114 protein-coding genes, 1 tRNA gene and 1 riboswitch are annotated in these 111,598 nt (G+C 60.3%); of the genes, 60 read left to right on the forward strand and 55 right to left on the reverse strand.

Features of this window, described 5'->3' with window-relative positions:
* Positions 1–198: 198 nt before the first annotated feature.
* Genes EIY72_RS00720 through EIY72_RS00740 form a run of 5 tightly spaced genes read left to right on the forward strand, consistent with a single transcriptional unit; the run spans position 199 to position 5,605 of the window.
* Positions 199–1,491 (forward strand): OprD family porin, encoded by a 1,293-nt coding sequence (locus EIY72_RS00720; RefSeq protein ID WP_093225625.1) that lies wholly within the window; start codon positions 199–201, stop codon positions 1,489–1,491.
* Between the two features lie 50 nt (positions 1,492–1,541).
* Positions 1,542–2,531 (forward strand): Bug family tripartite tricarboxylate transporter substrate binding protein, encoded by a 990-nt coding sequence (locus EIY72_RS00725; RefSeq protein WP_093225628.1) that lies wholly within the window; start codon positions 1,542–1,544, stop codon positions 2,529–2,531.
* 60 nt (positions 2,532–2,591) lie between these two features.
* A complete protein-coding gene (locus EIY72_RS00730) occupies positions 2,592–3,056 on the forward strand; it encodes a tripartite tricarboxylate transporter TctB family protein (RefSeq protein ID WP_093225631.1) in 465 nt (154 codons plus the stop codon).
* A gap of 1 nt (position 3,057) precedes the next feature.
* Positions 3,058–4,572: a tripartite tricarboxylate transporter permease gene (locus EIY72_RS00735; protein WP_093225634.1), complete on the forward strand. Its 1,515-nt coding sequence runs from the start codon at positions 3,058–3,060 to the stop codon at positions 4,570–4,572.
* Positions 4,565–5,605 (forward strand): AbrB family transcriptional regulator, encoded by a 1,041-nt coding sequence (locus EIY72_RS00740; RefSeq protein ID WP_093225637.1) that lies wholly within the window; start codon positions 4,565–4,567, stop codon positions 5,603–5,605. The genes EIY72_RS00735 and EIY72_RS00740 overlap by 8 nt, the downstream gene beginning before the upstream one ends.
* A 63-nt stretch (positions 5,606–5,668) precedes the next feature.
* Here the strand turns inward: EIY72_RS00740 and ung are convergent, their stop codons facing one another.
* The gene (gene ung, locus EIY72_RS00745; RefSeq protein ID WP_093230699.1) at positions 5,669–6,361 is read right to left on the reverse strand and encodes a uracil-DNA glycosylase; all 693 of its coding nucleotides are present in this window, start codon (positions 6,359–6,361) and stop codon (positions 5,669–5,671) included.
* A gap of 132 nt (positions 6,362–6,493) precedes the next feature.
* On the opposite strand from ung, the gene EIY72_RS00750 reads away from it, so the two are divergent.
* Positions 6,494–7,606, forward strand: coding sequence for an enoyl-CoA hydratase/isomerase family protein (locus EIY72_RS00750; protein ID WP_093225640.1), 1,113 nt, complete (start codon positions 6,494–6,496; stop codon positions 7,604–7,606).
* A 66-nt stretch (positions 7,607–7,672) separates the two neighbouring features.
* Here the strand turns inward: EIY72_RS00750 and EIY72_RS00755 are convergent, their stop codons facing one another.
* Positions 7,673–8,122, reverse strand: coding sequence for a hypothetical protein (locus EIY72_RS00755; protein ID WP_093225642.1), 450 nt, complete (start codon positions 8,120–8,122; stop codon positions 7,673–7,675).
* Positions 8,123–8,288: 166 nt separating this feature from the next.
* A complete protein-coding gene (locus tag EIY72_RS00760) occupies positions 8,289–8,564 on the reverse strand; it encodes a hypothetical protein (RefSeq protein ID WP_093225645.1) in 276 nt (91 codons plus the stop codon).
* Positions 8,565–8,849: 285 nt separating this feature from the next.
* Positions 8,850–8,950: riboswitch (guanidine-I (ykkC/yxkD leader) on the forward strand.
* A 62-nt stretch (positions 8,951–9,012) separates the two neighbouring features.
* Here EIY72_RS00760 and EIY72_RS00765 point away from each other — a divergent pair.
* From EIY72_RS00765 to EIY72_RS00835, 15 genes are all read left to right on the forward strand, one after another.
* Positions 9,013–10,080 (forward strand): putative urea ABC transporter substrate-binding protein, encoded by a 1,068-nt coding sequence (locus EIY72_RS00765; protein WP_093225648.1) that lies wholly within the window; start codon positions 9,013–9,015, stop codon positions 10,078–10,080.
* Positions 10,081–10,094: 14 nt separating this feature from the next.
* On the forward strand, positions 10,095–10,910 hold the full coding sequence (locus EIY72_RS00770) for an ABC transporter permease (protein WP_093225650.1): 816 nt from the start codon (positions 10,095–10,097) through the stop codon (positions 10,908–10,910).
* Positions 10,907–11,695 carry an ABC transporter ATP-binding protein gene (locus EIY72_RS00775; RefSeq protein ID WP_093225653.1) on the forward strand — a complete coding sequence of 263 codons (789 nt, stop codon included), beginning with the start codon at positions 10,907–10,909 and terminating at the stop codon, positions 11,693–11,695. The genes EIY72_RS00770 and EIY72_RS00775 overlap by 4 nt, the downstream gene beginning before the upstream one ends.
* A 13-nt stretch (positions 11,696–11,708) precedes the next feature.
* Positions 11,709–12,434: an urea amidolyase associated protein UAAP1 gene (locus EIY72_RS00780; RefSeq protein ID WP_093225656.1), complete on the forward strand. Its 726-nt coding sequence runs from the start codon at positions 11,709–11,711 to the stop codon at positions 12,432–12,434.
* 11 nt (positions 12,435–12,445) lie between these two features.
* Positions 12,446–13,087 (forward strand): urea amidolyase associated protein UAAP2, encoded by a 642-nt coding sequence (locus tag EIY72_RS00785; protein ID WP_093225659.1) that lies wholly within the window; start codon positions 12,446–12,448, stop codon positions 13,085–13,087.
* A gap of 286 nt (positions 13,088–13,373) precedes the next feature.
* Positions 13,374–17,075, forward strand: a complete 3,702-nt coding sequence (gene uca / locus EIY72_RS00790; RefSeq protein WP_093225662.1) for an urea carboxylase — start codon at positions 13,374–13,376, stop codon at positions 17,073–17,075.
* 24 nt (positions 17,076–17,099) lie between these two features.
* The gene (atzF, locus tag EIY72_RS00795; RefSeq protein ID WP_093225665.1) at positions 17,100–18,869 is read left to right on the forward strand and encodes an allophanate hydrolase; all 1,770 of its coding nucleotides are present in this window, start codon (positions 17,100–17,102) and stop codon (positions 18,867–18,869) included.
* A 206-nt stretch (positions 18,870–19,075) separates the two neighbouring features.
* Positions 19,076–20,569, forward strand: coding sequence for a sensor domain-containing diguanylate cyclase (locus tag EIY72_RS00800; protein ID WP_093225669.1), 1,494 nt, complete (start codon positions 19,076–19,078; stop codon positions 20,567–20,569).
* The gene (locus tag EIY72_RS00805; protein WP_093225672.1) at positions 20,556–20,774 is read left to right on the forward strand and encodes a cysteine-rich CWC family protein; all 219 of its coding nucleotides are present in this window, start codon (positions 20,556–20,558) and stop codon (positions 20,772–20,774) included. Before EIY72_RS00800 ends, EIY72_RS00805 begins: the two co-directional genes overlap by 14 nt.
* 34 nt (positions 20,775–20,808) lie before the next feature.
* Positions 20,809–21,501: a pseudouridine synthase gene (locus EIY72_RS00810; RefSeq protein ID WP_093225675.1), complete on the forward strand. Its 693-nt coding sequence runs from the start codon at positions 20,809–20,811 to the stop codon at positions 21,499–21,501.
* A 313-nt stretch (positions 21,502–21,814) separates the two neighbouring features.
* Positions 21,815–22,699: an alpha/beta fold hydrolase gene (locus EIY72_RS00815; RefSeq protein WP_093225678.1), complete on the forward strand. Its 885-nt coding sequence runs from the start codon at positions 21,815–21,817 to the stop codon at positions 22,697–22,699.
* 181 nt (positions 22,700–22,880) lie between these two features.
* Positions 22,881–22,954: transfer RNA gene (locus EIY72_RS00820), tRNA-Gly, on the forward strand.
* 308 nt (positions 22,955–23,262) lie between these two features.
* On the forward strand, positions 23,263–23,427 hold the full coding sequence (locus tag EIY72_RS00825; RefSeq protein WP_197678802.1) for a type II toxin-antitoxin system HicA family toxin: 165 nt from the start codon (positions 23,263–23,265) through the stop codon (positions 23,425–23,427).
* 36 nt (positions 23,428–23,463) lie between these two features.
* The gene (locus EIY72_RS00830) at positions 23,464–23,871 is read left to right on the forward strand and encodes a type II toxin-antitoxin system HicB family antitoxin (protein WP_093225684.1); all 408 of its coding nucleotides are present in this window, start codon (positions 23,464–23,466) and stop codon (positions 23,869–23,871) included.
* A gap of 59 nt (positions 23,872–23,930) precedes the next feature.
* Positions 23,931–24,659 (forward strand): class I SAM-dependent methyltransferase, encoded by a 729-nt coding sequence (locus EIY72_RS00835; RefSeq protein WP_093225687.1) that lies wholly within the window; start codon positions 23,931–23,933, stop codon positions 24,657–24,659.
* A gap of 65 nt (positions 24,660–24,724) precedes the next feature.
* On the opposite strand, the gene tam is transcribed toward EIY72_RS00835, so the two are convergent.
* Positions 24,725–25,495, reverse strand: coding sequence for a trans-aconitate 2-methyltransferase (gene tam / locus EIY72_RS00840; protein ID WP_093225690.1), 771 nt, complete (start codon positions 25,493–25,495; stop codon positions 24,725–24,727).
* Positions 25,496–25,665: 170 nt separating this feature from the next.
* Here tam and EIY72_RS00845 point away from each other — a divergent pair, with 170 nt between their 5' ends.
* Complete coding sequence (locus EIY72_RS00845) at positions 25,666–26,070, forward strand: low affinity iron permease family protein (protein ID WP_093225693.1); 405 nt, start codon at positions 25,666–25,668, stop codon at positions 26,068–26,070.
* 54 nt (positions 26,071–26,124) lie between these two features.
* On the opposite strand, the gene EIY72_RS00850 is transcribed toward EIY72_RS00845, so the two are convergent.
* The 5 genes from EIY72_RS00850 to EIY72_RS00870 all read right to left on the reverse strand — a co-directional run bounded on the left by EIY72_RS00850 (position 26,125) and on the right by EIY72_RS00870 (position 30,040).
* Positions 26,125–26,628, reverse strand: a complete 504-nt coding sequence (locus EIY72_RS00850; protein ID WP_093230702.1) for a DUF4142 domain-containing protein — start codon at positions 26,626–26,628, stop codon at positions 26,125–26,127.
* Between the two features lie 74 nt (positions 26,629–26,702).
* Positions 26,703–26,858 carry a KGG domain-containing protein gene (locus EIY72_RS00855; protein WP_093225695.1) on the reverse strand — a complete coding sequence of 52 codons (156 nt, stop codon included), beginning with the start codon at positions 26,856–26,858 and terminating at the stop codon, positions 26,703–26,705.
* A gap of 118 nt (positions 26,859–26,976) precedes the next feature.
* Positions 26,977–28,323 carry a sensor domain-containing protein gene (locus EIY72_RS00860; protein WP_093225697.1) on the reverse strand — a complete coding sequence of 449 codons (1,347 nt, stop codon included), beginning with the start codon at positions 28,321–28,323 and terminating at the stop codon, positions 26,977–26,979.
* A 79-nt stretch (positions 28,324–28,402) separates the two neighbouring features.
* Positions 28,403–29,041, reverse strand: a complete 639-nt coding sequence (locus EIY72_RS00865) for a LysE family translocator (RefSeq protein WP_093225699.1) — start codon at positions 29,039–29,041, stop codon at positions 28,403–28,405.
* Between the two features lie 84 nt (positions 29,042–29,125).
* The gene (locus EIY72_RS00870) at positions 29,126–30,040 is read right to left on the reverse strand and encodes a LysR substrate-binding domain-containing protein (RefSeq protein WP_093225701.1); all 915 of its coding nucleotides are present in this window, start codon (positions 30,038–30,040) and stop codon (positions 29,126–29,128) included.
* 77 nt (positions 30,041–30,117) lie between these two features.
* On the opposite strand from EIY72_RS00870, the gene EIY72_RS00875 reads away from it, so the two are divergent.
* Complete coding sequence (locus tag EIY72_RS00875; protein ID WP_093225704.1) at positions 30,118–30,606, forward strand: DMT family transporter; 489 nt, start codon at positions 30,118–30,120, stop codon at positions 30,604–30,606.
* Positions 30,607–30,691: 85 nt separating this feature from the next.
* Positions 30,692–31,711 (forward strand): DUF4917 family protein, encoded by a 1,020-nt coding sequence (locus tag EIY72_RS00880; RefSeq protein WP_093225706.1) that lies wholly within the window; start codon positions 30,692–30,694, stop codon positions 31,709–31,711.
* Between the two features lie 16 nt (positions 31,712–31,727).
* Here EIY72_RS00880 and EIY72_RS00885 read toward each other — a convergent pair whose 3' ends face one another.
* On the reverse strand, positions 31,728–32,270 hold the full coding sequence (locus tag EIY72_RS00885) for a helix-turn-helix domain-containing protein (protein ID WP_093225709.1): 543 nt from the start codon (positions 32,268–32,270) through the stop codon (positions 31,728–31,730).
* 159 nt (positions 32,271–32,429) lie between these two features.
* Between EIY72_RS00885 and EIY72_RS00890 the strand changes: the two genes are divergently transcribed.
* Both EIY72_RS00890 and EIY72_RS00895 read left to right on the forward strand, forming a co-directional pair.
* On the forward strand, positions 32,430–33,212 hold the full coding sequence (locus EIY72_RS00890) for an aldolase (protein ID WP_093225712.1): 783 nt from the start codon (positions 32,430–32,432) through the stop codon (positions 33,210–33,212).
* 28 nt (positions 33,213–33,240) lie between these two features.
* Positions 33,241–34,128, forward strand: coding sequence for a dihydrodipicolinate synthase family protein (locus tag EIY72_RS00895; protein WP_093225716.1), 888 nt, complete (start codon positions 33,241–33,243; stop codon positions 34,126–34,128).
* A 54-nt stretch (positions 34,129–34,182) separates the two neighbouring features.
* On the opposite strand, the gene EIY72_RS00900 is transcribed toward EIY72_RS00895, so the two are convergent.
* From EIY72_RS00900 to EIY72_RS00910, 3 genes are all read right to left on the reverse strand, one after another.
* Entirely contained in the window at positions 34,183–34,527 is a 345-nt protein-coding gene (locus EIY72_RS00900; RefSeq protein ID WP_093225719.1) for a YegP family protein, read from the reverse strand.
* Between the two features lie 126 nt (positions 34,528–34,653).
* The gene (locus EIY72_RS00905) at positions 34,654–34,959 is read right to left on the reverse strand and encodes a ribbon-helix-helix domain-containing protein (RefSeq protein WP_093225722.1); all 306 of its coding nucleotides are present in this window, start codon (positions 34,957–34,959) and stop codon (positions 34,654–34,656) included.
* A gap of 14 nt (positions 34,960–34,973) precedes the next feature.
* Complete coding sequence (locus EIY72_RS00910) at positions 34,974–35,555, reverse strand: DJ-1/PfpI family protein (protein ID WP_093225725.1); 582 nt, start codon at positions 35,553–35,555, stop codon at positions 34,974–34,976.
* A gap of 212 nt (positions 35,556–35,767) precedes the next feature.
* Here EIY72_RS00910 and EIY72_RS00915 point away from each other — a divergent pair, with 212 nt between their 5' ends.
* Positions 35,768–36,658 (forward strand): DMT family transporter, encoded by an 891-nt coding sequence (locus tag EIY72_RS00915; RefSeq protein ID WP_093225729.1) that lies wholly within the window; start codon positions 35,768–35,770, stop codon positions 36,656–36,658.
* 56 nt (positions 36,659–36,714) lie between these two features.
* Here the strand turns inward: EIY72_RS00915 and EIY72_RS00920 are convergent, their stop codons facing one another.
* The 3 genes from EIY72_RS00920 to EIY72_RS00930 all read right to left on the reverse strand — a co-directional run bounded on the left by EIY72_RS00920 (position 36,715) and on the right by EIY72_RS00930 (position 38,707).
* Positions 36,715–37,929, reverse strand: coding sequence for a class I SAM-dependent methyltransferase (locus EIY72_RS00920; protein ID WP_093225733.1), 1,215 nt, complete (start codon positions 37,927–37,929; stop codon positions 36,715–36,717).
* A 134-nt stretch (positions 37,930–38,063) separates the two neighbouring features.
* On the reverse strand, positions 38,064–38,426 hold the full coding sequence (locus EIY72_RS00925) for a hypothetical protein (protein WP_093225736.1): 363 nt from the start codon (positions 38,424–38,426) through the stop codon (positions 38,064–38,066).
* A gap of 2 nt (positions 38,427–38,428) precedes the next feature.
* The gene (locus EIY72_RS00930; RefSeq protein ID WP_093225738.1) at positions 38,429–38,707 is read right to left on the reverse strand and encodes an Ogr/Delta-like zinc finger protein; all 279 of its coding nucleotides are present in this window, start codon (positions 38,705–38,707) and stop codon (positions 38,429–38,431) included.
* 299 nt (positions 38,708–39,006) lie between these two features.
* Between EIY72_RS00930 and EIY72_RS00935 the strand changes: the two genes are divergently transcribed.
* Positions 39,007–39,417 (forward strand): helix-turn-helix domain-containing protein, encoded by a 411-nt coding sequence (locus EIY72_RS00935; RefSeq protein WP_197678870.1) that lies wholly within the window; start codon positions 39,007–39,009, stop codon positions 39,415–39,417.
* Positions 39,418–39,437: 20 nt separating this feature from the next.
* Here the strand turns inward: EIY72_RS00935 and EIY72_RS00940 are convergent, their stop codons facing one another.
* The 6 genes from EIY72_RS00940 to EIY72_RS00965 form a co-directional block, all read right to left on the reverse strand.
* Positions 39,438–39,719 carry a phage holin family protein gene (locus EIY72_RS00940; protein WP_093225742.1) on the reverse strand — a complete coding sequence of 94 codons (282 nt, stop codon included), beginning with the start codon at positions 39,717–39,719 and terminating at the stop codon, positions 39,438–39,440.
* The gene (locus EIY72_RS00945; RefSeq protein WP_093225745.1) at positions 39,719–40,075 is read right to left on the reverse strand and encodes a putative holin; all 357 of its coding nucleotides are present in this window, start codon (positions 40,073–40,075) and stop codon (positions 39,719–39,721) included. The genes EIY72_RS00940 and EIY72_RS00945 overlap by 1 nt, the downstream gene beginning before the upstream one ends.
* On the reverse strand, positions 40,072–40,359 hold the full coding sequence (locus EIY72_RS00950; RefSeq protein ID WP_093225748.1) for a helix-turn-helix domain-containing protein: 288 nt from the start codon (positions 40,357–40,359) through the stop codon (positions 40,072–40,074). The genes EIY72_RS00945 and EIY72_RS00950 overlap by 4 nt, the downstream gene beginning before the upstream one ends.
* A gap of 132 nt (positions 40,360–40,491) precedes the next feature.
* Positions 40,492–41,109, reverse strand: a complete 618-nt coding sequence (locus tag EIY72_RS00955) for a TPM domain-containing protein (RefSeq protein ID WP_093225751.1) — start codon at positions 41,107–41,109, stop codon at positions 40,492–40,494.
* 28 nt (positions 41,110–41,137) lie between these two features.
* Positions 41,138–41,893: a TPM domain-containing protein gene (locus EIY72_RS00960; protein WP_093225754.1), complete on the reverse strand. Its 756-nt coding sequence runs from the start codon at positions 41,891–41,893 to the stop codon at positions 41,138–41,140.
* A gap of 34 nt (positions 41,894–41,927) precedes the next feature.
* Positions 41,928–42,533 carry a LemA family protein gene (locus EIY72_RS00965; RefSeq protein ID WP_093225757.1) on the reverse strand — a complete coding sequence of 202 codons (606 nt, stop codon included), beginning with the start codon at positions 42,531–42,533 and terminating at the stop codon, positions 41,928–41,930.
* Positions 42,534–42,806: 273 nt separating this feature from the next.
* Here EIY72_RS00965 and bglX point away from each other — a divergent pair, with 273 nt between their 5' ends.
* On the forward strand, positions 42,807–45,098 hold the full coding sequence (bglX, locus tag EIY72_RS00970) for a beta-glucosidase BglX (RefSeq protein ID WP_093225760.1): 2,292 nt from the start codon (positions 42,807–42,809) through the stop codon (positions 45,096–45,098).
* A gap of 61 nt (positions 45,099–45,159) precedes the next feature.
* Here bglX and EIY72_RS00975 read toward each other — a convergent pair whose 3' ends face one another.
* The 5 genes from EIY72_RS00975 to EIY72_RS00995 all read right to left on the reverse strand — a co-directional run bounded on the left by EIY72_RS00975 (position 45,160) and on the right by EIY72_RS00995 (position 49,421).
* Entirely contained in the window at positions 45,160–46,317 is a 1,158-nt protein-coding gene (locus EIY72_RS00975) for a phospholipase D-like domain-containing protein (protein ID WP_093225763.1), read from the reverse strand.
* A 1-nt stretch (position 46,318) separates the two neighbouring features.
* Positions 46,319–46,909: a YceI family protein gene (locus EIY72_RS00980; RefSeq protein ID WP_093225767.1), complete on the reverse strand. Its 591-nt coding sequence runs from the start codon at positions 46,907–46,909 to the stop codon at positions 46,319–46,321.
* 104 nt (positions 46,910–47,013) lie between these two features.
* Positions 47,014–47,343 carry an amidase gene (locus EIY72_RS00985; RefSeq protein WP_093225770.1) on the reverse strand — a complete coding sequence of 110 codons (330 nt, stop codon included), beginning with the start codon at positions 47,341–47,343 and terminating at the stop codon, positions 47,014–47,016.
* On the reverse strand, positions 47,340–48,434 hold the full coding sequence (locus tag EIY72_RS00990; protein ID WP_093225773.1) for a serine hydrolase domain-containing protein: 1,095 nt from the start codon (positions 48,432–48,434) through the stop codon (positions 47,340–47,342). The genes EIY72_RS00985 and EIY72_RS00990 overlap by 4 nt, the downstream gene beginning before the upstream one ends.
* A 99-nt stretch (positions 48,435–48,533) precedes the next feature.
* The gene (locus tag EIY72_RS00995) at positions 48,534–49,421 is read right to left on the reverse strand and encodes an acyl-CoA dehydrogenase family protein (RefSeq protein WP_093225776.1); all 888 of its coding nucleotides are present in this window, start codon (positions 49,419–49,421) and stop codon (positions 48,534–48,536) included.
* A 154-nt stretch (positions 49,422–49,575) separates the two neighbouring features.
* Here EIY72_RS00995 and olsB point away from each other — a divergent pair, with 154 nt between their 5' ends.
* On the forward strand, positions 49,576–50,331 hold the full coding sequence (olsB, locus tag EIY72_RS01000; RefSeq protein WP_093225779.1) for an L-ornithine N(alpha)-acyltransferase: 756 nt from the start codon (positions 49,576–49,578) through the stop codon (positions 50,329–50,331).
* Positions 50,331–51,125 (forward strand): lysophospholipid acyltransferase family protein, encoded by a 795-nt coding sequence (locus EIY72_RS01005; protein WP_093225783.1) that lies wholly within the window; start codon positions 50,331–50,333, stop codon positions 51,123–51,125. The genes olsB and EIY72_RS01005 overlap by 1 nt, the downstream gene beginning before the upstream one ends.
* A gap of 110 nt (positions 51,126–51,235) precedes the next feature.
* On the opposite strand, the gene EIY72_RS01010 is transcribed toward EIY72_RS01005, so the two are convergent.
* The gene (locus EIY72_RS01010) at positions 51,236–51,814 is read right to left on the reverse strand and encodes an acyl carrier protein phosphodiesterase (RefSeq protein WP_093225786.1); all 579 of its coding nucleotides are present in this window, start codon (positions 51,812–51,814) and stop codon (positions 51,236–51,238) included.
* 154 nt (positions 51,815–51,968) lie between these two features.
* Between EIY72_RS01010 and EIY72_RS01015 the strand changes: the two genes are divergently transcribed.
* The 5 genes from EIY72_RS01015 (at position 51,969) to EIY72_RS01035 (ending at position 55,927) form a co-directional block, all read left to right on the forward strand.
* Entirely contained in the window at positions 51,969–52,271 is a 303-nt protein-coding gene (locus EIY72_RS01015; protein WP_093225791.1) for an ArsR/SmtB family transcription factor, read from the forward strand.
* A 34-nt stretch (positions 52,272–52,305) separates the two neighbouring features.
* Positions 52,306–53,472 (forward strand): MFS transporter, encoded by a 1,167-nt coding sequence (locus tag EIY72_RS01020; RefSeq protein WP_093225794.1) that lies wholly within the window; start codon positions 52,306–52,308, stop codon positions 53,470–53,472.
* A gap of 28 nt (positions 53,473–53,500) precedes the next feature.
* Positions 53,501–54,550, forward strand: a complete 1,050-nt coding sequence (locus EIY72_RS01025) for an alkene reductase (protein WP_093225797.1) — start codon at positions 53,501–53,503, stop codon at positions 54,548–54,550.
* Between the two features lie 207 nt (positions 54,551–54,757).
* Positions 54,758–55,201, forward strand: a complete 444-nt coding sequence (locus EIY72_RS01030; RefSeq protein WP_093225800.1) for a hypothetical protein — start codon at positions 54,758–54,760, stop codon at positions 55,199–55,201.
* A 204-nt stretch (positions 55,202–55,405) separates the two neighbouring features.
* On the forward strand, positions 55,406–55,927 hold the full coding sequence (locus EIY72_RS01035) for a hypothetical protein (protein WP_093225803.1): 522 nt from the start codon (positions 55,406–55,408) through the stop codon (positions 55,925–55,927).
* Positions 55,928–56,143: 216 nt separating this feature from the next.
* Here EIY72_RS01035 and emhR read toward each other — a convergent pair whose 3' ends face one another.
* A complete protein-coding gene (gene emhR / locus EIY72_RS01040) occupies positions 56,144–56,776 on the reverse strand; it encodes an efflux system transcriptional repressor EmhR (protein WP_093225807.1) in 633 nt (210 codons plus the stop codon).
* 265 nt (positions 56,777–57,041) lie between these two features.
* Between emhR and EIY72_RS01045 the strand changes: the two genes are divergently transcribed.
* From EIY72_RS01045 to emhC, 3 genes are read left to right on the forward strand one after another with little or no spacing between them, the layout of a single operon-like run.
* Positions 57,042–58,205: an efflux RND transporter periplasmic adaptor subunit gene (locus tag EIY72_RS01045; protein ID WP_093225810.1), complete on the forward strand. Its 1,164-nt coding sequence runs from the start codon at positions 57,042–57,044 to the stop codon at positions 58,203–58,205.
* A gap of 3 nt (positions 58,206–58,208) precedes the next feature.
* A complete protein-coding gene (gene emhB, locus EIY72_RS01050; protein WP_093225813.1) occupies positions 58,209–61,370 on the forward strand; it encodes an efflux RND transporter permease subunit EmhB in 3,162 nt (1,053 codons plus the stop codon).
* A complete protein-coding gene (gene emhC, locus EIY72_RS01055; RefSeq protein WP_093225815.1) occupies positions 61,370–62,830 on the forward strand; it encodes an efflux RND transporter outer membrane subunit EmhC in 1,461 nt (486 codons plus the stop codon). The genes emhB and emhC overlap by 1 nt, the downstream gene beginning before the upstream one ends.
* A gap of 68 nt (positions 62,831–62,898) precedes the next feature.
* Here the strand turns inward: emhC and pcaD are convergent, their stop codons facing one another.
* From pcaD to pcaR, 6 genes are all read right to left on the reverse strand, one after another.
* Positions 62,899–63,690 carry a 3-oxoadipate enol-lactonase gene (gene pcaD / locus EIY72_RS01060; protein ID WP_093225818.1) on the reverse strand — a complete coding sequence of 264 codons (792 nt, stop codon included), beginning with the start codon at positions 63,688–63,690 and terminating at the stop codon, positions 62,899–62,901.
* A gap of 61 nt (positions 63,691–63,751) precedes the next feature.
* The gene (locus EIY72_RS01065) at positions 63,752–65,056 is read right to left on the reverse strand and encodes an MFS family transporter (RefSeq protein WP_093225821.1); all 1,305 of its coding nucleotides are present in this window, start codon (positions 65,054–65,056) and stop codon (positions 63,752–63,754) included.
* A 218-nt stretch (positions 65,057–65,274) separates the two neighbouring features.
* Positions 65,275–66,480, reverse strand: coding sequence for a 3-oxoadipyl-CoA thiolase (pcaF, locus tag EIY72_RS01070; protein WP_197678803.1), 1,206 nt, complete (start codon positions 66,478–66,480; stop codon positions 65,275–65,277).
* Positions 66,477–67,256: a CoA-transferase subunit beta gene (locus EIY72_RS01075; protein ID WP_093225827.1), complete on the reverse strand. Its 780-nt coding sequence runs from the start codon at positions 67,254–67,256 to the stop codon at positions 66,477–66,479. Before EIY72_RS01075 ends, pcaF begins: the two co-directional genes overlap by 4 nt.
* The gene (locus tag EIY72_RS01080; RefSeq protein WP_093225829.1) at positions 67,256–68,113 is read right to left on the reverse strand and encodes a CoA transferase subunit A; all 858 of its coding nucleotides are present in this window, start codon (positions 68,111–68,113) and stop codon (positions 67,256–67,258) included. The genes EIY72_RS01075 and EIY72_RS01080 overlap by 1 nt, the downstream gene beginning before the upstream one ends.
* 153 nt (positions 68,114–68,266) lie before the next feature.
* The gene (pcaR, locus tag EIY72_RS01085; RefSeq protein ID WP_093225832.1) at positions 68,267–69,109 is read right to left on the reverse strand and encodes a pca regulon transcriptional regulator PcaR; all 843 of its coding nucleotides are present in this window, start codon (positions 69,107–69,109) and stop codon (positions 68,267–68,269) included.
* Positions 69,110–69,775: 666 nt separating this feature from the next.
* Here pcaR and EIY72_RS01090 point away from each other — a divergent pair.
* Both EIY72_RS01090 and EIY72_RS01095 read left to right on the forward strand, forming a co-directional pair.
* Positions 69,776–69,976, forward strand: coding sequence for a hypothetical protein (locus EIY72_RS01090; RefSeq protein ID WP_093225834.1), 201 nt, complete (start codon positions 69,776–69,778; stop codon positions 69,974–69,976).
* A gap of 366 nt (positions 69,977–70,342) precedes the next feature.
* Entirely contained in the window at positions 70,343–71,818 is a 1,476-nt protein-coding gene (locus tag EIY72_RS01095; protein ID WP_093225837.1) for an inorganic phosphate transporter, read from the forward strand.
* A gap of 272 nt (positions 71,819–72,090) precedes the next feature.
* Here the strand turns inward: EIY72_RS01095 and ccoM are convergent, their stop codons facing one another.
* From ccoM to EIY72_RS01100, 3 genes are all read right to left on the reverse strand, one after another.
* Positions 72,091–72,201: a cytochrome c oxidase subunit CcoM gene (ccoM, locus tag EIY72_RS30190; RefSeq protein WP_034146738.1), complete on the reverse strand. Its 111-nt coding sequence runs from the start codon at positions 72,199–72,201 to the stop codon at positions 72,091–72,093.
* 144 nt (positions 72,202–72,345) lie between these two features.
* Positions 72,346–72,507: a hypothetical protein gene (locus EIY72_RS29815; protein ID WP_093225840.1), complete on the reverse strand. Its 162-nt coding sequence runs from the start codon at positions 72,505–72,507 to the stop codon at positions 72,346–72,348.
* Between the two features lie 100 nt (positions 72,508–72,607).
* Complete coding sequence (locus EIY72_RS01100) at positions 72,608–72,949, reverse strand: aspartate-semialdehyde dehydrogenase (RefSeq protein WP_093225843.1); 342 nt, start codon at positions 72,947–72,949, stop codon at positions 72,608–72,610.
* Between the two features lie 218 nt (positions 72,950–73,167).
* Here EIY72_RS01100 and rapA point away from each other — a divergent pair, with 218 nt between their 5' ends.
* Complete coding sequence (gene rapA, locus EIY72_RS01105) at positions 73,168–76,014, forward strand: RNA polymerase-associated protein RapA (protein ID WP_093225846.1); 2,847 nt, start codon at positions 73,168–73,170, stop codon at positions 76,012–76,014.
* Between the two features lie 98 nt (positions 76,015–76,112).
* Here rapA and EIY72_RS01110 read toward each other — a convergent pair whose 3' ends face one another.
* Positions 76,113–77,462 (reverse strand): spinster family MFS transporter, encoded by a 1,350-nt coding sequence (locus EIY72_RS01110; RefSeq protein WP_093225849.1) that lies wholly within the window; start codon positions 77,460–77,462, stop codon positions 76,113–76,115.
* A gap of 270 nt (positions 77,463–77,732) precedes the next feature.
* Here EIY72_RS01110 and EIY72_RS01115 point away from each other — a divergent pair, with 270 nt between their 5' ends.
* A complete protein-coding gene (locus EIY72_RS01115) occupies positions 77,733–78,098 on the forward strand; it encodes a YkgJ family cysteine cluster protein (RefSeq protein WP_093225852.1) in 366 nt (121 codons plus the stop codon).
* A gap of 147 nt (positions 78,099–78,245) precedes the next feature.
* A complete protein-coding gene (locus tag EIY72_RS01120; RefSeq protein WP_197678804.1) occupies positions 78,246–80,465 on the forward strand; it encodes a putative bifunctional diguanylate cyclase/phosphodiesterase in 2,220 nt (739 codons plus the stop codon).
* Here EIY72_RS01120 and EIY72_RS01125 read toward each other — a convergent pair.
* Positions 80,422–81,318, reverse strand: a complete 897-nt coding sequence (locus tag EIY72_RS01125; protein ID WP_093225855.1) for an NAD(P)-dependent oxidoreductase — start codon at positions 81,316–81,318, stop codon at positions 80,422–80,424. The genes EIY72_RS01120 and EIY72_RS01125 overlap by 44 nt on opposite strands.
* A 196-nt stretch (positions 81,319–81,514) precedes the next feature.
* Between EIY72_RS01125 and EIY72_RS01130 the strand changes: the two genes are divergently transcribed.
* The gene (locus EIY72_RS01130) at positions 81,515–83,716 is read left to right on the forward strand and encodes a hypothetical protein (protein WP_093225858.1); all 2,202 of its coding nucleotides are present in this window, start codon (positions 81,515–81,517) and stop codon (positions 83,714–83,716) included.
* A 292-nt stretch (positions 83,717–84,008) separates the two neighbouring features.
* Here the strand turns inward: EIY72_RS01130 and EIY72_RS01135 are convergent, their stop codons facing one another.
* Entirely contained in the window at positions 84,009–84,314 is a 306-nt protein-coding gene (locus tag EIY72_RS01135) for a DUF2288 domain-containing protein (protein ID WP_093225861.1), read from the reverse strand.
* A gap of 350 nt (positions 84,315–84,664) precedes the next feature.
* Between EIY72_RS01135 and EIY72_RS01140 the strand changes: the two genes are divergently transcribed.
* From EIY72_RS01140 to EIY72_RS01160, 5 genes are all read left to right on the forward strand, one after another.
* Entirely contained in the window at positions 84,665–85,792 is a 1,128-nt protein-coding gene (locus EIY72_RS01140) for a branched-chain amino acid ABC transporter substrate-binding protein (RefSeq protein ID WP_093225864.1), read from the forward strand.
* Positions 85,793–86,025: 233 nt separating this feature from the next.
* Positions 86,026–86,949, forward strand: coding sequence for a high-affinity branched-chain amino acid ABC transporter permease LivH (gene livH, locus EIY72_RS01145; protein ID WP_093225867.1), 924 nt, complete (start codon positions 86,026–86,028; stop codon positions 86,947–86,949).
* Positions 86,946–88,202 carry a high-affinity branched-chain amino acid ABC transporter permease LivM gene (locus tag EIY72_RS01150; protein WP_093225870.1) on the forward strand — a complete coding sequence of 419 codons (1,257 nt, stop codon included), beginning with the start codon at positions 86,946–86,948 and terminating at the stop codon, positions 88,200–88,202. Before livH ends, EIY72_RS01150 begins: the two co-directional genes overlap by 4 nt.
* Positions 88,199–88,966: a high-affinity branched-chain amino acid ABC transporter ATP-binding protein LivG gene (gene livG / locus EIY72_RS01155; protein WP_093225873.1), complete on the forward strand. Its 768-nt coding sequence runs from the start codon at positions 88,199–88,201 to the stop codon at positions 88,964–88,966. Before EIY72_RS01150 ends, livG begins: the two co-directional genes overlap by 4 nt.
* Positions 88,967–89,668: an ABC transporter ATP-binding protein gene (locus EIY72_RS01160; protein ID WP_093225877.1), complete on the forward strand. Its 702-nt coding sequence runs from the start codon at positions 88,967–88,969 to the stop codon at positions 89,666–89,668.
* Positions 89,669–89,743: 75 nt separating this feature from the next.
* Here EIY72_RS01160 and EIY72_RS01165 read toward each other — a convergent pair whose 3' ends face one another.
* Positions 89,744–90,652, reverse strand: coding sequence for a LysR family transcriptional regulator (locus EIY72_RS01165; protein ID WP_093225883.1), 909 nt, complete (start codon positions 90,650–90,652; stop codon positions 89,744–89,746).
* Positions 90,653–90,757: 105 nt separating this feature from the next.
* Between EIY72_RS01165 and EIY72_RS01170 the strand changes: the two genes are divergently transcribed.
* The gene (locus tag EIY72_RS01170) at positions 90,758–91,354 is read left to right on the forward strand and encodes a short chain dehydrogenase (RefSeq protein ID WP_093225886.1); all 597 of its coding nucleotides are present in this window, start codon (positions 90,758–90,760) and stop codon (positions 91,352–91,354) included.
* Positions 91,355–91,397: 43 nt separating this feature from the next.
* On the opposite strand, the gene EIY72_RS01175 is transcribed toward EIY72_RS01170, so the two are convergent.
* Entirely contained in the window at positions 91,398–91,757 is a 360-nt protein-coding gene (locus EIY72_RS01175; RefSeq protein WP_093225889.1) for a SecDF P1 head subdomain-containing protein, read from the reverse strand.
* A gap of 175 nt (positions 91,758–91,932) precedes the next feature.
* Between EIY72_RS01175 and EIY72_RS01180 the strand changes: the two genes are divergently transcribed.
* Entirely contained in the window at positions 91,933–92,598 is a 666-nt protein-coding gene (locus tag EIY72_RS01180; RefSeq protein WP_093225892.1) for a hypothetical protein, read from the forward strand.
* Positions 92,599–92,705: 107 nt separating this feature from the next.
* Positions 92,706–94,319 (forward strand): NAD(P)/FAD-dependent oxidoreductase, encoded by a 1,614-nt coding sequence (locus EIY72_RS01185; RefSeq protein WP_093225895.1) that lies wholly within the window; start codon positions 92,706–92,708, stop codon positions 94,317–94,319.
* Positions 94,320–94,398: 79 nt separating this feature from the next.
* Here EIY72_RS01185 and EIY72_RS01190 read toward each other — a convergent pair whose 3' ends face one another.
* Positions 94,399–95,496, reverse strand: coding sequence for a PLP-dependent cysteine synthase family protein (locus tag EIY72_RS01190; protein WP_197678871.1), 1,098 nt, complete (start codon positions 95,494–95,496; stop codon positions 94,399–94,401).
* A 246-nt stretch (positions 95,497–95,742) separates the two neighbouring features.
* Here EIY72_RS01190 and nhaA point away from each other — a divergent pair, with 246 nt between their 5' ends.
* The gene (nhaA, locus tag EIY72_RS01195; RefSeq protein ID WP_093225901.1) at positions 95,743–96,930 is read left to right on the forward strand and encodes a Na+/H+ antiporter NhaA; all 1,188 of its coding nucleotides are present in this window, start codon (positions 95,743–95,745) and stop codon (positions 96,928–96,930) included.
* Between the two features lie 79 nt (positions 96,931–97,009).
* Here the strand turns inward: nhaA and EIY72_RS01200 are convergent, their stop codons facing one another.
* Positions 97,010–97,474 carry an outer membrane lipoprotein gene (locus tag EIY72_RS01200; RefSeq protein ID WP_093225904.1) on the reverse strand — a complete coding sequence of 155 codons (465 nt, stop codon included), beginning with the start codon at positions 97,472–97,474 and terminating at the stop codon, positions 97,010–97,012.
* Between the two features lie 168 nt (positions 97,475–97,642).
* On the opposite strand from EIY72_RS01200, the gene EIY72_RS01205 reads away from it, so the two are divergent.
* Positions 97,643–97,879 carry a hypothetical protein gene (locus EIY72_RS01205; protein WP_093225907.1) on the forward strand — a complete coding sequence of 79 codons (237 nt, stop codon included), beginning with the start codon at positions 97,643–97,645 and terminating at the stop codon, positions 97,877–97,879.
* A gap of 5 nt (positions 97,880–97,884) precedes the next feature.
* Here EIY72_RS01205 and pdxH read toward each other — a convergent pair whose 3' ends face one another.
* The 5 genes from pdxH to dinG all read right to left on the reverse strand — a co-directional run bounded on the left by pdxH (position 97,885) and on the right by dinG (position 105,652).
* The gene (pdxH, locus tag EIY72_RS01210) at positions 97,885–98,532 is read right to left on the reverse strand and encodes a pyridoxamine 5'-phosphate oxidase (protein ID WP_093225910.1); all 648 of its coding nucleotides are present in this window, start codon (positions 98,530–98,532) and stop codon (positions 97,885–97,887) included.
* 25 nt (positions 98,533–98,557) lie between these two features.
* Positions 98,558–99,619 (reverse strand): OmpA family protein, encoded by a 1,062-nt coding sequence (locus tag EIY72_RS01215; RefSeq protein ID WP_093225913.1) that lies wholly within the window; start codon positions 99,617–99,619, stop codon positions 98,558–98,560.
* Positions 99,620–99,733: 114 nt separating this feature from the next.
* On the reverse strand, positions 99,734–100,879 hold the full coding sequence (locus EIY72_RS01220; RefSeq protein ID WP_093225916.1) for a serine hydrolase domain-containing protein: 1,146 nt from the start codon (positions 100,877–100,879) through the stop codon (positions 99,734–99,736).
* Between the two features lie 169 nt (positions 100,880–101,048).
* A complete protein-coding gene (locus EIY72_RS01225; RefSeq protein ID WP_093225919.1) occupies positions 101,049–103,412 on the reverse strand; it encodes a beta-galactosidase in 2,364 nt (787 codons plus the stop codon).
* A gap of 95 nt (positions 103,413–103,507) precedes the next feature.
* On the reverse strand, positions 103,508–105,652 hold the full coding sequence (gene dinG / locus EIY72_RS01230) for an ATP-dependent DNA helicase DinG (protein WP_093225922.1): 2,145 nt from the start codon (positions 105,650–105,652) through the stop codon (positions 103,508–103,510).
* Between the two features lie 99 nt (positions 105,653–105,751).
* Here dinG and EIY72_RS01235 point away from each other — a divergent pair, with 99 nt between their 5' ends.
* Positions 105,752–106,216 carry a CopD family protein gene (locus EIY72_RS01235; RefSeq protein ID WP_093225925.1) on the forward strand — a complete coding sequence of 155 codons (465 nt, stop codon included), beginning with the start codon at positions 105,752–105,754 and terminating at the stop codon, positions 106,214–106,216.
* Positions 106,217–106,258: 42 nt separating this feature from the next.
* Here EIY72_RS01235 and EIY72_RS01240 read toward each other — a convergent pair whose 3' ends face one another.
* The 4 genes from EIY72_RS01240 to EIY72_RS01255 all read right to left on the reverse strand — a co-directional run bounded on the left by EIY72_RS01240 (position 106,259) and on the right by EIY72_RS01255 (position 108,944).
* Positions 106,259–107,017, reverse strand: a complete 759-nt coding sequence (locus EIY72_RS01240; RefSeq protein WP_093225927.1) for a collagen-like triple helix repeat-containing protein — start codon at positions 107,015–107,017, stop codon at positions 106,259–106,261.
* On the reverse strand, positions 107,010–107,288 hold the full coding sequence (locus EIY72_RS01245) for a DUF1145 domain-containing protein (protein WP_093225930.1): 279 nt from the start codon (positions 107,286–107,288) through the stop codon (positions 107,010–107,012). The genes EIY72_RS01240 and EIY72_RS01245 overlap by 8 nt, the downstream gene beginning before the upstream one ends.
* A 149-nt stretch (positions 107,289–107,437) precedes the next feature.
* The gene (locus EIY72_RS01250; protein ID WP_093225933.1) at positions 107,438–108,157 is read right to left on the reverse strand and encodes a PA1041 family peptidoglycan-binding anchor lipoprotein; all 720 of its coding nucleotides are present in this window, start codon (positions 108,155–108,157) and stop codon (positions 107,438–107,440) included.
* Between the two features lie 91 nt (positions 108,158–108,248).
* Positions 108,249–108,944, reverse strand: a complete 696-nt coding sequence (locus EIY72_RS01255; protein WP_093225935.1) for a PA1041 family peptidoglycan-binding anchor lipoprotein — start codon at positions 108,942–108,944, stop codon at positions 108,249–108,251.
* 190 nt (positions 108,945–109,134) lie between these two features.
* On the opposite strand from EIY72_RS01255, the gene EIY72_RS01260 reads away from it, so the two are divergent.
* The 4 genes from EIY72_RS01260 to EIY72_RS01275 are packed head-to-tail and all read left to right on the forward strand — an operon-like array spanning position 109,135 to position 110,859.
* Positions 109,135–109,632 carry a DUF6231 family protein gene (locus tag EIY72_RS01260; RefSeq protein WP_093225938.1) on the forward strand — a complete coding sequence of 166 codons (498 nt, stop codon included), beginning with the start codon at positions 109,135–109,137 and terminating at the stop codon, positions 109,630–109,632.
* A 4-nt stretch (positions 109,633–109,636) separates the two neighbouring features.
* Positions 109,637–110,113, forward strand: coding sequence for a YchJ family protein (locus EIY72_RS01265; protein WP_093225942.1), 477 nt, complete (start codon positions 109,637–109,639; stop codon positions 110,111–110,113).
* A 45-nt stretch (positions 110,114–110,158) separates the two neighbouring features.
* Positions 110,159–110,653 (forward strand): LEA/WHy family protein, encoded by a 495-nt coding sequence (locus tag EIY72_RS01270; RefSeq protein ID WP_093225944.1) that lies wholly within the window; start codon positions 110,159–110,161, stop codon positions 110,651–110,653.
* The gene (locus EIY72_RS01275; RefSeq protein ID WP_093225947.1) at positions 110,650–110,859 is read left to right on the forward strand and encodes an SEC-C metal-binding domain-containing protein; all 210 of its coding nucleotides are present in this window, start codon (positions 110,650–110,652) and stop codon (positions 110,857–110,859) included. The genes EIY72_RS01270 and EIY72_RS01275 overlap by 4 nt, the downstream gene beginning before the upstream one ends.
* 85 nt (positions 110,860–110,944) lie before the next feature.
* Here the strand turns inward: EIY72_RS01275 and EIY72_RS01280 are convergent, their stop codons facing one another.
* Positions 110,945–111,508, reverse strand: coding sequence for a cysteine hydrolase family protein (locus EIY72_RS01280; RefSeq protein ID WP_093225952.1), 564 nt, complete (start codon positions 111,506–111,508; stop codon positions 110,945–110,947).
* Positions 111,509–111,598 lie beyond the last annotated feature (90 nt).

Genomic DNA, 111,598 nt, shown 5'->3' on the forward strand with positions numbered 1-111,598 from the left:
GCGCGGAGTGTACAGCCGCCGTCGCCGCTGTGAAGCCCGGAAAACGCGAAAAGCCAACTGAAAGGTTACCGAAAGGTTAGCCCGTTAGAGTCCTGCCACGGACAGTTTCGACTGCCGTCGCTATTGCCACATAGCGCAGCGAAAAACGCCTCGAAGCGTTTTCGACAAATAAGAACAATAAATGGAGTCAGTCACCCTATGCAGCTCATGCAGCCCAAGGCCGTCGCGCCTGCCCGCCCTTCTCGTCTCAGCTCCACCGCACTGGCCAGTGCCGCCGCGCTTGCCGGTTTTTCGCCGTTGAGTCAGGCCGATTTCATCGAAGACAGTTCGGCCACATTCGAAACCCGCAACATGTACTTCAACCGCGACTTTCGCGACGGCACCAGCGCCCAGCAATCCAAGCGTGACGAATGGGCCCAGGGCTTCATGCTCAATCTGGAGTCGGGATACACCGATGGCACCGTGGGCTTTGGTGTCGATGCGCTGGGCATGCTGGGGGTCAAGCTCGATTCGAGCCCGGACCGCACCGGCTCAGGCCTGCTGCCGACCCACGACGACGGGCGAGCAGCGGACGAATACTCCAAGCTCGGCCTGACCGGCAAGGTGAAGATTTCCGCGACCGAACTGAAAATCGGCAGCCTGATCCCCGAGCTGCCCATCCTCAAGCCCAACGACGGACGCATCCTGCCGCAGACGTTCGAAGGTGGCTTGCTGACCTCCAAGGAGATCAAGAACCTGACGTTCACCGGCGGCCGGCTGGACAAGGCCAAGGATCGCGACAGCACCGATTTCGAGGACATTGCCCTCAACAACAAGAACAGCCGCTTCGCCGGTACCGTGGCCGGCAAGCACTTCGATTTTGGCGGCCTGGACTACAAGTTCACCGACAAGATCACCGGCAGCTATCACTTCGCGCAGCTCGATGAAGTCTACAACCAGCACTTCATCGGCATGGTCGCCTCGCAAAAGTTCGGCCCGGGGACCTTCGCCACCGACCTGCGCTTTGCCCTCAGTGACGACCAGGGCGCGGCCCGCGGTGGCAAGATCGACAACAAGTCGCTCAACGGCCTGGTGAGCTACGCCTTGAGCGGACACAAGTTCAGCGCGGGTTACCAGCACATGTCCGGTGACAGTGCGTTCCCCTATGTCGACGGTACCGATCCGTACCTGGTGAACTTTGTGCAGATCAACGACTTTGCCGGCGCCGAAGAACGCTCCTGGCAAGCTCGCTACGACTTCGACTTCGTCACGCTCGGGGTTCCCGGCCTGACATTCATGAGCCGTTACCTGAGCGGCGACAACATCAAGCTCAAGAACGGCGACGAAGGCAAAGAGTGGGAACGCAACACCGAGATCAAATATGTAGTACAAAGCGGCGCACTCAAGGACGTCGCCGTGCGCCTGCGCAATGCCACCTACCGCTCCAACTACTCCGCTCGCGACGCCGATGAAGTCCGTCTGCTGGTGAGCTACAGCGTTGCGCTCTGGTAGTGGTCAACCCCGAACTCCTGCACACAACAACAATTCCTCTGGAGACGAAAATGGACTTATCACTGCGTAAAATTGCCCTGGCCGTCAGCTGCCTGCTGTTCACCGGCCCCTTGCTGGCCGACGAAGCTGGCGAACCGAAGCGCCCTGAATGCATCGCCCCGGCCTCTCCTGGCGGTGGCTTCGACCTGACCTGCAAACTGGCGCAGAGCGCGCTGGTCAACGAAAAACTGCTGAGCAAACCGATGCGCGTGACCTACATGCCCGGCGGCGTCGGCGCGGTGGCGTACAACGCGGTGGTCGCACAGCGCCCGGCCGATGCCGGCACGCTGGTGGCCTGGTCCAGCGGTTCGCTGTTGAACCTGGCCCAAGGCAAGTTCGGTCGCTTCGATGAAAGCAACGTGCGCTGGCTGGCGGCCGTCGGCACCAGCTACGGCGCCATCGCGGTGAAAAGTGATTCGCCCTACAAGACCCTCGACGACCTGGTCCAGGCACTGAAGAAAGACCCGAGCAAAGTGGTGATCGGTTCCGGCGGCACCGTCGGCAGCCAGGACTGGATGCAAACCGCATTGATCGCCAAGGCTGCCGGGATCAACCCCCGTGACCTGCGTTATGTGGCCCTCGAAGGCGGCGGTGAAATCGCCACCGCCCTGCTCGGCGGGCACATCCAGGTCGGCAGCACCGACATCTCGGACTCCATGCCACACATCCAGAGCGGTGACATGCGCCTGCTGGCGGTGTTCGCCAACGAGCGTCTGGACGAGCCGGAAATGAAAGGCATCCCGACCGCCAAGGAGCAAGGTTACGACATCGTCTGGCCGGTGGTGCGCGGCTTCTACCTCGGGCCAAAGGTCAGCGATGCCGAATACGCCTGGTGGAAAAACGCCTTCGACAAGCTGCTGGCCTCCGAAGACTTCGCCAAGCTGCGCGACCAGCGCGAGCTGTTCCCGTTCGCCATGACCGGGCCTGAACTGGACACCTACGTGAAGAAGCAGGTCGCCGACTACAAGATGCTGGCCAAAGAGTTCGGCCTGATTCAGTAATCGTCTCGGTATCTCAAGGTCATGCCCTCGCGCATCGGGGGCATGACCCAGGAGCTTGTCATGGTCGTACTCTTGCAACGAATCTTTGCAGTCACGCTGCTGCTGGCCTGTGTGGGCCTGGCCTTGATGGCCTGGCCGTACCAGGCGCCCTTTTCCTATGAACCCGTCGGCCCGCGAGCCTTTCCCTTGCTGTTGCTGGCATTGATGGGCGTTGCCTTGCTCTACCTGTCGTTCCGTCCTACGCCCATCGTGCACAGCGAAGACGAACCGCCGCTGGACCGTGAAACCCTGACCAAGATCGGCCTTTGTATTGCCTTGCTGGTGGTGTTCGCCGGCACGTTCGAATCCCTGGGCTTCATCGTTTCCAGCATCCTCATCGGCGTGCCGATGGCCCGTCTGTACGGCGGCCGCTGGTTGCCCAGCCTGCTGATCATCAGCCTGATGAGCCTCGGACTGTACGGTTTGTTCGACCGTGTAATGGACGTACCACTGCCGTTGGGCCTGCTCGACGTTCTGGAGAACTGATATGGATACCCTTAGCTACCTTGGCCAGGGCTTCGGCGTCGCACTGACACCGTACAACCTGGTCACTGCCTTGAGCGGCACCCTGATCGGCACCGTGGTCGGCCTGTTGCCCGGCCTGGGACCGATCAACGGCGTGGCGTTGCTGATCCCGATTGCATTCGCCCTCGGCCTGCCACCGGAGTCGGCCCTGATCCTGTTGGCGGCGGTGTACCTGGGCTGTGAATACGGCGGTCGAATCAGCTCGATCCTGCTGAACATCCCCGGCGAAGCCTCCACCGTCATGACCACCCTCGATGGCTATCCGATGGCCCGCAAAGGCCTGGCCGGCGTGGCGCTGTCCCTGTCGGCCTGGAGTTCATTCATCGGCGCGTTCATCGCCATCTGCGGCATGGTGCTGTTCGCCCCGCTGCTGGCGAAATGGGCGATCGCCTTCGGCCCGGCGGAATACTTCGTGCTGATGGTCTTCGCGATCATCTGCCTGGGCGGCATGGCCGGCGACAAACCACTGAAAACCTTCATCTCGGCCCTGATCGGCTTGTTCCTGGCCTGCGTCGGCATCGATGCCAACAGTGGCGTCTATCGCTTCACCGGCGACAACATCCACCTCACCGATGGCATCCAGTTCGTGGTGCTGGTGCTGGGCCTGTTCTCCATCAGCGAAATCCTGCTGTTGCTGGAAAAGACCCACCATGGCCAGGAGGCAGTGAAGGCCACCGGGCGCATGCTGTTCAATTTCAAGGAAGCGTCCTCGGTGTTCATCGTCAACCTGCGTTGCGGTGTCCTGGGCTTCATCATGGGCGTCCTGCCCGGTGCCGGCGCGACATTGGCCAGTGCCGTGGCCTACATGACCGAGAAGCGCATCGCCGGTCCCAACAGTGAATTCGGCAAGGGTGACAAACGAGGCCTGGCGGCACCGGAAACCGCCATCGGCGCAGCGGCTTGCGGTGCAATGGTGCCGATGCTGACCCTTGGCGTACCGGGTTCGGGCACCACGGCGGTGATGATCGGCGCGCTGTCGCTGTACAACATCACCCCGGGCCCGTTGTTGTTCCAACAGCAACCCGACATCGTCTGGGGCCTGATCGCCTCGTTGTTCATCGCCAACTTCATGCTGGTGATCCTCAACATCCCGATGATCCGCATTTTCACGCGCATCCTCGCCGTGCCGAACTGGGCGCTGGTGCCGGTGATCGCGATCATCACCGCAATCGGCGTGTATGCCGTGCACGCGACCACCTTCGACCTGTTCCTGATGATCGGCATCGGCATCTTCGGCTACATCCTGCGCAAGCTGGACTTCCCGCTGTCGCCGATTCTGCTGGGCTTCATCCTCGGCGGTTTGATGGAGCAGAACCTGCGTCGCGCGCTGTCGATTTCCAACGGTGCACTGGAGATCCTCTGGTCGAGTCCGATCACAATGGGCTGCTGGATCCTCAGCGCGATCATGCTCCTGGTACCGCTGCTGCGTATCTGGCGCAAACGCGCTGTCGCCCGCCGTGCGATTGCCGATGCTTGATCGTTCTTCCCTGAAAACCTGGTGGGGAACCCCGCTGGTCGGTCTGCTGGGTGGCTATGTCGCCAGCCAGATCGGCTGGCCTTTGCCGTGGATGGTCGGCTCGTTGCTGGCGATCATCCTCGTGCGTTGCCTCACCCCTTGGCAACTGGCTGAAATCCCTGGCGGCCGCAAGTGCGGCCAGTGGATCGTCGGCATCGGTATCGGCCTGCACTTCACCCCGGTGGTGATGGAGCAGGTGCTCAGTCATTTCGGCCTGATCTTCTTTGGTGCCCTGGTCACCAGCCTGTCCGCCGTGGTCGGCGTCTGGCTGATGCGGCGCACCGGTGAAGACCGGGCCACCGCGTTTTTCTCCAGCATGCCCGGCGGCTCCGGCGAGATGGTCAACCTCGGCGCGCGCAACGGCGCGGTGCTCAGCCGTGTCGCGGCGGGGCAAAGTTTGCGGGTGTTGGTGGTGGTGCTCTGTGTTCCGGCGGCTTTCAAATACCTGCTGGGCGACGGCACACCCATCAGCCACGCAGGCAGCGTCGATTGGCGCTGGTTGGCCATCCTGTTTCCCGCGGGCGCCCTGCTCGCCTGGCTCTGGCAGCGTTTGCGGCAACCCAACCCCTGGTTGTTCGGCCCTTTGTTGGTCAGTGCCGTGGCGAGCATCAGCTGGGATCTGCACATCGGTTTGCCCGACGGCGGCAGCCAGATCGGTCAGTGGTTGATCGGCAGCGGATTGGGCTGTCACTTCAACCGGCAGTTCTTCCGCCGCGCGCCGTCTTTCATGGGGCGGACCTTGATCGGTACCGCGCTGACCATGTTGATTGCCACCGGCGCGGCCTTGGGCTTGAGTGCGCTGACCCAGCTGGATTTGCGTTCGTTGACCTTGGGCATGATGCCCGGCGGCATTGCCGAAATGAGCCTGACGGCAGAGACCCTGCAACTGTCGGTGCCGCTGGTCACGGCGATGCAGGTGATGCGATTGTTGTTTGTGCTGTTTCTGGCGGAGCCGTTGTTCAAGTACTGGAACCGGGATCCAGATTCAGATTGAAAAACCGCGTCAATTTCATCATCGGAATGCCGCCCGGTGCCGGGCAGCGTTCCGACGATGCTTTTAAAGCGGCGGCAACCGCCACTCGATCGGCGTCTCGCCATTCTGTTCGAGAAACTTGTTGCTCCGGCTGAAGTGCCCACACCCCAGAAAACCGCGATAAGCCGACAGCGGTGACGGGTGTACGGAGGTCAGCACCAGGTGCTTGGTCGCATCGATCAGTTTCTGTTTGCTCTGGGCATGGGCGCCCCACAGCATGAACACCAGGTGCGGTTGCTGCTGGCTGACCACCTCAATGATCCGATCGGTGAAAAACTGCCAGCCCTTGTCCTTGTGCGCATTGGCGTTGGCGCGCTCCACGGTCATGGTGGTGTTGAGCATCAGCACGCCCTGATCCGCCCAGCTCTGCAAATAGCCGTGGTTGGGGATGTCGATGTTCAGGTCGCGCTTCAATTCCTTGTAGATGTTCACCAACGACGGCGGCGCCGGCACACCCGGTTGCACCGAGAAGCACAGGCCGTGGGCCTGGCCCGGACCGTGATACGGATCCTGGCCGAGAATCACCACTTTGACCTTATCCAGCGGCGTGGAGTTGAGCGCGTTGAAAATCATCGGCCCTGGCGGATAGATCTCCTTGCCGGCCGCCCGCTCCTGTTGCAGGAAATTTCGCAACTCTGCCATGTAAGGCTGGTCGAACTCAGCACGCAGTGCCTCCTTCCAGCTCGGTTCGAGTTTGATACGGTCGTCAGCAGTCATGGTCATACCCGGCAAAAACAATGGGGCGAACCCTAGGAAAGCCTACCTCGCTTGTCAATTGATCTGACGCAGATCCGGCACTTTCCCACACAGCGATCATACTTATCCCTCAAATTCCCGATCGAGGTCACGATGAATCTGCACTTCGAAGAACTCACCGGTACTGACGGCGCCCGAATCGGCATCGCCAGCCTGGACGCTGAAAAGTCGCTCAACGCGCTGTCCCTGCCGATGATCAACGCCCTGCGCGACCGCATGGACGCCTGGGCCAAGGACCCGCAAATCGTCTGCGTGCTGTTGCGGGGTAATGGGCCCAAGGCTTTTTGCGCCGGTGGCGAGGTGCGCAGCCTGGTAGAAGCCTGTCGCGCGCACCCTGGCGAGGTGCCGCCACTGGCCGCGCAATTCTTTGCGGCGGAATATCGTCTGGATTTCAACCTGCACACCTACCCCAAACCCTTGATCTGCTGGGGCCACGGTTACGTGCTCGGCGGCGGCATGGGGTTATTACAGGGTGCAAGCATTCGCATCGTTACACCGAGCAGCCGTCTGGCGATGCCGGAGATCAGCATCGGCCTGTACCCGGACGTGGGTGGCAGCTGGTTTCTCTCGCGACTGCCCGGCAAGCTGGGTTTGTTTCTCGGCTTGACCGGTGCGCACATGAACGCTCGCGATGCGATCGATCTGGACCTGGCTGACCGCTTCCTGCTCGAAGATCAGCAACCCAAACTGATCGAAGGCCTGCTGCAGCTGAACTGGCAGGAACAAACACCGATGCAGCTCAACAGCCTGCTCAAGGCCCTGCAACAGGAAGCGGCCGAGCAGATGCCCGAAGCGCAGTGGCTGCCCCGACGTCGGCATATCGACGAGTGGCTCGACGTCAGCGATGTGCGCTGTGCCTGGAAAGCCATCAGCGCACTGCGCGATCATGCCGATCCGCTGCTCAGCCGCGCGGCCAAGACCATGTGCGAAGGTTCACCGCTCACCGCGCACCTGGTCTGGGAGCAGATCACCCGCGCACGGCACCTGTCGCTGGCGCAGGTCTTTCAGATGGAATACACACTGAGCCTCAACTGCTGTCGCCATCCCGAGTTCAGTGAAGGCGTGCGGGCGCGCTTGATCGACAAGGATCAAAAACCCCACTGGCATTGGCCGGACATCAACCATGTGCCGGATGCAGTGGTGGAGGCGCACTTTCAAAAGGCGTGGGAAGGTCGGCATCCGTTGGCGGATCTGTCCGAGTACTAAAGTTCGGACAAAAACAGTGGTAGCTAGCCAGCCAGCTCCCACTGTTTTGCGTTTAGCTCAAGAGAATCAGCGGTGCCCGCCTCGTCCGTCGTGATCACCATGCCCGCCTCGATGATCTCGTCCGTCATGATCGCGGTCGCCCCACCCGCCGCGGTTACCGCCGTTCCAATCCTGATTCTGATGCCCGCGGTAATCACCGCGTGACGATTGATAATAACGAGGGCCTGGCTGGTAATACCGGGCCGCCGGTTGATAGACCCGTGGCTGGTAGTAATAACGCGGCGTCGGCTTGTAGTAGCGCGCCGGGGGAGCGTAGTAACGAGGTGGTGGTGTGTAGTAACCGCCGCCATTGGAATAATAGGAACTGCCCCCGGCGTAATAGGCCGGTGCAGGTGAGGTGTAGACCTCGGAGCTGTAGTAACCGTCTCCTCCATCGGAATAAGGCACGCAGGCCCCCAGGGATAATCCCGACACAGCAATCAACAGCATTTGACAGAGTTTCTTTCGACTGAGCATGGCGGCCTCCTGGACCGCGAGCGGGCCGCACCAGCGACGCTGGCAGGCAACAGTCAAATATTGATGACTGTCGAAGAATCAGACATCGATTTCGGCATCTGGTGCGATCCCGTAACAACTTGAAACATGTCGTCGATGAAAGCTTTTTCATCCATTCATGCGCTGATTAGTGGTGGCCGCCATGGTATCCACCGCCGTGATATCCCCCACCGTAATAGCCACCGTGGTAGTAAGGATGAGCGTAGTAGCGGTAGCGATAGCCACCGTAATAACGCGGGCCGTAGTAGCCGTAATAGCCATAGTAGAAAGGCGAGTAGTAACCGTAGGAGTAGCCTGGGGAGTAGTAGTAAGGCGTGGCGTAGACGTCGGCGGGGCCATCGTAGTAGTAACAGCCGGACAGCCCAAGACCGAGTAACGAACCGAGCAACAATCGACGCAGCATGACGGCCTCCGTAAAGACCTGTGACAGCAGTCGGCACAGACCGGCTGACACTCCATTTGACTGCCGAATCCTTGCCGAGTGCAATCATCCACCTTGCGTCGGATCAGCGGGCTGATACGTCCCATTGCGGTGCGCCCCCGCACCATCTCAAGGCAACACTGGCAGCCCGAATCAGCACCCTCCCCCTTCCAGCCCGCGAACCAGAAGCCTCGGCCAAACCTGGCACGCCTCTCGCTTTAGCAACCCCGTGCAGGAGTCACCAAAGGTTCGCGGCACCACAATCTGAAAATGGCTGACTAGGGTTCCGGCTCGCCAAGGCGAGTGTCTGGTCCGAGAGTTGGCGACCTCCAGTTGAGGTTACACGGCGGGACAAAAGCCCGGGAGACAAGCCACCGTCAGCGGTGCCGCGTTGCCTTCCTGTCCGCCCTTGATCAACTGGAGAACCACCATGTCCCAGCTTCGCATACCCGCCCTGCTCGCCGCCGCTTTCGCAGCCTTCGTGAGCTTCTCTGCCCAGGCCGCCCAAAAAGACCACTTCAGCGTGTGCTGGACTATCTACGCCGGCTGGATGCCGTGGGAGTACGCCGGCAGCCAGGGCATCGTCGACAAATGGGCGAAAAAGTACGGCATCAAGATCGATGTGGTGCAGCTCAACGACTACGTCGAATCGATCAACCAGTACACCGCCGGCCAGTTCGACGGCTGCACCATGACCAACATGGATGCGCTGACCATCCCTGCAGCCGGCGGCGTCGACAGCACCGCGCTGATCGTCAGCGACTTTTCCAACGGCAATGACGGCATCGTGCTTAAGGGCGAAGGCAAGACCGTCGCCGACCTCAAGGGCATGGACGTCAATCTGGTCGAGCTGTCGGTGTCCCACTACCTGCTGGCCCGCGCCCTGGATTCGGCGGACCTCACCGAGAAAGACCTGAAAGTGGTCAACACCTCCGACGCCGATATCTCGGCCGCCTTCAACACCGAACAGGTCAACGCCGTCACCACCTGGAACCCGATGCTCTCGGACATCAAGGCCAAGCCCGCGGTGACTGAAGTGTTCGACTCCAGCCAGATCCCCGGCGAAATCATGGACATGATGGTGGTCAACTCCCAGACCCTCAAGGACAACCCGGCCCTCGGCAAAGCGCTGACCGGCGCCTGGTTCGAAGTGGTCGAATTGATGAACGCGAAAAACGCCACGAGCAAAGCCGCGCTGGAACACATGGCCAAGGCTTCGGGCACTGACCTCGCCGGGTTCCAGGCGCAACTGGACACCACCAAATTGTTCGCCACGCCCAAAGAAGCCCTGGCGTTCAGCACCAGCAAGCAACTGCCGGAGACCATGCGCAAGGTCGCCGAGTTTTCCTTCCAGCACGGCCTGCTCGGCGAAGGCGCCAAGGACACCAGCGCGGTCGGCATGGCCTTCGCCAATGGCGTGACCAGCGGCGACAAGGGCAATCTCAAGCTGCGCTTCGACCCGAGCTACGTGCAGATGGCCGCCGACGCCAAGCTGTAATCAGGAGAACGGCCATGCGCCTGATCAATCTTCACCCTGACCGATCGAGTCGCCTGTTGCTGGTGATCCTGCCGTTTGCATTGGTGCTGTTCGCCTACTTCCTCGGCTCGGCCGATCGACTGGCGGACAACCCCAACGACAAGCTGCTGCCCAGCGCCGTGCAGATGAGTGACGCGGTCAAACGCCTGGCCTTCGTTGCCGACAGCCGTACCGGTGACTACGTGTTGTGGCAGGACAGCGCCTCCAGCCTGCGCCGCCTGGCCATCGGCCTTGGCATCAGCGCCCTGGCCGGGCTGTGCCTGGGCATCGCCGCAGGCACCCTGCCGCTGTTCGGTGCGCCGTTGTCACCGTTGCTGACCGTGCTGTCGATGGTGCCGCCGCTGGCGATCCTGCCCATCCTGTTCATCGTCTTTGGCTTGGGCGAGTTGTCGAAGGTGATGCTGATCGTCATTGGCATCACCCCCGCACTGGCCCGCGATCTGGAACAGCGCGCCCGAGAGATTCCCGTGGAGTTGCTGATCAAGGCCCAGACCCTCGGCGCCTCGACCTGGACCCTGATGCTGCGGGTGGTGCTGCCGCAACTGCTGCCGCGCTTACTGATCTCGCTGCGCCTGATGCTCGGCTCGGCGTGGTTGTTCCTGATTGCTGCCGAGGCCATTGCTTTCACCGACGGCCTCGGTTACCGGATTTTCCTGGTGCGTCGCTACCTGGCGATGGACGTGATCCTGCCCTACGTGGTGTGGATCACCCTGCTCGCCTGGCTGATGGATTGGGGATTGAAGGCCCTCACTCGCCGCGCCTTCCCCTGGTATGAGGGGGCCGCCAAATGAGTTTCATCACGGTGAAAAACGTCTGGCAGCAATACGCTGACCAGGTGGTGCTCGAAGGCCTGAACCTGAACATCAACGAAGGTGAGTTCTGCACGCTGGTCGGCGCTTCCGGTTGTGGCAAGTCGACTTTCCTGCGCCTGTTGCTGGGCCAGGAAAAAGCCAGTCGCGGCGAGATCCTGCTCGACGGTCAAGCGCTGGCCGGCGAACCGGATGCCAGTCGTGGCGTGGTGTTTCAGCGCTACTCAGTGTTCCCGCATTTGAGCGTGCTGGACAACGTCGCCCTCGGCCTCGAGCTGCCACGTTCGCCCTTGCTGGGACGCCTGTTCGGCAGCGCCAAACGCGAGGCCCGCGAACAGGCGTCGCTGTTGCTACACAAGGTGGGCCTCGGCCACTCACTGGACAAGTTCCCGGCGCAACTGTCCGGCGGCATGCAACAACGCCTGGCCATCGCCCAGGCGTTGATCATGAAGCCCCGCGTGCTGCTGCTCGACGAACCCTTCGGTGCTCTCGATCCGGGCATCCGCAAGGACATGCACCACTTGCTGCTGGAGCTGTGGCGCGAGACCCGACTGACCGTGTTCATGGTCACTCACGACCTGTCCGAAGGCTTCAGCCTCGGCACCCGCCTGCTGGTGTTCGACAAGGTTCGCGTCGATCCGCACGCTCCCGGCGCCTATGGCGCCCGCATCACCTACGACATCCCTTTGAACAGCGACCGCCGCGTGACCCGCGCCGCCGTCGACGCCCTGCCAGTGCACCTGGCAGGTGAACTTCGCACCGCTTGAGAGGATTTTTCCGATGACTGATTCGACCCGACTGTTCCCGCCCTTCGCCGAAGAAATGCTCCCCGGCGGCGGCCATCGTTCTTTCGTCTTGAAGCGCGGCCAATTGCTGCGCCTGACCGACCTGCGCGGCGGCGCCAATGTCAGCCTGACGCTGCTCAATGCCAATGAAAAAACCGAACGCCTGAACCTGCCCGACAGCCTCAAGTGCCAACACACCGCCAAGCTCACCGCCGGCCATTGCCTGTACTCGGACATGGGCCGCGTGCTGGCCGCGATCACCGCCGACACCTGCGGTTGGAGCGACAGCCTCGGCGGCGTGCTCTGCGCCGAAGAAGTCGCGCAAAAGTACGGCAGCGGTCGCTATCAGGAACTGCGCAACGGCTTCTTCCGCAACGGCACCGACAACCTGCTGGTTGAACTGGGCAAGTGGGGGCTGGGCCTGTCCGACCTGCTGATGACCCTCAACCTGTTCAGCCGCGTGAACGTCGACGCGGACGGACGTTTTCATTTCGTCGAAGGCAACTCCAAAGCCGGCGACTACATCGAGCTGTACGCGCCGATGGACACCCTGGTGGTGCTCACCGCTTTGCAGCATCCGATGGACCCTGCACCCGATTACGCACCAAAACCCTTGAAGCTGAGCTGGATGAACGCCGACGCCAGCATCGCCGAACACTGCCGCACTTCGCGCCCGGAAAACGAGCGCGGTTTCATCAACACCGACCGTCTGTTCGCCTGAGGATCGCTGCCATGTCACTCGCCATCGCTACCGTTCAAAAACAGCCTGAAACAGCGGTCTACCGCGCCACCATTCCCGCCGGTGAACCCTGGCTGATGGAGGTCAAGGCCGGCCAGACCCTGCGCATCCTCGACCTCGAAGGCAATCAAGCGGTCGACACCTTGTTCTACAGCCTTGCCAATCCGAAGGAACGCTATGACGTGCAGCGCACCCTGCGCCGGCAGAACAGCGTGTACCTGAGCACCGGCAGCGTGCTGTATTCCAACCTCGGCAACGCCATGCTGACCATCGTCGCCGACACCTGCGGGCGTCACGACACCCTCGGCGGCGCCTGCGCCCAGGAGAGCAACACCGTGCGCTACGCCCTGGAAAAGCGCCACATGCACAGTTGCCGCGACAACTACCTGCGCGCCTGTGTGCATGACGGCCGATTGGGCAAGGGCGACATCGGGCCGAACATCAATTTCTTCATGAACGTACCGGTCACCGCAGACGGTGGCCTGACCTTCGAAGACGGAATCTCCGCGCCCGGCAAATACGTCGACCTGCGCGCCGAGATGGACGTGATCGTGCTGATTTCCAACTGCCCGCAACTGAACAACCCGTGCAACGCCTACAACCCGACTCCTGCGGAGTTGCTGGTATGGAACTGAAGTTTTCGCGGTTGCGCCGCTGGTTGTTTGCCCTGTGCCAGGCCCGTTCGGGGCAGTGCCTCAAATCGCTCGAACACCATCGTCCCCTGTAGGAGCGAGCCTGCTCGCGAAGAACCCTCAGGCGCCGCTGGGCGTCTGTTTTACGCGTCATCGTTCACGACCATCGCGAGCATGCTCGCTCCTACAGGGGCAGCGGCGTTTGAGAAATCCGATTCTTCATCCGGGACGGCCCGGGTGCATCAAGAAAAACTGCGGGACGGCCCGCATCCCCTCCAGGGGTTATGCCATGTTCGAAAAAGTCCTGATTGCCAACCGTGGCGCCATCGCCTGTCGCATCCTGCGCACCTTGCGCGAACTGCATGTGCAGGGCGTCGCGGTTTACTCGCAAGCCGACGCCGCCAGCCTGCACATTCAGCAGGCCGATGAAGCCCATTGCCTGGGCGAAGGTGCTGCAGCCGGTACCTATCTGGCGGTGGATAAAATCCTCACTATCGCCCAAGCCTGCGGCGTGACTGCGATCCATCCCGGTTACGGTTTTCTCTCGGAAAACGCCGCCTTCGCCGAGTCCTGCGAAGCCGCAGGCATCGCCTTCATCGGCCCGACCCCCGAACAACTGCGGGTGTTCGGTCTCAAGCACACCGCCCGCGCCCTGGCCAAAGAACAGGGCGTACCGATGCTGGAAGGCACCGAGCTGCTCGACAGCCTCGACGCGGCACTTACAGCAGGTGAACAGGTTGGCTACCCGGTCATGCTCAAAAGCACCGCCGGCGGTGGTGGTATCGGTATGCGCGTGTGCTGGAACGCTGTTGAACTGAGCGAATCATTCGAAGCGGTGAAACGCCTCGGCCAGAACAACTTCAGCGACGCCGGGGTGTTCATCGAGAAGTACATCCAGCGCGCCCGGCATCTGGAGGTGCAGGTGTTCGGGGATGGTCGTGGCGAGGTGATTGCCCTCGGCGTACGCGACTGTTCGGTGCAGCGCCGCAACCAGAAAGTCCTCGAAGAAACCCCGGCACCGAACTTGCCGGAGGGCATGGCCAACGAGTTGTGCGCGGCCGCGATCAAGCTGGCCAAAGCGGTGAATTACCGCAGTGCCGGCACCGTGGAGTTCGTCTTCGACAGCGAAGACCGGCGCTTCTATTTTCTCGAAGTGAACACCCGTCTGCAGGTCGAGCACGGCGTGACCGAGCAAGTCTGGGGCGTCGATCTGGTGCGCTGGATGGTGCAATTGGCGGCCGGTGACCTGCCGCCGCTGGACGAATTAAGTCAACAGCTGAAACCAGAAGGCCACGCGATTCAGGCGCGTCTTTATGCCGAAGATCCGGGACGGGATTTTCAACCGAGCCCGGGGTTGCTCACCGCCGTGGAGTTCCCACCGGCCAATGGCATTCAACTGCGCATCGACACCTGGGTCGAGGCCGGTTGCGAGATTCCGCCCTATTTCGACCCGATGATCGCCAAGGTCATCACCTGGGCGCCCAGCCGCGAAGAAGCAGCGGCTGATCTGCATCGGGCCTTGGGCGACAGCCTGCTCTACGGCGTGGAAACCAACCGTGAGTACCTGCGGCAGATTCTGCTCGATACCCCTTTTGCCAGCGGCCAGCCGTGGACCCGTTGCCTGGAAGGTCTGGTATATCAGGCCAACACCTTCGAAGTGATCAGCGCCGGCACGCAAACCAGTGTTCAGGACTACCCCGGCCGTCTCGGCTATTGGGCGGTCGGCGTGCCGCCGTCAGGGCCGATGGACAGCCGCGCGTTGCGCCTGGGCAATCGCCTGCTGGGCAATGAGGAAGGCACGGCGGCACTGGAAATCACCATGAGCGGACCGCTGCTGCGCTTCAATTGCGATGCGGTGGTGGCGGTGACCGGCGCGGTGATTCCCGTGTTGCTTAATGGCGAAAACGTGCCGATGAACACCGCGCTCGCGGTGACGGCGGGCGCGACCTTGAGCCTGGGCACCATCGCCGGTGCAGGCGCACGCAGCTACCTGTGCCTGCGCGGTGGCCTGCAAGTGCCGGACTACCTGGGCAGCAAAAGCACCTTCACCCTCGGCCAGTTCGGCGGCCATAGTGGTCGCGCCTTGCGTGCCGGTGATGTGCTGCACGTACGGGCCCTGAGCGATCGCAGTAGCGGTCAACAACTGGACGTGGAACGGGTCACCGAGCTGCCGGACGTGCGCCAGATCCGTGTGATCTATGGCCCCCACGGCGCGCCGGAATACTTCACGCCAAACTACATCGACACCTTCTTCGCCACCCAGTGGGAAGTGCATTTCAACTCCAGCCGCACCGGCGTGCGTCTGATCGGCCCGAAACCGCAGTGGGTACGTGCCGATGGTGGTGAGGCCGGGTTGCATCCGTCGAACATCCACGACAATCCCTACGCGATCGGCGCCGTGGACTTTACCGGCGACATGCCGGTGATCCTCGGCCCCGATGGCCCAAGCCTCGGCGGCTTCGTCTGCCCGGTGACGGTGATCGAAGCGGACCTGTGGCAGCTGGGGCAACTCAAGGCCGGGGACAAGGTGCAGTTCCAGCCCGTCGACCTCAAGACTGCCCGCCTCCTGGCAGCACAGGCCTTTTGTGGCGAGGGAGCTTGCTCCCGTTCGAGTGCGCAGCACTCGCAAACCGTGGAGCTCGATCATTCTGAAGTGACCGGATTACAGGTATCGGGGCCGCTTCGCGTCCCAACGCGAGCAAGCTCGCTCGCCACAAAGGATGAAATTTTACAGGGGCTTGTGTCGCCTGTAGTACTGGATATCGGTCAGGACGATACGCGGCTGGTTGCACGCCTGTCCGGCGACACCCATCTTCTGCTCGAAATCGGCGCCCCAGAACTCGACCTGGTCCTGCGCTTCCGTGCCCACGCCCTGATGCAAGCACTGGAAAGCAAGCAACTGCACGGCGTCATCGACCTGACGCCCGGCATTCGCTCGCTGCAAGTCCACTACCAGCCAGAACAACTGCCGCTGAACGACCTGCTCGGTATCGTCGCCGGCGAATGGGACGCCGTGTGCGCCGCCAAAGACCTGCAAGTGCCGTCGCGCATCGTCCACTTGCCGCTGTCCTGGGACGACCCGGCGTGTCAGCTGGCCATCGAAAAATACATGACCACCGTGCGCAAGGACGCACCGTGGTGCCCGAGCAACCTGGAGTTCATTCGCCGTATCAACGACCTGCCCAACCTCGACGAAGTGCAGCGCACAGTGTTCGACGCCAGCTACCTGGTCATGGGCCTGGGCGACGTCTACCTCGGTGCCCCGGTCGCCACTCCGCTGGATCCGCGTCATCGCCTGGTGACCACCAAGTACAACCCGGCGCGCACCTGGACCGCGGAAAACTCGGTGGGCATCGGCGGCGCCTACATGTGCGTGTACGGCATGGAGGGCCCCGGCGGCTATCAGTTTGTCGGGCGCACCTTGCAGATGTGGAACCGCTATCGCGAAGTCGCCGCGTTCGATGGCAAACCCTGGCTGCTGCGCTTTTTCGACCAGATCCGCTTCTACCCGGTCAGTGCCGACGAACTGCTGCGCATCCGTCGCGACTTCCCGCTGGGGCGCTTCGATCTGAACATCGAGCACAGTCAGTTGAACCTCGCCGACTATCAGGCGTTTTTGCACAAGGAAGCCGAGACCATCGCGGCGTTCCGTTCACAACAGCAAGGCGCGTTCAACGCTGAACGTGAACGCTGGATCGCCAGCGGCCAGGCTCATTTCGACAGTGAAGAACCGACCTTGCCGGTCAGCGAAGACACTGCGCTGGGGGACGGTCAGTTGAGTGTCGACAGCCACATCGCCGGCAACCTCTGGCAAGTACAAGTCGAGCGCGGTCGCCGTGTCGAGGCCGGTGAAGTGCTGGTGATCCTCGAGTCGATGAAGATGGAAATTCCCCTGCTCGCGCCGATGGCCGGCGTGGTGCGCGAGATCCGCGTGCAACCCGGTTCGGCGGTGCGTGCCGGACAGCGCGTCGTGGTGCTGGAACTCGACTGAACTCTTTTGAAAAGGACGCTTGCCATGAACATCAATCTGCAACTCGACGCCCTGCGCAGCGCATACCGCGACGGCACTCTCACACCCCGGCAACTGCTGCTGGGTCTGCGCGACAAAGCCGCCGCGCTGAACCCCGACTATCACCTGTTCATCCACTTGCTCAGTGTCGATGAACTGGAGCCCTACCTTGCCGCGCTCGACGGGCGCGACATCGACAGCCTGCCACTGTACGGCGTGCCCTTCGCGATCAAGGACAATATTGATCTGGCGGGCATTCCCACCACGGCGGCGTGCCCGGCATTTGCCTATGTGCCGGAGCAATCGGCGACCATTGTCGAGCAGTTGCTGGCGCTCGGCGCGATTCCATTGGGCAAGACCAATCTCGACCAGTTCGCCACCGGCCTCAACGGCAGTCGCTCGCCCTATGGCGCGTGCCCTAACAGCGTGTTGCCGGAGTATCCGTCGGGTGGTTCCAGTGCCGGTTCTTCGCTGGCCGTCGCGCTGGGTGTGGCGAGCTTTTCGTTGGGCACCGACACCGCAGGCTCCGGACGCGTGCCGGCGGCGCTGAACAACCTGGTCGGGATGAAGGCCACCAAAGGTCTGATTTCCACCGCCGGTGTGGTGCCCGCCTGTCGCACGCTTGATTGCGTGACCACCTTCACCGCTACCGCCCGCGAGGCCAGTCAGTTGCTGGCACTCACTGCTCGTCTCGACCCTCGGGACGAATTCAGCCGCAGCAACCCGCAGTGGAATGACGGCTCTGCGTTCGGCACGCCGCGCCCGTTCCGCTTTGGTGTGCCGCGGGCGCAGGACCTGCAATTTTTTGGCTGCGTTGAAGGACCGCTGTTGTTCGGCGACGCCATCGACCGGCTCAAGGCCCTTGGCGGTGAAGCGGTGGAAATCGACCTGTCGCCATTTCTGGAAGCCGCGCGCCTGCTCTACGAAGGCCCGTGGGTCGCCGAGCGCTACAGCGTGGCCGGTGACTTGATGGAGCAAAAACCCGAGGCGGTGTTACCGGTGATCCGTGCAGTGCTGGCCAAGGCACCGGCTGTCAGCGGTGTGCAAACCTTCCGCGCCCAGTATCGGCTGCAAGCCCTCAAGGCGCTGTGCGACAAAACATTGGAGGGGCTCGATTGCGTGGTCACGCCGACCATCGGTCGCCCCGTCACCCTGGCCGAGCTCGACGCCGAACCGGTGCTGCGCAACTCGCAGCTGGGTTACTACACCAACTTCATGAACCTGCTCGACTACGCGGCCGTTGCCGTGCCCAGTGCCTTCATGGACAACGGTTTGCCGTGGGGCGTGACTCTGTTCGGGCGGGCGTTTACCGACCAGTATTTGTTGAGTGTGGCGGATGCGCTGCAGGGCGCAACGACGCCTGCCCCGGTGAGCGTGGCACGCAATGACCGCGCGCGGTTGGTGGTGTGCGGGGCGCATCTGGACGGCCTGGCCTTGAACTGGCAGCTCAAACAGCGTGGCGCCCGACTGGTTGAGTCGACCCTAAGCTCGGCCGATTACCAACTCTACGCTTTGGCCGGGGGGCCACCGTTTCGGCCCGGGATGGTCCGGGTCAAAGACAGCGGTGTGGCGATTGCCGTGGAAGTCTGGGAGTTGCCAAGCAGCGAGCTGGGTTCATTCCTGACCGGTATTCCGGCGCCGCTGGGGCTGGGCAAAGTGCAGCTGGCGGATGGTCGTTGGGAGAGTGGTTTCATCTGTGAAACCTATGGACTGGAAGGGGCGGTGAACATCAGTCATCTGGGCGGGTGGCGGGCGTATTTGAAATCGCTGGCATAAACGCCCTTCTGTAGGAGCGAGCTTGCTCGCGATGGCGGCGATACATTCACCCTGAATGAGTCTGATCGACCGCTATCGCGAGCAAGCTCGCTCCCACGGAACGCTCTAGCCGCTGATCCTTGCCGATTCACCCTACAAATCCAGCAGTTATTTCCGCGCAGTGCCACTAGAATGCTATGCATTGGACCACAGCCAACGGAACTGTCATGTCGCATCGCTCGCCCCTGTACTCTCAGCGTTCGTTGGTCCTCACACTGGTCGCCCTGCTGAGCGCCGGCTTCCTGGCCACGTCCCTGCTCAGTTATTACGCTTCGCGGGCGTCCATCCGCGATAACATCGTCAACACCGAACTGCCACTGACCTCCGACACGGTCTATTCGGAAATCCAGAAAGACCTCGTCAGACCGATCCTGATTTCTTCGATGATTTCTCGCGACACCTTCATGCGCGATTGGGTGGTCAACGGCGAAAAAGACCCCGACCAGATGACCCGCTACCTCAACGAGGTCATGACCCATTACGGCGCCTACACGGCGTTTTTTGTCTCCAACACCAGCCTGACCTACTACCACGCCAAAGGCGTGCTCAAACACGTCAGGACCGATGAACCCCGCGATGCCTGGTACTTTCGCGTGCGTGACATGAAGGCCCCGTACGAGATCAACGTCGACCCGGACCTGGCCAACAAGGACAACCTGACGTTTTTCATCAACTACAAGGTCTACGACTACAACAACCGCTTCATCGGCGCCGCGGGTGTCGGCCTGACGGTCGACGCGGTGATCAAACTGATCGACAAGTATCAGCAGCGTTATCAGCGCAGCGTGTACTTCGTCGACAACTTCGGGCGCCTGGTGCTCACCGGCGCCGAAGGCGGGCCGCAGGGCGCGCACATCGGTCAGAAACTCAGCGACCTCGACAGCATGAAGGAACTGGTCGGCCGACTACCCAAACCCCACAGCGGCAGTTACGAATACTCCGGCCAGGGTCAGGGCCACTTTCTCAATGTGCGCTTCATTCCGGAGCTGAACTGGTACCTGTTCGTCGATAAGCTCGAAGACAGCGCCCTCGGTGAAATCCGCCAGTCGCTGTACCTCAATTTGCTGATCTGCCTGCTGGTGACGCTGATCGTGCTGACCCTGCTCAATCGCGTGGTCAAGCGTTACCAGGACAAGATCCAGGCCCAGGCCACCCTCGACAGCCTGACCGAATTGCCCAATCGCCGCGGTTTCGACCTGCTCGCCGCACAAGCGATGCACGAGGCCCAGCGCGAGCCCAAACCGCTGACGGCGTTGCTGCTGGACCTGGACCACTTCAAGGCATTGAACGACACCTACGGGCACCTCGCCGGCGACCAGGTGCTGATCGGTTTCGCCCGGGACCTGCAAAGCTGCCTGCGCCACGCCGACATTGTCTGCCGCTGGGGCGGCGAGGAATTCATCGTCCTGCTCAAGGACACCGACGGCAAGACCGGGCAGATGATCGCCGAGAAAATCCGCCAGCACGTCGAACAACAGCGCTATGCCTACAACGATCAGGCGCTGCAAGTGACCGTCAGCATCGGCCTGACCACCCTGCAACCCGATGACACCTTGCACAGCCTGCTGTCGCGGGCGGATCATGCGATGTACCGGGCCAAGCAAAGTGGCCGCAATCGAACCTGCATGGAAATGCCTCACTCCAGTTATGAGCCAGCCTGATCTCTGCCCGGCCTGCGGTGCAGCCAACGACTGCACCCTGGCCGACCCGCGAACCGCCGACCGTGCCTGCTGGTGCTTTGGCGTGAGCATCGATCCGGCGGTGCTCGAAGCATTGCCGGATGAACTGCGCAACGCCGCCTGCCTGTGCCCGCGCTGTGCCCAGGTCGAGGCGCAGTTGCAAGCAGCCAAGCGCCCAATCGCGTAAGATGCGCGCCCCTTTCCGGACTGATCCGTAAGTCATGCGCGTCGACCGCTTTCTCAGCAACCTGCCCTGCTTCAACCGCCAGCAAGTGCGGCTGTTGCTGGCGGAAAAACGCGTGCGCATTGACGGCGTGGTGACCAGCAATCCACACAGCGAAGTCCGCGAGTTCAGCCGCGTCGAGATCGACAATGACGTACTGCAACTCGGCAAACCCCTGCGTCACTTCATGTTGCACAAGCCCGTCGGCTGCGTCAGCGCCACCAAGGACCCGCAGCACCCGACCGTGCTCGACCTGATCAACGAACCGGACAAGGACGATCTGCACATCGCCGGGCGCCTGGACTTCAACACCACCGGTCTGATGATCATTACCAACGACGGCAGCTGGTCGCGGCGCCTGACCCAACCGCGGACCAAACTGCCCAAGGTCTATTACGTCGAAACCGAACAGGACATCGGCCCCGAGTACGCCGACACCTTCCGCGAAGGGCTGTACTTCGCCTTCGAAGACCTCACCACCCAACCGGCAGTGCTTGAGTTGCTTGGGCCGAAGTCCGCACGCCTGAGCATCGTCGAAGGCCGCTATCACCAGGTCAAACGCATGTTCGGCCACTTCAACAACAAGGTCACGCGCCTGCACCGCGAACGCATGGGTCCACTGGTGCTCGACGCAGCGCTGAAACCGGGCGAATACCGCGCGCTAGACAGTCATGAGATCGGATTGATCTAAGCCGCGACCGCTTAGCAGAAGTTGTCGAACAATTTACCAACGGCACTTGCGCGATCTGAACTCCCCTGCTTGAATCAGGGCGTCGGCCGAAATGTGACCGATGAGTCACCACATACTTCTAAGAAACTTTTTGCCGGTAGGAACCCCCAGGGTTCCGGCCTCACCCGGCAGACTGCCCGCCAATAACAATACCCGTCGACCGGACTGCAGTGGATCGACATGGGCCTGCAAATTCCAAGGCGTATGCCTACCTGTCACAAAGCTCGTGCAATCTCTTTTTGCGCGCATACCCGCTTGCCAGGAGTCTTATGACATGAGGCCAGAAATCGCTGTGCTGGATATACAGGGTCAGTATCGGGTTTACACGGAGTTCTATCGCGCAGACGCCGCAGAGAAGACCATTATCTTGGTCAACGGCTCGATGGCCACGACTGCGTCGTTTGCACAAACCGTGAAAAACCTCCACCCGCAGTTCAACGTCGTCTGCTACGACCAGCCCTACGCGGGCCGGTCCAAAGCCCACAACCTGCATGAAAAGATGCTCACCAAGGAAATCGAAGGGCAGATCCTGCTGGAGCTGATCGACCACTTCGGCGCCGAGCACGTGTTGTCGTTTTCCTGGGGCGGTGCGGCGACCATGATGGCGTTGTCGCAACGACCACGGCGCATCGAAAAAGCCGTGATCAGCTCGTTCTCGCCAGTGATCAACTCGCACATGCTCGACTACCTCGAGCGCGGCGTCGAACACCTCGGCAACCTTGATCGCGACCGCGTCGGCCACCTGGTCAACGACACCATCGGCAAGCACCTGCCGTCGTTGTTCAAGCGCTTCAACTATCGCCACGTCAGCTCCCTGGCCGAGCATGAATACGGGCAGATGCACTTCCACATCAACGACGTGCTGCATAGCGATCGCCAGTGCTACCTGCACGCGGCGAAGAAAATCGACGTGCCGGTGCTGTTCCTCAACGGCGAATGGGACGAATACACCGCCGCCGCCGACGCCCGGTTGTTCGCCAACCACGTGCAGCACAGCACGTTCAGCACCCTGCAGGCCACCGGTCACTTTCTCGACATGGAGCACAAGGCCGCCTGCCGGGACAGCCGCAACGCACTGATGGGCTTCCTCAAACCGGCCCAGTACGACAGCCGACCGCGTCACCACAACCTCCAGGAACACCATGCACTGGCAAGCTGAAACAGAGTCATCGCGAGCAAGCCCCGCGCTACAGCGTTAACGCCGTCCTGTAGACGCCAGGCTTGCCCGCGATCGACCGTCGCGCTGTGCCTGATCTTCCGTTACACCCGCGCTAAACCCGCCCCACACAAAGAAAAACTTCAAATCCCCCGCCGTATCTGGTACAAAGTCAGCGCTCTGAGCGGGTGTCGTATAATGGCATTACTCCAGCTTCCCAAGCTGATAACGAGGGTTCGATTCCCTTCACCCGCTCCAATCGAATTTTGATCTCACGTCAGGGTGGTTTTTGACGGGGGATGCAGAGACAGAAAAAACCGGTCCAAGTGGCCGGTTTTTTTGTGCCTGGCATTTTGCTTCACGTCCTCTCTGAAACGCCTGGCAATACACAAAGCCAATCGGATCAGGCCTGCGCAAAGCCATTACAACGACTCACTTCTACACTCGGCTTCTGACGCTTCCCCCCCCCACAGGGTGGATTTGGTGGTTATAGTGTTGATAACGAGAAATCAGTAGGTATAGTAACCACAAGCACACCACAGGGAGGTGATGCGAACAGCCGATTTTTGATTAGCCAACTCGTTGCGGACGGCTGGTATCTGGTGAGAGTCAGAGGCAGTCATCACCACTTCAAACACCCGACAAAGCCCGGGCTGGTGACAGTCCCTCACCCAAAGAAAGACCTGCTCAAGAAAACGGCCCTCAGTATTTTGCAACAGGCGTTGCTCTAAGGAGCCCGTCCCGCTCAGTCCGCGGAGGACAAAAACATGCTGTACCCAATTGCTATCTCAATGGGCGACGAACAACACGCGTGGGGCGTTGAAGTCCCCGATATTCCGGGATGTTTTTCAGCAGGCGAAGACCTGGATGACGCGATGGCCATGGCGCGGGAAGCCATTGAAGGCCACTTCGAAATACTGGCCGAAGACGGCTCGCAGATTCCACCCGCGAATAAAGTGACCTTGCACGCAGCCAATCCGAAGTACGCAGGGTGTGCATGGGCTCTGGTGGATATTGATGTCACCAAGTATTTGGGAAAGGCCCAGAAGTTGAACATCACCTTGCCTGGCTACCTGCTCAACCGAATTGACGAGTACGTCTTGCATCATCCGGAAGAAAAAAGCCGGTCAGGCTTTCTGGCCTCGGCAGCGCTCAAGGTATTGCAGCAGAGTTGATGGATCAAATTAACACCAGCCGGTCCTGGTGACCGGCCTTCCACCTGCGGGATTTGTACATGACCCAAAACATCTACGACGACCCAAAATTTTTCCAGGGCTACAGCCAGATGGCCCGCTCCATCTCTGGCCTCGACGCCGCCCCTGAATGGCCGGCACTCCAGGCCATGCTGCCGCCCATGCAAGGCCTGAACGTGATCGACCTCGGTTGCGGCTACGGCTGGTTCTGTCGCTGGGCCAGTGAGCAAGGTGCTGCGAGCGTATTGGGGCTGGATGTGTCGCAGAAGATGCTGGATCAGGCGCGCAAGACCACCACTGCGTCGAACATCCGTTACGAACGCGCGGACCTTGAACAATTGGATCTGCCTGCCGCCAGTTTCGACCTGGCCTACAGCTCCCTGGCACTGCATTACATCAAAGACCTGCCAGGGCTGTTCGCGAAGATTCATACGGCACTGAAACCCGGCTCGCGTTTGGTGTTTTCCATCGAGCATCCGATCTTCATGGCGCCGCGCAATCCGGGCTGGATCATCGACGCCGAGGGACGCAAGCGTTGGCCGGTGGACAGTTATCAGATGGAAGGCGAACGTGTCACGAATTGGCTGGCAGACGGTGTGATCAAGCAGCATCGCACCTTGGGCACATTGCTCAACAGCCTGATAACCGCGGGGTTCAGTATCCAGCATGTCAACGAATGGGGGCCGTTGGATGCCGAGGTGGCCGCACAACCCGCGCTGGCTGAGGAACGGGAACGGCCGATGATGCTGTTGGTGGGCGTAGAGCGTTGATGGAGAAAAACCAAAGTCGATCGAACCTGTAGGAGCAAGCTCGCTCCTACAGGTTTTGTGTCGTGTCAGCGTGTGGCAACAATGAACAGCCGCGGAAACGGCAACAGCACCGAACCATCGGCCAACGCCGGATAGGCCTGTACAATCGCCGCCTCATATTGCTTCAGGTATTGCGCCCGCTGCGTCTCATCCAGAGGATCGAGAAACGGCCGCAAACCACTGCCCTTGAACCACTCCACCACACCGGCTGCGCCCGCGGCGAGCGGGTGATGGTAAGTGGTCCGCCAGATATCCACCCGCGCGCAGTGCGGACGCAGCATCGAGTAGTAACCGCTGGCGCTCTCCATCTCGGTCCGCAACCCGGCCGCTCCAGTCAGTTTGCCTGCCCATGGACCATCCGCTGCCACTTCGCGCATCAAGCGGTGGGAATGCTCATTGAGGTTGTCCGGCATCTGGATCGCCAGGCTGCCACCGGGCGCCAGTTTGCTCACCAGCGCGGGCAGCAATGTCGCGTGATCGGGCAACCATTGCAGCACCGCGTTGGCGAAAATCACATCGAACGGACCAGGCTCGCTCCAGGTATCGATATCGGCCATATCGAATTGAACCTGCGGCAGACGTTTGCGCGCGGCCTCGATCATGTCGGCGGAACTGTCCAGCCCGCGCACCGTGGCGTTGGCAAAACGTTCCACCAGCAACTCGGTGGAGTTGCCCGGACCACAACCAATGTCGATGGCCGAGCGCACATCGCCTGCGGGAACAGCCGCCAGCAGATCCCGGGCGGGTCGGGTGCGTTCATCTTCAAAAGCGACGTACTGCTTGGCGGACCAGCTCATTGCGTTCTCCTGTCGGGGCGATTTCCTCGGGATCGCTACGATACCTCGTCGAGCGGGTGTTGCCCTATCCCGACCTTCGGCGCAGATCAGTTCTGTTGCTCGATACGGACAGAATTATCAGCACTCTCGCGATGTCAGAAAAGCAGGCCCCTCCAACAAGGAACACGATCATGTCATTCGCCAAAGTCGCACAGAAACTCGCCCTGTGGGCCGGCAGTCCGCGGACGTTCCTGGGGGCGATCATTCTGATTTTTCTGTGGGGGTTGAGCGGGCCGGTTTTTCATTTCAACGACACCTGGCAACTGATCATCAACACCTCGACCACCATCATTACTTTCCTGATGGTGTTCCTGATCCAGAACACGCAAAACCGCGACACCGATATCCTGCACCTGAAAATCGATGAATTGTTGCGTGTGACCAAGGAGGCGCAAAATGCCATGCTCGGCCTCGAGGCGCTGGATCTCAAGCAACTGGAAGCCCTGAGAAAGCAGTATCGGGAACTGGGCGAAGGCGAGACCGTTTGCCTGGACAAAACGCCCACTGAAACACCGGAAAAGCCCAAACTTGAATAGGCGCTGCCCAGGGGCCTGCGCGGGTGACTGAGCGTCACCGGCGCAACCCGGCACTTAGCGACTGGCTTGCAGCGCCTTGGCCATCTGCAAATGACTTTGCAGTTTCGGCAGGGTTTCTTCGGCAAACGCCTTGATCTGCGGCACATCGGTGGTTTGCGCCTCCTGCTGAAGCTGATCGATGGCTTCCTGAGTGGTTTTCACCTGATTGGCCGCGTAGGCCTGATCAAAATTCGCACCCTCCAGCACTTCCGGCATCAAGGCCTTGGCCTTTTCCACGACCTCTTCGCGCGGGGCGACCGGCAGGTCCAGTTGCTTGGCGATTTTCGCCAGGTGCTGATTGGCCGTGGTGCGATCGTTGATCACGACAATGGTGTAGTCCTTGATCTCTTTGGACTCGGACTTCTGATGCGCCAGGCGACTGGCTTCGATATCGGCAATGCCCTTGGCCGAGGCATCGTCGATGAATTCGGCGGGGGTCTGGGCAAAGGCACTGCTGGCACACAGGCCCAGTAACAGGATGAAACCGCTGTTGCGTAATCGGGTGGCCATCCGTTTCATGGTCGCGCCCTCCTCGTTGAACATTCAAACGGGAGCTTTCGCTCCCGCTTCTCAATCAAAACCATCACGATCCATTACTTGGATTTCTGTCCTGGCTTACGGCCCATATCGGGTTTTGGCTCTTTATCGACAGTGGTCGTGGTGGTTTTCCCACCTTTGCGACCTGCTTCAGACGCCTTGGTTCGATCGTTGGCGAAGTTTCCGGAGTTCGAGTTTCTTGAGTTAGGCATGATTCTCTTCCTCTTGGTGGTAATCGCGGCGAGCTGTAGCCCGCATAGAATCTGAATGGAGGCGTCGCAAAAGGTTTAGAGAAATCGGCGGATGCCGCGACGAACGGCGATCGGTCCTTCAGACCTGCCCGAGATGATGGGTGCGCTTGGCGCTGTACATCGCTTCGTCGGCGTGCCTGAACAGTTGTTTTTCGTCGGTGCCGTGATCCGGGAATCGAGCGACGCCGATACTCGACTGAATGTTCAGGCTATGCCCGTCCAGCCGCAGGGGCTGGGCCAGGACCTGGCGGATTTTCCCGACCACGGTGTCGGTGTCTACCGAGGCCTGGATGCTGTGCAGCAACACGACAAATTCATCGCCGCCGATGCGCGCCACGGTATCGGTTTCCCGCACGCAGCCCTTGAGGCGATTGGCCACTGCTTGCAGGAGCATGTCGCCCACCCCATGGCCGAGGGTGTCATTGACCTGTTTGAAACGGTCAAGATCAACGTACAGCAGGGCCATGCGTCCCTTGTCGCGCCGGGCCGTTTCCAGGGATGCCTTGAGCCGTTCACGCAGCAATTCGCGATTGGGCAGCTGGGTCAACTGGTCGTATTGGGCCATGCGCTCCAGGCGCGCGTGCAACTGCTTGCGCTCGATGGCGGTGGCCACCTGGGCGCAGACGTATTGCAGCAACTCCTTGTCCTGCTCGGTATAGCGTTCGCCACCGGGAATGCTCTTGACGATCAAGGCGCCGATGGTGCCCTTCTGCGCGTTCAGCGGCACACCCAGCCAGCACGATGCAGGCTGCCCGCTCACCACGACCTCGAACCCCGCCGGTGCTTCCTGCTGCTCCGGGGTCAGCAGGATCGGCTGACCGCTGCGGATGACTTCGGCGCACAGGCGTTCGGTGAGCGTGCCGGGTTGTTCCGGTTGTGGCTCATGATCGTCGACGTGATAGGGAAAATTCAGCTGCGCGCAGTGCTCATCGTACAGCGCCACGGAGAAATTCAGCGCCGGCAACCATTCACCGATGATCAGGTGAATGCGCTTGAACAGCGCCAGCAGATCCTCCGCCGCATGTGCCGCTTCGGAAATCGCGTACAACGCCGCCTGCCGGGATTCGGCCAGCTTGCGCTCGGTGATGTCGCGGGCCACGGCAACACGCAACTGGTCGACTTCGGACCAGCGCGCCGACCAGAGGATATGCACCACCCGGCCGTCCTTGCGCAGGTAGCGGTTCTCGAAATTGAGCTTGGGCTCACCGGCCATGATCTCTCGCGCGGCATCGAGGGTGCGCTGGCGGTCGGCCGGGTGCACCAGTTCAATCATCGACTGGCCGATCAGCTCGGCGGGGCTATAGCCGAAAATGCGTTCGCAGGCCGCGCTGACAAAGACGAAGCGCCCTTGCTTGTCCACCGCACACACGGCGTCCAGCAACAGGTCAATGTAACTCGCCAGCGGCGCGGAGTTTCGGCTGTCCATGGTTCAGTGTGGTTATCCGCAAAGTGCAGCGCTCATCCACCGTCCGTGCCCAGTCTGCCGCGCATCCTTGCCCTTGTGTTCAAGCTTTGTTCGGCATCAACCCCGGCAACGCATGCACCAGCGCGTTGATGGCGAAACCGATGAACATCACCCCGCACAGCCGAGTGATTGCCAGTTCATGGCGCTGGTACAAGGTACGCACGCGCCTGGCACCGACGACGCCAATGAGAATAGCGTAGGCGAGCAATCCGCCAATGAAACTCAGTGCGATCAACGCCGGCAGCATGGACCAGTTGAGCAACTCGGCACGGCTCGACAACAACGCTGTAAAGGTCGCCACCGCCACCGGATAGGCCTTGGGATTGGTCAGGCCGAACAGGATGCCATGCCAGAACGGCTGTCGCGCCGGGCCTTGGGGCGCATCACCGTTGCTGCGCCGGGCACGCACCGCACGCCAGCCGAGCCAGAACAGATACAGGCCGCTGAGCACGCCCAGCACATCGAATGCGGTGCTGCCGATCTCCCGCGCACCGACAATGGCAATCAACGCCGTGCTGCACCAGACCACATCGCCCAGCAAATGCCCGCACAGGAATCCTGCCCCGGCCCGCCGTCCATGGGCCGCACCTATGCCGAACACCGCCAGCACGCCAGGCCCCGGGGTGATGCCATAGATAAAACCCGAGGCCAGCACGGCCATAAGCAATGAGGGGGTCATGGGAGGTCCTTTTGAGCGACGAGGTGAATGAGCGTCAGTCTATATCAGCTTCAGCGGCGCAGAATGCCGGGGGATTGAAGAAATTCAGCGCTGATTGCTCGCGCTGACAATCCGTTCGTTCAACCAATTCAAAGCTTGATCGCCACTGCGTCGTGTGTGCCAGACCAGCACGAAGCTGAACGAAGGAATCTGAAACGGCGGCGGGACAATGATCAGGCTGTGGTCGTCGATGTCATGCAAGCCCCGGGAGGCGACAGTGAGTATCAGGTCGGTGCCGCTGATCAGCTGCGGCGCGACGCTCCAGTGCGGCAGGCTGAGGGCCACGCGGCGACGTTCGCGCAAGGCTGTCAGGGCGCGTTCGATTTCCGGTGTGCCGCTGCCGCGCATTTCCAACAGTACATGGGGGCGAGACAAGTAACTGCGCAGATCAAGGACGCCATCAAGCGACAGGCTGTCGCGGTCGAGCAGGCAGGCGTAGTGCTCCTCGAACAGCGGCGTACTGCGCAACTCATGGGGCAGTTCCGGAAAAACGCCGACCGCAACGTCGACATCACCATTGAGCACAGCGTCGAGCATGCCTTCGCGGCTGCTGCCATGGCTGATTTGCAAATCGATGCCCGGCGCTTCGTGGCGCAATGTGCGAATAAGCCCAGGTAGGACGATCGCCGCGCCGTAGTCGGACATCGCCAGACGAAACCTGCGCTGGGTGGTGGCCGCATCGAATCCACGAGGCGCCAGCAGCGCCTGCACCTGGGCCAGCGCTTCGGCCAACGGCGCCATCAGTTCCAGCGCGCGCGGCGTCGGCACCAGCCCCGCGCCACCACGCACCAGCAGCGGGTCACCGAGCAGATCGCGCAACCGCGCCAGGGCATGGCTGACGGCAGGTTGACTCAAGTGCAAACGCTCGGCCGCCCGGGTCACGTGCTGTTCGCTGAGCAAGGCGTCGAGTATCACCAGCAGGTTGAGGTCGATGCGGCGCAGATCATTCATCTGGTGCATGTTCTGGATAGCAAAACGGAATTTAAATTTGCGCGACGAATAGCCTAGAGTCCAGCAAAACCTGTTGGAGCAAGAACATGAGTACATTGCATTGGGTGGGTCTGATGGTTCTGGCGATGATCGCCGGGGCGGTGGTGCCTTTTCAGAGCGCGATCAACCTCAACCTCGGCCGCGGCCTCGGCCATCCGCTGTGGGCGACCCTGGCGTCATTGCTGGTGAGCATTGTGGTATTGCTGCCGGTGATGCTGGCCATGCGACTGCCTCTGCCGACACTGGCATTCATCAGCAAGGCGCCGTTGTGGATGTGGGCTGGCGGCGCGTTTGGGGTGTGTTTCATTTCCCTGGCCCTGATGCTGCTGCCCAAACTGGGCGCCGCAGGGTTCATGGCACTGGCGCTTACCGGGCAAGTTGTGGCGTCGTTGCTGCTGGACCACTTTGGCTGGTTTGACTTGATGGAACGGCCGATCAGCTTGGCCAAAATGTCGGGAGTCGTGTTGTTGATGGTCGGGGTGGGGTTGATCCAGTTCAGTGAGTCAGCCACAAAAAACCTCGTGGCGACAGGATGAGACTTTGTCACTGAGCAGTCTCGGCAGCAGGGCATGATAAAGTCGTCGCCTTTCAGCCCCATTTTGCTTTGAGACTTTGATCGCAATGACCGATTTCCAGGATGTCGACGCCCAACTTGAAGACTGGAACGCCTTGCGCAGCAGTGCTGCATTCAGCGGTTTGCTGGTGGGCAACGGCGCCAGCCGTGCGGTGTGGGATGACTTCGGTTACGAGTCGCTGTTCGAAAACGCCCGCACTGTCGAAGAAAAACCCCTCAGCCCCTCCGAGCTGAGTGTGTTCGATGCCATGCAAACCCGTAGTTTCGAGCAGGTGCTCGGCGCGCTGAAGACCACCAGTCGAGTCAACAAGGCCCTGGCTGTCAGTTCGGCAGCACCACGCAATCGCTACTACGCGATCAAGGAAGCGCTGATCAACACCGTGCATGCGGTGCACATTCCATGGCGTCTGGTGGTGCCTTCGACGTTGGCGGCGATCAACCAGGAGCTGGCCAGTTATCGCACGGTGTTCACCACCAACTACGACCTGCTCAACTACTGGGCGCTGCAACACGAGCCGGAGGCGATCAGCGATCTGTTCCAGGGTGCCGAACCCGGCTTCGACCTCAGCGCTACCGCCACCGACAAGACCCGTTTGCTCTACCTGCACGGCGGCCTGCACCTGGTGCGCAATCAGGACGGCACGGCACGCAAGCTGATGTCCACCGAGGGCACTTTGCTGGGCAACTTCGCCATCAACAACACGATCAAGACCCTTGATGACGTGCCGCTGTTCGTCAACGAAGGGCCGAGCGCGGACAAGCTCAAGACCATCCGCAGTTCCGATTACCTGTCGTTCTGCTATGAGCAGTTGCTCGGCCATGGGCTGGGGCTGTGCATCTTCGGTCACGCGCTGGGTGAGCAGGACAGCCACATCATCCACGCCCTGCGTCTGGCGAAACCGCAGGTACTGGCGATCTCGATTTATCCGCGCAGCAAGGCGTTCATTCAGCATCAGAAGCGGCATTACGCGAAGCTGTTCGAGGGGACCGGCGTGGAGCTGCGCTTTTTTGATTCAAAAAGCCATGCGTTGGGCAGTTCGAAGCTGTCTGTCCCGGTCGAGGTTTAGCAGCGCCTGACATGACTCACTCTTCCGTGCTGTGCACCACCACCAGCAACTGTGCCTGAACCTCCCCCACTGACCTGAGCCGGTGCGGCTTCTGCGCATTGAAGTGCAGCGCATCGCCGCGTTCGAGCAGCACGCGTTCGTTCATGAAGTCGACTTCCACTCGCCCTTCGTGGACGAACAGAAACTCCTCGCCCAAATGCTCCTTGAAGGTCTTGTCGGTGAACTCTGTCGGCGGATAGATGATAAATGGCAGCAGGCTGCGTTCGCTGACCTGATGGGCCAGCACCGCGTAGCCGGGGCTCTGGTCATTGGCGGCCAGGGACTGGCGTTCGTGACTGCGCACCAGGCTGTAGCTGTCGAGGCTGACGCTTTCTTCGGCAAACAACTCCTCGACCTTCACGTTCAGCGCCTTGGCCAGTTTCAGCGCGGCCGCGATCGACGGCGTGTTCAACCCGCGCTCGACTTTCGACAGATAACTCTTGGTCATCCCGGATTTTTCGGCCAGCGCCTCCAGGGTTACGCCGAGTTTTTTTCTCAGTAATTTCAAACGGATAGACATGTAGAGCGATTAATCCATCAAGGAGGCAACGATTTGTCCTTGCCAATGACACAAAGTGTCATATAGCCTCTTTAGTGTCATTTGCACTCACCGACAACTTTGCGAGGTACCGGTGCAGCGCAAAACCGACGTCCATTGAACCACCCAAAGGACACCGATATGGCCAAGACATTAGCACTGCCCAAAGAGCAACTGGTCAAGCACGCGCTGAGCCAAATGCAAAATACCCTGGCGGATAATACGTGGACCGACCGGCAAAAGCTGGCCCTGACCTGCCGGATTCTGTTCGAGAACGGTCACGACTCCGGCCTGGCCGGGCAAATCACCGCCCGTGGCTCGCAGCCTGGCACTTACTACACTCAGCAACTGGGCCTGGGTTTCGACGAAATCACCGCGAGCAACCTGCTGCTGGTCAATGAAGACCTGGAAGTGCTTGAAGGCCACGGCATGCCCAATCCGGCCAACCGCTTTCACAGCTGGGTGTACCGCGCCCGAGCGGATGTGAACTGCATCATTCACACCCATCCGACCCACGTGGCGGCGCTGTCAATGCTGGAAGTGCCGCTGCAGATTTCCCACATGGACCTCTGCCCGCTCTACGACGACTGTGCGTTTCTCGAAGGCTGGCCAGGCGTGCCGGTGGGCAACGAGGAAGGCGAATTGATTGCCGGAGCACTGGGCGACAAACGGGCGATCCTGCTTTCCCACCACGGTCAGTTGTCCACCGGCGCCACCATTGAGGAGGCTTGCGTCATTGCGCAATTGATCGAACGCGCGGCGAAGCTGCAACTGCTGGCGATGAGTGCCGGAACCATCAAGCCGATCCGCCCCGAACTGGGTCGCGAAGCCCACGACTGGATTGCCCGGCCCAAGCGCCACGCCGCCGCGTTCAACTACTACGCCCGGCAAAACCTGCGTCAGCACGCCGATTGCCTGAACTGAACCCAGCCCTTTTGCCAGGAGAAACACCATGTCCAACAACCCTATTCACGGCATCATCGGCTACACCATCACCCCGTTTACCGCTCAGGGCGACAGCGTTGACCTGGACGCCCTCGGGCGCTCGATCGACCGCCTGATCGACAGCGGCGTACATGCCATTGCCCCGCTGGGCAGCACCGGCGAAGGCGCTTACCTGAGCGATGCGGAGTGGGATCAGGTCAGCGAATTCAGCATCCGCCACGTGGCCAAACGGGTGCCGACCATCGTCAGCGTGTCCGACCTGACCACCGTAAAAGCCGTGCGTCGCGCCCGTTTTGCAGAGGCGCACGGCGCCGACGTGGTAATGGTTTTGCCGGCTTCCTACTGGAAACTCAGCGAAGCGGAAATCCTCGCCCACTATCGCGCCATTGGTGACAGCATCGGCGTGCCAATCATGCTGTACAACAACCCGGCCACCAGCGGCACCGACATGTCGGTCGAGCTGATCCTGCGTATTTTCAACGCCGTGGAAAACGTGACCATGGTCAAGGAGAGCACCGGTGATATCCAGCGAATGCACCAGTTGCAGCGCTTGGGCGAAGGTCAGGTGCCTTTCTACAATGGCTGCAATCCATTGGCGCTGGAAGCCTTTGCAGCCGGAGCGAAAGGCTGGTGCACCGCCGCGCCGAACCTGATACCGCAGCTCAACCTGGATTTGTACGAAGCCGTGTTGAGCAACGACTTGCACAAGGCACGCGAGCTGTTCTATCGGCAATTGCCGCTGCTGGACTTCATTCTCAAAGGCGGTTTGCCGGCGACGATCAAGGCCGGTTTGCGCGCGACCGGGCTGGAGGCGGGGGACCCGCGTTTACCGGTGTTCCCTCTGGGTGAGGCGGGTTGCGGTCAATTGCACGATTTGCTGAATGCATTGCGCTGAAGCATTTCGCCCCTGTAGGAGCGGGCTTGCTCCTACAGGGGGAGCGTAACTGGACTACAAAACCGGTAAGGTCTTGTCCTTGATCACCTTGGTCGGGCCGTTGGACTTGACGGCGGCAATTCCCTTCTCCATGGCAGCGGCCGTCGAATAGGATTCGCTGCTGCCGATGATTTCGTGATTGCCGGCCTTGAGGTTGAAGTAAGGGTGACCGTCCTTGGTGCTCTTTTTTTCGTAACGCTCATCCAGCGGGCTGTTGCTCTGCACCGCGGCAATGCCTTTGTCCGCAGCGGCATGGGTGGTGTAGAGCTCGCTGGTCAGAATGGTTTCGGCGTTGGCGGCCTTGAGGACAAACCGGTACTGACCGGTGCTGCTTTTGCTCACTTCGTACCATCCGGACATGATGTCGCTCCTGTCGATTGATCCAGACCAAGTCGCCTGACAGTAAAGACCGTCCGTGGGGTTTAGCCACTGAACGGGCACCCTCGACGGCACGCCTGCTCGCGAAAAAGACGGACAGGGCCCGCGTTATTTCACCGCAGTACGTACCACCGACAGCTCTGGCACCTGCCCTCGTCGCTGACTCAGGTAGCGCGTACAACTCACCCGCAGAAACGAAGCGAAGTTCACCACTTCGCCGCGATAGTCCATCACCTCTTCATACAGCTTGGCGATCAACTGGTTGGTGGTCATGCCATCGACTTCGGCGATTTCGCTGAGGATGTCCCAGAACTGATTCTCCAGGCGCAGGGTGGTGACCACCCCGCAGATGCGCAGCGAGCGGGAGCGCGATTCGTAGAGAATCGGATCGGCCTTGACGTACAGCTCGCACATGGAAAGGTCCCCCGTTACAGCGTGATTTTGGTACCGAGCAAACCAAGGAACCCGGCCAGCCAGTTCGGATGCGCAGGCCACGCCGGCGCGGTGGCCAGATTGCCCTGAACGTGCCCGTCCGTCACGGCGATGTCGATGTACGTGCCGCCAGCCAGGCGCACTTCCGGGGCGCAGGCCGGATAAGCGCTGCATTCGCGACCTTCAAGAATCCCCGCCGCCGCCAGCAGTTGTGCACCGTGGCACACAGCGGCGATGGGCTTACCGGCCTTGTCGAAGTCACGCACCAGCTCCAGGACTTTTTCATTCAGGCGCAGGTACTCCGGAGCACGACCGCCAGGGATCAGCACCGCGTCGTAATCCGCCGCCTTGACCTTGGAAAAATCGAAGTTAAGCGCAAACAGATGGCCCGGTTTTTCGCTGTAGGTCTGATCGCCTTCGAAGTCGTGGATCGCCGTACGCACGGTTTGCCCGGCGGTTTTGTCCGGGCATACGGCATGCACCGTGTGGCCCACCATCAGCAATGCCTGAAACGGCACCATCACTTCGTAGTCTTCGACGTAGTCGCCAACCAGCATCAGAATTTTTTTCGCCGCCATGGGAAGGACTCCTCTGGAAAATGCGTGGGCATGCAGGAGTATTCAAGGTAGTCCCATTCCGCGAGGTCAGGTAACAGCCGGCTACTACTTGTCGGATCGTGATGGCGATTCACAACTGTACGGATAACTCTGCGCCTATCTGTAACAGCTGCTTACACTTGCTTTGTGGCTAGATAAAGCCATCTTCCGCCCACCTGATTCTGGTTGCCATCATGTCCTCGCGCGAAAACACCGGCATGGCCCTCGGCCTGCTCGGCGTTGTGATCTTCAGCCTCACCCTGCCCTTCACGCGGATCGTCGTGCAGGAACTCCACCCACTGCTCAACGGCCTGGGACGAGCGCTGTTTGCGGCGATTCCGGCGGCCCTGCTGTTGCTGTGGCGGCGGGAAAAATGGCCGACCTGGAAGCAGGTCAAAGGCCTGACACTGGTGATTGCCGGGGTCATTCTCGGTTTTCCGGTGCTGTCGGCCTGGGCCATGCAGACGCTACCGGCATCCCATGGCGCGCTGGTCAATGGATTGCAGCCCCTGTGCGTGGCGCTTTATGCCGCCTGGCTGTCCCACGAACGACCCTCGAAAGCCTTCTGGGCCTGCGCGGCGCTAGGCAGTGCGTTGGTATTGGGCTATGCGTTGATCAGCGGTGCCGGCAGCATTCAGGCCGGTGACTTGCTGATGCTCGGGGCGATTGCCGTGGGTGGCCTGGGTTACGCCGAAGGCGGTCGCCTGGCCAGGGAGATGGGCGGCTGGCAGGTGATCTGCTGGGCGCTGGTGTTGTCGACACCCCTGCTGATCGGCCCCGTGGTGTATCTGGCGCTGCAACATCAGGGTGAAGTTTCGGCCAAGACCTGGTGGGCCTTCGGTTACGTTTCGCTGTTCTCGCAGTTCATCGGTTTCTTTGCCTGGTACGCCGGCCTGGCCATGGGAGGCATTGCCCGGGTCAGCCAGATCCAGTTGCTGCAGATTTTTTTCACCATCGCGTTTTCAGCGCTGTTTTTTGGCGAGCACGTTGAGCCCATCACCTGGGTGTTTGCCGTCGGCGTCATCCTCACCGTGATGCTCGGACGCAAGACCGCCATCAAGCCTGCGCGCGTGGCCACGGCATAACCCTGGCAGCGACTGCGGCTTAGCAACCGCCATCGCCAGCAAGCCGGCTCTGACGTTTACAGGTAACCGTCAGCGCGCAACAGCGTTTCCAGGCAATGCTCACTGATGTGGTAGAAGTCCTTGAGCTCCTGAATCTTCATCAGCAACTGCGCCGGGTCCACCGGCTCGGCGCGTTTGACGGCCAGGATCATCTTGTTCTTGTTGGTGTGGTCCAGTGAGATGAACTCGAAGACCTTGGTTTCGTAGCCGCAGGCTTCAAGGAACAGCGCACGCAGGCTGTCAGTGACCATCTCCGCTTGCTGCCCCAGGTGCAGACCGTATTGCAGCATCGGCTTGAGCAACGCCGGGCTCTGGATTTGCAGGCGAATCTGTTTGTGGCAGCACGGTGAGCACATGATGATCGCGGCACCCGAGCGGATACCGGTGTGAATGGCATAGTCGGTGGCGATGTCGCAGGCATGCAGGGCAATCATCACCTCCAGTTCGCTCGGCGCCACGCTGCGCACATCGCCACACTTGAACACCAGCCCCGGGTGTTCGAGCCTGGCAGCCGCGCTATTGCACAACGTGACCATGTCTTCGCGCAGTTCGACACCGGTCACTTCCCCTTCGGCTTTCAAGGTGTTGCGCAGGTAGTCGTGGATGGCGAACGTCAGGTAACCCTTGCCCGAGCCGAAGTCCGCCACGCGCACCGGTTTGTCCAGCGCCAGCGGGGACGACGTCAGCGCATGGCTGAACACTTCGATGAACTTGTTGATCTGTTTCCACTTGCGCGACATCGCCGGGATCAGTTCATGCTGCTTGTTGGTCACGCCCAAATCGGCGAGAAACGGCCGGCTCAGGTCGAGAAACCGGTTCTTCTCGCGGTTGTGCTCGGCGGACGGCACTTCACGCAATTGCTGAGGTTTGCTCTTGAACAGCGAACTCTTGCCCTTCTTGCTGTATTCAAGCTGCGCCTCATCGGTCAACGACAGTAAATGCGCATTTTTGAACGAAGCAGGCAGCAGTTGCGCGATGCTCTCCACGCCGTCGGTCAACGGCAGGTTCTTGGTGATGTCACGGGTCTTGTAGCGATAAACGAAGGACAGACACGGCTTCGCCTTGACCGTGACCGGCTTGATGATGATCCGCTGCAAGTCAGCTTCTTCACCAACATATTTGCCCAGCACCAGTTTGATGAAGGCGTTCTGTTCCAGACTCGATTGCAGCAGTTCGATGAACTGGGCGTGATGATCCGGCGCGAGGCTGGCGGGAGTAGCGGTAACGGACATGAAAAAACGAGCCTCGGCAAAGCGAATCGGGGTATGCCGGCTATTTTAGGGGGGACGAGAGGTTTGGGCACGGAGTTATTTCACGACAGGCCCCGATTGCCCCTCCCTCCAGGCCCCGAGAAAGACCTTTGAATTCAGGATTCGACCAATCGCAGCTTGCGGCTGCAGGGTGAGTTGATGATGTGTTTGACGATCAACCCCACCGGCACCGCCCAGGTCAGACCGTTGGCCGGATCAGTGACCACTGCCACCGTTTCGGAACTCGCAGCGACATCCAGGCGTCGACGATCGTTGCATGACTTGAGAATGCCATAGGCATGGCTGACCAGCCTTTCCGCCAGGTGCATCGGCACCGCCATCCCCTGCAAGTGCTTCACTGCACGACAGAAGAGCAGTTGATCATCACTCTCCCCCTCGCCTTCATGACGTGCCAGGAAGGCCTGGGCAATGGCCAGCAACTCCTCATTCAAATCCACCTGCTCATCGTGTTCACTCATGTTCAAGACTCCTGCGTCTCATCCGCTGGCTCCGCCAGGACAACGACAGGCCGGGCAGCCCGACGCAGGTCGGGCCCGGCGCAAGGCAGATGCACCGCCGGATTGGGCATGCCACTGGGCGAGAGTTCGTGGGTCATTTCAAATTCGGCGCGAACCGACCAGCCACACGCCTCGGAAGTACATTGCAAGTACGCTACCCGGAGGAAGATGTGCCGCCCTTCACTGGTTCGAATACGCATTTTGCTCAAACAATGCGGGCATACCATTTTGTAAGTACTCATGCGTCGTGGCCGGTAGTCATTGAGTGGAAATCGAACAGATCAAACGCAATTCGAGTTGTCCCCTGCGTCGTGACGTTCCGCTCTTTTAAACAACCTGTGCCTGTCAAAAAAAAATGCAACGGGTTGACGCACGGGAAGTACGGGCAATGTTCGTAGGAATTGACCCTGATACCATTAGGAAGCTTCGACATCGTATTCTTCTGATTCATAGTTGATGATTGATTACTGCAAAAAAAAGAGTACTCATTACGCATAACTTAGGCACTCAAAAAGCATATGTCAAAAGGAAGAGACTCAAATTGCGTAGCAAAAAATCACAGGCTGTTCTGGCGCGCCTGAAACAAATTACCGGCACAAAGACAGACGCTGCCTTGTCGTCAGCGCTGCAAATAAGCCCACAGACCCTCAGTAGCTGGAAGGGGCGTGACAGCACGCCATACGCATTTTGCGTAGAAATTGCACAGGCACGTGGCCTCTCTCTCGACTGGCTGTTGCTGGGCGAAGGACCCGTCTTGCGGCAGGGGCGTGTTGACGCCCCTGCCAACACCGAGGAAAGCAGCATTCTTGCAAAGTGGCGCCAACTCGATGAAGAGGATCGCTACGCGATTCAAAGCGCACTGGAAGAAAAGCACCGCCTGCGGGAAATGGAGCGCAAACTCTCGGAAATGGCAGCCACGCTCACGGCCCTCCAGCACGCGAGCAAAAGTTGAAGCCCTTGGCACGCCAGTTTTCATGATTTGCCGGCCTGCCACATCCATCGGATATTGCCGCGAGCTCGAACAATCAATGCGCAGACCAGCACCGACACCAGCGCATGCCACGGGCTCACCGGAGCGAACTTGAGCAATACGTCCATGCCGGCCAGGCAGAACAAACCTCCGCAGAGACTCGTCAGCCACCTCGCTCGCCAGCGAGGATGCTGTTCATCGCGCTGATAACAGGCCAGCCTGAACGCGCCGATCAAGTGAGCCAGGCCTGTTATCCAGATCAGGATTTCCGTTTGATGATTCATCATCCTCGCCCTTTGAACTGACGAAGGATGTCGCCGATGGCAGCACTGTCGATCCACTGCATGAGTTTGATGCTCACGGGGATGATGACCAGTGCACAAAAGAAAGCCGTCACCCCGGCCGTCAGAAAAGGTACCCATGGCAACGCGACCGGAGTGAACAGGTAGCCCACGCCCACCGACAACAACCAGGAGCCGATTCGCTGCCAGGCCTTGAAGTTGATGCGGGTAGTGGTGACCAGCCAGGCCCCAAGCGATGCGCCGAACAAGACTTCGCCATCGATCACCGGCAGCGCGGCCAGGCCGAGCCCCAACATGAGCCCACTGATGCTGTTGTAAGTCGAATCAGCCAGGCTCACGGACACCGCTCCGAAGAGTCAACGGCGAGCGCGCCCGTCTCGATCGCCTTGAGCAAGGCTGCACTACGGGAATTGACCGCGAACTTTCGGCGAATATTGGCGAAGTGAAAGTTGACCGTGGACTCTGAGCGATTCTCGATCCTGCTGATTTCCCAGGTCGTTTTGCCTTTAAAGCACCACAGCAGAATTTGCGTTTCCCTTGCAGTCAGTTTGACCGATGGTGTGTTGGCATCTTCACCGGAAACTGTCCTGGCAAACGCGTCAATCGAGGTTTGCGTTGACATAGGACTCTCTCTGATCCAAAGCGACCATTGCAGGTCACTGATTAATGGAGAGAGATATTGAAGACGGGGCGGACCCGGTACAACGAAGGGCGCTTGTACCGCTGTTTGCTACAAAATGCGCCGGGAAAAGTGCTAACCCAATACCACCAGGCGATTGGGTAACTCGTTCCTGACATGCGTTACCGGCACATGCACCTTGAGCAGTTCACCGCACGCCTCGATACAGCTGACAAAGCCCTGCAATGTCTGCCCCTGCTTCACCTGACGGGTGAATGCGGCGACGATGGTGTCCCATTCCTTGTTGTCGAGGCGGCCGGAAATCCCTTCATCGGCGAGGATTTCCACATAGCGCTCGGCTTCGCAGACAAAAATCAGCAGACCGGTACGACCTTCGGTGTGGTGCAGGTTCTGCTCCAGAAACTGCCGACGCGCCAGGTTCGAAGCACGCCAGTGACGCACCGAACGCGGGATCAGGTGAGTGGTGACTTTCGGCAAACGAAACAGCAGACACAGGATGATGAACAGAATCCACTGAACCAGCAGCAGGCTGTGCATGGTCAGCCAGCCGGTAAGGTAATGCACGATCCCCGGCACCAGCAGCGCCAGCAGGCTGGCCCACAGCAGCGGGATGTACGCATAGTCGTCGGCGCGAGCCGCCAGCACCGTCACCAGTTCGGCGTCTGTGTCACGCTCGACCCGGGCAATCGCCTCGGCAACCTTGCGTTGTTCGTGTTCAGTCAGTAATGCCATGTTCAGATGAGCCCGCTCATTATTATTGTCACCAGCCGCCGGAGGAGCCGCCACCGCCGAAACTGCCCCCGCCGCCGCTGAAGCCCCCGCCTCCACCGCCGCCGAAACCGCCACCGCCACCAAAACCACCTCCGGAACCCCCGGAGCCGCCTCGGCCCGCGGGAAGGATACCGAGCATCTGGCAGACAAAGACAGTCAGGATGAACAGCACCAGCAAAAACACGAAGATACCCGGGTGCCGAGCAATGAAATCATCGCCCGGATCACCTCGGGATTGATACACAGTCGACGGCTCGTCCAACGGGTTGCCACCGAGCACCACCAGCATGGCTGCCACCCCGTCGCTGATGCCTTTGCTGAAATTACCTGTCTTGAACGCAGGCGTGATCACCTGGTTGATGATCACCGAACTCTGCGCATCGGTCAGGCGATCTTCCAGGCCATAGCCGACCTCGATGCGCAACCTGCGCTCATCCCGGGCGACGATCAGCAAGGCGCCGTTGTTCTTGTCCTTTTGCCCAATTCCCCAATGGCGACCGAGCTGGTAGCCGTAATCGGCGATATCGGTGCCTTGCAAGTTTGGCAACGTCACCACCACCAATTGCTCGCCCGTGGCCTTTTCGTGAGCTTGAAGCTGTTGGCTCAACTGTTCTCGAACCGCAGGGTCGATCATCTGAGCGTTGTCCACCACCCGCCCGGTCAGCGCCGGAAAACTCAACTCGGCCCGTGCGGTGAATGCCACCACCCACAACAACAGCAGCAAGCCCGCTTTCAACATGCGCATCGGCCACCTCTCGCGTGATCACGCCTGGCCCTGGTCAGAACTTGACCTCAGGCGCCTTCTCCGAGCCCGGCGTGGCTTCAAAGGTTTCGCGAATCGGCAGATCGCTGTACATCACGCTGTGCCACAGGCGACCGGGGAAAGTGCGGATTTCGGTGTTGTACTTCTGCACGGCGAGAATGAAATCGCGCCGGGCCACGCTGATGCGATTCTCGGTGCCTTCAAGCTGCGATTGCAGGGCGAGAAAGTTCTGGTTGGCCTTGAGGTCCGGATAGCGCTCGGACACCACCATCAAACGACTGAGCGCACCGCTGAGCTGGTCCTGTGCCTGCTGGTACTGCTTGAGCTTTTCCGGGTTGTCCAGGGTCGAGGCATCCACCTGGATCGAGGTGGCCTTGGCGCGCGCCTCGATCACCGCCGTCAATGTCTCTTCTTCATGCTTGGCATAGCCCTTGACGGTCTCCACCAGGTTGGGAATCAGGTCGGCACGGCGCTGATACTGGTTCTGGACCTGCCCCCAAGCCGCCTTGGCCTGTTCATCAAGCGTCGGGATATTGTTGATGCCGCAAGCCGTCAGCAGCGTGGCCAATACCAACAGCGTGGCGACCTGCAGACGTGAGCGGTAGGTTGGACTGACATTCATCAAGGTGATGCTCCCTTGCACATTTCATGAAAAAACCAACCGCGAAACATTCTCGGCCAGCTCTTGGGGCATAATCGCCGGCGCCTCTGGATTGCAACGGGCCAATGGGCTAAAAAGAGGCCCTGCACAAAAGCGCTACAGGCACTGACTGCCGTTTTGGCTGTCAGTTTGTGGATTGCGCTTTTGCACCTGCACCCGAACAACAATAGACGTTCCCTAAATTTTGGCTGGCCGGCGTCATCATCGCCGTTTGGGCCCTTGAGAAAACTATTCATGAAGAAGCTGTGTTTGCTGGGCCTGTTCGTCAGCCTGGCCAGTCATCAGGTATTGGCCGCCACGACACCCCCGCCGCTGGAGAACAAGGACGCCTTCATCAGTAACCTGATCGGGCAAATGACCCTCGAGGAAAAAATCGGCCAGCTGCGCCTGATCAGCATCGGCCCGGAAATGCCCCGGGAGCTGATCCGCAAGGAAATCGCAGCCGGCAACATCGGCGGAACGTTCAACTCAATCACCCGCCCGGAAAACCGTCCGATGCAGGACGCGGCCATGCGCAGCCGCCTGAAGATTCCGATGTTCTTCGCCTACGACGTAATCCACGGCCACCGCACCATTTTCCCGATCCCCCTGGCCCTGGCGTCCAGCTGGGACATGGACGCCATCGGCCTGTCCGGGCGCATCGCCGCCAAGGAAGCCGCCGCCGACAGCCTCGACATCACCTTTGCGCCGATGGTCGACATTTCCCGCGACCCGCGCTGGGGCCGTACCTCCGAAGGCTTCGGTGAGGACACCTACCTGGTGTCGCGCATTGCCGGCGTGATGGTCAAGGCGTTCCAGGGCAGCGGCGCGAACGCGGCCGACAGCATCATGGCCAGCGTCAAGCACTTCGCCCTGTACGGTGCGGTCGAGGGCGGTCGCGACTACAACGTGGTCGACATGAGCCCGGTCAAGATGTACCAGGATTACCTGCCACCGTACCGCGCAGCGATCGATGCCGGTGCCGGCGGCGTGATGGTGGCACTGAACTCGATCAACGGCGTGCCGGCCACCGCCAATACCTGGCTGATGAACGACCTGCTGCGCAAGGAGTGGGGCTTCAAGGGTCTGGCAGTCAGTGACCACGGCGCGATTTTCGAGCTGATCAAGCACGGCGTTGCGGCTGACGGCCGTGAAGCGGCGAAGCTGGCGATCAAGGCCGGCATCCACATGAGCATGAACGACACCCTGTATGGCAAGGAACTGCCAGGGTTGCTCAAATCCGGCGACATCCAGCAGAGCGATATCGACAACGCCGTGCGTGCGGTGCTCGACGCCAAGTACGACATGGGCCTGTTCAAGGACCCGTACCTGCGCATCGGCAAGGCCGAGGATGACCCGGTCGACACCTACGCCGACAGCCGTCTGCATCGCGCCGAGGCCCGCGACGTCGCGCGCCGCAGCCTGGTGCTGCTGAAAAACCAGAACGACACCCTGCCGCTGAAGAAAGGCGCGAAAATCGCCCTGGTCGGCCCGCTGGCCAAGGCGCCTATCGACATGATGGGCAGTTGGGCCGCAGCCGGTAAGCCGGCGCAATCGGTGACCCTGTTCGACGGTATGAACAACGCACTGAGCGATAAATCGACGCTGATCTACGCCCGTGGCGCCAACATCACCAGCGACAAGAAAGTCCTCGACTACCTGAACTTCCTCAACTTCGATGCCCCGGAAGTGGTGGACGATCCGCGTCCGGCCAACGTACTGATCGATGAGGCAGTGAAAGCTGCCAAAGACGCCGATGTCGTGGTCGCTGCCGTAGGCGAGTCCCGTGGCATGTCCCACGAATCGTCGAGCCGTACCGACCTGAACATCCCGGAAAACCAGCGCGAGCTGATCCGCGCCCTGAAAGCCACCGGCAAACCGTTGGTGCTGGTACTGATGAACGGCCGGCCGCTGACGATTCTCGAAGAGAAGGAACAGGCTGACGCGATTCTGGAAACCTGGTTCAGCGGCACCGAAGGCGGCAACGCCATCGCCGATGTGCTGTTCGGCGACTACAACCCGTCGGGCAAACTGCCGATCACCATCCCGCGCTCGGTCGGCCAGATTCCGACCTACTACAACCACCTGACCATCGGCCGGCCTTTCACGCCGGGCAAACCGGGCAACTACACCTCGCAGTACTTCGATGACACCACGGGTCCCCTGTACCCGTTCGGTTACGGCCTGAGCTACACCCAGTTCAGCCTCAGCGACATGGCACTGTCCTCGACCACACTGAACAAGACCGGCAAGCTCGACGCCAGCGTCACGGTGAAAAACACCGGCAAGCGTGACGGCGAAACCGTGGTGCAGTTGTACATCCAGGACGTGGCCGGCTCGATGATCCGCCCGATCAAGGAGCTGAAGAACTTTCAGAAAGTCATGCTCAAGGCCGGCGAACAAAAAGTCGTGCACTTCAGCATCAGCGAGGATGACCTGAAGTTCTACAACACCCAGCTCAAGTACGCTGCCGAGCCAGGCAAGTTCAACGTGCAGATCGGTCTGGATTCAGAGGATGTAACGCAGCAGAGTTTCGAGTTGCTGTAATCCTGTAAACAATGCAAGAAGCTGTGGGAGCGAGCTCCCACAGTGCTTTCAGGTGTGGCGACTATCCCCGCCGATCCAGCAGATTGACCACCACCCGATCCACCCAGCCCCAAATCCTCTGTTTGACCCTTCGCCACAGTGGCCGGCGTTGCCACTCTTCCAGGCTGACCTGCTCGCTTAAACCAAAGTCACGCTCAAAACTCGCCACCACCGCCGCGGTCAGTCCCGGGTCCAGTGCTTCCAGATTGGCCTCCAGGTTGAAGCGCAGGTTCCAGTGATCGAAATTGCACGAGCCAATGCTCACCCAGTGATCGACCACCACCATCTTGAGGTGCAGGAAGCAGGGTTGGTACTCGAAGATCTTCACCCCGGCCTTGAGCAATCGAGGGTAATAACGGTGCCCGGCGTAGCGCACCGACGGGTGATCAGTGCGTGGCCCGGTCAACAGCAAGCGCACATCAACACCACGGGCCGCCGCACGCCGCAGCGAACGGCGGACCTTCCAGGTCGGCAGAAAGTAAGGCGTGGCCAGCCAGATGCGCTTCTGCCCGCTGTTCAGCGCGCGAATCAGCGCTTGCAGAATGTCGCGGTGCTGGCGGGCATCGGCATACGCCACCCGGCCCATGCCCTCGCCCTTGGACGGCACTCGCGGCAAACGCGGCAAGCCGAAATGTGAAGCTGGCCGCCAAGCGCGACGATGACGGTTGGCAATCCATTGGCGATCGAACAGCAACTGCCAATCGAGCACCAGCGGCCCGGTGATTTCCACCATCACCTCGTGCCACTCGCTGACATTTTCGTTCGGGTTCCAGAACTCATCGGTGACCCCGGTGCCGCCGACGACGGCCAGGCTCTGATCCACCAGCAACAGTTTGCGGTGATCACGGTAGAAGTTGCCGACCCAGCGTCGCCAACTCAGGCGGTTGTAGAAGCGCAACTCCACACCGGCGGCCATCAGGCGCTGGCGCAAGGTCAGGGTGAATGCAAGACTGCCGTAATCATCGAACAGGCAACGCACCCGCACGCCGCGCTCGGCGGCCTGCACCAGTGCCTGGACCATGGCCTCGGCACAGACGCCGGCCTCAACGAGGTAGAGCTCCAGCTCAACCTGCTCTTCGGCACGGGCAATCGCCACCAGCATGCGCGGAAAGAACTGCGGGCCATCGATCAGCAATTCGAAATGATTGCCTTCACGCCAGGGAAAAATCGCGCCGGCCATGTCAGCGCGCCGTGAAAATCAGCACCGCGCCCACCGGTACCGACAGGCTGATTGCCGACAAATCGGCGAGTTTGCGCAAGGCTTCCACCCCCGGCAGCAGATCGAAATCCGCGGCATTGATCACCAGCGGCTCGAGGGTCACCACTTGAAAACGCCGGTCATCGAGACGCGTCGCCAGCAGTTCGGCGTTGTACTCGCGTTGCTTGCCGTGCAGGTTTACCGTCAGTGGCAAGCGCAACTCCAGTTGTGCTCCCGGAGCGAGATCGTTGATAGGGCGCAGGTCGATTTGCGTCGTGATCAGCGTTTCGGGGAATTTGTCGATCTCGAACAGCGCCTTGCGCATGCGTTCGTCACGCAGCGGGATGCCGCTGTTGATGGATTCCAGCTCGACCTCGACTTCAGCCACACCCTCGGGGCTGACTTTGCCGTGCAGCATCAGAAAGCGCTGGACTTCGGCCACATTGGCGTTTTTGGTACTGACAAATGACAAGCGTGAGGACTCGCCGTCGAGATACCAGTCGGCATGGGCCGTCAGCGTGGCGCCCGTCAGCAGCAGGCAAGCGAGAGTTTGCAGGGTGGACCGCTTGAACATAAATACCCGTGAGACAGAGAAACCTGTGCTGAACCTTAACTGGCCTGACACAGGTTGCAAACTTTCTCTTGCCCCTGACTCAAAAAGCCCAACCCGGCACTCGTTCAGGGCTGCAAGCGACAACCCTGACGCTCGCCGATCCACACGGCGCTGTTGCTGCGCCCCATGCCGCTGACCGTGACACGCTTGCCCTGCGCGTCATCGCGAAAATCACTGGCGGGCAACCACTGCTTCACATAGCCGCGGCAATAGCCGGCTTCATTGTTCATCACGTAACGGCACGAGCAGTATTCCTTGGCGGTGTAGGCACTGATGATGTCGGGAAACGCCGCCAAGGCCACCCGTTGGTGCCAGATCCAGCCGAGCAGGATCAGCAGCAGGATCAACAGCACACTGCTGAACGGGCGACGGCGCACAAAAGATCGACGACTCATGGCTGCACCTTCGGGGCAAAAGCCGCTTGCGCCAGTTTGAGCAACTGGTTGTCGTCGTAGCTGCCATCACGGTCGTCGGCATAACGCACGATCACCAGGTTCTCGCCGGGAATCACGTACATGGCCTGGCCCCAGTGGCCCAATGCAGCGAAGGTATCCGCAGGCGCATCCGGCCAAGGCTGAGCGGCACCGTCCACCGCCCGGTTGAGCCACCACTGGCCGCCGGGAACGGCATCATCCTGATGGGCCTTGTAGTGAACAAAAGGCGCGCGATTGAACGCCACCCAGTCCTTGGGCAACAGCTGCCTGTCGCCCCAACGACCATCACGAGCCATCAGCAAGCCGATTCGCGCCAGGTCCCGGGCCGTCAGGTAAGCGTAGGATGAGGCAACGAAAGCACCGCTCGCGTCGGTTTCCCACACCGCGTGACGAATGCCCAGAGGTTCGAACAGCGCGGTCCATGGATACTCCGCGTATCGACTTGCACCGACGATGTCTTTCAACGCCGCCGACAACAAACTGCTGTCACCGCTGGAATAGCGAAACGCCTGCCCAGGTGGCGCATACGCTTCATGATTGGCGGTGAATGCCGCCATGTCCTTACGGCCACGGGTGTAAAGCATGGCCACCACCGAAGAGTTCAGCGGTGCGTATTCATAGTCCTCCTGCCAATCCAGCCCAGAGGCCCAGTGCAGCAAGTCGGCCATGGTAATGCTCGGGTGCTTTTTCAACGGCGGATAAAACTTCTGCGCCGGATCATCCAGTTTGAACAGGCCTTCGCCATAGGCCACACCGAGGACCGCAGCCATCAGGCTTTTGCTGATCGACCAGGTCAGGTGCGGTGTCGCCGCAGTGGTGGGGCCGGCATAGCGTTCGTAGATCAGTTGACCGTCGCGGATCACCAGCAAGGCATCGGTACGAATGCCCTTGCGGGTGGCGTCGTCGCGGGGCGGGAAGGCGTAGGTTTCCAGGGCTTGCAGCGTCGGACCGGTAATGCCCGGGCCGGTGGCCCATTGCTCGGCGGGCCAGTTTTCGGCATGGGCCGAGAGACTGAACAACAGCAGGAGAATCAGGAACAAGCCTTTGGGCATGGCGAGCGCTCGGGGATTGAACCTGCTGAGCCTAGTTGAGGAAGATGACAGTTCTGAAGTTTTTTGTTGCCGCTGCGACCTGCCAGCGATGATGCCCTGTCAGTTGGGCACGGTTGCACTCAACGCCTTGGCCAACCGCTTGCTCCGCGCCGCCGCCGCCAGGTCCATCACCGCCTGGTCACGCTGCCACATTGCCGCCCAGTGTGGTGGTCCTTCGGTCAGCGCTTGCGCCACTTCAACCTTGAGCCCGTCAAACTGCGCGAACAAGCCACCGAGCAACACATGCCCGGCCGGATTCGACGGTGGCTGGCGACTGACTTCCGCACAACCCGCCAGCAACGCCAGCAGGCGCAGTTGCAAACTTTGCGGCCAGGCGCTGTCCTGGCCGATGCCGTACAACCAGGCGGTCATGGCACTGAGTACATAAATGTCTTCCAGGGTGCGGAACGGTTTCACGTAGGCATCCCAGCCATCACCGGCGAGCAATTCGCACAGGACATTGTCCAGCAACAAGCGGCCGTGGCTGATGTCTGGCATCAGCGCAATCGGTGCAAGTTTCTCCACTTGCACCCCCGGCTCATCGCGGTAGATCACCGCCAGGCTCAGACGTGGATCGCTGCCGGGCGTTTCGCAGCGTGCCGCCACCAACAGCCAGTCGGCGGCATCACCGGCGGTGACGAAATCCTTGCGTCCGCTCAGGCGCAAACCCTCCAGCCGCGTCTGCATGTCCGCCGGACGCAGGCTGCGTTGCTCGGTGGCACACAAGGCGCCAAGGCTCAGCGGTGCGCTCGGCCAAAGCATGCGCAACGCCGCCTGATACCCCACCAGAAATGCCAGCCCCGGCGTCGCCATCATCCGCCCGCCCGCGACCGCCAATTCGAACGGGGTGACCATGCCCAAGTGGTGCAGCAAGGTCGAAAAACCTTCAGCCAGATCAGCGCTGACGGGCATGCGTTCGCGGCGTTGCAAGAGGGTTTGCCAGGGCATAAGAGGCTCCTTGTGGGCTGTCATATAAGCATCACCAAAGCTTAATGGCGATGACACCGGGGCTACATAGCCTGACTTTGCACAACAAGGCTGGATAAAGAAAGTCGATCCGCTGTAACCCAAGACGGGTGAGCAGCCCGCACGGAGATTCGCCATGACTCAGATCGCCCGCATCAGCGACACCGGCAACGAACGCCGCCTGCAAGCCGAACGCCTGGTCGGCGCCGAGGCTCTACAGGAAGCCCAGGCCTTGCGCTTCAACGTGTTCAGCGGCGAATTCAACGCCAAGCTCAAGGGCGCGGAACTGGGTCTGGACATGGACGACTATGACATTCACTGCGCCCACATCGGCGTGCGCGACCTGAACACCGGGCGCCTGGTGGCCACCACCCGCCTGCTGGACCACAGCGCCGCCAGCAGCCTGGGGCGGTTCTACAGCGAAGAAGAATTCAGCCTGCACGGCTTGGTACAGCTGCAAGGCCCGATCCTGGAAATCGGCCGCACCTGCGTCGACCCGGCCTACCGCAACGGCGGCACCATTGCCGTGCTTTGGGGCGAACTGGCCGAAGTGCTCAACCAGGGCGGCTACAGCTACCTGATGGGTTGCGCGAGCATCCCGATGCAGGACGGCGGCGTCCAGGCACACGCGATCATGCAGCGCTTGCGTGAACGCTACCTGAGCACCGAACACCTGCGCGCCGAACCGAAAAAGCCGCTGCCGACTCTGGACATCCCTTCCAACGTGATCGCTGAAATGCCACCGCTGCTCAAGGCCTACATGCGCCTGGGCGCGAAAATCTGTGGAGAACCGTGCTGGGATGAAGACTTCCAGGTCGCCGACGTGTTCATCCTGCTCAAGCGCGACGAGCTCTGCCCGCGCTACGCCAAACACTTCAAGGCGGCTGTGTAATGAGCCGGCTGCGCGTGTACGCGCGGATTGCGCGAGTGCTGGGGGTGGTGACGCTGGGCTTGGGCATGGCCAGTGTATTCGGAGTGTTCGAGCGCCTGGGCATGAGCCATTCGATGGAGCGCCGCCAGCGCTGGTCGCGGTTTTTCATGGCTCGCCTGAGCAATGCCCTGCCCTTCGACGTGACGGTGCATGGCGAGTTGCCCAAGGCACCGATGCTCTGGGTCAGCAACCACGTATCGTGGACCGACATTCCGCTGCTGGGCATGCTCACACCGCTGTCGTTCCTGTCCAAGGCCGAAGTGCGCACCTGGCCGGTGGCGGGTTGGTTGGCGGCCAAGGCCGGCAGTCTGTTCATCCGTCGCGGCTCGGGTGACAGCCAGTTGATCCGTAAACAGATGACCCGACATCTGGAGCAGGCCCATCCGCTGCTGATGTTCCCCGAAGGCACCACCACTGACGGCCGTTCGCTGCGCACTTTCCACGGTCGCTTGCTGTCCGCCGCCATCGACTCCGACGTGTCGTTGCAACCGGTGGCGATTCGTTATGTACGTGATGGCGAACCCTGCTCCCTGGCGCCGTTCATTGGCGACGATGATCTGCTCTCGCACCTGATGCGCCTGTTCGCCAACGACCGTGGCCAGGTGGAGATTCATCTGCTCAAGCCGATCGCTTGCGAAAGTCGTGAGCGCGCTGCGCTGGCGTTCGAAGCACAGCAGGCGGTGCAGAAGGTGTTGTTTGGGGACGTGGCTAAACCTGCTGAACCACGGCGCGCTGGCGAATTGATCGCTGCCTGATTCAACAGAGACCCTGTGGGAGCGAGCCTGCTCGCGATAGCGGATCAACATTCAGATGCTGTATTGAATGACAGACCGCAATCGCGAGCAGGCTCGCTCCCACACTCGATTTATGGTGTTGGATAGCTCCGCGCAAAACTCTGCAACTGCGGGTAGAACAACCTGAAGTCTTCACTCAACGGCTCATACAAAACCCGCAATTCCTGCATCGCCCCCGCCAGTTCCTCCGGTCGCGTCAGACGCCGCGAGATCCCCCGCAACACTTGCTCCAGCACCTCAAATTCCCGGTAAGAACCCAGCCAGTCATCAGCGACCATGTACGGCGCAATCCGCGCCAGTCGTTCAGGCAGTTGCCGTTCGCTGGACAGCACACGGTAGACATCCGAGGTGAACAGCTCCAGGGGCCGGTCGGCGTATTGCCGCCAGTCGCGTGCAAGGCAGTGGTCGAAAAACACGTCGAGGACAATCCCCGCATAACGTCGCCGCGTCAGGGAAAAGCGTGACAGCGCGGCATCGACCAGCGGATGGCGATCGGTGAATACGTCGATGCTGCGGTGCAGCGCGATAGCGCCTTCGATGTCAGGGGCGAACTGACCTTGCAGCCGGCCTTTGACGAAGTCGCCATACAGACTGCCAAGCAATTGGCCAGGGCGCTGGCCACCGAGATGGAGATGTGCGAGATAATTCATGGACGCAGCTTAGCACTGCGGCATCCATATCGTTATAACCCGATATACCGATTTTTAAGCTCACCAGAGCAAAATCATATTTGTATATCGCGAAATACCGATTTAAAGTTCGCTTCATCGCGATATAGCGTTTTACTGATCACGAGCCCCCACCATGACCCTCAATCTCGACGAAATAATAAAAGCCCTGGCACACCCAGTACGGCGAGAAATCCTGCACTGGCTCAAAGACCCGACGGTCGAGTTTCCCGACCAGTCCCACAGTAACGAGCACGGCGTATGCGCCGGGCAGATCGATCAACGTTGCGGTTTGTCGCAGTCCACGGTGTCCGCACACCTGGCGACATTGCAACGCGCCGGCCTGATCAGCAGCCGCAAGGTCGGTCAGTGGCACTTTTTCAAACGCAATGAGGAAACCATCCAGGAATTCCTCAAGACCTTCAGTAAAGAGCTCTGACCCTTTCAGTCAGCCAGCCGAAAAGGATTCAAACATGCCCCTCTCGCTCCTAATCCTGGCCTTGAGCGCCTTCGCCATCGGCACCACCGAGTTCGTCATCATGGGCTTGTTGCCCAACGTGGCAGCTGACCTCGGTGTGTCGATCCCCGGCGCCGGCTGGCTGGTGACCGGCTACGCCTTGGGCGTGGCCATCGGTGCGCCGTTCATGGCCATGGCCACCGCACGCTTGCCGCGCAAGGCCGCGCTGGTGGCGCTGATGGGCATTTTCATTATCGGCAACCTGCTCTGTGCGGTGGCCGGCGACTACAACGTGCTGATGTTTGCCCGCGTGGTCACGGCCCTGTGTCACGGTGCGTTCTTTGGTATCGGCTCAGTGGTGGCTGCCGGTCTGGTGCCGGCCAACAAACGTGCTTCGGCCGTGGCCCTGATGTTCACCGGCCTGACCCTGGCCAACGTTCTCGGCGTACCGCTGGGCACCGCCCTCGGCCAGGAAGCCGGCTGGCGTTCGACCTTTTGGGCGGTGACCGTGATCGGCGTCATCGCGCTGATTGGCCTGATCCGCTTCCTGCCGGCCAAACGTGACGAAGAAAAACTCGACATGCGCGCCGAACTGGCAGCGCTCAAGGGTGCGGGGATCTGGTTGTCCCTGAGCATGACCGCGCTCTTCGCCGCCTCGGTATTCACCCTGTTCACCTATGTTGCTCCGCTGCTGGGTGAAGTGACCGGCGTTTCGCCCCGTGGCGTGACCTGGCCCCTGGTGCTGATCGGCCTGGGCCTGACCGTTGGCAACATCATCGGCGGCAAGCTGGCCGACAAAGGCATGGCAGCGACCCTGATGGGCGTGTTCATCACCATGGCCGTGGTGTCCACCGCGCTGACCTGGACCAGCGTCGCGTTGATCCCGACCGAGATCACCCTGTTCCTCTGGGCCACGGCGTGTTTCGCCGCCGTCCCTGCCCTGCAGGTGAACGTGGTGACCTTCGGCAAGGCCGCGCCGAACCTGGTCTCGACCCTGAACATCGGCGCCTTCAACGTCGGCAATGCGCTGGGTGCCTGGGTGGGCGGCAGCGTGATCGCCCACGGTTACGGCCTGACCAGCGTACCGCTGGCCGCTGCTGCGCTGGCGGTCCTGGCGCTGCTGGTGACCCTGATTACTTTCCGCCAGAGCGGCAATCCCGAACTGGCACCGGCTTCCAACTGATTCACTTACCTCACGAGGGTTGTACGCAATGACGACTATTTTCGATCCGATCAAACTGGGCGACCTCGAGTTGGCCAACCGCATCATCATGGCGCCGCTGACCCGCTGCCGCGCCGACGAAGGCCGCGTCCCCAACGCCCTGATGGCCGAGTACTACGTACAACGTGCCTCGGCGGGCCTGATCCTCAGTGAAGCCACTTCAGTGACGCCAATGGGTGTCGGCTACCCGGACACCCCGGGTATCTGGTCCAACGACCAGGTGCGTGGCTGGGCCAACGTGACCAAGGCGATCCACGGCGCCGGCGGCAAGATCTTCCTGCAACTGTGGCACGTGGGCCGCGTTTCGCACCCTTCGTACCTCAATGGTGAAGCGCCGGTGGCCCCGAGCGCCATCCAGCCAAAGGGCCACGTCAGCCTGGTGCGCCCACTGGCCGACTACCCGACGCCACGCGCACTGGAAACCGCTGAAATCGCCGATATTGTCGACGCTTACCGCACGGGTGCCGAGAACGCCAAGGCTGCCGGTTTCGACGGCGTGGAAATCCACGGCGCCAACGGTTACCTGCTCGACCAGTTCCTGCAAAGCAGCACCAACCAGCGCACCGACAACTATGGTGGCTCCCTGGAAAACCGTGCGCGGCTGCTGCTGGAAGTGACCGATGCCGCGATCGAAGTCTGGGGCGCTGGCCGCGTCGGCGTGCACCTGGCACCACGGGCCGACTCCCACGACATGGGTGATGACAACCTGGCCGAAACCTTCCTTTACGTTGCCCGTGAACTGGGCAAGCGCGGCGTCGCCTTCATCTGCGCGCGTGAGCACGAAGCCGGTGACAGCCTCGGCCCGCGCATCAAGGAAGCCTTCGGCGGCCCGTTCATTGCCAACGAACGCTTCACCAAGGACAGCGCCAACCAGTGGCTGGCCGATGGCAAGGCCGATGCGGTGGCGTTCGGCGTGCCGTTCATTGCCAACCCGGACCTGCCGGCTCGCCTGAAGGCGGACGCACCGCTGAACCCGGCGCGCCCGGAATTGTTCTACGGTAAAGGTCCGGTCGGTTATATCGACTATCCGGCAATGTAAATTTCAACAGAAAGAACAAAAGCCCCGACTCGCGAGAGCCGGGGCTTTTTTATACCTCACATGTTATGCAACATCAGGAAAGCCAAACAGACTTCCTTAAATGCGCAAGCATAAATAGATTAAGTAATAGCAACAAAACCATCAATAATGCAGCTAACAACCAAGCGACAACCCTTATCAAAAACAAACACCATCAAGGATGAAAAAATGAAACACCTGAAAAAATTAATCAACTTCACACTCGCGATTACTTTGCCCTTGTTTCTCCTTCCAGCAATGGCTCAGGAAACACTGGTTAATTACGTCATCATCAACAAGGGAAATACCACCATCGCAAGTCACCTACAGGGAGTTCCAGATGTGCTGCCCAACGCAATTTCAACCTTCACCGACTCCCGAGACCTTAAAATTTCATCCATGAAAAATGGGGAATCAAGCAGCGCAGGCAAAGGCTTTGTTTTCTCTTCAGGTGAAAAATCCTGTGAATTCTTCGACTCCATCACCGTTACAAAAAAATCAAACATTACGAACTTCAGCACAAATTTAACTTCAATGTCGACAGGCAAGCAACTTACAGCATGCGAAATAAAGTCAACCAAGGAGCCAGCCCGCCCTCCTTATAGCTACAACCTTGAACTCACCATGCACTAAAACCCGGAAACACAAGCAGACAACTCGCCCCTGTGATCACCCTACAAACCCAGTTAACAAATTCATCAGCAAAACTGCCCTGCCTCGTAAGAAGCAGGGCTTTTTATTGAAATGCGTAATAATCACTCACAAATCCGAAAAGAAACCCGAATCAATCCACATTACCCTCTTTGACTCAACTCAACAAATTAAAGAGTCAACATCATGGATGATAGTGAAGACACAAACACTGAAAGCGACTTCGCAGAGATTATTGAAGAGGCAAAAGAAGAATCAAACGTCATGTGGAGTGCAGTAAAACCCGTCAGCTCACACAGCCACGTCATGTGCTTTCTTTACAATGGTACGGCAGAAACCTTTAGACTCAGCTATTCAAGCTGGGATAGCAGCAAGGAATCGCACAGGTACACTCTTCAGCCATGGGACTACGTTTCGTTCGTCCTGCGCGGAGAAATACCTTACTTTGCCAGAGGCCGGCAAACGACCAAGACACAGCATAACTTTTCCTATAGAAGTGCCAATCACGCTTTTGAGTTTTCCACGACTCTGAAAGTAGCCAAGAAATATGACCCTTTTTCCTTTTCCCCTCCCACCATTCCGATTCAACAGCACCAAGTGCTATCCAATGGCAAAGTTCCATTGCGTTGCTCATCGAAAATGACCCACTCACTGACGAACAAGCCTTACCACTACGCCATTCTGATCAGCCTTGGCAAAGCGCCTTAAGCATTCCATTGGCTGCAAGCCCCAGAGCTCGCGTACGCCATGTCCTGATCAAGCATGAAAAAAGCCAGCAAGGCAGGTCGATCAATTAATCGAAGCCCTTGCTGGCTTTTTAATAGCTACGCAACAATTTCCCTACAAAATACCCGGCTCCAAGCCTGTCAACGCATCACAGGTGCGTATATAAAAGCACCCCTGCGGCCGATTACGTATTTTGTTTCATTTGCGCAGACTGGGGCTCAGGCGCAGCATGTCCAAACCTGTGTCCACCCAACGCTCGGCTTCCAGGTGCAGCTCGAAGCTCTCGGGGGCCAGCAACCACTGGTACAAAATGCCATCGATGTAGGCGTGCAGGCTGATGGCGGCGCGGGCGGTGTCGAGATTTTCCGGCAACTGCCCCCGATTCACTGCATTTTTCAGGGCCAGACCGATGCGCACATTGCAATCGAGGCTGGCTGCCACGCGCTGCTGGCGCAGATCGCTCATTTCATCGGTGAATTCGCACTTATGAAACAGAATTTCGTTGATGCGTCGGGTTTTCGGGTCCAGTGCAATTTGATGAAACAAATGAATCAGCAGTTTGCGCATGCAACCCAGAGGATCGATTTCGTCCTCGCTTTCACTGGCCTTGGCCATCTCTTCCAACGGCTCATGCAAGGTATCGAGCATGGCCTGCACCAGATCCGCCTTGTTGCTGAAATGCCAGTAGATCGCCCCGCGAGTGACGCCAGCCAGGGTCGCGATGTCCGCCAGGGTTGTCCGCGCCACGCCACGCTCGAAAAAAGCCTTTTCGGCCGCCACAAGGATTTGTGCGCGGGTTTCCTGAGCTTCTTCTTTGGTACGACGGACCATGGCAGTACAACCTCAATCAGGGGGCTTCAGTGACGTCGGAATATCAACTGAATAAAAGTGGGGCGAGCACTCTTGGGTGTCGTCCCCGGCCTGCAATTCGAACCTTTCCGCGGCATTTGTAACGAGATGAGTACGCATCCCGCCTATTTACAAACAGCCATGTACGTAAGTATATTCCTTAGCATGCTACTTATCCACTCGGCCTACAATTTTTAACCTTCCACCTTTCTAGTGCGCACTTTGCGCGCCTGACCCGAGGATTTTCATGCAATTCAAGCCCGCTATCACCGCTCTGGTCGCCGCCGTCGCCCTGGCATCGCTACTCAGCGGATGCAAAAAGGAAGAAGCAGCGCCGGCCGCTCCGCCCCCTCAGGTCGGCGTCGTGACCCTGCAACCGCAAACCTTCACTCTGACATCCGAGCTGCCGGGGCGCACCAGTGCGTTCCGCATCGCCGAGGTTCGCCCTCAGGTCAACGGCATCATTCAAAAGCGCCTGTTCAAGGAAGGCAGCGACGTCAAGGAAGGCCAGCAGCTCTATCAGATCGATCCGTCGGTGTATGAAGCGACGATGAAAAGCGCTGAGGCCAACCTGCGCTCGACCAAGTCGATTTCCGATCGTTACAAGCAACTGGTAGACGAGCAGGCCGTGAGCCGGCAGGAATATGACACCGCCGTGGCCAACCGCCTGCAATCGGAAGCTGCGCTGCAGACCGCCCAGATCAACGTGCGCTACACCAAGGTCTACGCTCCGCTGACCGGTCGCATCGGCCGCTCTTCGGTGACTGAAGGTGCACTGGTCAGCAATGGACAGGCCGATGCGATGGCCGTCATTCAGCAAATCGACCCGATCTACGTCGACGTCACCCAGTCGTCGGTCGAGTTGCTGCAACTGCGCCGCGAGCTGGAAAGTGGCCGCCTGCAAAAGGCCGGCAACAACGCCGCAACGGTCAAGCTGACCCTTGAAGACGGCAGCCAGTACAAGCTGGATGGCAAACTTGAGTTCTCCGAAGTCTCGGTTGACCAGACCACCGGTTCCGTAACCCTGCGTGCCGTGTTCCCCAACCCGGATCACACCCTGCTGCCGGGCATGTTCGTGCACGCGCAGTTGCAATCGGGCGTGAACAGCGCAGCGATCCTGGCGCCACAACAAGGCGTGACACGCGATCTCAAGGGTACGCCGACCGCACTGGTCGTAGGCCCGGACAACAAGGTTGAACTGCGCCAGCTCAAGGCCAATCGCACCGTCGGCAACCTGTGGTTGATCGAAGACGGTCTGAAAGCCGGCGATCGCCTGATCACCGAAGGCCTGCAATACGTCAAGCCTGGCATCGAAGTCAAAGCCAGCGAGGCGACTAACGTTAACGTCGGCACAAAGAACCCGGCCCCCGCACAGGCAGCTGACAAGGCTTCCAGCGGCAAAGGGGAGTAAACCATGTCGAAATTTTTTATCGACCGTCCGATTTTCGCCTGGGTAATTGCCCTGGTGATCATGCTGGTCGGGGCTCTCTCGATTCTCCGGTTGCCGATCAACCAATACCCGAGCATTGCGCCACCGGCGATCGCCATTTCCGTGACCTACCCGGGTGCGTCCGCGCAAACCGTGCAGGACACCGTGGTTCAGGTGATCGAACAACAGCTCAACGGTATCGACAACCTGCGTTATGTGTCTTCGGAAAGTAACTCCGACGGCACCATGACGATCACCGCGACCTTCGAGCAAGGCACCAACTCCGATACCGCGCAGGTTCAGGTTCAGAACAAGCTGAACCTGGCCACCCCGCTGCTGCCGCAGGAAGTACAGCAGCAAGGTATCCGTGTAACCAAGGCAGTGAAGAACTTCCTGTTGGTGATAGGCGTCGTATCGCGCGACGGCAGCATGACCAAGGACGACTTGTCCAACTACATCGTGTCGAACATGCAGGATCCGATCTCGCGGACCGCCGGTGTCGGTGACTTCCAGGTGTTCGGTTCGCAGTACGCCATGCGGATCTGGATCGACCCGGCCAAGTTGAACAATTTCAACCTGACCCCGGTCGACGTGAAAAACGCCGTTGCCGCGCAAAACGTGCAGATTTCCTCCGGTCAACTTGGTGGCTTGCCTGCCCTGCCCGGCACCCAGCTGAACGCGACGATCATTGGCAAGACGCGCCTGCAGACTGCCGAGCAGTTCAACAAGATCCTGCTCAAGGTCAACAAGGACGGCTCGCAGGTTCGCTTGAGCGATGTCGCCGAAGTGGGCCTGGGTGGTGAAAACTACAGCATCAACGCCCAGTTCAACGGCGCCCCGGCTTCCGGCCTGGCCGTCAAGCTGGCCAACGGCGCCAACGCCCTGGACACCGCCAAGGCACTGCGCAAGACCATCGACAGCCTCAAGCCGTTCTTCCCGGAAGGGATGGAAGTGGTATTCCCGTACGACACCACGCCTGTGGTGACCGAATCGATCAAGGGTGTGGTTGAAACCCTGGTCGAAGCGATCGTGCTGGTGTTCCTGGTGATGTTCCTGTTCCTGCAGAACTTCCGCGCCACCGTCATCACCACAATGACTGTACCGGTGGTATTGCTGGGTACCTTCGGCATCCTCGCGGCCGCCGGTTTCAGCATCAACACCCTGACCATGTTCGGCATGGTACTGGCCATCGGCTTGCTGGTGGACGACGCCATCGTCGTGGTGGAAAACGTCGAACGGGTGATGAGCGAAGAAGGCCTGTCGCCCAAGGAAGCCACCAAGAAATCCATGGGACAGATCCAGGGCGCCCTGGTCGGTATTGCCCTGGTGCTCTCGGCGGTACTGCTGCCGATGGCGTTCTTCAGCGGTTCCACTGGTGTGATCTACAAACAGTTCTCGATCACCATCGTCTCGGCCATGGCCCTGTCGGTACTGGTTGCCCTGATCTTCACCCCGGCCCTGTGCGCCACCATGCTCAAGGCGATTCCGCACGGCGAGCACGGCGTGCCAAAACGCGGTTTCTTTGGCTGGTTCAACCGCAACTTCGATCGTGGTGTACGCGGCTACGAGCGTGGCGTAGGCAACATACTCACGCGCAAGGCCCCGTACCTGCTGGCGTACGTGCTCATCATCATTGGCATGATCTGGCTGTTCACCCGTATTCCAACCGCATTCCTGCCGGAAGAAGACCAGGGCGTATTGTTCGCCCAGGTGCAAACCCCTGCCGGTTCGACCGCCCAGCGTACCCAGGTGGTGGTGGACGAAATGCGTGAGTTCCTCCTGCGTCCGGGCAAGGATGGCGGTGAAGGCGATGCGGTGAACTCGGTGTTTACCGTGACCGGCTTCAACTTCGCCGGCCGTGGCCAGAGCTCGGGTATGGCGTTCATCATGTTGCGTCCGTGGGACGAGCGTAACGCCGACAACAACGTGTTCAAGGTTGCAGCCCGAGCCCAGCAGCATTTCTTCACCTTCCGTGATGCCATGGTGTTTGCCTTCGCCCCGCCAGCGGTACTGGAACTGGGTAACGCCACCGGTTTCGACGTGTTCCTGCAGGACCGCGCCGGTATCGGTCACGAGAAGCTGATGGAAGCCCGCAACCAGTTCCTCGGCATGGCGGCGCAGAGCAAGATCCTCTCGCAGGTGCGCCCGAACGGTCTGAACGACGAACCGCAATACCAGCTGGAAATCGATGACGAGAAGGCCAGCGCCCTGGGCGTGACCATCGCCGACATCAACAACACGCTGTCGATTGCCCTGGGCAGTAGCTATGTGAACGACTTCATCGACCGTGGTCGAGTGAAGAAGGTTTACATCCAGGGTCAGCCTGGCTCGCGCATGAGCCCTGAAGACCTGCAGAAGTGGTACGTGCGCAACAGCGCCGGGACCATGGTGCCGTTCTCTGCGTTCGCCAAAGGCCAGTGGATCTACGGTTCGCCGAAACTCGCGCGCTACAACGGCGTAGAGGCAATGGAAATCCTCGGGGCTCCGGCGCCGGGCTACTCCACCGGTGAAGCGATGCTCGAAGTCGAGGCCATTGCCAAGAAACTGCCGGCCGGTGTCGGCATTTCCTGGACCGGCTTGTCCTACGAGGAGCGTCTGTCCGGTTCGCAAGCGCCAGCGCTGTATGCCTTGTCGCTGCTGATGGTGTTCCTGTGTCTGGCGGCCCTGTATGAAAGCTGGTCGATTCCGATCGCGGTGATGTTGGTGGTACCGCTCGGTGTCATCGGTGCACTGATGGCCACCAGCCTGCGCGGCCTGTCCAACGACGTGTACTTCCAGGTGGGTCTGTTGGTGACCGTCGGTTTGGCGGCGAAAAACGCCATTCTGATTGTCGAATTCGCCAAGGAACTGCATGAACAAGGGCGCAGCCTGCGCGACGCAGCCATCGAAGCCTGCCGGATGCGTCTGCGACCGATCATCATGACTTCGCTCGCCTTCGTCCTCGGTGTGGTACCACTGGCGATTGCCACAGGCGCGGGTTCAGGCAGCCAGCATGCCATCGGTACCGGGGTAATCGGCGGTATGATCACTGCCACCGTACTGGCGATCTTCTGGGTCCCCCTGTTCTTCGTGACCGTGTCGTCCATGGGCAAGCGCAAAGTCGCTGATCAGGATGACACTACTGAAACTCCTAAAGAGGCTGGCTAATGAGCAAGTCGCTACTCTCCCTGGCAGTCGCCGCCTTCGTGCTCGGTGGCTGCTCGCTGATACCTGATTATCAGCAGCCTGCCGCTCCGGTGGCCGGCCAGTACCCGCAGGGCCCGGCATATTCGCCGGCCCAGGCGCCGGCGCAAGCCGCCGCCGAGCAGGGCTGGAAGCAATTTTTCCATGACCCTGCCCTGCAACAGCTGATCCAGGTCGCCCTGGAAAACAACCGTGACCTGCGCGTCGCAGCGCTGAACATCGACGCCTTCGCGGCGCAGTACCGCATCTCGCGGGCTGACCTGTTCCCCGCTGTGTCGGCCAACGGCACCGGCAGTCGCCAGCGCGTTCCGGCTGACGCTTCGCAAACCGGTGAAGCCGGCATCGTCAGCTCCTACTCGGCCACTGTCGGCGTCAGTGCCTATGAACTCGACCTGTTCGGCCGGGTGCGCAGCCTGAACGAAGAAGCGCTGCAGAAGTACTTCGCCACCGAAGAAGGCCGCCGCAGCACCCAGATCAGTCTGGTGGCCAGCGTGGCCAATGCCTACCTGACCTGGCAGGCCGACAAGGAACTGCTGAAGCTGACCCAGGACACCCTGGGCACCTTCGAGGAGAGCTACAAGCTCACCTCGCGCAGCAACGAAGTCGGTGTCGCCTCGGCGCTGGACCTGGCGCAGTCGCGTACCTCGGTGGAAAACGCCCGCGCGCAACTGGCTCGTTACACCCGTCAGGTCGCCCAGGATGAAAACAGCCTGGTGCTGCTGCTCGGCACCGGTGTGCCGGCCAATCTGCAAGCGGCCAAACCGCTCAACGATGACCTGCTGAGCGACGTGCCACCGGGTCTGCCGTCGGACCTGCTGCAACGCCGTCCGGACATCCTGCAGGCCGAGTACAACCTCAAGGCCGCCAACGCCAACATCGGCGCGGCGCGGGCTGCGTTCTTCCCGAGCATCAGCCTGACCGCCAATGCCGGGACCCTGAGCCCGGACCTGTCCGGCCTGTTCAAGGGCGGTTCGGGGACCTGGCTGTTCTCGCCGCAAATCAACCTGCCGATCTTCAACGCCGGCAGCCTGAGCGCCAGCCTGGATTACTCCAAGATCCAGAAAGACATCGGCGTGGCGAACTACGAGAAGTCCATTCAAACGGCCTTCCAGGAAGTCGCCGACGGCCTGGCTGCACGCCAGACCTACACCCAGCAGTTGCAGGCGCAACGTGACTTCGTCACCGCGAACCAGGACTACTACCGTCTGGCCGAGCGTCGCTACCGCATTGGTGTCGACAGCAACCTGACCTTCCTCGATGCCCAGCGTCAGCTATTCAGCGCCCAACAAGCGCTGATCACCGATCGCCTGGCCCAACTGATCAGCGCAGTGAACCTGTACAAGGCACTGGGCGGCGGTTGGAATGAGCAAACGGCGAAATCTGAACCGCTGAAGGAAGAAGCGCCGAAGATGAAGTACTTCTGATAGCGCCTTGAAAACAGAAAGCCCACCGATTGGTGGGCTTTTTGTTGCCTGGGCAAAAAACCGCTGACTCAGTGACCGGACAGGAACGCCAGCACCCGCTCGCTGAACGCATCGCCCGCCTGAACGTTGGACAGATGCGCTGCATAAAACTCGGCGTACTGTGCCCCGCGCACATGCTCCTGAATGAAATGCCCACCGGACGGCGGCGTCACCGCGTCGTCAGACCCGGCAACCACCAGCAACGGCACCTTGATCGCAGACAATTGATCGCGGAAGTCAGCATCACGCACCGCCGCACAGTTCGCCGCATAGCCTTCAGGCGAAGTGGCTGCCAACATGTCGGTAATCCGCTTGGCGACTGCCGGGTTGGACTCGGCGAAGTCCGCAGTGAACCAGCGCGCAATCGAGGCATCCCGCAGGGCGACCATCGCCGCCTGACCGTCGCGCAAGACCATTTCAATGCGTGGGTTCCAAATCGACGGATCGCCGATTTTCGCCGCGGTGTTGCACACCACCAGCGAGAGCAAACGATCACCGGCGTTGATCCCCAACCACTGGCCAATCAGCCCGCCCATGGACAAGCCACAGAAATGCGCGCGCTCGATGTGCAAGGCATCCAGCAAGGCCAGTACATCGCGACCCAACTGCTCGATGCTGTAAGGCCCCGGCGTCACCAGTGACTGGCCATGACCGCGCGTGTCGAAACGCAGCACGCGAAAATGCTCGCTGAACGCCGCGATCTGCGGGTCCCACATGTGCAGATCGGTGCCCAGGGAGTTGGACAACACCAGCACCGGCGCATCGACCGGTCCATCGAGTTGGTAATGCAGTTCGCCCTCGGCGAGTTGTACAAAAGCCACAGCAATTTCCTTCAGGCAGTCAATGCAGGATGCGCGGGCCAGAGCGGCCCGCGCGTGGAGGTCAGAGGTCGTGGTGCAGGTACGCGGCTTGTTTCGGCAGACGCAGGCTGAACAGGAAGGCCACGGCCATCATCACCGTCACGTACCAGTAGAACGAGTTTTCCATGCCCACGGCTTTCAGGCTCAGGGCCACATACTCCGCCGAACCGCCGAAGATTGCATTGGCCACCGCATAAGCCAGGCCGACACCCAGTGCGCGCACTTCCGGCGGGAACATCTCGGCTTTGACCAGGCCGCTGATCGAGGTGTAGAAACTGACAATCGCCAGCGCCAGGGTAATCAGCACAAACGCGAGGAACGGACTGCCGACACTTTTCAGGCTCAACAGGATCGGCACGGTGAACAAGGTACCGAGGGCACCGAACCAGAGCATCGAGTTACGTCGGCCGATCTTGTCGGCGAGCATGCCGAACAACGGCTGCATGCACATATAGAGGAACAGCGCGCCGGTCATGATGTAACTGGCGGTCTTGGCCGGCATGCCGGTGGTGTTCACCAGGTACTTCTGCATGTAGGTGGTGAAGGTGTAGAAAATCAACGAACCGCCGGCGGTGTAACCCAGTACGGTGATGAACGCGGCCTTGTGATCGCGAAACAGCGCACGGATGCTGCCGGCGTCCTTGTTCTCGCGCATTTCCTTGCTGGTGGTTTCCTTGAGAGTGCGACGCAGGAACAGCGAGATCAACGCCGCCACCGCACCGACCACGAACGGTATCCGCCAGCCGTAGGCACGCAGCTCATCTTCGCTGAGGAACTGTTGCAGGATCACCACCAGCAACACCGCCAGCAATTGCCCGCCGATCAAGGTCACATACTGGAACGAGGCAAAAAACCCGCGCTGGCCCTTGAGCGCCACTTCGCTCATGTAGGTCGCGGTGGTGCCGTACTCGCCGCCGACCGACAAGCCTTGCAGCAAACGGGCGAACAGCAGCAGGACCGGCGCCCAGACGCCGATGCTGTTATAGGTCGGCAAACAGGCGATGAGCAACGAGCCGAAGCACATCATCAGCACCGAAATCATCATCGAATTCTTGCGCCCGTGCTTGTCCGCCACCCGGCCGAAGATCCAGCCGCCGATGGGGCGCATCAGGAACCCGGCGGCGAACACACCGGCGGTGTTGACCAGTTGTACCGTGGGGTTATCCGAGGGGAAAAACGCCGGGGCGAAATAGATCGCGCAAAAGGCATAGACGTAGAAGTCGAACCATTCGACCAGGTTACCGGACGAGGCACCGACAATGGCGAAGATCCGCTTGCTGCGTTCCTCGCCCGTGTAGAGCGGTTGTGTAGTGGCGTCAGTTGTCATTGTTGTTCACTCGATGGGGACAGTGAGAGTCTAGACACACTTTGCAACAGCCCCGTTCCACAGATACATCAGCATCACATCTCCCTTGTGGGAATCCCCCTAACCTTGTGGGAGCGAGCTCGCTATTGCTGCCTGTCAGTCGACAAACCAGTTGCCTGACACACCGCCATCGCGAGCAAGCTCACTCCCACAAGAGGTGGGTGATGTGTTGCCGGCCATCAAACCCGTTCGATCGCCAATGCCAGCCCTTGGCCGACACCGACGCACATGGTCGCCAGGCCTTTCTTGCCGCCGGTTTTTTCCAGCTGGTGCAAGGCCGTCAGTACCAGTCGCGCCCCGCTCATCCCCAGCGGGTGCCCCAGCGCAATGGCGCCACCGTTCGGGTTGACCTGGGTTGCATCGTCCGCGATGCCCAGCTCACGCAGCACCGCCAGACCCTGGCTGGCGAACGCTTCGTTGAGCTCGATGACATCGAATTCGCTGACAGCCAGGCCAAGACGCTCGGTCAGTTTGCGTACCGCAGGCACCGGGCCGATACCCATTACCCGCGGCGCCACACCGGCGCTGGCCATGCCCAGCACTTTGGCGCGAGCGGTCAGGCCGTGTTTTTTCACCGCTTCAGCCGAGGCCAGGATCAACGCCGCAGCGCCGTCGTTGACCCCGGAAGCGTTGCCGGCAGTGACGGTTTTGTCCGGGCCGTTGACCGGTTTCAGTTTGGCCAAGGCTTCCAGGGTGGTGTCGGCGCGGGGATGCTCATCCTCGCTGACCACGGTTTCGCCCTTTTTGTGGGCAATGCGCACTTCAACGATTTCTTCGGCGAAAAAGCCTGCGGCCTGAGCGGCGGCGGTGCGTTGCTGGCTGCGCAAGGCAAACGCGTCCTGATCGGCACGGGACACCTGGTAGTCATCTGCGACGTTGTCGGCGGTTTGCGGCATCGCATCCACACCGTACTGGGCTTTCATCAACGGGTTGATAAAGCGCCAGCCGATGGTGGTGTCTTCCAGTTTCATGTTGCGCGAGAACGCCGCATCGGCCTTGCCCATCACGAATGGCGCACGGGACATCGACTCGACGCCACCGGCAATCGCCAGCTCCATTTCACCGCTGGCGATGGCGCGGAAGGCGGTGCCGATCGCATCCATGCCCGAGGCGCAGAGGCGATTGAGCGTGACGCCAGGAATCGTTTCCGGCAGGCCCGCCAGCAACAACGCCATGCGCGCCACGTTGCGGTTGTCTTCGCCGGCCTGGTTGGCGCAGCCGAGAAACACTTCGTCCACGGCGTTCCAGTCCACCGAAGGATTGCGCGCCATCAGCGCCTTGATTGGCACCGCGGCCAGATCGTCTGCACGAACGGTCGACAAGCCACCGCCGAAGCGGCCAATCGGCGTGCGGATCGCATCGCAGATATAGACTTCACGCATCATGCTTCTCCCGGGGCCTGGCCATGGGCGGCGGCGGTACGCGCTTCAAGATCGCGCAGTGCCTTGAGTTCGACCTCGGTCGGCTCGGACGTGATAGCCACACTGTCGGCGAAGCGGATCGGCCAACCGGTGGCGGCGACCACCTGCTCGCGGGTCACGCCCGGATGCAGTGCGGTGACCACGAACTCGTTGCTGCCCGCTTCCGGCTCCATGATGCACAGGTCGGTGATGATGCCGACCGGACCGGCACCCGGCAGGCCGAGGCGTTTGCGTGAATCACCGCCTTCACCGTGCCCGACCGAGGTAATGAAATCGAGCTTGTCGACAAACGAACGCGCCGACTGCTTGAGGATGATCAGCACGCTTTTCGCCGAACCGGCGATTTCCGGCGCACCACCGGCACCCGGCAGGCGCACTTTCGGCGAGTGATAGTCACCAACCACTGTGGTGTTGATGTTGCCGAAGCGGTCGACTTGCGCGGCACCGAGGAAACCGACGTCGATGCGACCGCCCTGCAGCCAGTAGCGGAAGATCTCACCGGTTGGCACCACGGTGTCGGCGGTTTCCGCCAGTTCACCGTCACCGATCGACAGCGGCAACACACTTGGCTTGGCGCCAATCGGGCCCGATTCGTAGATCAGCACCACATCTGGCGAAGACGTCAGACGCGCCAGGTTGGCCGCTTTCGATGGCAGGCCGATACCGACAAAGCACACCGACCCGTTCTTCAGACGGCGGGCAGCGGCAACGGTCATCATTTCATTGGTGGTGTAAGTCATTACTTAGCCTCCGAAGCGGCGGCCAGCTTGGCCTGGAACTCGCTGAAGTCAGCGCTGCCATGGATGTACTCGTTGATCCACGCGGTAAAGGTGTCGCGGTCGCGGGCAATCGGGTCCCAGGCCTGGTAGAAGCGGTTGTCACGTTCGTTGTAACCGTGGGCGTAGGACGGATGCGCGCCGCCCGGCACGTGGCACACCGCACTCAGGGCCCAGGTTGGCAGCACGCAGGCGTTCATCGGTGCATTGAGGTCGTCGACGATTTCTTCGACGGTGACGATGCAGCGTTTGGCAGCCAGTGCAGCTTCTTTCTGCACCCCGAGAATGCCCCACAGCAGCACGTTGCCCTTGCGGTCCGCCTTCTGTGCGTGAATCACGGTGACGTCCGGGCGAACCGAAGGCACGGCAGCCAGCACTTCCCCGGTAAACGGGCAGGTCACGGTCTTGATCAGCGGGTTGACCTTCGGCAGGTCGGAACCGGCATAGGCGCGCAGCACCGCAAATGGCAGGCCGGAAGCACCGGCGACGTAGGCATTGGCGAGGTCGGCGTGGCTGTGTTCTTCGATTTCCAGCGGGTGCGGCCACTGCTTCTCGACCGCATCACGCAGACGGTGCAAGGAACCCACGCCAGGGTTGCCACCCCAGGAAAACACCAGCTTGCGGGCACAACCGGCACCGATCAACTGGTCGTAGATCAGGTCCGGGGTCATGCGCACCAGGGTCAGGTCTTTCTTGCCCTGACGAATGATTTCGTGGCCCGCCGCCGTCGGGATCAGATGAGTGAAGCCTTCGAGGGCGATGGTGTCGCCATCGTTTACGAATTGCTTCACCGCGTCGTGCAGCGAAAGGATTTCAGCCATGGGGCAGGCTCCCGAATGTGATTAACCGACAGTGGAAAAAATGGCGCGATGCGCAGCGCCGAATGACTGAAGGTTAAGCCCCAAAAAAACGCCAAACAATCCGATAATCGACTCAGTGTTCGATTATCGAACAGAATGTTGTCTCACTACCGATCAGGCGAACAGCTGCGTACTGAGGTCGCGACTGGCGCCCAACAGGCCCGGCAGGAAATGCTGCTGCAGATCGTTGAGGCTGACCCGACCGGCGTGTGCACTGACGTTCAGGGCGGCGACGACTTGGCCGGAAGCGTCGTAAACCGGCACGGCAATCGAACGCAGCCCTTGCTCCAGCTCCTGGTCGACGATGCACCAGCCTTGGCGACGGACCTCATGCAGGCATTCGAGCAATGCGTCAGGCGTGTGCAGGGTACGGCTGGTCTTGGCCTGCAGCTCGGCGCGCTCGAGGTATTCGCCCAGCGATGTATCGTCCAGTGCCGCCAAGAGAATCCGCCCCATCGAGGTGCAGTACGCCGGCAACCGACCACCCACGGAAAGGTCGACCGAAATCAGCCGCTGAGTCGTCGCCGAGCGCGCGATGTACAAAATGTCATCCCCCTCGAGCGTGGCCATGTTGCAGGCTTCGTGCAGTTGCTCGCTCATGCGGTCGAGATAAGGCTGGGCGGATACCGCCAGCGGCGTCGAGGAGACATAGGCATGGCCGAGGGTCAACACTTTGGGCAATAGCGAGTAGGTGCGGCCGTCGGTAGTCGCATAGCCCAGTTTGATCAGGGTATGCAGGCAGCGTCGCACGGCGGCGCGGGGGATTTCCGTGCGATGACTGATCTGGGCGATGGTCAGGTGTCGCTTGCGCTCCTGGAACGCTTGCACCACTGCCAGGCCGCGGGCCAGTGATGTCATGAAGTCCGGATCGCCGGTCAGTGCCTGAATCCGCTTGGCAGGTGACGCGACAATGGGCGGGGCGACTGAAGCGAAGGCATTGCGCAGTTGATCGTTCATGAGGGTCCTTTGCCCCACGACCGACGTGCGGTAGCGGGCGCTTGAGGGCAGACAGGTTTGGGCGATTATCGAACCAGTGATCGATTATCGCAATGCGCGACTCGAAAGCCGGCACCTTGCAAGACCGGGCCGCCTTGGCCTCCTACTTGTTTTTGTAAGACCGGGCGCGCAGATTAAATGGGGAAATGTAATTGCCGGATAACTTGTTCGACTTAATGACGTCAGAAAGACATCACTGGCCAGGTGCTGCTCGAGCCTTAGTTAGTCAATTAGTTGTAGACAACAAAACCGTCACACTCCAATCGCGACTTTTTAACAGTTTGGCGATAGTGTTCTTCAAATCGGCCGCTATAATACAAATCAGTAGCTAGCCGGTTTGCAACTTGCCGGACCCGCTACCCGGCAGCACGACGCTCCGTCGCCGTTGCCCTTGGCAAGCGCCTGACATTGACCACACGGGTCTGTCCCTGGCGCTCGCCGAAACAGGACACTGATGCTACGTCAGCTATTTATCTCTGGTGCCGTGGCCGCCTGCGACATGGAAGCCTTGATCGCTCGATTGTTAGCAGCGATACCCCGAAGGGTATTGCCCTTTCGATAAGTGTGATCAATCGTTTTATGCAGTGCGTTTTGCCAGAATTTATCTCAACTCAATCAGGTATCACTGTGACGAAAGACGAACTGCGCGCGGAACTTGAGCGCCAGGAACAACGTTACAAGGAAGTTTACGGCGGAGAAGTCACCACTTACGCCGCTCAACCGGAACCGGAACGCAAGCCATGGCGCAAGCGCGCCACCGTTCAGGATCAGGTGTTCCAGCAAGAACTGCAAAAAATGGAAAAGGAACTCAAAGCCGAAGAGCAGTAAGTGCTTCGGCCTGATCCTTTTAGAGTCTGCTTCTGCCTCCCGTTAAAAGCGGGCAGTACGGATGTTGCCTTTCGCGCCCGCTACCCGCGGGCAGCGGCCGCTGGCGTGGCAAATCGGCGCATTCTGACTCTCTTCTCAGATATTTCGCACAAGCGTTCCAGCCCCTCCCCCACGGCTGCCAAAAACCCTTCCAGATCACTTTTTCAAGTAAATTCAACCACTTGAAAGTCTCGGCCGACGCCCGTGGATATGGGCCATAGCCCCGGAAAAATCATTGAAGAATGTTACCGATGAGCAGCTAGTGCATTGATTGACACGCTTTTCTGGCATAATCGCGCCCCCTTATGACCGGGTCAGAAAACCTTCATGATCGATTTATTCAGCGGACTGGATGCTTGGGTGCTTGTGAGCCTCTTGCTCGCCCTGGCCTTTGTCCTCGCGTTCGAGTTCATCAACGGCTTTCATGACACCGCTAACGCGGTGGCTACTGTTATCTACACCAAAGCCATGCCGCCTCACCTGGCGGTGTTCTTTTCCGGTGTGTTCAACTTCCTTGGCGTGTTGCTCGGTGGCGTCGGCGTGGCGTATGCCATCGTCCACCTGCTGCCGGTTGAGCTGCTGATCAATGTGAACACCGGTCACGGGCTGGCCATGGTGTTCTCGCTGCTCGCCGCCGCCATTGCCTGGAACCTGGGCACCTGGTACTTCGGTATTCCGGCTTCCAGCTCGCACACGCTGATCGGCTCGATCCTCGGTGTCGGCCTGGCCAACGCGTTGATCAACGACATCCCGCTGGGCGATGGTGTGAACTGGCAGAAGGCAATCGATATCGGCGCCTCGCTGGTGTTCTCGCCAATGGCCGGCTTCCTCGTTGCCGCCCTGGTGTTGATCGGCCTGAAATGGTGGCGCCCGCTGTCGAAGATGCACAAGACGCCGGAACAGCGCCGCAAGATCGATGACAAGAAGCATCCACCGTTCTGGAACCGCCTGGTCCTGGTCATGTCGGCCATGGCGATGAGCTTCGTGCACGGCTCCAACGACGGTCAGAAAGGTATCGGCCTGATCATGCTGGTACTGATCGGTATTGTCCCGGCGCAATTCGTACTCGACCTGAACAGCACCACCTACCAGATCGAGCGGACTCGCGACGCGACCCTGCACTTGAGCCAGTTTTACCAGCGCAACGCCGATACCCTCGGTGAATTCCTCGCCCTGGGCAAAAGCGTGGAAGGCGATCTGCCGGAGAAATTCAGTTGCAACCCGCAACAGACTGAACCGACCATCCGCGCGTTGCTCGGCACCCTTAAAGGTGTCTCCGACTATCACTCGTTGCCGTCGGAAAGCCGCATCGAAGTGCGTCGCTACCTGCTCTGCCTGGACGACACAGCGAAGAAAGTGAGCAAGTTGCCAGGCGTCGATGCCCGGGAAAAGGCTGACCTGGACAAGCTGCGCAAGGACTTGACCACCACCACTGAATACGCCCCGTTCTGGGTGATCCTGGCGGTTGCCCTAGCCCTGGGCCTGGGTACCATGATCGGCTGGAAACGCGTGGTACTGACCATCGGCGAGAAAATCGGCAAGCAGGGCATGACCTACGCCCAAGGCATGTCGGCGCAGATCACGGCGGCGACCATGATCGGCCTGGCCAACATCTTCAGCCTGCCGGTGTCGACCACCCACGTTCTGTCCTCGGGCGTGGCCGGTACCATGGTCGCCAACAAGAGCGGCCTGCAAGGCGGCACCGTGCGCACCATTCTGCTGGCCTGGGTATTGACCCTGCCGGCGACAGTGGCACTGTCTGCCACCTTGTTCTGGCTGGCCTCGAAGTTCATTGCCAGCTGACAGGCAACCCAATGAAAAAGGCGCGCTCCGCAAGGACCGCGCCTTTTTTATTGCTTGAATCCACTCAGTAGCGAAGCTACCTGTGGGAGCGAGCTTGCTCGCGATTGCTGTCTGACATTCAACAAGGATGTCGTCAGGCAGGCCGCCATCGCGAGCAAGCTCGCTCCCACACTGACTCCCTAAACTCCGAGAGTTTTTCCCAGGCAAAAAAAAGGGCAACCGAAGTTGCCCAAAATGCCTTGCGTGCCCACTCAATCCAGAAAAATCAGCGGTTATTTCCGCTTGTGTGAGTCTTTCCAGATAAAAAATCCAAACCCTGCGAAAAACACGAACATGAGGCTGACGGTCAGCACCCCGGCAATGACCACGTTGTCGAAAAACATTACGCGTCTCCTGAATTTGCCCTGTTGCGATGGGGTTAAGTTAACCAATCGGGCAGGAGAAAATATTGACCGGGATCAATGTCGGCCGAGACAGGTCTGGAGGGAGGGCAAAGATTGACCCGCATCAATGAATGCGGGGGGATTTCAGCGCTTTTTCGGTTTGTTTTTCGGTTTTTTCTTGGGTTTGCTCAACGGCATGGCTTGCTCGAAGGCCTGGCGCACTTCGTTGAGCCGCTTGTCATTGAGGTCGTGAATGCGCTTGGCGCGCTCTGCGTTGAGGTCGATCAGCTTGTCGTCTTGGCTCATGGCGTCCAGTGCATCACTTGGAATGAAGGTGAGCCACCGTGTCGATCGGCAGCCATGTGCCAATAATGAGGTCTGGCGACCACGCTTTCCAGTCGCCCGCTCAAATCTCGATATCGACCCACAATCCCTGGCGTGGCTGATCGTCCATCAGCGGCGCCACCGGCACGGTGTTATCGGCATTGAGTTCGTCGCCAGGAATGGCCAGGTGCGCCTCGGGGTCATTGTCGGCCTCGTGGCGCCGTCTTTGCTGCTCCTGCTTGCGCCGCTGTTCTTCGCGCAACTGCAAGGCAGCCTCTTCAGGATCGCGTTTCTGCAGGTCAATGGTGCTGTCTTTGGAGCTTTCCTGCACCGGTACAACCGGCGGAATATCCGGGCGCTGGCGGATCGGGTCGTGTTGCGAGGTGATCGGCACAGCGCTCAAGGGGAGCATCGGTGGCAGCATGGTTATCAGTCTCCTGTCAGCAGGCTGTCGGCTGCGGGGATGGCGTCTTGAGCCATCTGTCGCAAACTGTGACTCATTTGGCACTCAAAGGTGCCGTCAACGGCGATCCCTGCATCGGTAGGCTAACGTAAGACTGTGAGTTTTTCTGAGAGTCCTTTGGCCCTGAAGCCCTCATTCCGTTAAGATAGCCCGCTTTTTCAAGGTGGGAGTCAGGCAGCATGGCGCAGCAGTATCAACCGGGGCAACGCTGGATCAGTGACAGCGAAGCCGAGCTGGGTTTAGGCACCGTTCTGGCACAGGACGGGCGCTTGTTGACCGTGCTCTACCCGGCCACTGGCGACACCCGCCAGTACGCGCTACGGAATGCGCCCCTGACCCGCGTGCGGTTTTCCCCGGGTGACAGCATCACTCACTTCGAAGGCTGGAAACTCACCGTTCGTGAAGTCGACGACGTCGACGGCCTGCTGGTCTACCACGGCCTCAACGCGCAGAACGAAGTGGTCACCCTGCCGGAAACCCAACTGTCGAACTTCATCCAGTTCCGTCTGGCCAGCGACCGTCTGTTCGCCGGCCAGATCGACCCGCTGGCCTGGTTCTCCCTGCGTTACCACACTCTGGAACACACCAGCCGCCAGTTGCAGTCCTCGCTCTGGGGCCTGGGCGGCGTGCGTGCGCAACCGATCGCCCACCAATTGCACATTGCCCGCGAAGTCGCTGACCGTATCGCGCCACGGGTACTGTTGGCGGACGAAGTGGGCCTGGGTAAAACCATCGAAGCCGGCCTGGTCATCCATCGCCAGCTGCTCTCGGGCCGTGCCAGCCGCGTGCTGATCCTGGTGCCGGAGAACCTCCAGCACCAGTGGCTGGTGGAGATGCGCCGCCGTTTCAACCTGCAGGTCGCGCTGTTCGACGAAGAACGCTTTATCGAAAGTGATGCCAGCAACCCGTTCGAAGACACCCAGCTGGCACTGGTTGCCCTGGAGTGGCTGGTAGACGACGAGAAGGCCCAGGACGCGCTGTTCGCCGCCGGCTGGGACCTGCTGGTGGTCGACGAGGCGCACCACCTGGTGTGGCACGAAGATCAGGTCAGCCCGGAATACTCGCTGGTCGAGCAACTTGCCGAAACCATTCCAGGCGTCCTGCTGTTGACGGCAACCCCGGAACAACTCGGCCAGGACAGCCACTTCGCCCGTTTGCGCCTGCTCGACCCGAACCGCTTCCACGACCTGCAAGCCTTCCGCGCCGAGAGCGAAAACTATCGCCCGGTGGCCGAAGCCGTACAGGAGCTGCTGGATCAGGGCCGTCTGTCGCCTGAAGCACACAAGACCATCCACGGCTTCCTTGGCAACGAGGGTGAAGCCCTGCTGGCTGCCGTCAACGATGGCGACACCGAAGCCAGTGCCCGCCTCGTGCGCGAATTGCTCGACCGCCACGGCACCGGCCGCGTGCTGTTCCGTAACACCCGTGCCGCCGTGCAAGGGTTCCCGGAGCGCAAACTGCACCCTTACCCGCTGCCGTGCCCGGACGAATACCTCGAATTGCCGCTGGGCGATCACGCCGAGCTGTACCCGGAAGTCAGTTTCCAGGCCCAGCCGGATGCCAATGAAGAAGAACGCTGGTGGAAGTTCGACCCGCGTGTCGAGTGGCTGATCGACCAGCTGAAGATGCTCAAGCGCACCAAAGTGCTGGTGATCTGTGCTCACGCCGAAACTGCGATGGACCTGGAGGACGCCCTGCGCGTGCGCTCCGGCATCCCGGCAACCGTGTTCCACGAAGGCATGAACATCCTCGAACGTGACCGTGCTGCCGCCTACTTCGCCGACGAAGAATTCGGCGCGCAAGTGCTGATCTGTTCGGAAATCGGTAGTGAAGGCCGCAACTTCCAGTTCTCCCATCACCTGGTGCTGTTCGATCTGCCGTCACACCCGGACTTGCTGGAACAACGTATCGGCCGTCTCGACCGGATCGGTCAGAAGCACACCATCGAACTGCACGTGCCGTACCTGGAAACCAGCCCGCAAGAGCGCCTGTTCCAGTGGTATCACGAAGCGTTGAATGCGTTCCTCAACACCTGCCCGACCGGCAACGCCTTGCAGCACCAGTTCGGCCCACGCCTGCTGCCGCTGCTCGAAGAGGCCGACGATGGCGAGTGGCAAGCGCTGATCGATGAAGCCCGTACCGAACGTGAACGCCTGGAAGCCGAGCTGCACACCGGACGTGACCGCCTGCTGGAACTCAACTCCGGCGGCGCCGGCGAAGGCGATGCGCTGGTTGAGGCGATCCTCGAGCAAGACGACCAGTTCACCCTGCCGATCTACATGGAGACCCTGTTCGATGCGTTCGGCATCGACAGCGAAGACCATTCGGAAAATGCCCTGATCCTCAAGCCGAGCGAAAAAATGCTCGACGCCAGCTTTCCGCTGGGCGACGACGAAGGCGTGACCATCACCTACGACCGCAACCAGGCGCTGTCCCGCGAAGACATGCAGTTCATCACCTGGGAACACCCGATGGTGCAGGGCGGCATGGACCTGGTCCTGTCCGGTTCCATGGGCAACACCGCCGTGGCCCTGATCAAGAACAAGGCGCTCAAGCCAGGCACCGTGTTGCTCGAGCTGCTCTACGTCAGCGAAGTGGTTGCGCCGCGCTCGCTGCAACTGGGCCGTTACCTGCCACCGGCCGCCCTGCGCTGCCTGCTGGACACCAACGGCAACGACCTGGCCGCCCGCGTGTCGTTCGAAACCCTGAACGATCAACTGGAAAGCGTGCCACGTGCCAGCGCCAACAAGTTCATACAGGCCCAGCGCGATCAACTGACGCCACGGATCAACGCCGGCGAAGCGAAGATCCTGCCGCGCCACAATGAACGTGTGGCTGAAGCACAGCGTCGCCTGGCTGCCGATACCGACGAAGAACTGGCACGCTTGACCGCGTTGCAAGCAGTCAACCCGACCGTGCGTGACAGCGAACTGGTTGCCCTGCGCAAACAACGTGAGCAAGGCCTGGCCATGCTCGACAAGGCCGCGTTGCGACTGGAAGCGATTCGGGTGTTGGTGGCGGGTTAAGTCCCCGGCTCCACCGCTGTAAATGAAAAGGCCCGCAGCGATGCGGGCCTTTTTGTTTGACTGAAGTTTGTTGTGGGGGTTGCTGATGGCGATAGCGGTCAGGCAGTCACCGCAGCACCTTCAGGCTCCCCCACCACCCCAAGCCCATCTTTCATCCGCTTGGCATCGCGCACAAAACAGCGCGAAGCCAGCACCAGAAACACCATGGTGAAGAACAACGCCACCGGGATCAGGTACATCGCGTCATGCAGGCCGACCGCCTTGAACGCTTCGGTCATCTGTTCGGCGCCTGCCGCGAGCATTGCCGTATGGGCAAAATGATCCGACAACGCCCCCACCACCACCGGCCCCAGACCGCCGCCCAGCAAATACAGCCCGGCGAAGAACAGCGCCATGGCCGTCGCCCGCAGGCGCGGCTCGACCACGTCCTGAATAGCCGTGTAGACGCAGGTGTAGAAGTTGTAGGCAAACAACCAGCCGACGCTGAACACCGCGACGAACACGCCGATTTCGATACGCCCGGAGTACAGCGCCCACGCCGTGCACACCGTGGAAATGACCAGGCTGAACGCAGCAAACAACAGGCGACCATTGGCCACCCGCTGATGAATCTTGTCGGCGACCCAACCGCCCAGGGTCAGGCCGAACAGCCCGGTGACACCGACTATCACCCCGGTAGCGACAGCCGCTTCCTGCAATGGCATCAGGAAATAGCGCTGCAGCATCGGCACCATGAACGAATTACAGGCATAGGTGGCGAAGTTGAAACACAGCCCCGCTAACACCAGCCAGAGAAAGGTCGGTACCGCCAGAACGCGGCGGATCGGTCGATCGATACGTTCCTGGGAAACCTGCACGCTCTCGGCGGCGCCGCGCTTGGGTTCCTTGATGAAGAACATGAAGATCGCCAGGATCAGCCCCGGTACGGCAGCAATAAAGAAAGGTGCACGCCAACTGTCAAAGGCCTTGACCATGGCGCCGATGGTGAAGAACGCCAGTAACAGCCCCAAGGGCAAGCCGAGCATGAAAATGCCCATGGCCCGCGCCCGCCGATGAGCGGGGAACAGATCGCCGATCAGCGAGTTGGCGGCCGGTGCGTAGCTGGCTTCACCGATGCCGACACCCATGCGTACGATGAGGAAACTCCAGAAGCTGCCGACCATGCCATTGACCGCCGTCAGTCCACTCCATACAGCAAGCCCCCAGCCCATCAGTTTGCTGCGCGAGCTGGTATCGGCCATGCGCCCCAAGGGCAGGCCGGCAATCGCGTAAACCAGGGTGAAGGCAGTGCCGATGATCCCCAATTGGAAGTCGCTGAGGTGCCATTCCATGCGGATCGGTTCGATGATGATGGCCGGGATGGTGCGGTCAAAGAAGTTGAACAGGTTGGCCAGGAACAACAGGAACAGAATGCGCCAGGCATTCGCCGCTTGGGTCGAGTTCTGCATGGGTCCGTCTCGTTTATTGTTATTGGGGGGACGTCACTGTCCCTGGAATGTGCAATCTAGACAGCTCGTTCAGCGCTGTCTGTAATTATTCGTACGGCTGATACCAAGCCATCGCAACAACCTGAGCAAACGCCCGCAGGGTGGGGGATTGCTGCCCGCGACAGCGGGTTGAAAAATACCTGCGCGCCCCCCTTCCCAAGCCGTTGGCGAAGCCTAGAATAGCCGCCTTGTCTGCCCCCTGTGTCCCCACTCCTCCTTAGTTGATCGCCCATGTCCGAAGCCAGTCCGTGTCTGAATTGCGGTGCCTGCTGTTCCCATTTTCGCGTGTCATTTTTCTGGGGGGAATGCACCTCGGCCGGGGGAACCGTGCCAGATGAACTGGTCGAACAGATCAGCCCCAGCCGCGTGGCCATGCTGGGTACAGGCTGTAAACCGGTGCGCTGCACCAGCCTGGTTGGCGAGGTTGGCAGTGAGGTGAAATGCTCGATTTATGACAAACGGTCGAGCACCTGCCGCGAATTCGAAGCGTCCTGGGAGGACGGTCAACACAACCCCGATTGCGACGCCGCTCGCGCAGCCTTCGGCCTGGCGGCTCTGGTTCCAGTGTTTGAGATCGAGCAGAAAAAAAGCGCCTGACGCTTAGCACTGGTCGCTATTAGGTTAATGCCGAAATCATTAGCACCATTGTGCCACCACCGCTTGCGCTCCATGCATGCCCTCTATACTCCAAGACATTCGTCGGCGTTGCTTGCGCCGTTCAGGGTGACAACGATAGGGCATGCTATGGAGTGGCTGGGTCTGCATTTCATCACCTCGCTACCAGACAGCGGGCAGATCATTCTCAACTGCGTACACGACCCCTTTCTGGTGCTGTTAGCCTATCTGGTCGCCTGTGTCGGCTGCTTCGCGACGCTGGACATGGCCGAGCGGGTCGCACACGCGGAAAATCACACCTCGCAGATTCGCTGGCGCTGGGTTGGCACCGGTTGCCTGGCCGGCGGCATCTGGGCCATGCATTTTGTCGGGATGCTCGCCTTCCAGGCTCCCGTCGAAGTGCACTATCAATTGCCGGTCACGGTCTTTTCGCTAGTGATCGCCCTGCTGGCCTCATGGCTGGCCATGCGCACCCTCAGTCTTCCCGACCTGAGTGTGCGGCAATGCTTCAAGTCATCGATCGGCATTGGCCTGGGCATCGCCACCATGCATTACGTCGGTATGGCGGCGATGCGTACGAACGCGGTTGCCTATTACCAGCCGGACCTGTTTGTACTGTCCATCGCCATCGCCATCGGTGCCGCTCTCATCGCCTTGCTGTTGTCCAGACATCTGCGCAACGGCATGGGCATGTTCCACCAATTGTTCAAGTACGGCGCAAGCCTGCTGCTCGGTGGCGGCATCATCGGCATGCACTTTACCGCCATGGCCGCATTCAATCTGGTATTGCCCAGTGGGCAGGCCTTGCAGCCGTCGAACGCGAGCAGCCACCTGCAGCTGGCGCTGACCGTCGCAGTGATGACCCTGCTGATTATCGGCAGCAGCATCAGCGCTGCCCTCGCCGACAAGAAATTGCAACACAAGGACCACGATCTGCAGCGCGTCAACTCGCTGCTCAGCCAACTGGACCAGGCGCGCATGTCGCTGCAACAGGTGGCGCACTACGATGCCCTGACCAACCTGATCAATCGCCGGGGCTTCAACCAGATCTTCGCTGAGAAACTCATGGAGAAGACCAACGAAGGCGGGATGCTGGCGGTGCTGTTCCTCGACATCGACCACTTCAAGCGGATCAATGACAGCCTGGGCCATGACGCTGGAGACGAACTGCTCAAGGTCATCGCCGGGCATATCAAGAGTTCGATCCGCAGCCATGACGATGTGGTGGCGCGTTTTGGCGGTGACGAGTTCTGCCTGTTGATTGACCTTCATGACCGCGAAGAGGCGCGGCAGATGGCCCAGCGCATCATGCTGAAAATGAAGGAGCCGATCGAGCTCGCCGGGCGGCGCATGGTCATGACCACCAGCATCGGCATCAGCCTGTTCCCCGAGGACGGCAAGACTTGCGAGGAACTGCTGAAGAATGCCGACCTGGCGCTCTATCAATCCAAGGGCAGCGGTCGCAACGGCCTCAACTTCTTCAGCGCCAACCTGAAAACCCGCGCCACGCTGGAGCTGCAACTCGAAGAGGAACTGCGCCATGCCCTGCGCGAAGACACCGGGCTGATGCTCTATTACCAACCGATCTACGACCTGAAAACCGGCCAGGTCAGCAAGCTTGAAGCGCTGATTCGTTGGCAACATCCGGTCCACGGTTTTCTGGTACCGGACCGTTTTATCGCCATCGCCGAAGCCAACGGCCTGATCGCCGAACTGGACAACTGGGTGCTGCGCAAGGCGTGCGAGGATCTCGGCGAACTGTCGCGCCAGGGCTGCGAAGAACTGAAAATCGCCGTCAACTGCTCGCCCCTGAACCTGGCGCGGGAAGAACTGGCCGATGAAATAGAACGCGCCCTGCGCTCCGCCGGTGTAGCGCCCCATCGGCTGGAGCTGGAAGTCACCGAGAATGCCTTGATGGGCAACATCGCCAACACTTTGGTGCTGCTGCGCCAGATCCGCGCACTCGGCGTGTCTCTATCCATCGATGACTTCGGCACCGGCTACTCATCCCTGGCCTACCTCAAACGCTTGCCGCTCAACACGCTGAAAATCGACCGTTCCTTCATTCAGGACATCCCCAAGGCCACCCAGGACATGGAGATCGTCCAGGCCATCATTGTCATGGCCCATACCCTGCACCTGCAGGTCGTGACCGAAGGCGTCGAAACCTTCGAGCAGTACCAGTTCCTGGAAAACCACGGCTGCGACTTCGTTCAGGGGTATCTGCTCAGTCGGCCGGTGCCGCTGGCTGAATTGCTTCCGGTGCTCAATGAAATCAACCAGCGCAAACACACCTATACGCCGATCACGAGCCTGAGCCTGGCTCACGGTACAACTGCACTAATGTAGAAGGATCCCGCTCAAGAAAACCCTGACTGCCGTGCAAGCGCATCAGTTGCGCAGCCAGGCCAGTGATGGGCGTCGCCGAACCTTGCTCGCGGGAAAACTTCACCGCGGTATCCAGATCCTTGAGCAAGGTGCGCACGTGCCATTTGACCGGCTCGAAACGACTGTCAGCCATTTGCGGCGCGAGAATCTGCAAGGGTTTCGAATCGGCAAAACCGCCGGCCAGTGCTTCGGCAATCAGGCTGGCATCCACGCCCGAGCGTTGCGCCAAGGCCACCACCTCAGCAATCACCAGGGCATTGCAGGCCACAATCATCTGGTTGCACGCCTTGGTCACCTGCCCTGCCCCGACTGCGCCCATGTGGGTCACCCGTTGTCCCAGTGTCAGCAACACCGATCGAACCCGCTCAAGGTCCTGCGCCTCGCCCCCGACCATGATCGCCAGGCTGCCGGCTTCGGCGCCGACGACACCACCGGACACCGGCGTGTCGAGCCAGCCCATGCCGGCTTTTTTGCCTAGCTCGGCCGCCATTTCCCGGGTGGCATTGGGTTCCAGGCTGGAAAAGTCCACCAGCAACTGGCCGCTTCTCGCGCCTTCGGCAACACCTGCCGGGCCGAACACGACCTCGCGAACCACTGCGGTATCGGCCAGACACAACAGCACAATATCGGCGTGCTGGCACAATTCGGCCGGGCTTGCGACCTGGCGTGCACCGGCGTCCACCAGTGGCTGGCACTTGGCTGGATTGCGGTTCCACACGGTCAGCGGATAACCCGCCGCCAGCAGACGCTGGCACATCGGCAGCCCCATCAGGCCGATTCCGGCGAACCCCAACGAAGGTAGCGTTGACATCATTTGGCCTCCCTTTGATTAAAGATCGCCGAATATTGGCCGATTCATCATGACTTAGGAAAGGATTCCCCTCGAGCAATGCTCAGGCTCAAGCTCCGGCTTGGGACCCAATACGCGCAGAAAAAAGACGCGAATCAACTCCGTGACGGTCCGACGATCACCCGTCGACCCAACAACCAGCCCAGGTAGATGGCGAACGATGACTTCTAAAAACAACCCGGCCACTGCGCTATCCGATCTGACCTTGAGCCCTGCGGCCAACAGCCCGTCATCACCGAAGCCATTGCTCCCCTCACGCCCGTTGGCGACCCAGCAGTATCTTTACTTCACCGAGACCAACACCGACCGCATCCTCGACAACCTCGACGGTCTGCGCGACATGGTGTTCCCGCGTCCGCCGCACCTGGAAGGCGACAACGAACAGAGCAATGTTCAGGAGTTCCCATCGGTGTGCCTGATCGGCCTGGGGCGCTGCGGTTCGAACATCGCGCTGGATGTCGCGGAGCTGGTCTACAACGCGCGCAAGTTCTACCTCAACGAATTCAACAACGAAGATCGTCTGTCGCCGGACAAGCGTTACGCCGAAAAGGGCTATAGCCCGGCACAGTGGATTCGCAACAACCTGCGACTGGTACAGAACAAGGCGACCAAACCGGTGTTCCTGGTCGAGCCACTGGTGATGCTCGGCGACCTGGACAAGGACATCGCCGGACGCATCCGTTTCTCGCGCAAGGGCGAAAAAAGCGGCTTCCTGCGCGACTACAGCAAGATGAAGATCATGGACCTGTCGGAAGTCCATGCCGGCGGCGCCGGTAACGCGCCGATCCTTGGCCAGTACCTGGCCAAGATCATCCTGAACAAGGACACCCAGCGTTTCTCCAGCCCCGACTGGAAAATGATTCACTCGTACCTGATCGACAGCTGCGGCATCAAGGCCAACCAGTCGCGCCTGTACTTCTCGATCTTCAGCGCCGGCGGTGGTACCGGTTCGGGCATGGCCTCCGAATTCGGCCTGGCCCAGCAGCACTCGTACATGAACAAGACGTTCGACACCAAACCGGTGGACGAGCACGACAGCAAAAGCGGTCACTCCTTCGTCTTCGAACCGATCTTCACCAGCGGTATCTGCGTGCTGCCGAACATTTCCGATCACCGCAGTGAAATGTCGGAAGCGCTGCACATCAACGCCGGGCGTCTGCTGTGCAAATACCTCTCAGAAGAATGGGACTTCTCCTACAACTTCGCCAATGAAGACAGCAGCGAAGCCAGCGTCATGGGCCGTATCCGCCCATGGAACGCGATGATGCTGATCTCCAACGACATCATGCGTTACGCCGAAGAAAACGATGACGGCAATATCCAGAACATTGATGTCAATGCGATGGAGAAGCACGCGAACCAGTACATCTCGCAGCAGATCTTCAACATCCTCACGGCCCAGGCTGTGACCACCGACTACGACCAGAACTACTTCCGTCGCGCCGGCATCGACATCGGCGAAACCATCCGCCTGGATGCCAACGATCTGTTCATGAGTCTGGCCGGCCCGGTGGCGATTGCCTATGCCGAGTCCGTGGTGCCGGAGACCCCGCCGCCGAGCAGCGACAAGTTCAAGGTGTTCGAGAAAGAGCCACAGCGCCTGAACATCGACGACCTGTTCTTCCGCTCGATCGACCTGCCGCACTTCAACAAGGTGACCCAGGCCATCGAGGGCATCAGCCTGTTGCCGATCGAGTCCAAGCGCTACCGTGCCTCGCTGGAGCAGTACAAGAACTCCGGCTACGACGCCGCAGCCCTGCACGACCTGCACTTCTTCAAGAACTGTTCGTCGGTGGTGTCGATCGTCTCGCTGCCGAAGGACTACAAGCTGTCCTACATGGACCTGAACCGCCTGAAAACTCACCTCAACAGCCTGTTCCCCAACACCACGCTCAAGCGTTATGCCCTGGTGATCGGCGCCTCGGCCAACCTGTCGCTGACCACCCTGATCGCCAAGAGTCCGTGCCTGTCGGACGACTTCCTGACGCTGATCGTGGCCTTCATCAAGCGTTGCTTCGCCAAGGCGCCGTACCGTTTCGATGAAACCCTGGACAACTCGATCCTGGACTTCATCATCCAGGAGGAATTCGACGAAGACCGTATCGACGACCTGCTCAACGAGTTCGAAAACCCGGCGAAGATCCTCGATACCAACTGGTATGCGATCAAGCCGATGTACGAGAAGAAGTACCGCGAACTGATCAACGACAAGGACAAGTTCGTGTCGATCAACGACATTCGCCTGTCACGGGATTGCGTGAAGAAGTCGATCAAGTACCTGCGCGAGATCTACCGTCATCGCATTGGCAAGACCAAAGTTATTTCTTTGAATAACCATACCGGGAAGACCTACTCGGCCTGACGGAATACCGAGTCGCCCCCAATCGCGAGCAATCTCGCTCCCACAATTGACCGTGTTCCTTCTTGAAGAAATGCGATTCCTGTGGGAGCGAGCTTGCTCGCGATGGCGGCCTCAAAAGCACCATCCGACAACATCAAGAAACAATTGAGCAACCGTTCAACGACCCTCTCAACTGTTCCCGTTACGTTTACGTCACCGTGAAGCGTGGCCTTTCTCCACGGCAAGATGCCATCACGCTACTCGGCTACACACTTTCCAGCTTCGGCGACTCGCACCATAGAGGTGCAACCTGTCAGGCCGACGCCCTTTCCTGGACCAGAATCCACGGCCTGACCACCACTGCCCACATCTGCGGATCACGCTCGAAAATATCCAGCGCCCGCGATTCAGACAGTTTGCCGAGCTTGTCTTCGGCCAGCCAGGCAGCCACTTTCTCGCCTTCATCCTGGGCTACGGCCTCGGCCGCCGCGATCAAATCCAGGCTCGGGTCGACCCATAACAGGGCACCCTTGGCAAAGAACGGCTCCAGCTCTTTCCAGGTAATGGATGCGGTTTCACCAAGCAGCTTGGCATAGAGGGTGCTAGGTTCTTGATTCATGGGACTGTCCGGAAAAGAAATCGACGCGAATGATAACGTTGGTGGTCTGGCAGAAAAACCCGGATGCAATTGAGTCATCGAAATGAAAAGCGCAGGAAAGCCAGGGATTGCTGGATATCGGCTATAAGCCCGCCAAACGACCCGCCGCAAATCTGTCTTTTTCTTTCAATATAGCGACATCCTTTGATTTTGCCCCCTGGCGCTGCCTTCCCAGGCTGACAATCGGCGCTCTACACTGTACCGGTACAGTTGCCGAGGGGCTTTTCCGGGGGAATGTCGTTATGACTGACCCGGTTCTGCTGCCTTCGGCGCCAGGACTATAAAAACTACAACAGTAAGAGTGGAGCACTATGACTAAGGCTACTAAGCAGATTTCCAAACTGTTTGCCGCTATGGTTCTGGCCGGGGTTGCCAGCCATTCGTTCGCAGCTGACACCATCAAGATCGGCATCGCCGGCCCTAAGACCGGCCCTGTAGCCCAATACGGCGACATGCAGTTCAGTGGCGCCAAAATGGCCATCGAGCAAATCAACGCCAAGGGCGGCGTGGACGGCAAGAAACTCGAAGCCGTGGAATACGATGACGCCTGTGATCCAAAACAAGCGGTAGCGGTCGCGAACAAGGTCGTCAACGACGGCGTCAAGTTCGTGGTTGGCCACCTGTGCTCCAGCTCCACTCAACCGGCTTCGGACATCTACGAAGACGAAGGCGTGATCATGATCACTCCGGCTGCCACCAGCCCGGACATCACCAACCGTGGTTACAAAATGGTGTTCCGCACCATCGGTCTGGACAGCGCCCAGGGCCCTGCCGCCGGTAACTACATCGCCAAGTTCGTCAAACCGAAAATCGTTGCTGTCCTGCACGACAAGCAGCAGTACGGTGAAGGTATCGCCACCGCCGTTAAAACCACCCTCGAAAAAGACGGCGTGAAAGTCGCTGTGTTCGAAGGCATCAACGCCGGCGACAAGGACTTCTCCTCGATCATCGCCAAGCTCAAGCAAGCCAACGTCGACTTCGTCTACTACGGCGGCTACCACCCGGAGCTGGGTCTGATCCTGCGTCAAGCCCAGGAAAAAGGCCTGAAAGCCAAGTTCATGGGTCCGGAAGGCGTGGGTAACGACTCCATTTCGCAGATCGCCAAGGACGCTTCCGAAGGCCTGCTGGTGACCCTGCCGAAATCCTTCGACCAGGACCCTGCCAACGTAGCCCTGGCTGATGCCTTCAAGGCCAAGAAAGAAGACCCGAGCGGTCCGTTCGTGTTCCCGGCCTACTCCGCTGTTGAAGTGATTGCCGGCGGTATCGCTGCCGCCAAGAGCGAAGACCCTGCCAAGGTGGCTGAAGCCATCCACGCAGGCACTTTCAAGACCCCGACCGGCGACCTGAGCTTCGACGCCAAGGGCGACCTGAAAGACTTCAAATTTGTGGTTTACGAGTGGCACTTCGGCAAACCAAAAACTGAAGCTTCGCCTCAGTAAGGCTCTGCCTGACTGACTGCCAACAAAGCCCACGGCGTGCCGTGGGCTTTGTTTTACGAACGTTTATGGGCCGCGCTGGCGTGATCCGCCAGTCTCCCCACCTGAAAATCTCAAAACCGTCATCAGCGGTTCGCTGGCAAACCCCGGATTCGAAGTGGATGCAGATCCACGGGGCCCGGGCGGGAAAATGACTCCACCAGTGAAATGCGTATCAGGTTTTTAGGAGCGCTGTAATGCCTGACATCTATCACTTTTTCCAACAGCTGGTTAATGGCATGACCATTGGCAGCACGTATGCCCTGATCGCCATCGGCTATACGATGGTTTACGGCATCATTGGAATGATCAACTTCGCCCACGGCGAGGTGTACATGATCGGCTCCTATGTGGCGTTCATCGCCATTGCCGGTCTGGCCATGCTGGGACTCGACAGCGTACCGTTGTTGATGACCGCTGCTTTCCTTGCAACCATCGTTGTCACCAGTGCCTATGGTTACAGCATCGAACGGATCGCCTACCGCCCCTTGCGCGGCAGCAACCGTCTGATCCCGCTGATTTCGGCCATCGGCATGTCGATCTTCCTGCAGAACACGGTTCTGCTGGCGCAAGACTCCAAGGACAAATCCATCCCCAACCTGATCCCGGGCAATTTCTCCATCGGGCCAGGTGGCGCACATGAAGTGCTGATTTCCTACATGCAAATCGTGGTGTTCGTGGTGACCCTGGTCGCCATGCTCGGCCTGACCCTGTTCATCTCCCGCTCTCGCCTGGGCCGCGCCTGCCGCGCCTGCGCCGAAGACATCAAGATGGCCAACCTGCTGGGTATCAACACCAACAACATCATCGCCCTGACCTTTGTCATCGGTGCGGCACTGGCAGCCATCGCCGCCGTGCTGCTGAGCATGCAATACGGCGTGATCAACCCGAACGCCGGTTTCCTCGTCGGCCTCAAGGCCTTCACCGCTGCGGTACTGGGCGGTATCGGCAGCATCCCCGGCGCCATGCTCGGCGGGTTGGTGCTGGGCGTGGCGGAAGCCTTCGGTGCCGATATCTTCGGCGACCAGTACAAGGACGTCGTCGCGTTCGGTCTGCTGGTTCTGGTGTTGTTATTCCGGCCAACCGGCCTGCTGGGCCGTCCGGAGGTTGAGAAGGTATGACTAGGAATCTTAAACAGGCGTTGTTCAGCGCCTTGCTGGTGTGGGCCGTGGCCTACCCGGTACTCGGACTGAAGCTGACCATCGTCGGCATCAACCTCGAAGTTCATGGCACCAGTAACGCCACCCTGATCACCATTGCGGTGTGTTCGGTGCTGATGTTCCTGCGCGTGCTGTTCGACCGCCAGATCAGCTCGGCCTGGCGCAAGTCGCCCAACATGCCGCTGATCCCGGCCAAGGCCAGTAACTTCCTGACCCTGCCGACCACTCAGCGCTGGATCATCATTGCATTGATCGCCGGTGCACTGGTCTGGCCGTTCTTCGGCTCCCGCGGTGCGGTGGATATTGCCACCCTGGTGCTGATCTACGTGATGCTCGGCCTGGGCCTGAACATCGTGGTCGGTCTGGCGGGTCTGCTCGACCTCGGTTACGTCGGCTTCTACGCCGTCGGCGCCTACAGCTATGCGCTGCTGTCGCACTACTACGGCCTGAGCTTCTGGATCTGCTTGCCAATCGCCGGTCTGATGGCGGCCACCTTCGGCTTCCTGCTCGGTTTCCCGGTGCTGCGTTTGCGCGGTGACTACCTGGCAATCGTGACCCTGGGCTTCGGTGAAATCATCCGTCTGTTCCTGCGTAACCTGACCGACATTACCGGCGGTCCGAACGGCATCAGCAACATCGAGAAACCAACGTTCTTCGGCCTGAGCTTCGAACGTAAAGCCGCGGAAGGCATGCAAACCTTCCACGAGTACTTCGGCCTGGAATACAACTCGATCAACAAGGTGATTTTCCTCTACCTGGTTGCGCTGTTGCTGGCCCTCGGTGCCCTGTTCGTCATCAACCGCTTGCTGCGCATGCCGATCGGCCGTGCATGGGAAGCCTTGCGTGAAGACGAAATCGCCTGCCGTGCACTGGGTCTCAACCCGACCGTGATCAAACTGTCGGCCTTTACCCTGGGCGCCAGCTTCGCCGGTTTCGCCGGCAGCTTCTTCGCTGCCCGTCAGGGTCTGGTAACGCCGGAATCCTTCACCTTCATCGAGTCGGCAATCATTCTTGCCATCGTGGTACTGGGTGGCATGGGCTCGCAGCTGGGCGTGATCCTCGCGGCCGTGGTGATGATCCTGTTGCCGGAAATGATGCGTGAGTTCAGTGAGTACCGCATGTTGATGTTCGGTGCCTTGATGGTACTGATGATGATCTGGCGCCCTCAGGGTCTGCTGCCCATGCAACGTCCTCACATGGAGCTGCGCAAATGAGCCGCGAGATCCTTAAAGTCGAAAATCTGAGCATGCGCTTCGGCGGCTTGCTGGCGGTCAACGGCGTCGCCCTGACCGTGAAAGAAAAACAGGTGGTTGCACTGATCGGCCCCAACGGCGCCGGCAAGACCACCGTGTTCAACTGCCTGACCGGTTTCTACAAGCCGAGCGGTGGCAGCATCGTGCTCGATGGCGAGGCGATCCAGGGCCTGCCAGGCCACAAGATCGCCCTTAAGGGCGTGGTGCGCACCTTCCAGAACGTGCGCTTGTTCAAGGACATGACCGCGGTCGAGAACCTCTTGATCGCCCAGCATCGTCACCTGAACACCAACTTCCTGTCCGGCCTGTTCAAGACCCCGTCGTTCCGCAGAAGCGAACGCGAGGCCATGGAATACGCCGCGTACTGGCTGGACAAGGTCAACCTCACCGAGTTCGCCAACCGCCCTGCCGGCACCCTGGCCTACGGTCAGCAACGCCGTCTGGAAATCGCCCGCTGCATGATGACCCGTCCGCGGATCCTCATGCTCGACGAACCGGCCGCCGGCCTGAACCCGAAGGAAACCGAGGACCTCAAGGCGCTGATCAGCATGTTGCGCGAAGAGCACAACGTCACCGTATTGCTGATCGAACACGACATGAAACTGGTCATGAGCATTTCCGACCACATCGTCGTGATCAACCAGGGCACCCCCCTGGCCAACGGCACGCCGGAGCAGATCCGCGACAATCCTGAAGTGATCAAAGCCTACCTGGGGGAAGCGTAAATGCTGCAGTTCGAAAACGTTTCCACCTTCTACGGCAAGATCCAGGCCCTGCACAGCGTCAACGTCGAAGTCCGTCAGGGCGAGATCGTGACCCTGATCGGTGCCAACGGTGCCGGCAAGTCGACCCTGCTGATGACCCTGTGCGGTTCGCCACAGGCCCACAGCGGCAGCATCCGCTACATGGGCGAGGAACTGGTCGGCCAGGACTCCTCGCAGATCATGCGCAAGAGCATCGCCGTGGTGCCGGAAGGTCGTCGGGTGTTTTCCCGCCTGACCGTTGAAGAAAACCTCTCCATGGGCGGTTTCTTCACGGCCAAGGGCGACTATCAGGAACAGATGGACAAAGTCCTCGGATTGTTCCCACGCCTGAAAGAGCGCTTCAGCCAACGCGGCGGCACCATGTCCGGTGGCGAACAGCAAATGCTCGCCATCGGCCGTGCGCTGATGAGCAAGCCCAAGCTGTTGCTGCTCGATGAGCCGTCGCTGGGCCTGGCACCGATCATCATCCAGCAGATCTTCGACATCATCGAACAGCTGCGCAAGGACGGTGTGACGGTGTTCCTGGTCGAGCAAAACGCCAACCAGGCGCTGAAAATCGCTGACCGCGCCTACGTTCTGGAGAACGGCCGGGTGGTGATGCAAGGCACTGGTGAAGCGCTGCTGACCGACCCGAAAGTGCGCGAAGCGTACCTCGGTGGTTAAGCGGTTGCGGTAAACAAAAAACGGCCTTCGCGGGCCGTTTTTTTATGCCTGCCGTACAAATCCCCTATGGGATGTCTACAACCGATCCAGCGCCTCCCCACTGCGCTTGAACCACCCCATCAGATAATCCGCCAGCACCTGCGTGCGTTTGGGCAAGCCACCCTGATATGGATGCACCAGGTACATCGGCATGCTGCGGGTCTGATAGTCACGCAGCAGCCAGCGCAAACGCCCGTCCGCCAGTTCCGCCGACAGGCAATAGGACGGCAGCCGGGCAATACCGGCACCGGCCAGGGCGGCTTTTTTCAACAGGTTGTAGTGATTGCTGGCGAAGGGGCCAGACACTCGCACCCGCAACAACTCATGCTGCTGGTGATACAGCCATTCTTCCCGGCCGCTGTAATGGCTGTTCAACAGGCAGCGATGTTCCGCCAGTGCCTGGGGTGTCTGTGGTTCACCAAATTGCTGCAGATACGCCGGGCTCGCGCAGGTCATTTCATGCCAGGCCAACAGCGGACGCGCCACCAGACGCTGGTCAACAGAGGCATCGGAACGGATCGCCAGATCAAAACCGTCCCGGGACAGTTCGCGATAACTGTTGTTGAGCTCCAGCTCGATCTGCACTTGCGGGTACTTGGCGGAGAACTCCAGCAACAGGCCGTCGAAAAAGGTCTCGCCCAGTGACACGGGAACAGTCATCCGCACCGGCCCCACCATGTCGTCCTTCAAACGCGCCAGCGCCTGACGCGCACGCTCGACCTGCACCACCAGGGCCTGGGCCTGAGGCAGCAACGCCGCGCCTGCTGCCGTCAGGCTCAAACGACGCGTGGTGCGCTGCAACAACACCACGGAGAACTGCGCTTCCAACTGGCTGATGCGCTTGGACAATTGCCCTTTGCTGCACCCCAGTTGCTGCGCAGCCAAGGTAAAACTCCCCGCCTCGATTAACACCGCGAAGGCTGCCAGGTCATCCATTTCGCTCATCGATTGTTTCCGTTTGAAAACCAAATGTTGCCCATTAGTACGCTTATCAATAGAAAAAACCACTCTAGACTGAAAGCTCATTCAACCCACATGAGGATCCGCCCCATGAAAATTCTTTTGATCGGCGCCAACGGCACCATCGGCTCGGCAGTGGATAAAGAACTGTCGCCACGTCACGAAATTGTTCGCATCGGCCGCAACAGCGGTGATTTTCAGGTGGATATCAGCGACAGCGCATCGATCCGCAAATTGTTCGAGCAGACCGGCAAGTTCGATGCATTGGTGTGCGCCGCCGGCAACGTGACCTTCGCCCCGCTGAGCGAAATGACCGAAGACAGTTTTGCCCTGGGCTTGAAGGACAAACTCATGGGCCAGGTCAACCTGGTGCTGATCGGCCGCGAATACGCCAATGACGGTGCTTCGTTCACCCTCACCACCGGCGTGTTGAGCCACGACCCGATCTACAGCGGTGCCTCGGCCGCCCTGGTCAATGGCGCAATCGACAGCTTCGTGCGCGCGGCAGCCATCGAATTGCCCCGTGGCCTGCGGGTGAACTCGATCAGCCCGAATGTGCTGGTCGAAGCCATGGGCAAATATGCCCCGTACTTTCGCGGTTTCAAGCCGGTCCCGGCAGCGGATGTGGCGCTGGCCTACGCCAAGAGTGTCGAGGGTTTGCAGACCGGGCAGACCTTTCACATCTGATCGGGAACCACGTGCGGCGCTGGTCCAGCGCCGCCACGACCAGCTACTGCTCCAGGAGCGTGGGCAGCAAATGGCGAGCGACATCACGTGGTATGGAGATTCTCAGATTTGGCCCTTGGACTACTGTCTGAATGGTCGCCGTCGACACCAGCACCCCGTTGATGTACAGGCTCAAGGGCTGATGCAGCGCCTCACGCGTAACCTGCGCAAAACGCTGTTGCGCATCGGAGCCCAGCGTGACCTCGAGCTCGACAGATTGCGGCTTGAGATCATTCATGCGCTTGAGCAGCAGACTCATCTCGATAAAGTCGGTCGTGGACGACAACTCGATATCCGCCGCCTGACATTGCAACGCACCTGCCAAACCCAAGGCTGCCACGAGCCACTTGCCTGATCCCTTCATAACGCCTCCTTTAGTTAATGGACAGGCTAGGTTACGCGCCGCCCCCCGTACCCCGACTTCAAAAATAACGCTGAATGTAACCAGGTAAGCCAGGGTTTCATGACAATTGCATCGCACAGGTTGTGATGAACGGTCAGGCTGAGTAACGTGGCGACACTTGTCTGGAGAGCCGAAGATGCGTGTTGCCCGTTCCTTAGTCCTTGTTGCCCTGCTTCCATTGTTCGCTGCCTGCCAACTGTTCGACGGTGAGCGCCAGAGTGCCGACCACGTCGGCCAGACACGCATGCAAGGCCAATTGACGGCGGCGGACGGCAAACTGGTGTTCCAGCCGTGTAACCAGCCAAACCGCTATGTGGTCAACGACATCGGCGCCACCAGCATCCTGCAACAGGCTGCAAGCCTGGCCGATACCCAGGGCCAGCTGTTTGCCGATGTCCGTGGTCGCGTGGTCGCCGGCAGTGGTGGTGACGGGCAACTCGACCTGCAGACGCTGTACCGCGTCGAGCGCTCCGGCAAGGCCTGCGACGACCCCAACTTCAAACAACTGACCTTGCGTGCCGCCGGCCATAAGCCTGAATGGAGCGTCAAGGTCAGCGGCAAAGGCATGGTCATCGACCGCGCCGGCCAGCAACCCCTCGCCGTGCCTTACGTAGAAGAGCAGTTGGGCGATGGCCGCTTCAACCTCAGCAGCGAAGCCAACAACCAGCGCATTGAACTGTGGGTCGCGCCGCAACGTTGCACCGACAGCAGCGGCAGCATCCAGCACATGAGCGCCGAACTGCGTATCGACGGCCAGGTGCAGCGCGGTTGCGGCTATTTCGGCGGGGCGCGCGACGACTGATTCGACGAGCTGCGGTTTTTGCCTCACTGGACGGTGCCTTTGGGGCTTATAATCGCGGCCTTCAAACGCCCTGGCGCAGTTGTGCGCCCCGCGAACCGGATCCCGCCATGTTACGAATCACCGAACTCAAGTTGCCGATCGACCATCCCGATGAAGACCTGCGCCCTGCCATCGTGCAGCGCTTAGGGCTTGCCAGCGATGACCTGCTCGATTTCACCTTGTTCAAGCGCAGCTACGATGCGCGCAAGAAATCCTCCGAACTGTGCTTCATCTACACCATCGACCTCAGCGTGCGCGATGAAGCCACGGTGCTGCACAAGTTCGCCGATGACCGTAACGTCAACGTGGCGCCGGATGTCAGCTACAAAATGGTCGGCCAGGCACCGGCCGACCTGAGCGCTCGCCCGATTGTCGTCGGTTTCGGCCCCTGCGGGATCTTCGCCGGGCTGGTGCTGGCACAGATGGGCTTCAAGCCGATCATCCTCGAACGCGGCACCGAAGTGCGCCAGCGCACCAAGGACACCTGGGGCCTGTGGCGCAAAAGCGTGCTCAACCCCGAGTCCAACGTGCAGTTCGGTGAAGGTGGCGCAGGGACCTTCTCCGACGGCAAGCTCTACAGTCAGATCAAGGACCCGAAATTCCTCGGTCGCAAGGTGCTGCACGAGTTCGTCAAGGCCGGTGCGCCGGATGAAATCCTCTACGTCAGCAAGCCGCACATCGGTACGTTCCGTCTAACCGGTGTCGTCGAGAACATGCGTGAGCAGATCCGCGCCCTGGGCGGCGAAGTACGCTTCCAGCAGCGGGTCACCGATGTGCTGATCGAGGATGGCCAACTGGTCGGCGTCGAACTCGCCGGTGGCGAGCAGATTCACTCCCGTCACGTGATCCTGGCCCTGGGCCACAGTGCCCGTGACACCTTCCGCATGCTCCATGGCCGTGGCGTGTACATGGAAGCCAAGCCGTTCTCCGTGGGCTTCCGTATCGAACACCCGCAATCGCTGATCGACCGCGCACGCCTGGGCAAATACGCCGGTCACCCGAAACTCGGGGCCGCCGACTACAAACTGGTGCACCACGCCAAGAACGGCCGCTCGGTCTACAGCTTCTGCATGTGCCCGGGCGGTACGGTGGTGGCGGCGACCTCCGAGCCGAATCGCGTCGTGACCAACGGCATGAGCCAGTACTCGCGTAACGAACGCAACGCCAACTCCGGGATCGTGGTCGGCATCACCCCGGAAGTCGACTATCCGGGCGGACCGCTGGCAGGTATCGAGTTGCAGGAGCGTCTGGAATCCCACGCCTTTGTACTCGGTGGCAGCAATTACGAAGCACCGGCGCAACTGGTCGGCGACTTCATTGCCGGTAAGCCGTCCACCGAACTGGGCAGCGTCGAGCCGTCCTACAAGCCAGGCGTGGCCTTGGGTGACCTGGCCCTGGCGTTGCCAGACTTCGCCATCGAAGCGATTCGTGAAGCCTTGCCAGCCTTCGAGAAGCAGATTCGCGGCTACTCGCTGCACGATGCCGTGTTGACCGGAATCGAGACCCGCACTTCTTCGCCGCTGCGCATTACCCGCAACGAATCGCTGCAGAGCCTGAACGTCAAGGGTCTATTCCCAGCCGGTGAAGGCGCGGGGTATGCGGGCGGGATTCTGTCGGCGGGTGTCGACGGCATTCGTATTGCTGAAGCGGTAGCGCGGGATATCCTCGGTCTCGAGGCCTGATCAGCAAAGCGATAAACCCTGCAAATCCCTGTGGGAGCTGGCTTGCCAGCTCCCACAGTTTTTCAGCACCTGCCCGATTTCAGATATTGGCGCGCAACACCGACGCCGGCAATGGCTCTCCCCGCTCCACCGTCGCCGCCACCGCGGCAATCAATCCGCTCAGCTCATAGCCCTGGGCCTTGAGCCAATCCTGATCGTAATAAGTGGTGGCATAGCGCTCGCCGCTGTCACACAGAATCGCCACCATCGAGCCCTGCTCTCCTTCATCCTTCATGTGTTGCGCCGCCATCAACGCACCAATCAGATTGGTCCCGCTCGACCCACCGACATGCCGTCCCAGGCGCTCCGCCAGGTAGTGCATGGCCGCCAGCGACAGGGCATCCGGCACCTTGACCATTGCATCGATGACCTTGGGCAGGAACGACGCCTCGACCCGCGGTCGGCCAATGCCTTCGATCCGCGAACCATGATCCAGGCGCAGGCTGGCGTCACCGCTCTGGTAGTAATCGAAGAACACCGAGCGCTCGGCATCGGCACAGAGTACGCGGGTGCAGTGCTGACGATAACGCACATAACGGCCAAGGGTGGCCGTGGTGCCGCCGGTGCCGGGGCTGGAAATCAGCCAGCTCGGCTCGGGATGTTGCTCGAAGCGCATCTGATGGAAGATCGACTCGGCGATGTTGTTGTTCGCCCGCCAGTCGGTGGCGCGCTCGGCGTAGGTGAACTGATCGATGAAGTGGCCGTCATGTTCGCGCGCCAGACGTTCGGATTCGGCGTAGATCTGCGTCGGGTCGTCGACCAGATGGCTCTGGCCACCATAGAAAGCGATCTGCGCGATTTTTTCCTTGGACGTGGTGGCCGGCATCACTGCAATGAACGGCAGGCCGAGCATGCGGGCGAAGTAGGCTTCGGAAATCGCCGTCGACCCGCTGGACGCCTCGATGACCGGCGCGCCGGGTTTGAGCCAGCCGTTACACAGCGCATACAGGAACAATGAACGGGCCAGGCGGTGCTTGAGACTGCCCGTGGGGTGACTCGACTCATCCTTGAAATACAACTCGATACCCGGAAAACCCGGTAGCGGCAAAGGGATCAAGTGGGTGTCGGCGCTGCGCTGGAAATCGGCTTCGATGATCCGGATCGCTTCGCGGGACCACTGTCGGTTGTCGCTCATGATGTTGTTCTCGTTGAATCGGCGGAAGTCGGCCGGTTGAGGGCCTCAATCGACAAGCTTAGGAAAAATCCTGCATACGGCACAGGTACAGCTGCGCTCCAATACGCTGGCCAACTGCTAGGCTCAGGGCCATGTCGGCCAGGGGTCTTGTAACGGTATATAACAAAAAAGAATATAACTTTTGTTTTAACAACTAACAGTACTTGTTAGGGTGTAACACCTTTTTGAACCCACAGATGGAGAGCGACCTTGCCTCTGCGTAGCACTTTCACACGTTTCTTTCAGATGGAAGCTGCCAGCGGTCTGTTACTGATCGCCGCTGCCGTTCTGGCGCTGGTCATCAACAACTCGCCGCTGTCGTGGCTGTACAACGGCCTGCTCGACACCCCGGTGGTCGCCCAGATCGGCGCCCTGAAAATCGCCAAGCCACTGCTGCTATGGATCAACGACGGCCTGATGGCACTGTTCTTCCTGCTGATCGGCCTGGAAGTGAAGCGCGAAGTACTCGACGGCCAGTTGTCCAAACCCTCGCAAATCGTCCTGCCCGGCATGGCGGCGATCGGTGGCATGGTGGTGCCAGCGCTGATCTACTGGTTCCTCAACCGTGACAACCCGCCCGCCCTGAGCGGCTGGGCGATTCCGACTGCCACCGACATCGCCTTTGCCCTCGGCGTACTGGCATTACTGGGCAAGCGGGTTCCGGTTTCGTTGAAACTGTTTCTGATGACCCTGGCGATCATCGACGACCTTGGTGCCATCGTCATTATTGCAATCTTCTATTCCGGCGAGCTGTCTACCCTCTCGCTGGGGCTGGCCGCGGCCTGCATCGCAGCACTGATTGGCATGAACCGCCTTGGCGTGGTGAAGCTCGGGCCGTACATGATCATCGGCCTGATCCTCTGGGTGTGCGTGCTCAAGAGCGGTGTCCACGCAACGCTGGCCGGCGTGACCCTGGCCTTCTGTATCCCACTGCGCACGAAAAACGCCGAGCCTTCGCCATTGCTGACACTGGAACATGCGCTGCACCCGTGGGTCGCCTACGGCATCCTGCCCTTGTTTGCCTTTGCCAACGCCGGCCTGTCCCTGAGCGGCGTCACTGCCGAAAGCTTCACCCACGACGTGCCGATGGGCATCGCGGTCGGCCTGCTGCTGGGTAAAACCGTCGGCGTGTTCGGCCTGACCTGGGTGGCCGTGAAAATCGGCATCGCCGCCCTGCCCCAAGGCGCCAACTGGGGCCAGGTACTGGGTGTGGCCATTCTCTGCGGCATCGGTTTCACCATGAGCCTGTTCGTCGGTTCCCTGGCCTTTGTTCCGGGCACCAGCGACTACGCCGGGATGGACCGCATGGGCATCCTCACCGGTTCGATCCTGGCGGCGTTGATCGGTTATGCGGTGACGGCTATGGCCAGTCGCCAACGTGGATTGCAGGCAGCGTAATGTTCCATCGCTAACCGGCCACAAAAACAAAACCCCGACCAGTCACCTGATCGGGGTTTTGTTTTATCCGGATTCGCGCTTAGTGCGAAACGCGGCTGGTGCCACCCACGGTGGAGATGCGTACACGCTCGCCGACGCGGAACACTTCGTTCGGCTGCACTTCCTGCACGTAGGCGCGCATGCTGCCGTCGTCTTCACGTACGGTGATTTCCACGCCCTGGGTGCGGGTCAGGCCTTCTTCTGCGGCGGAACCGAGCAGACCGCCGGCCACGGCACCGATAACGGCTGCAACAACGCTGCCTTTGCCGCCACCGATGGCGCTACCGCCTACGCCGCCGACCACTGCGCCTGCAGCGCCGCCGATCGGGGTCTTGGTGCCTTCGATTTTCACCGGACGCAAGGCTTCGATGGTACCCATGCGAATCGTCTGCACGCGACGCGCTTCGTCACGGGAGTAGGAGTCACCGGTCAGGCTCGATTGGCAGCCAGTGAGCAACATCGCCATGGTGGAAAAGGAAGCAACCAGCAGAACAGACTTACGCATAGCATCAACTCCAAAGAAACAGGTAGTCATTTAACTCCGCGGCTTGACGCCTGTCACGGCACCGCCCGGATAAAATGGGTTTGATTCAGGCCCTATTAAGGCGCTTTCACGAGCTCACCACACAGTAGCGGCAAAATCGGACTGCTGCGCCATCAGCCAAGGATTCACATGGACTACTTTATCATTTTCGTCACTACCGTCGCTGGTCTGTACTTCCACGGGTGGTTGTACGTGCGGATAAGACGCTGGATGGACCGCGACCTGGCGTTATCGCTGGCAGGCAAGGACAAGCAGAAAAAAGCCTTCATGCTCGAACAACTGGCCCAGGCCCGGGCGCAAAATATCAAGCGTCGAGACCTGTCGAAGTGGCTGGAGGCCGCCGCGGCAGGCTATCCCGGTCGGTAGACTGCTCAGGGTGCCAGACGTTCAAGAATCCAGTCGGCGCCCTGCTGGCGATAGTTCAGGCGGTCGTGCAGGCGGCTCGCACGACCTTGCCAGAACTCGATGCGCTCCGGCAGCAGGCGATAGCCGCCCCAGTGTTCCGGGCAATGCGGTTGCGTGTCGCTGAAGCGCGCCTCGGTGTTCTTCAGCAAGGTTTCCAGTTCACCTCGGTCAGCAATGACGCGACTTTGCGGCGAAGCCCAGGCCCCGAGGCGGCTGCCCAGCGGGCGAACCTGAAAATAGGCGTCGGATTCTTGCGCCGACACCTTCACCACCCGCCCTTCAATCCGCACCTGACGTTCTAGCGCTGGCCAGAAGAAGGTCATGGCGGCGAACGGATTCGCCGCCAGATGCTGGCCCTTGGCACTTTCGTAGTTGGTGAAGAAGGTGAAGCCCTGCTCGTCGAGCCCCTTGAGCAGCAGAATGCGGCAATGCGGCCGACCGTCCTGATCGACCGTGGCCAGGGTCATGGCATTGGCTTCCACCGGTGCCTGCTCGGTTTTCACCGCGTCGGCGAACCATTGGTGAAACAGCGCAAACGGCTCGGCCGGGGCTTGTGCCTCGGTCAGGCCATCACGGGTGTAGTCACGACGCATATCAGCCAGGCCCTGGGTCATGGCGCATTCCTTTTTGGTTAACGGATCACTGCTTGGCAGTATCGGTCGCGGCGACTTTCTTGTCAGCCGTGGCGGCCTTGGCCGGCGCAGTCTTTTTCGCCGGGGTGGCGGTTTTCGCCGGTGTCTTCTTGGCTGGAGCCTTCTTCGCCGGGGCTTTTTTCGTGACGGGGACGGCGGCTTTCTTCGCAGCCGGCGCCGGCGTCACAGGTTTGGCAACAGGCTTGGGATCAGCGGCAGCCACCATCGTCACCGGGGCCGGAGCTGGCATGTTGTATTTGCTCAGCAAGGCAATCATGGTGTTCTGTGGGGTGACCAGCAGCTCCACACGACGGTTCAGGGCACGACCTTCGGCGCTGTCGTTGGCAGCACGCGGGGCATCACCGCCCAGGCCACGCAACATCAGGCGATCACGCTGCAAACCGCTGAGGCGGAAGATCGCGGCCACAGCCTGGGCACGCTCCTGGCTCAGCTTCACGTTGGCCGCTGCGGCACCGGTGGTGTCACTGTGGCCAAGGACCAGTACGGCGGTGTTTGGATCGACTTCCAGGATCTTGGCGACACGGGTGAACGGGCCGAGGGTAACCGGCAGCAGCATGGCCGGGCGATCCGGGTTGAACGAGCCCTGGACCGGAGCGGTCACCACCAGCACGTTTTCGCGACGTTCGAGTTGCAGGTTGCTGTCCTTGATCGCTTCACGCAGGCGCGGCTCGTAGTCGTCCAGCCAGGCCTGGGTGACTTTCGGATCAGGCATCGGCACGGCTTTGGTGGCGCTCTGTTCCTTGTTGCCGCCGAACGGCCACCACCACTTGCTGCCGGAATCGGCATCGGTCTTGGCCACAGCGACCGGTTTGGCTTCAGGCTTGGCTTCAGGCTTGGCTTCAGCTTTGACGTCAGCCTTCACCGCAGGCTTGGCAGCACTGTCATCCGAACCAAACGGCCAATACCAGGGGTTGCTGCTCTCGGCCTTGGTGACTGGGGCAGTTGCCGCCGCTTTCTGAGAGGCTGCGCCCGAGTCATTCTGCGGGGTCTGTGCGCAACCGGTAATGGCAAAGCAAAGGGCCAGAGCGAGGGTGGATTTAGGTGACATAAGATATCCAGAAAATAAAAAACAATGAAAATCAGGCCGCTATAGCCCACATAAACAGTCGGTTTGAAACTGAAAAGGCTGTCGGGTTCCGGCCCTGGAACCCGTTGATGCGTTTTACAGACAAGTGGCCAACACCCGCGCCAGTTTTTGCGCGCGAGGGTCCATCAAGACGTACGGTCCCAGGGTATTTGTCACAAAGCCGAACGCCACATCGTGCTCAGGATCAGCAAAGCCGATGGAACCGCCGGCACCCGGATGGCCAAATGCCTTCGGTCCGAGGCCGTAGGTGGCGTTGGCAACGTCCGGTTGATCAAGCATGCAACCCAGACCGAAACGGGTGCGGGTCAATAAAGTCTTGTCTTCGCCAAGGCTGTGCTCACGGGTCAGCTCATCGAGCATGTCGCTTTCCAGCAGGCTGCCATCCAGCAGGCCGGCGTAGAAACCGGCCAGGCTGCGGGCATTGCCATGCCCATTCGCGGCAGGCTGCTGCATGCGCCGCCACTCGGGTTTATTGGTGCTGGTCAGCACCGATGGCGGATTGGTGAAGGCACGGGTGGTCATGGCGGTGGGCTCACGCATGGTCACCTGCAGCAGGCGCTGAGCCGCCGCGTCGCCAACGTTGCCCTTGCCACGGGCGATATGCGCCACGCGATAGAACTCTTCGTCAGCCAGACCGACGTGAAAATCCAGACCCAGGGGTTTAGCCACTCGCGCCACGATGGACTCACCGGGACCACGGCCATCGGCACGACGCAACAACTCGCCGACCAGCCAGCCATAGGTGATGGCCGCGTAGCCGTGACCGTCGCCGGGCGTCCACCAGGGTGCTTCGGCGGCCAGCGCATCGACCATGGTTTGCCAGTCGTACAGCGCTTCGGGCGGCAACAATTCACGCAATGCCGGCAGACCGGCCTGATGGCAGAGCAGCTGGCGCAGGGTGACGGATTCTTTGCCGGCCGCCGCAAACTCAGGCCAATAGCGGGCGACAGGGGCATCCAGTTGCAGTTTGCCTTCGGCCACCAGTTGCAATGCGGTCACAGCGGTAAAGGTTTTGGTGCAGGAGAACAGATTGGCGATGGTGTCGCTGTGCCAGGCCTCGCTGCCATCCTTGTCGGCCGTGCCGGCCCACAGGTCGATGACGGTTTCACCGCCGATCTGGATGCATAACGCCGCGCCACGTTCCTGGGAATCGTCGAACAGCGCTGCGAACGCTTCGCGCACTGGCTCGAACTGAAGCTCGTAATGTCCCTGAATCTGCACCCGCAACTCCCCGGATAACCGCTCTACAAAGTGGCGGGCATTGTTCCAGCCCTTGAGGGTTTTGGGAACAGGCTTGGGCTGGGCGGTCGCCGACAGATGGACGCCGTCGGGCCTGATCGCCAGCCAGCCGGCTCCTGCAAGAAGGAGCCGACAGGCTGGCAGTCAAATATCAATGACCATTGCCGGAATGGCCACCCGCGCCTTTACCTGGTCCCTTGCCGGCCTCGGCCTTTCTACCGCCCTCGGCATCGTGGGCGGCCTTGTCAGCGGCGGCAGCGGCTTTTTCGGCCTCTTTACCCAACTGCTCGACGGTCGCCAGGTTACTTTTACGCACACTTTCGACAAAGCCCTGGAACGGCAAATCGGTGATGCCCACCAGCCCGAAGTGGCCGTTCTCGCCATCGAGCAGGCGACCGGTCACCGGTTGATCCAGGTACTGGAACCAGTGCACGCCGACAATCGACGGCTCACTCAAGGCCTGCTTGAGGAAGTTGGCATACGCCGGACCGCGATCCTCTTCCTTCGCCAATTGCGTCACACCGCCCCAGAACGGACCGCGATCCGCCGAACCGAAGTTGAATTCGGTAATCAGCACCGGCTTGTCGAGGCTGCGCAGTTTGGCGAAGTCATAACCGTCCTGCGGTTGCAGGGTGTACATGTTGAAGCTCAGCACGTCGCAATACTGTGCGCAGGACTCCACAGCCTCCGGGGTGCTGATGGCGAACCGACCACCCAAGAGCAGGTGATTGGGCGCGTGCCATTTCAGCGAATCGGAAATGGTCTTGAAGTAGGTGTCGGCGAAGACTTTCTGGAAGTATTTGAAGTCGGCTTCGATTTCCGGGTGCTCAGGGTTTGGCAACGGCGGCACGAAACCCGGATCTTCCATCAATTCCCAGGCTGGCAGATCAATACCCCAGGCTTTCGACAGGCCGGCCTGATTGCGGTACTTGTCGCGCAGTTGCTTGAGGAAAGCGCGCTTGGCCGGCACATCGGTGGTCATTTTCAAGGTGCCGTAGGCCAAGGCGTAGCGGGCTTTCGGGTCGTCGCCGGGACCGGCCCAGGCCAGTTCGTTGTCGGCGTAGTAACCGATCAGCCACGGATCGTCACGGTGGTCGCGGGCCGCAATGGCCACGGCGCGTTCAGTGGCCATGGCAAAGCGCGGATCGAACGGATCGGGCATGCCGCCCCACCAATCGGTACCGGTGCTGATGCTGGCGTAATCGCCGACGATCGACAGTGGCAAGGTGTACGGCACGCGCTCGGCATCGCCCAAATCAGGCGCACTCCAGTTGCCAAGGGTGTTGAAACCCCAGGCTTGCAGGCGATTGAGGGTGTGGCCGGTCCAGCGTTTATCATCGAGCGTGGCCTTGCACGGTTGCTCGGGTTTGGGCTCAGTCGTTTCGGCAGGAGCCTGCGTGGCTTGCGCACACGGATCGCCGTACAAACGCTGCAGGTTGGCGGCATAGAAGTCGTACCAACGCCCGTTGTTGTAACCGCGGCCCTGGTCGACGCCATTGCCGCCACGGTTGTCGCCTTCGCCAAAGTGGCTTGCCAGCGCGTCATCCGCTTTCGGCAGGGATTCGAACATCCACTCGCGCCCGGCGACGTAAGTCTGATTCACGTCCGGCGCAACGGTGTTTACCCCCAGCGAATAAAACGGATGCCCCAACGGCGTTACCAAATACCAGCGTCCATCGCGCTTTTCCGTGCGAAAAAAACCACTGGCCTTGAACTCCGCGCCTTTGTTCAAGCCGCCGAACTTGTCCAGCGAGGACTTCTCGCGCTCGGCCAGCCAGGTCTTCAGTTGTTGCTGCTCCTTGGCGGCGGCGCTTTTCAATTGCTCGTCGTTGCTGATCTTTTCCGGCCACTTGGCCCGGGTCGACTGGCCGTAGGCATCCACCAGGCTGCCATACACGGTGTGGGTCACCGCCTCGCCGTCCTGCACGCCAAAACGCTCGAGCAGAATGCTTTGCGCTGCTTTCGGCTGATCCATCGACAAGCTCACCGACACCACCTGCCCGCGATCCAGCTCACCGGCGCTGCTGGCCAGCAGCACGCGCTGTCCATCGACGGTCATCGGCATGGGCGGCCCGGCTTTCATGCCCAGGTTCAGTGGCGAAGTGGGTTGCAGCGGCACCAGCAGGGTTTGCGCCGGGCCGGCCGGCAGGTCAACGCGGCTGACCAGGGTCTTGCCGTCGTTGCTCTGCACCGTGACGTACAGGGTCAGCGCCCAGTTCATCGCATTCTGGATACGCAGACTCATGACGCCCGATTGCGACCAGTCCCAGGCGCCGGTTTGCGGGGTCAGGCGCAGGGTCGGACGGGCCACCGGGTTGAACGTCACCCGGCGCAACACTTCACCCTCAGGAGTTTGCTCGGCGTTGGATTGCGGCAGGCTGGCGTCCTGGGTCGCCACCTGAACCACATCGGCGGGGCGCACAAAGTTGAACAGCGTCTGCTGGCCCGCGGGCGCGGCCAACAGCGGTGTCGTGAACAGCAGGGCAAAAACAGCAGGCAACGAACGGCGAATCATGAGGACGAATGTCTCCCTAACGACCCTCAAGGGGCCAGTGAAATAACGGTAGCGAGAGATAGACAACACGGCAGGCAAAATTGCCTGCCGGTGTCTCAGGAAATTTCACGGCGGAATGGCGGCAGCGCGTTGAGGATGGCTTTGCCATAGCGCTGGGTCACCAGGCGACGATCGAGCAAGGTGATGGTGCCGCGGTCTTCTTCGGTACGCAGCAGGCGACCGCAGGCCTGGACCAGCTTCAGCGAGGCGTCCGGCACCGAGATTTCCATGAACGGATTACCGCCCCGAGCCTCGATCCATTCGGACAAAGCGGCCTCGACCGGGTCGTCAGGCACCGAGAACGGAATCTTGGCGATCACCACGTGTTCGCAATAGGCACCCGGCAAGTCGACCCCTTCGGCGAAACTCGCCAGGCCAAACAACACGCTGGAATCACCGCCGTCGACCCGCGCCTTGTGCTTGTTCAGGGTTTCCTGCTTCGACAGGTTGCCCTGGATGAACACTTGCTTGCGCCAATCGCGGTCGAGGCCGTCGAACACGTCCTGCATCTGTTTGCGCGAAGAGAACAGCACCAGGGTGCCTCGCGAGCCTTCAACCAGCTCCGGCAGGTCACGGATGATCGCCGCCGTGTGGGCCGCTGCATCACGTGGATCGGCATTGAGGTTCGGCACCCGCAGCACACCGGCATCAGCATGGTGGAAGGGGCTTGGGACCACGGCCGTCACGGCTTTTTTCGGCAGGCCGGCGCGCATGCGGAAACGGTCGAAGGTACCAAGGGCGGTCAAAGTTGCCGAGGTCACCAGACTGCCGTAGGCGACGTTCCACAGGTTGCGCCGGAGCATTTCCGCGGCAAGGATCGGGCTGGCATTGACCTCGATATCGAACAGCGAACCGCTTTCGGCCAGGGTCAGCCAGCGCGCCATTGGCGGGTTGTCTTCCGGATCTTCGGCGGTGAACGCAGTCCACAGCTCCCAGTTGCCGGAAGCGCGGGACAACAGGCTACCGAACAGTGGATACCACTCTTCGGCCTGGTTGCTGGCGATGCCGATATTGACCTCGCCGTCCATGCCTTCCTTGAGCAGATCGGTCAGGCGGGTGAACAAGTCGTTGAGACGAGCAAAGCCTTTCTTCAGCTCGATGCCCATCTCGCGCATGTGCTCGGGAATCACCCCGCCGACAAAACGGTGCCGTGGGCGCTCGCGGCCTTCGACGTCTTCGCCGGGCTTGAAGTCGGCAATCTGCTCACAGGCGGTGAACATGAACTGCTGCTGGGTCTTGATCTCCCGCGCCAGCTCCGGCACCTGTTCGATCAGCTTGCCCAGATCGCCCGGCAGCGGGTGCTGCGCCAGCAACTTGGTGAGGTTCTTCGCGGTGCTTTCCAGCCAGTCGGCCGTGGAGCGCAAACGCGTGTAATGGGCGAAATGGCCGATGGCCTTGTCCGGCAGGTGATGGCCTTCGTCGAACACATAGATGGTGTCGCGCGGGTCCGGCAATACGGCGCCGCCGCCCAGGGCCAGGTCGGCCAGGACCATGTCGTGGTTGGTGACGATGACGTCGACCTTGCCCATGCCTTCGCGAGCCTTGTAGAAGGCGCACTGGCCGAAGTTCGGGCAATGACGGTTGGTGCACTGGCTGTGATCGGTGGTCAGGCGCGCCCAGTCGGCGTCCTCCAGCGCATTGGGCCAACTGTCTCGGTCGCCGTCCCATTTATTGCCGGCGAGCTTTTCGATCATGCTGGTGAACAGCTTCTGGCTGGCCTCGTCGACCTCGATCTTGAAACCTTCTTCCTCGAACAACTGCGCGGTAGCCGTTTGCGCGTGACCTTCCTGCAACAACATGTCGAGTTTGGACAGGCACATGTAACGCCCACGCCCCTTGGCCAGGGCGAAACTGAAATTCAGCCCGCTGTTGCGCATCAGGTCGGGCAAATCCTTGTAGACGATCTGCTCCTGCAGGGCGACGGTAGCGGTGGCGATCACCAGGCGTTTGCCGGCCGCCTTCGCAGTCGGGATCGCCGCCAGGCTGTAGGCCACGGTTTTACCGGTACCGGTGCCGGCTTCCACCGCGACAATCGCCGGGTCGCCACTGCGCCGGCCTTCGTCGTCGGTGTCGATATCACCCAGGACTTTGGCGACTTCAGCGATCATCAGGCGTTGGCCGTAACGCGGCTTGAGGCTCTTGGCTTCGAGAAAACGCGAATAGGCGCCCTGGATCGTGGTTTTGAGTTCAGTGCTGATCATGTGATGTCGGGCGCAAAAAACGCTGGATAAATTTTCAGTGGTTCGATTCGGCCGCTATCATACCCCGCTAATGAATCCCGCGCAGAACGGAGTACCCCAATGACACCTTTTAGCCTCATTTACAGCCTGCATGTACTGGCCGCCCTGGTCTGGGTCGGCGGCATGTTTTTCGCCTGGATGGTCCTGCGCCCCGCGGCGATGAAGGCTCTGGAAGGCCCTGCCCGGCTGAAGCTGTGGGTAGAAGTGTTTCAAGGTTTTTTCCGCTGGGTCTGGGTCGCGGTGGTGCTGTTGCCAATCAGCGGCGTGGGCATGCTGCACATGCACTTCAACGGCTTTGAAACGGCGCCGCGTTATGTGCAGGTGATGATGGGTCTGTACGTGGTGATGACGGCACTGTTCATTCGCATTCAGGCGCTGTTGCTGCCGGAGTTGCGCACCGCGGTGACGGAACAGGATTGGCCGGCCGGTGCTGCGGTGCTGGGACGGATTCGCAAGCTGGTGGGAATCAACCTGCTGGTGGGACTGGCGCTGGTGGCGATTGCCGCGGCGCGCCCGATGTTCTGAAGCACCTCGCGGGCAAACCCGCGAAGTGCCTGAGCGAACTGTTTACAAGCGCTGCACGGTCACCGAACCGGCCGCCCCGGCAGGCCCAGGCTGGCCATCAGCCCCGGGGCGCCCGCTCTTGCCACCCTCGGTCTGGTAGACCAGGCAACCCTTGGCCTTGCCGCCCGCGCCCGGCTTGCCGCCAGGGCCTGCTACGCCACCGGCACCACCGGCGACCTGAACCTTGATTCGCTCGGCTGGATAATCGTGAGGCACGGCCAGCTTGACCAAGGCACCCGGGGCACCAGGTTGACCGTCGCTGCCATCGCTGCCATCGGCACCGCGACCGGCCTGGCCCCAGGTACAACCTGGTTCCTGGCCGTTGGCGCCGTCGAGACCGACGAAGCCAGGTGCGCCGGCGCCACCACGTGCATCGACCAGCAACTGTGCTGCGTTCAGTGCCTTGATCTGCAAGTCGAGGTTGCGTCCGGAACGGGCCGCTTTCTGATAAGTCCCCGGTGCACCGCGCGAAGTGATCTGGCTGCCTTCGGACAACTGCGCTTTGCGCACTTTCAGCGCCAGCGCCTGCTCGCCCGGCACGATAGCGATCCGCGCCTCACGCCCCAGGTGCAGTTCGTCTACTGTCACTTCCGTTACATTCGAAGGAATCAGCAGGGTGCCGTAGTCAGCCACTTCCAGGCGTTCCAGTTGCAGGGTGCTGGCGGTGTTGGGCAAACGCATCAAGGAATTGGTTTCAACACTGACCACCTGTGCGCAGGCCAATGGACTGATGAATACAGCGAGCAGACAAAATTTACGCATGGGAAGCCTTCGGTGCGACGGGGGCCGGAATGGTTTGCAGGTGGAAAACGCCGAAAATCAGGATCATCAGGCGATCAAGCCAGGGATGGCTGCGCCCCCGGAGGCTGCGATAACACAACAGCGCCTCCAGCAGATGAATCGATGCCAGCACGCCACCGGCCAGATTGACCAGCAGGTGCAGCGGATTGACAAACGGCGTGAGCAGATTGGCCAGCACCACCAGCCAGAACAGCAGGGTCAACAGCTTCCCCAGCCCCCATAACACCTTCATACGCTCCCCCGGTGAGAATTATTATTTGCGCGCACAGTAACGGCTTCCACGCGGGATAAGCCAGAGGGCAACGGAAAATTCTTCAGGGATGCCGCCGAACGGCCGTCGCGACGATCGATTTTCATCGCCGGACGGCTCTATTGCGCTGGTCAGCGGTTGATATGCAGTTCCACACGACGGTTCTTCGCGCGGCCTTCTTCGGTTTCGTTGTCGGCGATGGGTTGGTTTTCACCCTTGCCTTCGCTGGTGATTTTGCTCGGCGCCAGCCCCTGGTTGATCAGGTACTCGGCCACGCTGCTGGCTCGACGCTCGGACAGAGCCTGGTTATAGGCCTCCGTACCCTTGCTGTCGGTATGCCCCACCACCTTGATGCTCACCACATCGGCGTCCTGCAACTTACCCATCAACGAATCCAGCTGGCTCTTCGCCTCGGGCGTCAGGTCGGATTTGTTGAAAGCAAACAGCACATTGCCAGCGTCGCTCAGGGTAATGACTTCAGATTGCGCAGGTTCGGCAGGCTTCACGCTGGCCGGGTACTGCGGCAGCGGACAGCCTCGATGATCGACCGGTGTATTGGCCGGGGTATCGGGGCAACGGTCACGTCGGTCGAACACGCCGTCGCCATCTTCGTCGCCATCCTGGGCGTAACAGATCAAGCCGCCACCCAGAATACCGAGGGCGGCGCCGCCGGCGGCCCATCCGCCGCTTTCGATCGCGCCCAGGCCACCACCGACCAGGCCGCCGATCACGCTGCAGATAGGCCAGGTACGTTGATTGAGGGGGGCAGTGCCATCACTGTGTGTTGCGCAACCGGTCAGAAGGCTGCCAAGCAGCAGAACCGGCAGGACGGTCCTTGTGAGAAGGATCATGTTGAAAGCTCCTGTGTCACCGGCCAATACCGGTTACACAGGAGTAAAGACCCGCATCCGCGACTGCACAAGGCGCGGATGCGAGGGGGGCTTAACGCTGGATTTTGATTTCGGTACGACGGTTTTGTGCGCGACCGTCGGCGGTTTTGTTATCGGCAACTGGCTGGCTTTCACCGGCACCGGTCACAGACACGAAGTTGCTGCGTGGCACGCCTTCATGGATGAGGTACTCAACCACCGAGTGCGCGCGTTTATCCGACAGTTTCTGGTTGTAGGCATCGCTGCCCACACTGTCGGTGTGACCGGTGACGGTCAAGCGAGCAGTTGGCGCTTCTGCCTTCAAGCGGGTGGCGATCTTGTCGAGTACCTGCTTGTCAGACGCGGTCAGCGTGGCTTTGTCGAACATGAAGTGAACATCGCGGATGACAATGGTTTCTTCCTTGACCACTACAGCTTCTTCAACCACTGGTGCAGGCACTGGTGGAGGGCAGCCGTCAGCATCGACCTGCACGCCTTTAGGCGTGTGCGGGCACTTGTCGCGGCTATCCGGCACACCATCGCCGTCTTCGTCGCCATCACCGTGAACCCAGCAATAAGCCGCTGCCGTACCACCGACGAGCAGTGCGCCATAGCCTGCCCATGACGAACTCTCGGTCGCACCGAGCCCCGCACCTACGACACCACCAACGGCCGCACAGGTCGGCCAGTCGGTTTTCTGCAAACCTGCGCAACCAGTCAACACACTGGTTAGCAGAACCAAGGGTAATGCTGTCCGAACTATGCTCATCTAGTTTTCTCCTGAAGGATCGGCTTAGAACCGATTCAGGTAGTAAAGACCCGAGTCTTAAACTCCGCCAGCAATAGGCCATTGCTGTTTAATCCTGTATGGACCACCCATTGTCCGATTTGCCGTGAAGCAGCTCTAGGCCCGCGCCTTCGGGCAGGCTAGTCTTGGCACATCTGATTGAGGATCTTCGATGACTACAGCTGTATCCACTCGCACGCCGCAGCAGGCACTGGCCGCTTTGCTGGACCGGTATGCCCCTGCGCGCCTGTTGCTGATCGGCGCAAGCGAGTTCCCGGCGCTGGATGCGTTTAAACAGGCTCACCCGGATTGCCACGTCGCGTTTGCCGCCCCCGGGCCGTTGCCTGTGGAACTCGCCGCACAGCGCTTTGACCTGGCACTGGCCGTCGATTGCCTGGAACATTTGCCCAAGCGTGACGGCCTGAACCTGTTGGGCGGGATCCGCAATCTCAACGCCAGCCGTATCGCGGTGCTGGCTGATCTGGCGGCCTGTGCCTGGCAGGAAACCGATTTCTTTTCCCTGGCCCTGCAAGCCAGCGAGCATTTTCAACGGGACGATCAGGTCCTGACCCTGTTCACTTACGATCTGCTTGAATACAAACAAGTCCCCGACTGGCTCAATTCGCGCTTCTGGGCCAATCCGGAAAACTTCGGGAAATACTGGTGGTAATGCAATGAGTACATCCATTTGCCCCTGCGGCAGCGGCACCCTGCTCGATGCCTGCTGCGGTCATTACCATGCCGGGCACCCGGCGCCGTGCGCCGAAGCCTTGATGCGTTCGCGCTACAGCGCCTATGTGCTGGGCCTGGTCGACTATCTGGTGGCCACCACCCTGCCCGCGCAACAGGCGGGCCTGGACAAGCAGTCCATCAGTGACTGGAGTGCCCAGAGCACCTGGTTGGGGCTGGACGTGGAAAGTTCCGAAGTCCTCGGTGGTCAACCGGAACACGCCTTCGTGACCTTCACCGCACGCTGGCACGACAGCAACGGCGAGCACAGCCATCGCGAGCGTTCATCCTTTGTGCAGAATGCCGGTCGCTGGTACTTCATCGACCCCACCGTTCAGCTCAAACTCGGACGCAACGATGCCTGCCCGTGTGCCAGCGGACAGAAATTCAAGAAATGCTGTGCGGGGTATTTCGGCGCTTGAGGTCACCCGCCAACATCTGGACGGGGCAGCAAATGGAGCCACAGCATGCTCGGTCATTGGCGCACTCTGCGAACGGTTACCCTTCTTCTGGGATTGGGTCTGGGCGGATGTGCCTCGTGGTTTGAGGATGACCTGCCCGACCCGCAAGTGCACCTGGTGAAAGTCGAAGTGGTGCGCGCCAAATTGCTCGAACAAAAACTGCTGCTGCACTTTCGCGTCGACAATCCCAACGACAGCGACCTGACAGTGCGCAGCCTGGATTACCGCATTCATCTGGGGGACATCCTGCTGGCCGAGGGCGAACACGAACACTGGTTCACCGTCGGCCCCAAGCACAGCGCCTACTTCAAGGTGCCGATCCGCACCAACCTGTGGTCCAAGGTGCGCGACCTGGTCAAGCAACTGAAAAATCCCCGGCAGCCGATCCCCTATCGTCTGGAAGGTGAACTGGAAACCGGTTTATTCATCGCGCACTACGTGCACCTGGCGCGCAATGGCGTGATAATCCCCGCCGATTTAATTCCGGAGCAACACCGATGACCCAGCAACCCCACGTCCACGGCCCTGACTGCAACCACGATCATGATCATGCACATCACCATGATCACGACCACGGCCACGTGCACGGCCCGAATTGCGGCCACGCTCACCAGGAACCGGTGCGCAACGCCCTGAAAGACGTCGGCCGCAACGACCCTTGCCCATGCGGCAACGGCAAGAAGTTCAAGAAGTGCCACGGCGCCTGATGGACTTTTCCTTGTAGGCGCCGGCTGGCTGGCGAGGCGATGCACCGGTAAATCTGCCACGCATTGATCGCCAGTCAGCCGGCACCTACAAAGCTTCGGCCGCCAGTATCTGGTCTGAGCTCACCACAGTGGCGTATTCGCCGTGCAGATTGCCCAACGACATGGCGTGCACGTCTTCGGCGCTGCGGGCATTGCCGAAAAAGTCGGCCTTGTCGAAGGTGAAACACGCATCTTCGATGACCCAGGTATCAAACCCCAGATTGCCGGCCGTCCGCGCCGTTGATTCCACCGAGTTGTTGGTCGCCACCCCGACGATGAGCAACTGCCCGATCTGCCCCTCCCGCAAGCACGCTTCCAGCCCTGTCGCGCAAAACGCATCCGGCACCTGTTTCTGGATCAGGCGTTCGCCAGCCCCGGGCTCGAAACGCTGCTGAAACTCCACCCCCGGCTGCTGCGGCCAGAACACCGAGTCTGGCGAGCGGGACAAATGCTGCACATGGATCACCGGTCGAGCCGTGCGCCGCCAATGCCCCAGCAACTCGAGCATGCGTTCCTCGGCTTGAGGATTGTTCCGCCGTCCCAGCCGGGGGTGGAGGATGCCTTTCTGCTGATCGATGATGATCAGTGCTGCATTGGCCTTGAGCTCCATGCGGGTTGTGCTCTCTCATTCTTTGATATCGGCACACTTCAGCACTGCCCTTGTTGACTGGCAAGCCCTCGAATCGCCGCAGATCGTCGG

The sequence above is a fragment of the Pseudomonas vancouverensis genome (assembly GCF_004348895.1).
In the GTDB taxonomy this organism is placed as follows: domain Bacteria; phylum Pseudomonadota; class Gammaproteobacteria; order Pseudomonadales; family Pseudomonadaceae; genus Aquipseudomonas; species Aquipseudomonas vancouverensis.

Bases quoted from the DNA above. Each gene is read 5' to 3' on its own strand.
- EIY72_RS00850 (WP_093230702.1), bottom strand. From the start codon at position 26,628: ATGAAACGGATGGCCACCCGATTACGCAACAGCGGTTTCATCCTGTTA.
- EIY72_RS01250 (WP_093225933.1), bottom strand. From the start codon at position 108,157: ATGATCCTTCTCACAAGGACCGTCCTGCCGGTTCTGCTGCTTGGCAGC.
- EIY72_RS00860 (WP_093225697.1), bottom strand. From the start codon at position 28,323: ATGGACAGCCGAAACTCCGCGCCGCTGGCGAGTTACATTGACCTGTTG.
- bglX (WP_093225760.1), top strand. From the start codon at position 42,807: ATGAAGAAGCTGTGTTTGCTGGGCCTGTTCGTCAGCCTGGCCAGTCAT.
- EIY72_RS00800 (WP_093225669.1), top strand. From the start codon at position 19,076: ATGTCGCATCGCTCGCCCCTGTACTCTCAGCGTTCGTTGGTCCTCACA.
- EIY72_RS01215 (WP_093225913.1), bottom strand. From the start codon at position 99,619: ATGTCACCTAAATCCACCCTCGCTCTGGCCCTTTGCTTTGCCATTACC.
- EIY72_RS00955 (WP_093225751.1), bottom strand. From the start codon at position 41,109: ATGGCATTACTGACTGAACACGAACAACGCAAGGTTGCCGAGGCGATT.
- EIY72_RS01180 (WP_093225892.1), top strand. From the start codon at position 91,933: ATGCGTGTTGCCCGTTCCTTAGTCCTTGTTGCCCTGCTTCCATTGTTC.
- EIY72_RS00915 (WP_093225729.1), top strand. From the start codon at position 35,768: ATGTCCTCGCGCGAAAACACCGGCATGGCCCTCGGCCTGCTCGGCGTT.
- pcaF (WP_197678803.1), bottom strand. From the start codon at position 66,480: ATGATGCGTGAAGTCTATATCTGCGATGCGATCCGCACGCCGATTGGC.
- EIY72_RS01240 (WP_093225927.1), bottom strand. From the start codon at position 107,017: ATGCGTAAATTTTGTCTGCTCGCTGTATTCATCAGTCCATTGGCCTGC.
- EIY72_RS00775 (WP_093225653.1), top strand. From the start codon at position 10,907: ATGAGTTTCATCACGGTGAAAAACGTCTGGCAGCAATACGCTGACCAG.
- EIY72_RS00910 (WP_093225725.1), bottom strand. From the start codon at position 35,555: ATGGCGGCGAAAAAAATTCTGATGCTGGTTGGCGACTACGTCGAAGAC.
- EIY72_RS00740 (WP_093225637.1), top strand. From the start codon at position 4,565: ATGCTTGATCGTTCTTCCCTGAAAACCTGGTGGGGAACCCCGCTGGTC.
- EIY72_RS01010 (WP_093225786.1), bottom strand. From the start codon at position 51,814: ATGAATTATCTCGCACATCTCCATCTCGGTGGCCAGCGCCCTGGCCAA.
- EIY72_RS01025 (WP_093225797.1), top strand. From the start codon at position 53,501: ATGACGACTATTTTCGATCCGATCAAACTGGGCGACCTCGAGTTGGCC.
- EIY72_RS01200 (WP_093225904.1), bottom strand. From the start codon at position 97,474: ATGCGTAAGTCTGTTCTGCTGGTTGCTTCCTTTTCCACCATGGCGATG.
- EIY72_RS00895 (WP_093225716.1), top strand. From the start codon at position 33,241: ATGTCCAACAACCCTATTCACGGCATCATCGGCTACACCATCACCCCG.
- EIY72_RS01225 (WP_093225919.1), bottom strand. From the start codon at position 103,412: ATGATTCGCCGTTCGTTGCCTGCTGTTTTTGCCCTGCTGTTCACGACA.
- emhB (WP_093225813.1), top strand. From the start codon at position 58,209: ATGTCGAAATTTTTTATCGACCGTCCGATTTTCGCCTGGGTAATTGCC.
- EIY72_RS00985 (WP_093225770.1), bottom strand. From the start codon at position 47,343: ATGAGTCGTCGATCTTTTGTGCGCCGTCGCCCGTTCAGCAGTGTGCTG.
- EIY72_RS00980 (WP_093225767.1), bottom strand. From the start codon at position 46,909: ATGTTCAAGCGGTCCACCCTGCAAACTCTCGCTTGCCTGCTGCTGACG.
- EIY72_RS01030 (WP_093225800.1), top strand. From the start codon at position 54,758: ATGAAACACCTGAAAAAATTAATCAACTTCACACTCGCGATTACTTTG.
- EIY72_RS00870 (WP_093225701.1), bottom strand. From the start codon at position 30,040: ATGCACCAGATGAATGATCTGCGCCGCATCGACCTCAACCTGCTGGTG.
- ccoM (WP_034146738.1), bottom strand. From the start codon at position 72,201: ATGTTTTTCGACAACGTGGTCATTGCCGGGGTGCTGACCGTCAGCCTC.
- EIY72_RS01265 (WP_093225942.1), top strand. From the start codon at position 109,637: ATGAGTACATCCATTTGCCCCTGCGGCAGCGGCACCCTGCTCGATGCC.
- EIY72_RS01275 (WP_093225947.1), top strand. From the start codon at position 110,650: ATGACCCAGCAACCCCACGTCCACGGCCCTGACTGCAACCACGATCAT.
- olsB (WP_093225779.1), top strand. From the start codon at position 49,576: ATGACTCAGATCGCCCGCATCAGCGACACCGGCAACGAACGCCGCCTG.
- EIY72_RS01270 (WP_093225944.1), top strand. From the start codon at position 110,159: ATGCTCGGTCATTGGCGCACTCTGCGAACGGTTACCCTTCTTCTGGGA.
- EIY72_RS00780 (WP_093225656.1), top strand. From the start codon at position 11,709: ATGACTGATTCGACCCGACTGTTCCCGCCCTTCGCCGAAGAAATGCTC.
- emhR (WP_093225807.1), bottom strand. From the start codon at position 56,776: ATGGTCCGTCGTACCAAAGAAGAAGCTCAGGAAACCCGCGCACAAATC.
- EIY72_RS00950 (WP_093225748.1), bottom strand. From the start codon at position 40,359: ATGTCAACGCAAACCTCGATTGACGCGTTTGCCAGGACAGTTTCCGGT.
- EIY72_RS29815 (WP_093225840.1), bottom strand. From the start codon at position 72,507: ATGAGCCAAGACGACAAGCTGATCGACCTCAACGCAGAGCGCGCCAAG.
- EIY72_RS00865 (WP_093225699.1), bottom strand. From the start codon at position 29,041: ATGACCCCCTCATTGCTTATGGCCGTGCTGGCCTCGGGTTTTATCTAT.
- EIY72_RS00990 (WP_093225773.1), bottom strand. From the start codon at position 48,434: ATGCCCAAAGGCTTGTTCCTGATTCTCCTGCTGTTGTTCAGTCTCTCG.
- EIY72_RS00725 (WP_093225628.1), top strand. From the start codon at position 1,542: ATGGACTTATCACTGCGTAAAATTGCCCTGGCCGTCAGCTGCCTGCTG.
- EIY72_RS00975 (WP_093225763.1), bottom strand. From the start codon at position 46,317: ATGGCCGGCGCGATTTTTCCCTGGCGTGAAGGCAATCATTTCGAATTG.
- EIY72_RS00880 (WP_093225706.1), top strand. From the start codon at position 30,692: ATGACCGATTTCCAGGATGTCGACGCCCAACTTGAAGACTGGAACGCC.
- EIY72_RS00805 (WP_093225672.1), top strand. From the start codon at position 20,556: ATGAGCCAGCCTGATCTCTGCCCGGCCTGCGGTGCAGCCAACGACTGC.
- uca (WP_093225662.1), top strand. From the start codon at position 13,374: ATGTTCGAAAAAGTCCTGATTGCCAACCGTGGCGCCATCGCCTGTCGC.
- EIY72_RS01005 (WP_093225783.1), top strand. From the start codon at position 50,331: ATGAGCCGGCTGCGCGTGTACGCGCGGATTGCGCGAGTGCTGGGGGTG.
- livG (WP_093225873.1), top strand. From the start codon at position 88,199: ATGAGCCGCGAGATCCTTAAAGTCGAAAATCTGAGCATGCGCTTCGGC.
- EIY72_RS01185 (WP_093225895.1), top strand. From the start codon at position 92,706: ATGTTACGAATCACCGAACTCAAGTTGCCGATCGACCATCCCGATGAA.
- EIY72_RS01150 (WP_093225870.1), top strand. From the start codon at position 86,946: ATGACTAGGAATCTTAAACAGGCGTTGTTCAGCGCCTTGCTGGTGTGG.
- EIY72_RS00810 (WP_093225675.1), top strand. From the start codon at position 20,809: ATGCGCGTCGACCGCTTTCTCAGCAACCTGCCCTGCTTCAACCGCCAG.
- EIY72_RS01075 (WP_093225827.1), bottom strand. From the start codon at position 67,256: ATGACTTACACCACCAATGAAATGATGACCGTTGCCGCTGCCCGCCGT.
- EIY72_RS00735 (WP_093225634.1), top strand. From the start codon at position 3,058: ATGGATACCCTTAGCTACCTTGGCCAGGGCTTCGGCGTCGCACTGACA.
- EIY72_RS01020 (WP_093225794.1), top strand. From the start codon at position 52,306: ATGCCCCTCTCGCTCCTAATCCTGGCCTTGAGCGCCTTCGCCATCGGC.
- EIY72_RS00750 (WP_093225640.1), top strand. From the start codon at position 6,494: ATGAATCTGCACTTCGAAGAACTCACCGGTACTGACGGCGCCCGAATC.
- tam (WP_093225690.1), bottom strand. From the start codon at position 25,495: ATGAGCTGGTCCGCCAAGCAGTACGTCGCTTTTGAAGATGAACGCACC.
- EIY72_RS00760 (WP_093225645.1), bottom strand. From the start codon at position 8,564: ATGCTGCGTCGATTGTTGCTCGGTTCGTTACTCGGTCTTGGGCTGTCC.
- pdxH (WP_093225910.1), bottom strand. From the start codon at position 98,532: ATGACCCAGGGCCTGGCTGATATGCGTCGTGACTACACCCGTGATGGC.
- EIY72_RS00720 (WP_093225625.1), top strand. From the start codon at position 199: ATGCAGCTCATGCAGCCCAAGGCCGTCGCGCCTGCCCGCCCTTCTCGT.
- EIY72_RS01125 (WP_093225855.1), bottom strand. From the start codon at position 81,318: ATGATGTCAACGCTACCTTCGTTGGGGTTCGCCGGAATCGGCCTGATG.
- EIY72_RS01140 (WP_093225864.1), top strand. From the start codon at position 84,665: ATGACTAAGGCTACTAAGCAGATTTCCAAACTGTTTGCCGCTATGGTT.
- EIY72_RS01170 (WP_093225886.1), top strand. From the start codon at position 90,758: ATGAAAATTCTTTTGATCGGCGCCAACGGCACCATCGGCTCGGCAGTG.
- EIY72_RS01175 (WP_093225889.1), bottom strand. From the start codon at position 91,757: ATGAAGGGATCAGGCAAGTGGCTCGTGGCAGCCTTGGGTTTGGCAGGT.
- EIY72_RS00755 (WP_093225642.1), bottom strand. From the start codon at position 8,122: ATGCTCAGTCGAAAGAAACTCTGTCAAATGCTGTTGATTGCTGTGTCG.
- EIY72_RS01130 (WP_093225858.1), top strand. From the start codon at position 81,515: ATGACTTCTAAAAACAACCCGGCCACTGCGCTATCCGATCTGACCTTG.
- EIY72_RS01110 (WP_093225849.1), bottom strand. From the start codon at position 77,462: ATGCAGAACTCGACCCAAGCGGCGAATGCCTGGCGCATTCTGTTCCTG.
- EIY72_RS00770 (WP_093225650.1), top strand. From the start codon at position 10,095: ATGCGCCTGATCAATCTTCACCCTGACCGATCGAGTCGCCTGTTGCTG.
- EIY72_RS01245 (WP_093225930.1), bottom strand. From the start codon at position 107,288: ATGAAGGTGTTATGGGGGCTGGGGAAGCTGTTGACCCTGCTGTTCTGG.
- EIY72_RS01160 (WP_093225877.1), top strand. From the start codon at position 88,967: ATGCTGCAGTTCGAAAACGTTTCCACCTTCTACGGCAAGATCCAGGCC.
- EIY72_RS00890 (WP_093225712.1), top strand. From the start codon at position 32,430: ATGGCCAAGACATTAGCACTGCCCAAAGAGCAACTGGTCAAGCACGCG.
- dinG (WP_093225922.1), bottom strand. From the start codon at position 105,652: ATGATCAGCACTGAACTCAAAACCACGATCCAGGGCGCCTATTCGCGT.
- EIY72_RS01260 (WP_093225938.1), top strand. From the start codon at position 109,135: ATGACTACAGCTGTATCCACTCGCACGCCGCAGCAGGCACTGGCCGCT.
- EIY72_RS00730 (WP_093225631.1), top strand. From the start codon at position 2,592: ATGGTCGTACTCTTGCAACGAATCTTTGCAGTCACGCTGCTGCTGGCC.
- EIY72_RS01045 (WP_093225810.1), top strand. From the start codon at position 57,042: ATGCAATTCAAGCCCGCTATCACCGCTCTGGTCGCCGCCGTCGCCCTG.
- rapA (WP_093225846.1), top strand. From the start codon at position 73,168: ATGGCGCAGCAGTATCAACCGGGGCAACGCTGGATCAGTGACAGCGAA.
- EIY72_RS00845 (WP_093225693.1), top strand. From the start codon at position 25,666: ATGTCATTCGCCAAAGTCGCACAGAAACTCGCCCTGTGGGCCGGCAGT.
- EIY72_RS01205 (WP_093225907.1), top strand. From the start codon at position 97,643: ATGGACTACTTTATCATTTTCGTCACTACCGTCGCTGGTCTGTACTTC.
- atzF (WP_093225665.1), top strand. From the start codon at position 17,100: ATGAACATCAATCTGCAACTCGACGCCCTGCGCAGCGCATACCGCGAC.
- EIY72_RS00900 (WP_093225719.1), bottom strand. From the start codon at position 34,527: ATGTCCGGATGGTACGAAGTGAGCAAAAGCAGCACCGGTCAGTACCGG.
- EIY72_RS00815 (WP_093225678.1), top strand. From the start codon at position 21,815: ATGAGGCCAGAAATCGCTGTGCTGGATATACAGGGTCAGTATCGGGTT.
- EIY72_RS00885 (WP_093225709.1), bottom strand. From the start codon at position 32,270: ATGTCTATCCGTTTGAAATTACTGAGAAAAAAACTCGGCGTAACCCTG.
- EIY72_RS00875 (WP_093225704.1), top strand. From the start codon at position 30,118: ATGAGTACATTGCATTGGGTGGGTCTGATGGTTCTGGCGATGATCGCC.
- EIY72_RS00905 (WP_093225722.1), bottom strand. From the start codon at position 34,959: ATGTGCGAGCTGTACGTCAAGGCCGATCCGATTCTCTACGAATCGCGC.
- EIY72_RS00930 (WP_093225738.1), bottom strand. From the start codon at position 38,707: ATGAGTACTTACAAAATGGTATGCCCGCATTGTTTGAGCAAAATGCGT.
- pcaR (WP_093225832.1), bottom strand. From the start codon at position 69,109: ATGAACGATCAACTGCGCAATGCCTTCGCTTCAGTCGCCCCGCCCATT.
- EIY72_RS01065 (WP_093225821.1), bottom strand. From the start codon at position 65,056: ATGACAACTGACGCCACTACACAACCGCTCTACACGGGCGAGGAACGC.
- EIY72_RS00925 (WP_093225736.1), bottom strand. From the start codon at position 38,426: ATGAGTGAACACGATGAGCAGGTGGATTTGAATGAGGAGTTGCTGGCC.
- EIY72_RS01095 (WP_093225837.1), top strand. From the start codon at position 70,343: ATGATCGATTTATTCAGCGGACTGGATGCTTGGGTGCTTGTGAGCCTC.
- EIY72_RS01080 (WP_093225829.1), bottom strand. From the start codon at position 68,113: ATGGCTGAAATCCTTTCGCTGCACGACGCGGTGAAGCAATTCGTAAAC.
- EIY72_RS01115 (WP_093225852.1), top strand. From the start codon at position 77,733: ATGTCCGAAGCCAGTCCGTGTCTGAATTGCGGTGCCTGCTGTTCCCAT.
- livH (WP_093225867.1), top strand. From the start codon at position 86,026: ATGCCTGACATCTATCACTTTTTCCAACAGCTGGTTAATGGCATGACC.
- EIY72_RS00830 (WP_093225684.1), top strand. From the start codon at position 23,464: ATGCTGTACCCAATTGCTATCTCAATGGGCGACGAACAACACGCGTGG.
- EIY72_RS01135 (WP_093225861.1), bottom strand. From the start codon at position 84,314: ATGAATCAAGAACCTAGCACCCTCTATGCCAAGCTGCTTGGTGAAACC.
- EIY72_RS00965 (WP_093225757.1), bottom strand. From the start codon at position 42,533: ATGAATGTCAGTCCAACCTACCGCTCACGTCTGCAGGTCGCCACGCTG.
- EIY72_RS01120 (WP_197678804.1), top strand. From the start codon at position 78,246: ATGGAGTGGCTGGGTCTGCATTTCATCACCTCGCTACCAGACAGCGGG.
- EIY72_RS01015 (WP_093225791.1), top strand. From the start codon at position 51,969: ATGACCCTCAATCTCGACGAAATAATAAAAGCCCTGGCACACCCAGTA.
- EIY72_RS01100 (WP_093225843.1), bottom strand. From the start codon at position 72,949: ATGCTGCCACCGATGCTCCCCTTGAGCGCTGTGCCGATCACCTCGCAA.
- EIY72_RS00765 (WP_093225648.1), top strand. From the start codon at position 9,013: ATGTCCCAGCTTCGCATACCCGCCCTGCTCGCCGCCGCTTTCGCAGCC.
- EIY72_RS01280 (WP_093225952.1), bottom strand. From the start codon at position 111,508: ATGGAGCTCAAGGCCAATGCAGCACTGATCATCATCGATCAGCAGAAA.
- EIY72_RS01165 (WP_093225883.1), bottom strand. From the start codon at position 90,652: ATGAGCGAAATGGATGACCTGGCAGCCTTCGCGGTGTTAATCGAGGCG.
- EIY72_RS00940 (WP_093225742.1), bottom strand. From the start codon at position 39,719: ATGAATCATCAAACGGAAATCCTGATCTGGATAACAGGCCTGGCTCAC.
- EIY72_RS00920 (WP_093225733.1), bottom strand. From the start codon at position 37,929: ATGTCCGTTACCGCTACTCCCGCCAGCCTCGCGCCGGATCATCACGCC.
- EIY72_RS00785 (WP_093225659.1), top strand. From the start codon at position 12,446: ATGTCACTCGCCATCGCTACCGTTCAAAAACAGCCTGAAACAGCGGTC.
- ung (WP_093230699.1), bottom strand. From the start codon at position 6,361: ATGACTGCTGACGACCGTATCAAACTCGAACCGAGCTGGAAGGAGGCA.
- EIY72_RS01035 (WP_093225803.1), top strand. From the start codon at position 55,406: ATGGATGATAGTGAAGACACAAACACTGAAAGCGACTTCGCAGAGATT.
- EIY72_RS00855 (WP_093225695.1), bottom strand. From the start codon at position 26,858: ATGCCTAACTCAAGAAACTCGAACTCCGGAAACTTCGCCAACGATCGA.
- EIY72_RS00835 (WP_093225687.1), top strand. From the start codon at position 23,931: ATGACCCAAAACATCTACGACGACCCAAAATTTTTCCAGGGCTACAGC.
- EIY72_RS00960 (WP_093225754.1), bottom strand. From the start codon at position 41,893: ATGCGCATGTTGAAAGCGGGCTTGCTGCTGTTGTTGTGGGTGGTGGCA.
- emhC (WP_093225815.1), top strand. From the start codon at position 61,370: ATGAGCAAGTCGCTACTCTCCCTGGCAGTCGCCGCCTTCGTGCTCGGT.
- EIY72_RS00995 (WP_093225776.1), bottom strand. From the start codon at position 49,421: ATGCCCTGGCAAACCCTCTTGCAACGCCGCGAACGCATGCCCGTCAGC.
- EIY72_RS01235 (WP_093225925.1), top strand. From the start codon at position 105,752: ATGACACCTTTTAGCCTCATTTACAGCCTGCATGTACTGGCCGCCCTG.
- EIY72_RS01255 (WP_093225935.1), bottom strand. From the start codon at position 108,944: ATGAGCATAGTTCGGACAGCATTACCCTTGGTTCTGCTAACCAGTGTG.